Here is a 113,074-nt window from a genome sequence, read left to right as displayed (position 1 = left end):
GGCTTTCGCTCCGGCGGCTTTGCCATCCTTGCCCAACCATGGCGTTAGTATCGGAACCTCGGTTCCGTCGATGCGCTTGACGGTATCGCCCAATTCCGTGGCCAGTTGTACACTGGCATTGTGCTTTGCCTTGCTACCTTGATAATCCTTCAGGCTGGTCACCCCGCCCAGAGGCTCGGCCGCAAAGCGACCATTCTGGGGACCGGGCACCGGAACCTTGCCAGCGGCCAGTTCATCAATGATCCGACCAAAACTCTCGGCGGTCAGGTCCTCGTAATAGTCTTTACCGATCTGTGCCATCGGCGCGTTGGTGCAGGAACCCAGGCATTCAACCTCTTCCCAGCTCAGCTTGCCGTCCGCCGACAGTTGGTGCGGCTTGGGCGCGATCTTTTCGCGGCAAACAGCAATCAGATCCTCGGCCCCGCAGATCATGCAGGACGTGGTGCCACAGACCTGAATATGCGCGACGGACCCAACCGGTTGCAACTGGAACATGAAGTAGAAGGATGCAACTTCGAGCACCCGGATGTAGGACATGCCCAGCATCTCGGCCACATATTCAATCGCCGGACGGCTCAGCCAGCCCTCCTGCTCTTGCGCGCGCCACAGCAGCGGGATGACCGCGCTGGCCTGACGGCCCTCGGGGTATTTGGTGATCTGCGCTTCGGCCCATTGCTGGTTGGCAGCGGTGAAGGCAAAGCTTTCGGGTTGTTCGGGATGAAGACGGCGGAGCATTAGCGGTCAATCTCTCCAAATACGACGTCCATGGTGCCAATGATGGCGGCGACGTCGGCCAGTTGGTGGCCCTTGGCGACGTGGTCCATAGCCTGCAGGTGCAGGAAACCGGGCGCACGCAGCTTGGCGCGGTACGGCTTGTTGGTGCCGTCGGCGACCAGATAGACGCCGAACTCGCCCTTGGGGGCCTCGACGGCGGCATAGACTTCGCCTGCGGGGACGTGGAAGCCTTCGGTATACAGCTTGAAGTGATGGATCAGGCTCTCCATCGAGGTCTTCATGTCCGAGCGTTTCGGCGGGGTGATCTTGCCGCGGGCCAGAATGTCGCCCGGGCAGTCGCGCAGCTTGGCGATGGCCTGACGGATGATCGACACCGACTGGCGCATTTCTTCCATCCGCACCAGGTAACGGTCATAGCAGTCACCGTTCTTGCCGACGGGGATCTGGAATTCGAACTCGTCATAGCATTCATAGGGTTGCGCGCGCCGCAGGTCCCAGGCCAAGCCCGATCCGCGCACCATCACGCCCGAGAAGCCGTATTGCTGGATATCCTCCTCGGTCACCACGCCGATGTCGCAATTGCGCTGTTTGAATATGCGGTTTTCGGTCAGCAGTCCGTCAATGTCGTCCAGAACGGCAGGGAACTCGTGGCTCCAGGTCTCGATGTCGTCCAGCAGCTCGGGAGGCAGGTCCTGATGCACACCACCGGGGCGGAAATAGGCCGCGTGCAGGCGCGCACCGCAGGCACGCTCGTAGAACACCATCAGCTTTTCACGCTCTTCAAAGCCCCACAGCGGCGGGGTCAGCGCGCCCACGTCCATCGCCTGCGTGGTCACGTTGAGCAGATGGTTCAAAACGCGCCCAATCTCGGAATACAGGACCCGGATCAACGAGGCCCTGCGCGGAACTTCGACGCCGGTCAGCTTTTCGATGGCCAGGCACCAGGCATGTTCCTGGTTCATCGGCGCCACATAGTCCAAACGGTCGAAATACGGCAGGTTCTGCAGATACGTCCGGCTTTCCATCAGCTTTTCGGTACCGCGGTGCAGCAGGCCGATATGCGGGTCGCAACGCTCGACGATCTCGCCGTCCAGCTCAAGCACAAGACGCAAAACTCCATGCGCCGCAGGGTGCTGCGGGCCGAAGTTGATGTTGAAGTTGCGGATCTTCTGTTCTCCGCTCAGCGCGTCCGTGCTGCCGTCATCGTATCTTGAGCCGTCCATCAACGCCCTCGTTTCTTTTTCGCTTCGGCCCGAACCCGGACCTTTTCCGCCTCAAGCGCTTTGGCTGCGGCCCCCGCCAGCAGGACCCCCAGCGCACCCAACGCAATCAGTTCCCCCAGCAGCATGACCATCTCAGCGGCGCTCCAGTTCCTGCAGTTTCAACCCGACCCACCACAGCAACGCGATCGTGCCGAATGGGACCAGGCAGAGAAGGCACCAGTATTTGTTGATCCCGAAAAACGGCAAAATCTTCACCATCGGAATGATGGTCAGTGCAGAAAGGATCAGCCACCAGATGCCACCCATTGTCAGGTCTCCTGTTTTTCATCCCCCGGCAGAACATAGTTCGCACCTTCCCACGGGCTCATGAAATCAAACTGGCGATACTCCTGAACCAGCGAGACCGGTTCGTACACGACCCGTTTCTGCGCTTCGTCGTAGCGGACTTCGATATACCCGGTAGTCGGAAAATCCTTGCGCAGCGGATAGCCGCGGAAGCCATAGTCGGTCAGGATGCGACGCAGGTCCGGGTGGCCCGAGAACAGGATGCCGAACATGTCGAACACTTCACGCTCGAACCAGTTGGCCGAGGGGTGCACATCGACGATCGACGGAACCATGTCTTCCTCGCGCACGGAGATCCGGATACGGATACGCTGGTTCTGGTACATCGAAAGAAAGTGGTAAACCACGTCGAACCGTTTGGCACGTTCGGGGTAATCAACCCCGGTGATGTCGACCAAGGTCGAAAACTTGCAGTTCTGATCCGTTTTCAGAAACTCGACAAACTCCACCAGGCTCGAGGGCGCAACATCAACCGTCAGCTCGTCATGGGCTACGCTCCATGACAGAACACAGTCCGTGCGCTTCAGCTCGATATGCGTGCCGAGTTCCTTGAGTGCTTCGCTCATCTCGGTCCCTCCTCAGCGGACGATGGTGCCGGTGCGGCGGATCTTGCGCTGCAGCTGCAGCAGACCGTACAGCAGCGCCTCGGCCGTCGGCGGGCAGCCGGGCACATAGATGTCCACCGGAACGATGCGGTCGCAACCACGCACGACGGAATAGGAATAGTGGTAATAGCCACCACCATTGGCGCAGGATCCCATCGAGATCACATAGCGCGGCTCGGGCATCTGGTCATAGACCTTGCGCAGCGCCGGGGCCATCTTGTTGGTCAGCGTACCGGCCACGATCATCACGTCCGACTGGCGCGGGGATGCGCGCGGCGCGATGCCGAAGCGTTCGGCGTCGTAGCGCGGCATCGAAGTGTGCATCATCTCGACCGCGCAGCAGGCCAGACCAAAGGTCATCCAATGCAGCGAGCCGGTGCGCGCCCAGTTGATGATGTCCTCGGACGAGGTCAGCAGGAACCCTTTGTCCTGCAGCTCGGCGTTCAGGGCCTGAGTGGCGACTTCCTGGTCGACGCCCGCGGTGTTTGCACCCGTCATCACTCCCATTCCAGGGCCCCCTTCTTCCATTCATAGGCAAAGCCGATGGTCAGTACACCCAGGAACACCATCATCGACCAGAAGCCGACATCGCTGATGTCCTTGAAGCCCACGGCCCAGGGAAACAGGAACGCAATCTCGAGGTCGAAGATGATGAACAGGATCGACACCAGATAGAATCGGACATCGAACTTCATCCGCGCATCGTCGAACGCGTTGAACCCGCATTCATAGGCGCTGACCTTTTCGGGGTCGGGATTGCGGACTGCCAGAACGACGGCGGCCAGAATCAGGACGATTCCAAGGCCCACGGCGACGGCCAGAAACACCAGGATCGGGAGATACTCCCGCAACAGCTCTTCCACGAGTGGCTCCTTTCCTGCGCATCCCGAACGAGACGCGCCGTCAATTGGCGTGTTGACTGGACATTCTCTATCCGCGCGGGGTCAGAGGGTCAACCGAGCAGAAGCGCGCATGGCACCGAATATTCGGCTTGCCAACGCCCAGCGCTGCACTAGGCGCAAGCCCTTGGCTTCAAATGGTCGCGGGCGGTCAAACCTTACTATTCCATGAAGGTTTTCGCTTGTCGAAGAAAGCGCTGATTCCCTCATTCGCCTCGTCCGTTTCCCATCGGTCGACCAGCGCCCGGATCGTGTGGTCGATCACCGCGTCGTCGATGCGCGGCCCGAGGTCCCGAACCAACGCCTTGGCCGAGGCCACGGCGCCCGGCGCACAGGACAGATAGGACTGCACTTCGGCTTCTATCGCGGCATCCAACTCATCCGCCGGAACGGCCCGCGCCAACAGGCCAAGATCCACCGCCTCGGCCGCGTCGAACAGACGGGCCGACATGAACACGCGCCGCGCGCGGGCCTCGCCCATGCGGGCGATGACATAGGGGCCGATGGTGGCCGGGATCAGCCCTAGCCGGGTTTCGGTCAGCCCCATCTTCAGGCTGTCCACGCCGACGGCCACGTCGCAGACCGAGGCCATGCCCACACCGCCGCCAAAGGCGTTGCCCTGCAGCGCCCCGATCAAAGGTTTGGGCAGGGTGTTTAGGGCGTTCAGCATCTCGGCCAGCTTGCGTGCCTCGACAAAGCGGGTCTCGGGATCGGCGGCCATTTGGGCCTGCATCCAGCCCAGGTCACCCCCGGCGCAGAAGCTCTTGCCCGCGCCGGTCAGAACTACGACACGCACGTCGTTGGTTTCCCCCAGTTGCGCGGCGGCCCGGGTCAGTTCGGCGATCATCTGCGCCGACATCGCGTTGTGTTTTTCCGGCCGGTTCAGCGTCAGCGTGGCAACGCCGCGCAAATCGGTGGAGATCGAGATGGTCTCAAACATGTCAGCCTCTTATCCCGCCCGCATCGCGCGGGCCATTTCCGCCGCTTGGTTCAGCACGGCAACGTCCAGCCCGGTATCATAGCCCAGCCGTTCGAGATGCGCGGCAACGGCTTCGGTGGCCACATTCCCGGCCGCGCCAGGCGCGTAGGGGCAGCCGCCCAATCCGCCCACGGCTGCGTCGAACACCCGGACGCCCAGCGCAAGAGACGCGTCGATATTGTCGATCGCCCGCCCGTTGGTGTCGTGGAAATGCCCGGCCAGACGGGTCGCGGGCACGTATTCACGCACCGCCAGCAGCATGCGTGCGATGCTGTCGGGTGTCCCCTGCCCGATCGTGTCGCCCAGCGAGATCTCGTAACAGCCGTGCGAGAACAGCAGGTCGGCCACCTCGGCCACTTTGGCGGGCGGCGTCGGCCCGTCATAGGGGCAATCGGTCACGCAAGAGACGTATCCCCGCACCGGCAGGTCGATATGACGCGCCGCCTCGAGGATCGGGACGAAACGCTCGATGGATTCGGCGATGGTCGCGTTGATGTTGGCCTTGGAAAACCCCTCCGACGCCGAGGCAAACACCGCGATCTCATCCGCCCCGGCGGCCAGCGCGTCCTCATAGCCACGGATGTTCGGGGTCAGCGCGGCATAGCGCACGCCGGGGGCGCGGGTGATCCCGGCCAGCACCTCGGCGCTGCCGGCCATCTGCGGCACCCATTTGGGCGATACGAAACTGGCCACCTCGATCCGGCTGAACCCCGCCCGGCTGAGGCAGTCGACCAGCGCGATCTTCTCGGAAACCGGGATTTCACGCTTTTCGTTCTGCAGCCCGTCGCGCGGCCCCACTTCGAAAATCTCGACACGTTCCGCCATGGCGGTGCCCTCCCGTACAGTCCCGGCCCGCCCCGTTCAGGGCGGGCGTTCAGGGTTTCAGTCGTCTTCCAGCCGGACCAGCGCCGCACCGGCCTCGACCTGCGATCCGGCCTCGGCCAGAACCTCGGCCACGACACCGTCGCGGGCGGCCAGCAGCGAATGCTCCATTTTCATGGCCTCGAGGATGGCCAGCCGGTCGCCTTCCTTCACCGCCTGCCCCGGCGCGGCAAATACCGCCTTGACCAGCCCGGGCATCGGCGCTTCGACCACGTTGGTGTCACCGGCGGCGCTGACGTCGCGGTCCAGCGGGTCCAGCACCTCGAGGCTCACGCCATAGGCGTCGAATACGGTGACATCATGGCCCGCAATCGCAACCGGAGGCATCGGCTGGCCGTCGATGATCCAGCGGCCGTTGACCCGTTCGGCGATCACGCTGGCCCCGCCAACCTGCCAGTCCTGCCGGTCCGGCCCTGCGACCTGGATGTCCAGATCCAGAACCTCGCCGTCGCGCTTCAGCTGAAGCGCCCGATGCAGCGGGGCCCAGAGGGTAAACCCGGTGTCCTCGGCGGGTTTGTCCAGTCCGGTCGCGGCCATCGCCGCCGCGACGGTCATGGCCGGGGTGACGGCGGGTTCGCGCACCAGATCGTCCAGATCGCGGCCGATCAACCCGGTGTCCACATCGCCCGCCGCAAACCCGGCGTGCCGGGTCAGTGCGCCGAGGAAAGACAGGTTGGTGACGGTTCCCGCCACCTGCGTCCGGCGCAGCGCGCGGTGCAGTTTTTCCAGCGCCACCGCGCGGGTCGGGCCGTGCGCGATCACCTTGGCGATCATCGGGTCATACCATGGGCTGATCGTGTCGCCCGCCCGCACGCCGCTGTCGGCGCGGCAGCCGTGCGGAAACTCCAGATGGGTCAGGGTGCCCGTCGCGGGCAGGAACCCTTTGGGCACGTCCTCGGCATAGAGCCGGGCCTCGAAGGCATGGCCGTTGATCGACAGCTCTGCCTGCCGCTTGGGCAGGCTTTCCCCGGCCGCAACCCGCAACTGCCATTCGACCAGGTCGATGCCGGTTATGGCCTCGGTCACCGGGTGTTCGACCTGCAGGCGGGTGTTCATCTCCATGAACCAGAACCGGTCGGGGCGCAGACCGTCCGAGGCATCGACGATGAACTCCACGGTGCCCGCGCCCTTGTAGCCGATGGCCTCGGCCGCGCGCACGCCCGCCTGGCCCATCGCTTCGCGCATTTCGGGTGTCATTCCGGGCGCCGGGGCTTCTTCGATCACCTTCTGATGGCGGCGCTGCAGCGAGCAGTCGCGTTCGAACAGATGCACGGCATGGGTGCCGTCACCAAAGACCTGAACCTCGATATGGCGGGGCTTGGCCACGAATTTCTCGACCAGAACGGCATCATTGCCAAAGGCGGTCTTGGCCTCGCCCCGGGCGCTGTCCAGGGCGGCCGCAAAATCCGCCGGCCTCTCGACCAGCCGCATCCCTTTGCCGCCACCGCCGGCCACCGCCTTGATCAGAACCGGGTAGCCGATGGTGTCGCCCGCGCCGGCCAGATGCTCGGGGTCCTGGTTGTCGCCGTGATAACCGGGCACGACCGGGACGCCGGCCTGCTCCATCAGCGCCTTGGCCGCATCCTTCAGGCCCATCTTGCGGATCGCATCCGCCGAGGGGCCGATGAAGGTCAGGCCCGCGGCCTGCACCGCATCGACGAAATCGGGGTTCTCGGACAGAAACCCATAGCCCGGATGGATCGCCTGCGCGCCGGTATCCAGCGCGGCCTGAATGATCACGTCGCCTTTCAGATAGCTGTCGGCCGGAGCCGCCCCGCCGATATGCACGGCCTCATCCGCCATCTGGACATGTTTGGCGGCCGCGTCCGCATCCGAGTACACGGCAACGCAGGCCACGCCCATCTTGTGCGCCGTTTCGATGACCCGGCAAGCAATCTCGCCCCGGTTGGCGATCAGGATCTTGTCAAACATGGCCGTTACCCTTTCCCTGCCAGATCTTCCACAAGGCGAAACCGTTCGCAGACCAACTCCATCTTCGGGTCAAAGCCGCCGTTTCTTTCGAAATATCTGCGATGATCCTCGCGCCAGCCTTCCAGGCTGTCGTTTTCGCCCTCGGCCAGGGCAAATGCCTCGTCCACATCGCAATAGCGCCGAACCGTCACATCGACCGTTTCGATGACCAGCGCGGGCCGTCCGTCCCAGTCCAACGCGATGTCGCGGCGGCCTGCCTGCGGCATCGCCTCGCCACCCGTCGCAAAGTCACGCAACGCGCCACATGTCGCTGTCTTGCGCCCCGAGCGGACCAGAGCCAGCAACTCGTCGCACAATGCGCGGTTGTCGCCGAACTGAAAGGTCTCGGCCCCCGGATATCTTTCTTTCAAGCTTTCCAGCATCGAACCGCCCCTTCTACATCCGGAACACGCCAAAGCGCGTGTCCTCAATCGGGGCGTTCAACGCGGCGCTCAGCGACAGGGCCAGCACATCGCGGCTTTTACGCGGGTCGATGATGCCGTCATCCCATAGCCGGGCAGAGGCATAAAGCGGGTGCGACTGTTCCTCGAACATTTCCAGCGTCGGGCGTTTGAATTCGGCCTCTTCTTCGGCGGACCATGTGCCGCCCTGCCGTTCGATCCCGTCGCGTTTGACCGTTGCCAAAACACCGGCCGCCTGCTCGCCACCCATGACCGAGATACGGCTGTTTGGCCACGTCCACAGGAAGCGGGGCTGATAGGCGCGGCCCGCCATGCCATAGTTCCCGGCCCCGAAAGAGCCGCCCACCAGCATGGTAATCTTGGGCACGCTGGTGGTGGCCACGGCAGTCACCATCTTGGCGCCATGGCGCGCGATGCCTTCGTTCTCGTACTTGCGGCCCACCATGAAGCCGGTGATGTTCTGCAGGAAGACCAGCGGGATCTTGCGCTGGCTGCACAGTTCGACGAAATGCGCGCCCTTCTGCGCGGCCTCGGAGAACAGCACGCCATTGTTGGCGATGATGCCGATGGGGCAGCCTTTGACATGGGCAAAGCCGGTCACCAACGTTTCACCGAACCGAGGCTTGAACTCGTCAAAGCGCGATCCATCGACCAAGCGCGCGATCACCTCGCGGATGTCGTATGGGGTTCGCAGATCGGCCGGAACGACGCCCAGAATTTCCTCGGGGTCACAGGCCGGGTCTTCGGAGCTGGCCCAATCCACCGTCTGCGGCTTGTGCCGGTTCAGCGAACCAACGGCCCGGCGGGCCAGCGCCAGCGCGTGGGCATCATCCTCGGCCAGATAATCGGCCACACCCGACAGGCGCGTGTGCACGTCGCCGCCGCCCAAGTCTTCGGCGCTGACGACCTCGCCCGTCGCCGCCTTGACCAGTGGCGGACCAGCCAGAAAGATCGTGCCCTGTTCCTTGACGATGATCGTCACGTCGGACATGGCCGGCACATAGGCGCCGCCCGCGGTGCACGAGCCCATGACCACGGCAATCTGCGGGATGCCCTTGGCGCTCATCCGTGCCTGGTTGTAGAAGATGCGGCCGAAATGGTCGCGGTCGGGAAAGACCTCGTCCTGGTTGGGCAGGTTCGCGCCGCCGCTATCCACCAGATAGATGCAAGGCAGATGATTTTCCTCGGCGATCTCCTGCGCGCGGAGGTGCTTTTTGACCGTCATCGGGTAGTAGGTGCCGCCCTTCACGGTGGCGTCGTTGCACACCACCATGACCTCTTGCCCCTGCACCCGACCGATGCCCGCGATGACACCGGCACAGGGGGCCGCGCCACCGTACATGCCTTGCGCCGCCGTCGCGCCGATTTCCAGAAACGGAGACCCCGGGTCCAGCAGGTTGGCCACCCGCCGCCGGGGCAGCATCTTGCCCCGCGACATATGGCGTTCGCGCGATTTCTCGCCCCCGCCCATGCGCGCGGCCTCGGCGGCCTCAGAGATCTGCGCCAGCGCCTCAAGGTGCGCGGCACGGTTTTGCTTGAAGCCATCGGACGAGGGCAAAGCGGAAGATCGCAGCTTCATCTGGTATACTCTCTCAGAAATTCGCGAACGGGGTTTTCGCTGACGCCAAAGCTCTGCATGATGCGCGCATAGCCCTGCGACACGTTGCTGGAACAGACGGTGTCCAGCTTCTTGATTTCCGGCTCTTCGAGGAAATCCTCAAGGTCCCACATCGGAACCATGAAATAGTATTCGAACGGCTGCATCTCGGCCGCCATTTCCATCGCCTCGACGGCCTGGTCCTGTTCACCCCGGCACAGATAGGCCAGCGACAGGTTACGATAGGCGCTCCCGAGGCTCTCATAGTCGTCGTCTGCCTCGTATTGGCTGACCGCAAGCTTGAGCCGCCCCACGACCTGACGGTCGAAATACCCGTCATCCGCCTGTGCCTCGGGCAGGAACATTGCGACATAGGCCAGCTTCTCGTCGTGCCAGCCGTCGGTCTGCATCTCGTTGCTGAAGACGCTGTGCAGCATCCGGATTTCCGGTTCGAATTTCAGGGTGCCGTCGGAATCGGCCACCGCATCCAGATAGTTGTCGTAGAACGCGATCCTGCGTTTGTCTTCAGCGTCCAGCCTCGCGACCCGATCGGCGATCTTGCGCAATTCCGAGATGGCCTCATCCGGGTAGCCGTATAAAACCAGAAGGTCGGCCAATTGCAGTTTTTCGATGACGGCGATCTTTTCTTCGACAGCCTTGTCGATCGTGTCGTGCATCCACGTTTCGAAATAGGTCTTTCCGGCCCACACAGCCCCGATGACCGCGATGACGGTCGCGCTGAACTCGATTCCGGTCCGGACGCTGGATTTATCTGCCATGGCATATCTCCTCGGACGCGCGACGTTTCAATTCCTTGCGAATGACTTTTCCCGTCACGGTCAAAGGCAAGTCTTGCACAAAAGCCACCTCACGCGGGTAGGAATAATGCGCCAGACGGTCCTTGACCCAATCCTGCAACTCGGCCTCCGAGGCCTCGGACCCCGGTTTCAACACCACATAGGCCTTCACGATCTCGGTCCGCAGCGGGTCGGGTTTGCCGACCACACCCACGGTGGCCACCGCCGGGTGGGTCAGCAGGCAATCCTCGATCTCGGCCGGGCCGATGCGATATCCGGCCGAGGTGATCACGTCATCCTCGCGGCCGACAAAGCGCAGATAGTCGCCCTCCCAAACGCCGCGGTCACCGGTGATCAGCCAATCGCCGCGAAACTTCTCGGCCGTGGCCTGCGGGTTGTTCCAGTATTCCAGCAGCATCGAGGCCGAGCCCCGCCGGATGGCCACGTCGCCCTCGGCGTCGGTCGGGTTGCCTGTGGCGTCGATCACCGCGACCTCGTGGCCCGGCACTGGCTTGCCGATACAGCCGGGGCGCGCGGGGAAATCCTCGGCACAGGAGGAGACCACCATGTTGCATTCGGTCTGGCCGTAGAATTCGTTGATCGTCAGGCCAAAGGCCCGCTCTCCCCACGCCAGCATTTCCGCGCCCAGCGGCTCGCCGCCCGAGGCCACGGACCGCAGACCGGGGATCGTCATGTCCGCGGCCTTCAGCATCCGCAGCGCCGTGGGGGGAAAGAACACGTTGCGCACGCCGCCGCGAGCGATCAAATCCGCGCAGGCCTCTGGGGTGAACTTGTCGAGCCGCGCGGCAACGACCGGGATGCCCAGCGTCAGCCCAGGCATCAGCACGTCGAACAACCCGCCGATCCAGGCCCAGTCGGCCGGCGTCCACAGGCAGTCGCCCGCGCGCAGATGGTTGTGGCTGATCGAAACGCCCGGCAGATGCCCGGTCAGCACCCGGTGCCCATGCAGCGCGCCTTTGGGTTTGCCCGTCGTGCCCGAGGTATAGATCAGCACCGCCGGATCCTCGGGGCCGGTGTCAGCACAATCCACGGCAGGCCCGTCCGCCCCAAGCTCGGACACGATCAGCGGCTGCGCCAGATCACCCAGCATACCGGCGCCCTCGCCGTCGGTCAGCACATACCTGGCGCCCGCATCGCCGATGCGCGAGGCAAAGGCATCGCGTTTGAACAGCTTGAACAACGGCACCGAGATTGCCCCGATCTTCCAGATGGCCAGATGCGCGGCCGCGCACCACGGCGACTGGCTGAGCAGCACGCCGACCCGATCGCCGGGTTGCACCCTGCCCAGCAACCCGCGCACCAGCCGGTCGGTCATACGTTCAAGTTCACCATAGGTGATCTCGGTCGTAGCCGCGGAAGACAGATCGAGGATCGCCACCTGCTCACTAGGCCGCGACAGGCACTGACGTGCCATGTTCAGCCTGGGCGGAATGTCCCAGCTGCCACCAGACCGCAAACCCGGTATGACCTCAGCGGGACGCATGGCGTTTTTCCCTTAAATTTAAGCGACTTGCCGCGCCAAATTGAATATCGAACATCAACGAAACTTGATGCAGATCAGAGTGGCCGCCCCGTCCTGCAGGCATGGTCGGCTTGCACACAAAACCAAAGGCAAGAACATGACCAGCAAACTCGCCATCCTCACCCTTTCCACCGCGTTGGCCGCTGTTTCGGCCCCCGCATTCGCCCAGTCTCAGGGGGACTGGACCGTTGGTGTCGGTGTCGGCTACCTCGACCCGAAATCCGACAACGGGTCCCTCGCCGGCTTCAGCGCCGACGTCGACTCGGACACTCGCCCGATCTTCACTGCCGAGTATTTCATCCGCGACAATCTGGGCATCGAGCTTTTGGCCGCAACGCCGTTCAGCCATGACATCACGCTGGGCGGAAGCGTCGACGCGGGCAGCGTCAAGCACCTGCCGCCCACACTGTCGCTGAACTACCACTTTGCAACCAACAGCTCCTGGAAACCCTATGTCGGCGCCGGTTTGAACTACACCGTGTTCTTTGACGAGGAATCGCCGCTGGGCGATCTCAAGGTCGACGACTCGTTCGGCGTGTCGCTGCAGGCCGGTCTGGACTACATGGTCACGGACAAGGGCGCCGTTCGCCTGAACGTCCGCTGGTTCGACATCGACTCGGACGTCACCCTCAACGGAGCAGACATCGGCAAGGCCGAGATCGATCCGTGGCTGGTTGGCGTGTCCTACGTCCATCGCTTCTGATCCCTTGATCGGAAACGCCTCGCCGTGACCTCGTCGGCGAGGCGTTTTTCTTCAAAGCATTTTGTTCATCAATTCGCGGCCGATCAGCATCCGGCGGATCTCGCTGGTGCCCGCTCCGATCTCCATCAGCTTGGCGTCGCGGAAGATCCGGCTGACCGGCGCATCCGCCAGGAACCCGGCCCCGCCCATGGCCTGAACGGCCTGATGCGCCTGCACCATCGCCTGCTCGGAGGCGTAAAGGCAGCACGCCGCCGCATCCTGCCGGGTTACATCGCCCCGATCACAGGCCTTGGCAACCTCGTAGACATAGGCCCGGGCCGAGTTCATCGCCGTGTACATGTCGGCGATCTTGCCTTGCATCAGCTGGAAGGTTCCGATCGGTTTGCCGAACTGCTTGCGCTCGGCCAGATAGGGCATGATCTCGTCCAGGCAGGCAGCCATGATGCCGGAGCCGATCCCGGCCAGCACAACGCGCTCATAGTCGAGGCCCGACATCAGGACCGCAACGCCCTTGCCTTCTTCGCCAAGCACGTTCTCGAACGGCACCTCGACATCTTCGAAGATCAGCTCGGCCGTGTTCGAACCCCGCATACCCAGCTTGTCGAAATGGGGCGAGGTCGAGAACCCTTTCATCTCTTTCTCGATCAGGAAGGCCGTGATGCCCTTGGACCCGGCCTCGGGGTCGGTCTTGGCATAGACGACCAGCGTATCGGCATCCGGCCCGTTGGTGATCCAGTATTTGTTGCCGTTCAGGCGGTAATGGTCGTTGCGCTTTTCCGCCCGCAGTTTCATCGACACAACATCCGACCCCGCTCCGGGTTCCGACATTGCCAGGGCACCTACGTGTTCGCCCGAAATCAGGCGCGGCAGGTATTTCTGCTTCTGTTCTTCAGTGCCGTTCAGCTTGATCTGGTTGACGCATAGGTTGGAATGCGCCCCGTAGGACAGCGCCACCGATGCCGAGGCGCGTGCGATTTCTTCAACCGCGATCGTATGCGCCAGATAGGTCATTTCGGCGCCGCCATACTGTTCGGGAACGGTTACGCCCAGCAGACCGAGTTCACCCATTTCCTTCCACAGCTCGTTGGGAAAGGCGTTGGTCTTGTCGATCTCGGCCGCCATCGGCTTGACCCGCTCCTGCGCCCAGCGGTGCACCATCTCGCGCAGCGCGTTCACATCCTCACCCAGATCGAATTGCATTGTCGCCGTGAACATCCGCGCTCTCCTCTTTCGCGTTAATGAACAGGTGTTCAATAAACTGATACAGACCTTTCCCCGCGCGGTCAATCATCGCGTGACCCAAATGAAAAAGCCGCCCTCGGGCGGCTTTTGCAGTGTTCGAGCGTGCGCCGCATGGCGCACTCGATTGAATTACTGTTGGAAAACGGCGCCGACCTCGGCGCGGATGATGCCGGCAATCAGGCGGCAATCGTCCAGTGAGAAGGTCAACGGAACGCGCATGTCGATGATCCCGCGCAGAATCCGGTCGGTCTCGGGCATCCGTTCCGACTCGGCATAGCGCCAGCTGTCATAGCGCGAGGTGAACCCGGTCGGCTCGGCCCCGCCGAACCACTTCAACTCGACTCCGCGATCGGCGCAGCGTCGCAGAACCTCGGTAATCCTGTCCTGCGCCCAATCCAGCAGAAGGAACTGGATCGACGAGCCGACATAGCTCTCCTCGGCAGGCCGCTCGACGATGGTCAGGCCGGGCGTGCCGCGCAGGCCCGCCTCGATCTCGGCATAGCGTTCGTTCCAGCGCCGCACCTGCCGATCCAACTCGCGCAACTGGGGGCGCAGGATCGCCGCGCGCAGATTGTCCATCCGCCCCGACACGTTTGGCGTGGTGTACTTGATCCGCTCGAACACCTCGGGACCCGGCACCGCAAGGTGGCGTTCGTACAGCATGTACGAGCCCGACAGCATCGTGGCTTTGGCCGCCAGCATTTCGTCATCGGTGATCAACAGACCACCCTCGCCCGAGTTCACATGTTTGTAGGTCTGGCAGGAATAGCAACCGATCGCCCCCTGACGGCCGGACAACTGCCCGCGCCAGGCGGCGCCCATCGTGTGGGCGCAATCCTCGATCACCGTCACCCCGGCGGCGTCGCACATCTGCATCAACCGGTCCATGTCACACAGATGCCCGCGCATGTGGCTGAGCATCAGAACCTTGGCGAGGTCCAGCTTGGCCTCCAGATCGTCCAGATCGATGGTCAGCCCCTCGGTCACGCCCACGAAAACCGGGCGCGCATTGACCGAGGCGATCGCCCCCGGCACCGGAGCCAGCGTGAAAGCGTTGGTCAGAACCGCGTCCCCCGGCTGGACACCCACGGCACGCAGGGCCGTGGCCAGCGCATAACCGCCCGACGACACGGCCAGACAGTATTTCGCCCCCATCTGCACGGCAAATTCCTGTTCCAGAAGGGCGGTTTCGCTCACCTCTCCGGGGGCCACGTTGTAGCGGTGCAGCCGCCCGTGGCGCAGAACGGCCAGCGCCGCCTCGATCGCCGCGTCGGGGATTGGCTCCTGCTGAGTGAAACTACCAGAAAATCGCTTGGTCATGGCGTCGTTTGTGGGGCCAGTCGCAGCGCGGGTCAAGAGATCAGGCCGCCGCGCCCACAAGCTCGGCTACGATTGCGGGCAGATCGTCGAAATGGTGCAGCAGCGCATCGGGCTGCAGTGCGGCCATGTCATCACCGGACGGGCCGAAGGTCACAAGGATCGACGGCACCCCGGCGGCGCGGGCCGTGTTACGGTCGGTATCCGAGTCGCCCACCAGAATGCAGTGGTCGGGATGCCCGCCGGCCCGGCGCGCCGCTTCACGCAGCGGCGCGGGGTCGGGCTTGCGCACCGGCAGCGTGTCCGCCCCCACCAACGAGCCGAACAACGCCCGCGCTCCCAGCCGCGTCATCAGCAGCTCGGCCAGCGCCTCGGGCTTGTTGGTGCAGATGCCGACACCGTATCCGGCGGCCTTCAGCGCCTCGACCGCCTGCAGCGCGCCGGGATAGAAGGTGGTGTGGGTGTCGATCGCCTGCCCATAGGCCTCGAGCAGGACCGGGTAATAGGCGTTCACGGTCTCTTCGTCATAGGCGCCCACGCGTTTCAGCCCGTGGGTCAGCATCATCCGCCCGCCGCGCAAAGCCACCGCCGCATCCTGCCCGTGCACCAGCACGTCGCCATGCCCCATCTGCCGGAAACAATGGTTGGCCGCCGCCAGCAGATCGCCCGACGTATCGGCCAAAGTCCCGTCCAGATCGAAGATGACCGTGCGCATTCTGTCTCCTTGCTCGGCAGTTTTCCGCCATGTCGTGTTGCAAACGGCAATCTTGTTTGATGGCCGAACGGCTTGCGCCTTTGCCCTCAGCGGATAAAACGGACCGCGACAAAACAAAAGAGAAAACGCATTCATGAGCACTGCCCTTGTCATCCTTGCCGCCGGAAAAGGCACCCGGATGAATTCGGATATTCCAAAGGTTCTGCACCCGATCGCCCAGGTTCCGATGCTGGTGCACGCCATGCGCGCCGGGTCGGTTCTGGCACCCGAACGCACGGTCATCGTCACCGGCCACGGCGCCGAGGCGGTGGCCAAAGTCGCGCAGGCCGAGGATGAAGACGCCCGCATCGTCGTGCAGGACCAACAGCTGGGCACCGCCCATGCCGTCGCCCAGGCGCGCGAGGCCCTGGACGGGTTCACCGGTGACGTGGTCGTTCTGTACGGCGATACCCCGTTTCTGCAGCCTGACACGCTGGAGCGCATGATCGCCGCGCGGGCTGACAACGATCTGGTGATCCTGGGCTTCGAGGCCGCCGACCCGGCCCGGTATGGCCGTTTGGTGATGAACGGAGATGCTCTGGAACGGATCGTCGAGTTCAAGGATGCGTCAGATGAAGAACGCGCCATAACCTTCTGCAACTCGGGCCTTCTGGCCTGTGACGCCGGCACCCTGTTCGACCTGATCGACGCGGTCGGAAACGACAACGCGTCGGGCGAATACTACCTGACCGACGTGGTCGAGATCGCGCGCGACCGCGGCCTGAAGGTCACTGCCGTTTCGTGCGACGAAGCGCAGACGCTGGGCGTGAACTCGCGCGCTGATCTGGCCGCGGCCGATGCCGTGTTCCAGGCCCGCGCCCGGGCCGAGCTGCTGGATCTGGGCGTCACCCTGATGGCTCCCGAGACGGTCTATCTGGCTGCCGACACGGTGATCGGCCGCGACACGGTGATCGAACCCAACGTGGTCTTTGGCCCCGGTGTCACCGTCGAAAGCGGCGCGACGATCCGGGCGTTTTCGCACCTGGAAGGTTGCCATGTCAGCCGCGGCGCCGTGGTCGGCCCCTATGCCCGGCTGCGCCCAGGGGCGGAACTGGCCGAGAACACCCGTATCGGCAATTTCGTCGAGATCAAGAATGCCGAAATCGCCGAGGGCGCAAAGGTCAATCACCTCAGCTATATCGGCGATGCGTCGGTGGGCGCGGGCACGAATATCGGCGCGGGCACCATCACCTGCAACTATGATGGCGTGATGAAGCACCGCACGGTGATCGGCGAGAATGTCTTTGTCGGCTCGAACACCATGCTGGTGGCCCCGGTCACCGTGGGCAGCGGCGCGATGACGGCCACGGGCACCATCGTGACCCGCGACATCGACCCCGACGCCCTGGCGGTGGGTCGCGCCAAACAGGAAAACAAACCGGGCTATGCCCGCAAGCTGTTCGAGATGCTGAAGGCGAAAAAGGCACGCCGGGACAAGGGAGCCTGAGTAAATGTGTGGAATTGTTGGCGTATTGGGCAAGCACGAAGCGGCGCCCATCCTGGTCGAAGCGCTGAAGCGGCTGGAATACCGCGGCTATGACAGTGCGGGCATCGCAACCGTAAACGGCGGCAAGCTGGGCCGTCGGCGCGCGGTGGGCAAGCTGGTCAATCTCAGCGACCTGCTGGTGCATGACCCCCTGCCCGGCAAGTCGGGCATCGGGCACACGCGGTGGGCGACCCATGGCGCACCCTCGGTCAGCAACGCGCACCCGCATCAGGCCGGACCGGTTGCCGTGGTCCACAACGGCATCGTCGAAAACTATCGCGAGCTGCGGGCCGAACTGGCCGAGAACGGAATCGATTTCCAGACCGAGACCGACACCGAAACCGTCGCGTTGATGACCGAATTCTACATGAAATCGGGGCTGAGCCCGGTCGAGGCCGCCTTCAAGACCATCGACCGGCTGCAAGGCGCCTTTGCGCTGGCCTTCCTGTTCGACGGCGAGGATGACCTGATCGTCGCCGCCCGCAAGGGCTCGCCGCTGGCCATCGGGCACGGGGATGGCGAGATGTTCGTGGGCTCGGACGCCATCGCACTGGCGCCGCTGACCGACCGGATCACCTATCTGGAAGAAGGCGACCGCGCCGTGGTCACCCGCACTTCGGTCGAGATCCGCAACGAGGCGGGCGAGATCGCAAATCGCGAGATCCGCAAGATCCAGCTGGATCAGACCCGGACCGACAAGGGCGGGCACAAGCATTTCATGGGTAAGGAAATCGCCGAACAGCCGGTGGTGGTGGCCGAGGCGATCCGCTCGTACCTGCCCACCGGCAGCGACCGGGTGGTTCTGCCGGACGCGGATCTTGATTTCTCCAAGCTGGACCGCCTGACCATGGTGGCCTGCGGCACGGCCTTCTATGCCTGTCTGACCGCCAAATACTGGTTCGAGCAACTGGCCCGGATGCCCGTCGAGGTCGATATCGCCAGCGAGTTCCGCTATCGCGAACCGCCGATCACCGACCGCACGCTGGCCCTGTTCGTCAGCCAGTCGGGCGAAACCGCCGACACCCTGGCCGCGCTGCGCTATTGCGAAGGCAAGGCCGACAAGATCGTGTCGGTGGTCAATGTCCCCGAAAGCTCGATCGCGCGGGAAAGCGACGTGGCACTGCCCATCCATGCCGGGGTCGAGATCGGTGTGGCCTCGACCAAAGCCTTCACCTGCCAGCTGAGCGTTCTGCTGATGCTGGCGCTCAAAGCCGCGGCCGACCGGGGCACGCTGGACGACGATGCGCTGGCCGATCACGCCGCCGCGCTGCGCGGCCTGCCGACGCTGCTGAACGCCGCGCTGGATCAGGAGGAGGCGATCCGGAAATCCGCTCAGCGCCTGTCCGAGGCGCGCGACGTTCTGTTCCTGGGCCGCGGCCTGATGTACCCGCTGGCCCTTGAAGGCGCGCTGAAACTCAAGGAAATCAGCTATATCCACGCCGAAGGTTATGCCTCGGGCGAGTTGAAGCACGGCCCCATCGCCCTGATCGACAAGCACATGCCCGTGGTGGTCATGGCCCCGCGCGATGCGGTGTTCGACAAGACCGTGTCGAACATGCAAGAGGTCATGGCACGCAAGGGCAAGGTCATTCTGGTCTCGGACGACGACGGGATCGCAGATGCCAAGGACGGCGTCTGGAGCACGATCCGAATGCCGCATGCCCACGCCTCGGTGGCGCCGATCCTGTATTCGGTGCCCGCGCAGCTGCTGGCCTATCACACGGCGGTCGCCAAGGGCACCGATGTGGACCAGCCGCGCAACCTGGCGAAATCCGTCACGGTCGAGTAAGCCGCCATGCCGGACAGCCCCTTGGACCAGATCAAGGCCCATGCCGACCCGGACCGGGCCGCCCAGATGGCGGCCTATCACAAGGTCGATCGCCCCTATCTTGGGGTACCGAATCCGGTGCTGAATGATCTGACCAAAAGCTGGCGGCAGCAGATGGACGTGGACGCCCGTGTCGCGCTGGCCGATCAGCTGTGGCAGACCAACATCCACGAGGCGCGGCTGGCCGCCGCCAAGCTGCTGACCCAAGCGCGCATCCGCCCCGATCAGGCGGTTTGGGACTTGCTGCAAAGCTGGCTGCCCGATTTCGACGCCTGGGCGGTGGCCGATCATGCGAGCATGGCCATGCAAAAGCGCCTGTGGGCCGATCCGTCGCGGCTTGACCAGGTTGAAAGCTGGACGACCTCAGATCACATGTGGACCCGACGCGCGGCACTGGTCGCCACCCTGCCCTGGAGCAAGCAGAACCACCCCAAGCCCGAAGACCTTGAGCGCCGCGCCCGCATTCTGGGGTGGGCCGCCGGTTATGTCCCCGATCGCGACTGGTTCATCCAGAAGGCGGTGGCCTGGTGGCTGCGCGACCTGTCCAAACATGACCCCGACCGGGTCCGGGCGTTTCTGGCCGCGCATGGTGACGCGATGAAGCCGTTTGCCCGCAAAGAGGCCGGCAAGTACCTGAAAGATCAGTTGGAGTAAACGTCCAGTTCGACCAGCTCGTCAAACGGGACCAGCAGCGCACGCATCGCCTCAACCGACAGGCGGCTGCCGCCTGAGGGCGCCGGTACAAGTGTGATATAGGCCTGCGCGCCCGTCTTGGGCACGACCACCCGGCCATTGATCTCAGTTTCGACCAACGGTGTTTCAAGCCAGCGTCCGGGCTTGTTCGGATCGCCCAGTCCGGCAATCGTTGTCTTGGCGCCGGCCCATCCGGTGTTCACGGCCGCAACAGGCGTTGCTTCCACCTCTTCGGTCGCAGCGGCGGTTTCTGTCGTCTGCGCAGGTTCCGCATCCGACGCGCGATCAAGTCCTTGCCGCACCGCATCACAGCCGGTCAGAAACGCAGGAATAATGACAAACAGGTATCGCATGCAACCAGCCTACCCCTGCCCGCGCCCGCGTTCCACCCCTCAAGCGCAGTTCTGACTTGTCGCAAGGCACGGTGCGCTTTACCTATTGGGCATGACTGCTCCGTTGATCGACCCGTTTGCCCGCGCAATCACCTATCTCCGCGTCTCCGTCACGGACCGCTGCGATTTCCGCTGTGTCTACTGCATGTCTGAAAACATGACCTTTCTGCCCAAGAAAGAGCTGCTGACGCTGGAAGAACTGGACCGGATGTGTTCGACCTTCATTCGACTGGGCGTGGAAAAGCTGCGGATCACCGGGGGCGAGCCGCTTGTGCGCCGTGGGATCATGGGGTTCTTCGACTCGATGACCCGGCATCTGGACAGCGGCGCACTGAAAGAGCTGACGCTGACCACCAATGGCTCGCAACTCGCCCGGTTCGCCGACGACCTGTATGCCTCCGGGGTGCGGCGGGTGAATGTCTCGCTCGACACGCTGGACGAGGACAAATTCGCCCAGATCACCCGTTGGGGTCGCTTGAAACAGGTCCTGGGCGGGATCGATGCCGCGCAGAAGGCCGGGTTGCGCGTCAAGATCAACACGGTGGCCCTGAAAGGGTTCAACGAGGACGAACTGCCCAAGATCACCCGCTGGTGCGCCGAGCGCGACATGGACCTGACCTGGATCGAGGTCATGCCCATGGGTGACATCGGCAACGAGGACCGGCTGGACCAGTACTGGTCGCTGAAAGACGTGCGGGCCGAGTACGAAAACCACTATACTGTCACCGATCTGGCCGAGCGCACGGGCGGACCGGCGCGCTATGTCCGGTTGGAGGAAACCGGGCAGAAGATCGGCTTCATCACGCCGCTCAGCCATAATTTCTGTGAAAGTTGCAACCGGGTACGCCTGACCTGCACGGGCGAGTTGTACATGTGCCTGGGGCAAGAGGACATGGCCGACTTGCGCGCCCCTCTGCGCGACCACCCCAACAGTGAAGAGCCACTGGAACAGGCGATCCGCGCGGCGATTACCCTCAAGCCCAAGGGCCATGATTTCGACTATTCCCGCCAGAAGATCGATGGCCAGATGAGCCGTCACATGAGCCACACGGGCGGCTGACATGGCAGACCAGTCGGGGCAACCCACGACGCTGTACCGTATGTACTGCGCGTTGACGTCCATCGCCATGCCATTGGCCTGGCGCACCGTTCGCGCCAAGCTGCAGACGGCGGGTGTTTCCGAGGTCCGTCAGCGCGAGCGGCTGGGCCATGCGAGCCAGCCCCGGCCCGACGGTCGGCTGATCTGGTTCCATGCGGCCAGCGTGGGCGAGAGCCTGTCGGTTCTGAGCCTGATCAAGCGTATGAGCGAACGGATTGAGGATGCGCAGTTTCTGATCACCTCTGGCACCCCGACCTCGGCGGCGCTGGTGGAAAAACGCCTGCCGCCGCGCACCCGCCACCAATACCCCCCTCTGGACAGCGCCGGACCGGTGGCGCGGTTTCTGGATCACTGGCGGCCCGATGCCGGTGTCTTCGTCGAAAGCGAGATCTGGCCACGGCTGATCGTCGAGACCGCCCGGCGCGGGACGCCCCTTGCCCTGCTGAACGCACGCCTGTCCGAGAAATCGGTGGCCGGGTGGAAGAAGCGCCCCGACACCGCCCGCTTTGTCCTAGGCCAGTTCCGCCTGTTCCTGACGCAAAACGACCGCACGGCCGCAAACCTGATCGCCATGGGCGCACCCGCCGATCTGGTGCAGCCCGGAACCAACCTCAAGGCCATGTCCGATCCGCTGCCGGTGGATCAGGACGCGCTGACGCAGATCCGCGCGCAGATCGGCGCGCGGCCGGTCTGGATCGCCAGCTCGACCCATGCGGGCGAGGAGGAGACCGTTCTAGCCGCCCATGCCGAATTGCTGAATCGCTGGCCCGACCTGCTGCTGCTGCTGATCCCCCGCCACCCCGAACGACGGGCCGAGGTCTGCGCCCTGATCGATGCCACGGGTCAAAGCCATGCTCTGCGCAGCGCCGGGCAGCCGATCACCGACGACACGCAGGTCTATGTGGCCGATACGCTGGGCGAAACCGGAACGTGGTACGCTTTGTGCCCTATCGTGTTTCTGGGCGGGTCGCTGAAAGAGATCGGCGGCCACAACCCGTTCGAGCCGGCTCAGGCTGGCGCAGCGGTGATCACCGGGCCGGGTTACTACAATTTCGCCGAGACATTTGCCCCGCTGGTGGACAGCGGCGGCGCGGTAGAAGTCGCTTCGGCGCCGGAATTGGCCAAGGCGGTCGAGCCCTGGCTGTCGGACAGATCGGCGCTGTCAGCGGCGCAAGCGGCGGCGCAATCCTGCGTGAACACCCAGAAATCGGAGCTGGATTCGGTTGTGGATACGCTATGCGACAAGCTGGGCCTCAACTGACCGCAAGCGGCAGCGGGGGCCTGCGCCCCCGCCACGGTGTCAGGCTGCGGGCATCCGCTGTTCGACGATCTCGGCCCACCAGCTGCAACCGGCAGGGATCGCCTCGTCGTTGAAGTTGTATTCCGGGTGGTGAACCATCGCGGTATCACCATTGCCGACCAGGATATAGGCACCGGGACGCTCTTCCAGCATGTAGGCGAAGTCTTCGCCGCCCATGACCAAAGGTGCCTCCTCGCAGGTCCCCGAGACCGAGCGGGCGACCTCGGCGGCGAACTCGGTCTGCTCATCGCTGTTGATCATGACCGGATAGCCCCGGATATAGTTGACATCGGCAGTACCGCCGAATGTCGCGGCGACGCCCGAGCAGATTTCGTTGATGCGCTGCTCAGCAAGGTCCCGCATCTCTTTGCTCATCGTGCGCACGGTGCCCTTGATCTGCACTTTCTGCGGAATCACGTTGAACGCCTTCGACGAAGTCTCGAACGAGGTGACCGAAACAACGACCTGATCGATCGGATCGGCATTGCGCGACGCGATGGTCTGCAACGCCAGAACGGCCTGCGCAGTCATGACAGTGGTGTCCACGGTTTCATGCGGTTTGGCGGCATGACCTCCGCGACCTTCGAACGTGATATCGAACTGGTCAGTCGCCGCGAAGAACGCGCCCGGCCGGATCGAGAAGCTGCCCACAGGCTTACCAGGCCAATTGTGCATCCCGTAGACTTCCTGAATGCCCCAACGCTCCATCAGGTTGTCTTCGCACATCTCGCGGCCGCCGCCGCCGCCCTCCTCGGCGGGTTGGAAGATCACAACGACGGTTCCGTCGAAATTGCGCGTTTCGGACAGGTATTTGGCCGCCCCCAGCAGCATGGCGGTGTGGCCGTCATGGCCGCAGGCATGCATCGCACCCGGCGTTTTCGAAGCATAGTCCAAACCCGTCGCCTCGTGGATCGGCAAAGCGTCCATATCCGCCCGCAATCCGATCACCTTCCCCTTGGTGTCGACCTTGCCTTTGATCACCCCGACAACTCCGGTGCGGCCAATCCCCGTGACCACCTCGTCGCAGCCGAATTCTTTCAGCTTTTCCGCAACCAGCGCGCTGGTGCGATGCGTATCGAACAGAATTTCAGGATTCTCGTGAATATCACGCCGCCAGGCGGTGATTTCATCCTGCAATTCGGCAAAGCGGTTCTTCACTGGCATCTTCGTCTTCTCTCCTTAAAAAATCTCAGGCCACCGGCATCCGGCGTTCGACCATTTCTGCAAACCACGAGCATCCGATCGGAATGATCTCGTCATTGAAATCGTATTCGGGGTGGTGAAGCCCGGCGCTGTCGCCATTTCCCAAGACTATGAAGGCGCCGGGACGTTCCTGCAACATGAACGAGAAGTCTTCGCCCCCCATCACCATCGGTGCTTCGGCACAGCTGCCACCGACGGCAATTGCCGCGGATTCTGCATATCCGGTCTGCTCTTCCGCGTTGATCGTGACCGGAACGCCGCGCGAGTAGGTCACCGTGGCGGTGCCACCCATGGTCGCCGCGACACCTTGCACAACTTCATTCAGTCGCTGTTCGATCAGGTCGCGCATCTCGTTCGAATGGGTGCGGACGGTGCCACGCAGCCGGGCCGATTGCGGGATCACGTTGAACGCATTCGACGAGGTCTCGACCGCCGTGACCGACAGAACGGCCTGCAAGATCGGGTCGGCGTTGCGCGAAACGATGGTCTGCAGGGCCACGATCAGTTGCGACAGCATGACCGTAGTATCCACGGTTTCCTGCGGCTTGGCGGCATGACCGCCGCGGCCTTCAAGATGGACGTCAAACTCGTCCGCCGCCGCCAGCAGAGGCCCGGAGCGAATGGCAAACTGCCCGGTCGGCAGGCCCGGCACGTTGTGCATCGCATAGACTTCCTGGATGCCGAAGCGGTCCATCAAACCGTCCTGGCACATGGCTTCAGCACCGTTGCCGCCTTCTTCGGCCGGTTGAAAGATCACGATCGCGGTCCCATCGAAGTTTCGGGTCTCGGCCAGATATTTGGCGGCGCCCAGAACCATCGCAGTGTGACCGTCATGGCCACAGGCATGCATGGCGCCCGTAGTCTTGGAGGCATATTCCGCTCCCGTCTGCTCCTGCATTGGCAGCGCATCCATATCGGCCCGCAGACCAATCACCCGGCCTTGGGTGTCGGTCCTGCCCTTGATCACGCCGACTACCCCGGTCCGGCCAATTCCGGTCACCACATCGTCGCAACCGAACTCTTTCAGTTTTTCCGCAACCAATGCGCTGGTCCGATGGGTATCGTAGAGAATTTCGGGGTGCTGATGTATGTCGCGCCGCCAACCGGTGATTTCGGGGTGCATTTCGGCAAAACGGTTCTTGATCGGCATGACTGTCTTTCCTGTTTCAGGCGATGGGCATTCGTCGTTCGACAAGCTCGGCGAACCAGCTGCATCCGGCCGGAATGGCCTGGTCGTCGAAATTGTATTCGGGATGGTGGCACATGGCCGTGTCGCCGTTCCCCAAGAAGATGTAGGCTCCGGGCCGTTCTTCAAGCATGTAGGCGAAGTCTTCCGACGGCATGATCGGATCCGTTGCGTCATTGACCTTGCCGGCCACCGCCTCGGCGGCTTCGGCGGCGAAGGCCGTTTCCGCCTCGGAATTCACCGTCACCGGGTAGCCGGGCGTCCAAGTCACGCGGGCTTGGGCGCCAAAAGCCGAGGCTGTGTCTTCGGCGATCCGGCGCACGCGCTCCTCGGCGATGCCACGGTATTCCGGGTCCAGTGTGCGAACCGTGCCCTGCAGCCGGACCGTGTGCGCAATCACGTTCGAGGCGACGCTGTCAGTTTCAAACGTCCCCACCGTCAGCACCACCCGTCGGATCGGATCAACGGTGCGGGATACAACCGATTGCAGCGCAACCACGATGTGCGATGCCACCAAGGTTGTGTCGATGGCTTCATGCGGCGCGGCGGCATGGCCACCTTTGCCGGTCACGACAATCTCGAACTCGTCCGACGACGCCAGCAGCGCGCCGGGCCGGATTGCGAACTCTCCGACAGGCAGGCCGGGCATGTTGTGCAAGCCGTAGACTTCCTGAATGCCCCATCGATCCATAAGCCCATCGCGGCACATGGCCAGACCGCCGGCCCCGCCTTCTTCGGCCGGCTGAAAGATCAGAACCACCGTTCCGTCGAAATTGCGCGTCTCGGCAAGGTATTGCGCAGCGCCGAGCAAGATCGACGTGTGCCCGTCATGCCCGCAGGCATGCATCTTGCCCGGCACGGTCGAGGCATAGTCCAGTCCGGTCGCCTCGTTGATCGGCAAGGCATCCATGTCGGCCCGCAACCCGATCACCCGCCCCTGCGTGTCCGTCCGCCCTCGGATCACGGCCACGACACCGGTTTTACCGATACCCGGCGTGATTTCATCGACACCGAACTCCTTGAGCCTATCGACAACGAAGCCGGCGGTTTCATGAACGTCGTACATCAACTCGGGATGCGCATGCAGGTGCCGCCGCCACTTGGTTATCTCGGCGTGCATTTCGGCAAGTCTGTTTTTGACCGGCATGTTCAACTCTCCGAGCTTCTGACTGAAATCCTGAGTTTCCAGTGCCTCTTTTGGGTCACGCCGCCAGTTTGTAGACCAGACGCTGCATGAAGTCATGGCCGGCGTTGAACTGAGCGATCGTGATGTATTCGTTCGGCTGGTGCGCCTGGGCGATATCTCCAGGCCCACAGATCACGGCCGAGTAACCGGCTTCCTGGAACTGACCGGCTTCGGTGCCATAGCTGACGACATGGGTTGCGTTGTCGCCCGTAAGGGCGCGCACCAGCGTCTCGGCTTCGCCATCGGTTTCCGGGACCAACGCCGGAACGGCAAAGCTGGCCTTCACCTCGATATGGGCGTCCGGATGCACTTGCTGCATCTTCCTTTCCGCCACTCTTACCTGTTCCAGATAGGCTTCTTTCCAAGCTGATGCCTGCTCGCCGGGGACGACCCGGAAATCCATCATGAAACGGCAATCCTTGGCCGTGATGTTGTGCGCAGTGCCGCCCTTGATCATGCCCACGTGGCAGGTTGTCCAAGGAGGATCAAAGACTGCCGCGATGTCGCTGGGGTCTGCCGCCATGTTGATGTCGTTCTGGGCATTTGCCCAGTCGATCAGCGGCGCGGCATACATGATCGCATTGACACCGGTATGCATGATCGAACTGTGCACCTCGTATCCCACCACATGGGTATCATAGCCGAAACTGCCCTTGTGGCCGGTGACGGCTTGCATCATCGATGGCTCGCCCACCACCACGGCCGAGCCCTTGGGCAGAACCTCCTGCATGGCGACGATCATGGGCGGCGCACCGGTGCAGCCGACCTCCTCGTCAAAGCTCAGCGCCAATTGCAGCGGGCGTTTGACGTCGGCGTACTGCGCCTCCACCAGCGCCCAGATAGCGAGGGCGTCAAAGCCCTTCATGTCACAGGTCCCACGTCCGAAATACTTGCCGTCCCGTTCGGTCACGACAAACGGGTCGCTGTCCCAGGGTTGTCCGTCCACCGGCACCACATCCGTGTGACCGGAAAGCACGACCGCGCCTTCCTCCCAGGGGCCGACATGGGCAAACAGGGCCGCCTTGTGCGGCTGGTCCGGATCCGGCCATCTGTGAGCGCGGATTCCGTGGCCGTTCAGGTAGTCTTCGACCCAGTCGATCAGCGGCAGGTTGCTGTCGCGGCTGACGGTGGGAAACGAGATCAGCTTGGTCATGATCTCAAGCGGAGTCAGGCGCTGTGGCATATGGGTCAGTAGCCGCTGTCGGTCGTCAGGATGAAGTGGCCCGGCTCGACCTCGCGGTATTCCGAAGGCGCAGGCTCATAGCCGATTGGGTGAATTGGAGACGGGATCGGTTTGAAATTCAGATCTTTTTCCGTTTTGCGCTGATTGGGATCGGCGATCGGAACCGCCTTCATCAATGCCTGCGTATAGGGGTGCTGTGGGTTCTCGAAAACACGCGCCCTTGGGCCCAGTTCGACGATCCGGCCCAGATACATCACACCCACGTGGTGGCTGACCCGCTCAACCACGGCCATGTCGTGGCTGATAAACAGATAGCTCAGCCCAAGTTCGGACTGCAATTCCATCATCAGGTTCAGAACCTGCGCCTGAACGGAAACGTCCAGCGCGGAAACGGCTTCGTCCGCAATGATCAGTTTCGGGTTCAGGGCCAGCGCCCGGGCAATCGCAATTCGCTGCCGTTGCCCACCCGACATTTCGTGCGGGAACCGGCGCATGAAGCTGCGTGGCAGGTGCACCTTGTCGAACAGCTGTGCGACCCGGTCCTGCAATTCCGACCCCGACGCGACGCCATAGTTGCGCATCGGCTCGGCCACCTGATCAACCAACTGCATCTGCGGGTTCAGCGATGCGAATGGGTCCTGAAAGATCATCTGCATGTCCAGGCGGGCCTTGCGCAGGCCCTTCTGGTCCAGCTTCATGATGTCCACACCATCAAGACTGATTTCACCGGCCATGGGCTCGATCAACCGCAGGATCGAGCGTCCGGCCGAGGATTTTCCACAACCCGACTCCCCGACGAGGCTCAGCGTCTGCCCTCTGTTCAGGGTGAACGAGACATCTTCGACCGCGTGCACATTCGAAATGGTGCGGCGCAGGATCCCGCCTTTTACCGGGAACCGCGTGGTCAGGTTCCGGACTGACAGCAATACATCCTCGGTTCCGGGAATCGGGGCGATCTTCTGTCCTTCAACACCCAGCAACTTCATCGGCTCGGGGGCGGATTTTCCGCGCATTTCACCCAGCTTGGGCACCGCAGCCAGCAGAGCCTTGGTGTAGTCATGCTGGGGATTCTCGAAAATCTCGGTGACGGTGCCCTCTTCGACCTTGTTGCCGCGGTACATGACGACGACCCTGTCGGCCATCTGGGCGACCACGGCCATGTCATGGGTGATGAACATGACCGCCGTGCCGGTTTCACGCTTCAGCCGGTCCATCAAGGCGAGGATCTCGGCCTGGATCGTCACGTCCAGAGCCGTGGTGGGTTCATCGGCGATCAGCAGGCGCGGCTCGCAGGCCATGGCCATTGCGATCACAACCCGCTGGCGCATCCCGCCCGACAATTCGTGCGGATACTGCTTGAGCCGCCGCTCGGGTTCTGGGATGCGGACCTGTTTCAGCAGCTCCAAGGCGCGTGCTTCGGCTTGGGACTTGGACATATCCTTGTGAATCCGCAACCCTTCGGTCAGTTGTCGCCCGACCGTGAAAACGGGGTTCAGCGCCGTCATCGGTTCCTGAAAGATCATCCCGATTTCGTTGCCGCGAATCTGCTTCATGAGGTCCTGATCGGCTTTGGCCAGATCCAGCTCGGTCCCGTCGTTACGGTCGAAAATCAACTGTCCGCCGGCGATTTCACCCCCGCCGAATTCAACAAGGCGCATCAATGACAACGAAGATACGGACTTGCCCGATCCCGATTCGCCCACGATGCAGACGGTTTCGCCCGGACGGACCTCGAACGAGACGTCCTCGACCCCGACGACGGGCCCATCCTTGGTTTGGAATTCGACCCGAAGTTCCCTGATCTGGGCGATAGGCTGATCCAGCACGCGAGCGCTCCCCTTGGCTGCATGAGTGTTTTGATTGCCGAACGCTAAGGCGGGCTGACAGGAAAAGTCAAACGCATTGCCAGTTTCGCTGCGGCAAGGCTTGCAATTTCTGCAAACTCTGTTTCGATACCCCGCGTAACCGTGCCGAGAAATTGGGCGTAGTGCGCAGACATTTGCGCAATTGTCTTTTGTTTCAGTGGCTTGAGCCCGGCACGGCAACGCCAAATCCGCAGGCCTTGCGGAGAAAATCGAGACACGAATGTGTCCAACAAGGAGTGTATGATGAAAATCAAAACCCTTTTGCTTGGTGCGATTGCAAGCACGGCGATGGCCCCGATGGCCATGGCCGAGCGCGGATCGGACGGCAACGTCAGCATCATCTATTGGCAAGCACCCTCGATCCTGAACCCGTTCCTGTCGGGCGGCACCAAAGACGTCGAAGCGGCCTCGCTGGTGATCGAACCTCTGGCCCGCTACGACCAGGACGGCAACATGGTGCCGTATCTGGCAGCCGAAATCCCGACCGTCGAAAACGGCGGCGTGAGCGAGGACCTCACCTCGATCACGTGGAAGATCGCTCCGGGGATCACCTGGTCGGATGGCACGCCGTTCACCTCGGCCGACGTGAAATTCACCGCCGATTACTGCATGGACCCCGAAGGGGGCTGTGCGCAGGTGACCAAGTTCGAAGGCGTCACCAGCGTCGAAGCTGTGGATGATCTGACCGTCAAGGTCACTTTCGACAAGCCGACCCCGTTCCCCTACGGTCCGTTCGTCGGCGGCGAAAGCCCGATCATTCAGGCCGCTCAGTTCGCGGACTGCATGGGCGCGAAAGCTCCGGAATGCACCGAGCAGAACTTCAACCCGATCGGCACCGGCCCGTTTGTCGTCACCGAGTTCAAGCCGAACGACGTGATCACCTTCAAGGCCAACGACAACTATCGTGACCCGGCGAAACCGGCCTTCGCAACCGTGACCTTCAAGGGCGGCGGCGATGCGACTGCGGCCGGTCGCGCCGTGATGGAAACCGGCGAGTTCGACTATGCCTGGAACCTGCAGCTGGCGCCCGAAGTGATCGCGCAGATGCAGGAAGGCGGCAAAGGCACTCCGGTGGCAGGCTTTGGCCCGCTGGTCGAGCGCATCATGCTGAACCAGACCAACCCGTCGCCCGAATTGCCGGAAGGCGAGCGTTCGACAGCCAAGCACCCGCACCCGTTCCTGCAGGACCCGGCGGTGTACAAGGCTATGTCGATGGCAATCGACCGCCCGCTGCTGGTTGAGATCGGCTATGGCCAAGCGGGTAAAGTGACCTGCAACTGGGTGCCGGCTCCGGCTGCGTTCAACTCGACCTCGATGACCTGCGACACGCAGGATATCGAAGGCGCCAAGAAACTGCTGGATGATGCCGGCATCGTCGACACCGACGGCGACGGCGTCCGCGAGAAGGATGGCGTTCCGCTGAAAATCGTCTATCAGACGTCGACCAACGCCGTCCGTCAGGACTTCCAGGCGCTGATCAAGGAGTGGTGGAGCCAGATCGGCATTGAAACCGAACTGCGCAACATCAACGCCTCGGTCTTCTTCGGTGGTGACCCGGGCTCGCCCGACACGTTCCAGAAGTTCTATGCGGACGTTGAAATGTACGCCAACACCTTCAACGGCACCGACCCGCAAAGCTATCTGGGCAACGGCCTGTGCGACAAGGCACCGCGTCCCGAGACCCAGTGGCAGGGTGAGAACATCAGCCGCTTCTGCAACGAAGAGTTCGACAAGCTGCACGCCCAACTGGCGCAGACCGCCGGTCTGGAGCAGCGCGCCGAAATCGCGAAGCAGCTGAACGACATCATGGTTCAGAACGGCGGCATGATCCCGCTGGTCCACCGTGGTCGTCTGTCGGCCCATGCAAACACTCTGGGCGGTGTCGTCCTGAACGTGTGGGACAGCGAACTGTGGAACATCGCTGACTGGTACCGCAAGACCGGTTCCTAAGCGCTAGCCTTGCACAGCCGCGTCCCGATCTGTATCGGGGCGCGGTCTTTCGCAAGTTCCACCAACAAGAAGACGCATATAAAGGCGCCTCTTAATGCTCAACTTCACCATTCGACGACTGATCCTGGCCGTTCCGACGCTCTTGTTCATCAGCCTCGTCATCTTCCTGCTGCTCGAGCTCGCCCCCGGCGACCCGATGGCACAGGTTCCGCTTACCGTTCCGCCCGAAGTCAAAGAGAAGATGCGCGAGGCGCTTGGCCTCGGCCAGCCGATGCATGTCCGGTTCTGGAAATGGATCGTGCAGTTCTTCTGGATCGAACCGCAGGTTTTGGTCGACCACATCTTTGGTACCACCTTTTCCGAAGGTGACCTGCGTGTGATTTCGTGGCAGACCCGCTCGCCCGTCATGGATATCGTCGTTCAGCGTATCCCGCAGACCCTGTGGGTTGTCGGCACCGCCTATGTGGTCGCCATCCTGATCGCCCTGCCCATCGGTATCTATTCGGCCTATCGCCAGTATTCCTGGTTCGACCAGATGGGCACCTTCGTGTCGATGGTCGGCTTCTCGGTTCCGCCGTTCTTCTCGGGGGTGCTGGTGATCGTGATCTTCTCGGTCCAGTTGGGCTGGTTCCCGTCGATCTATGACACGACGCATGTGGTCAATGACTGGGACAGCTTCGTCGTTCAGCTGAAACAGATGATCATGCCCGTGATGGTGCTGGCGCTGCAGATCACCGCGCAGCTCAGCCGGTTCATGCGCGCCTCGATGCTGGACAACCTCAACCAGGATTACGTCCGTACTGCGCGGGCCAAGGGCCTGAGCGAATACACCGTCGTCATGGTGCATGTCCTGCGCAACTCGATGATCCCGGTGGTCACCGTGATCGCTCTGGGTATTCCGGCGATCTTTGGTGGCGCGATCATCACCGAGCAGGTGTTCAAGGTGAATGGCATCGGCCAACTGCTGATCGGCGCCATTCAGGCAAATGACCTGCCCATGGTGCAGACGCTGACCTTCATCTTTGCCGTGTTGATCGTCCTGTTCAACCTGATCGCAGACGTTCTTTACGGAATTCTGGACCCGAGGATCCGCTATGACTGATCACAATCAATCAGACACGCTGGTCCCTGATGAGGGCCTTGCGCCGGCCTCGACGGCCTTGCCGACTGCCGACGTAATGGAAGAACTGACCACCCCACCTCGCAGCCAGTGGCGCGACGTGTGGGACCAGTTCAAGACCCACAAGGGCGCCATGATCGGCGCGATGCTGTTCATCTTCATCGTCGCGGCCGTCTATCTGGGCCCGTTCCTGTGGACCATCGACCCGACCCAGATCGACATCCGTGCCCGAAACCAGGGGCCCAGCTGGGCCCATCCGTTCGGCACCGATCAGCTGGGCCGGGACATCATGGCGCGAATGATGTCTGGGGGGCAGACCTCGGTATCGGTCGGCATCACCGCGATGCTGCTGGCGCTGTTCCTGGGGTCGTTCATCGGCGTGGTTGCCGGGTTCTTCAAACGGCTGGACGGGCCGCTGATGCGCCTGACCGATCTGTTCCTGGCCCTGCCGCTGCTGCCGCTGCTGCTGGTGATGATGCTGCTGTTCCGCGAGCCTCTGTCCGCTGCGTTCGGGCTTGAACGTGGGATCTTCATCCTGATCGTCTGCGCCATCGGCATCACCTCGTGGATGCCTACGGCGCGGATCGTGCGCGGCGACGTGCTGGCCATCAAGGAACGCGAGTTCGTTCTGGCCGCCCGCTCGATCGGCACCAGCAACACGCAGATCATCACACGGCACATCCTGCCCAACGTGCTGTCGCCGATCATGGTGTCGGCCACGCTGGGCATCGCCACGGCGATCATCACCGAAAGCGCGCTGTCCTTCCTAGGGCTGGGCTTCCCGCCTGACTTCCCCACCTGGGGCCGGCTGCTGTTCGATGGCGTCGACTATCTGCAGCAGTACCCCGAGCGTGTGTTCTGGCCCGGCCTGGCGATCTCGCTGACCGTTCTCAGCGTGAACTATCTGGGCGACGGCCTGCGCGATGCGCTCGATCCGCGGATCCGCGGACGCTGAACCAAAGTCAGTCGGCGCGCCTGAGCGCGCCGGCCAACACCACGATCACCACTGCCAGCGGCAGCAGGACGGCAAAGGCCAGCCGCAGTGACAGGAAGCCCGCCAGAAGCCCGATCAGCGGCGGACCGATAAGCAGACCTCCGTACCCCAAGGTGGCGACACTGGCGATGGCCTGCCCCGGCGGAACATGCGGGTCATTCGCCGCCCGGCTGAAAGCCAGCGGCATGATCACCGCATAGCCCACGCCCATCATCGCGAACCCAGCCAGCGCCCCGACCGCGCCACCGGCCGATACCACCAGGAACACGCCAACGGCCGCACAGGCTCCGCTGACCCGGGCCACCGGCACCGGGCCGAACCGGGCGATCACGAGGCCCCCCAGCAGACGCACCGCGACCATGGCCACCGAAAAGACGGCATAGCCCAGTGCTGCAACGCTTTCAGCCACACCCGTGACATCCCGCAGAAAGATGGCGCTCCAGTCAGCCACTGCCCCCTCGCCCAGCGCGCCGCACATCGCGGTAAGCCCGACCAGAACCAGAACGCCGCTGGGCAAAGCAAAGATCGCGTTGCCGTCGGACTGCACCCGCCGCGACGTCCATCGGACCCAGGACAACGCAAGCGCCAACGCCACGGTTGCCCCGCCGGCCAGCAGAAAATGCGGCAACACGTCAAGCTGCAGCTGAACCGCGCCATAGCCGCTGAGCGCTCCCAACCCGGCACCTAGGCTCCACATCGCGTGAAACGAGGACATCACCGGTTTGGCATAGGTCTGCTCGACCTCGGCGGCCCAGGCGTTCATGGCCACATCCATTGAGCCGTGGAAGGCCCCGAAGATGAACAGGAACGCAGCCAGCATGGCGAAGCTGTCGGCGGCCGCAAGAAGGATCAGTGAGGCTGTGTACAGGACCGCGATCACCCGCGTCACGGTCACCGCGCCAAACCTGTCGGTCAGGCGTCCGGTGACTGGAAAGGAACACACCGCCCCGGCCGCCATGAACAGCAGGCCATAGCCCAGTTCCTCGTGGCTCAGCCCCAGACGGTCACGGACGGCTGGAATGCGCGAGGCCCAGATCCCAAACAGGGCGCCGTTCAGGATGAACATGGCGGCCACGGCCCGCCAGGCTGAAACCAATCCGATCATGAAACCTGCCCCGCCTGCGAAATATCTGCCTCGCAGAAATACAGGCCGCGCGCCGGTTGGCAAGCCGCGCTATTCCAGCTTGCGGCGGATGCGGCGCACGGCCAGCCAGACAAGCGCCACTACAGGCAGCGTCACGCCCGCGGTCAGCATCCCCTTGCTGATCCCCGCATTGGTCAACGGGTACAGCAGGTAACTGACCAGCGACACGGCGTAATAGCTGATAGCGACCACCGACAGACCTTCGACCGTGTGCTGCAATCGCAGCGCCAGATCCGCCCGGCGGTCCATGCTCTCCAGCAAGGCCTGGTTCTGCGCGCTGCGCTCGACATCGACGCGCGTCCGCAGCAGGTCACCGGCGCGAATGGCCCGGTCCGAAAGTGCCTGCAGCCGCCGCTCGGTTGCCTTGACCGTGCGCATGGCCGGGTCATAGCGGCGCATCATGAAATCGGCGAATGTCTGACGCCCGTGGAAACGATCCTCGCGCAGCGCCTCGATCCGCTGGTGCACGATGGCCTCATAGGCCCCCGTCGCGGCAAAGCGAAAGGCCGAACGCGCCGACAACGTCTCGAGCTCGGTCGAGGTGGCCAGCAATTGCGGCAGCAGATCGTCGGGATGGGTCGTGTCCTTGGTCATCTCGCCCATCAACTGGGTCAGTTGTCGGTCCAACTCGCCGATCTGGGGCATCAGGGCCTTGACCCGAGCAAAGCCCAACATGGACATCGCCTTGTAGGTCTCGATCTCGCACAGGCGTTGGATGATCCGGCCGGTGCGCCTGCGCCCGGTGCCCTCGGACACGAACAGGGCAAACCGCATGTGACCCGCTGGGTCGATGCGAAAATCGCTGGCGCAGATCGCCGAGTCGTCCAGCACCCGCGACACCGCCAGGCTTTCCGGCTCGAACCAATCCGCCAGCGTGGCTTGCGTGGCCCCGTCATCCGGGCGCGGCACCACCCGCAGCATGATCGAGGTCACGCGCTGGCCCGGACTGGCCATCAGCCAGTCGGGGGGGAATACCTCGAAATCGGCGGGGTTGAACGCGCGCTCGCTGACATTCTGAGTAATGGCCGTATAGGTCACGAATTCCGTGTGGTGCTCCCACTTCAACCAATGCCGACCGATCTGGCCGGCATAGTGGGTGGCATCGGGCTGCGGATGCTGCGCCCCGTGACGGTCCAGCAGGTCGATCAGGTGGGCCATATCTTCGGCCCGGTCGCGCGCAACCGCGGCGACCGGTTTCTTGATCGCAAGGAAGACAACCGTGCAGGGCGCCTGCGCCACAGGGAACGGCCGCGCATGCAATTCATTGGCCAGCGCATAGCGCAGCGGATGATCCTCGATTGGCGTCATGAACGGCTCCTTGTGTTCCGGGCACTATACGACACCGGAGGATTTCATCAATTCTCTTTTATTTCATATACTTACGTGGATACCGCGGTATACAAGCCGGCTATCTCATTGATTTGGCTGCCAGAGCTCAATGGGATTGCCCTCGGGGTCGTGCAAGCGGGCGAATTTTCCGATCTCGCTGTTCCATTCGTCACGGGTCTCCACCTCGATTCCAGCCGCACGCAGTTGGTCGACCATGGCCGCCAAATCGTCGACTCGGAAATTGATCATCCATTGTTGCGCCGCATCGCCGAAATAGTCCGTGTCTGCGGCGAAAGGGGCAAACACGGTGTAGCCTTCGCGCTGCTTCCACGGGACCGGGTCATAGTGATTGACGCCCAGATGGGCATCGTACCATTGCGACAGAGCCTTCGGATCGCGGGCGCGAAAGAACACGCCGCCGATGCCGTTTACCTTATGCATGGAACACCTCCTGCCGATTGGGGTTGATACGGCATCATACCCTGAAACGAAAAAAGGCGCCCGCGAAGGGCGCCTTTTCCAAGGATATGAGCCACAGATCAGTCGATCATTGGCAGCAGCTTGTCCAGCGACTGCTTGGCGTCGCCATAGAACATGCGGGTGTTTTCCTTGTAGAACAGCGGGTTTTCGATGCCCGAATAACCGGTGCCCTGCCCGCGTTTCGAGACGATCACCTGCTTGGCCTTCCAGCATTCCAGAACCGGCATCCCGGCAATGGGGCTGTTCGGGTCTTCCTGTGCCGCAGGGTTCACGATGTCGTTCGAGCCAATGACGATCGCGACATCCGTTTCCGGAAAGTCGTCGTTGATCTCGTCCATTTCCAGCACGATGTCATAGGGCACTTTGGCCTCGGCCAGCAGCACGTTCATGTGGCCCGGAAGACGGCCCGCGACGGGGTGGATGGCAAAGCGCACATTCTTGCCCTTCGCGCGCAGCTTGCGGACCAGTTCGCTGACCGATTGCTGCGCCTGCGCCACCGCCATTCCGTAGCCGGGGATGATGATGACGCTGTCGGCATCGTTCAACGCTGCTGCAACACCGTCGGCGTCGATCGCCACCTGTTCGCCTTCGACCTCCATCTGGGGCCCCGAAGTGCCGCCAAAGCCGCCCAGGATCACGCTGACAAAGTGACGGTTCATCGCCTTGCACATGATGTAGGACAGGATCGCGCCCGACGAGCCGACCAGCGCGCCGACCACGATCAGCAGGTCGTTGCCCAATGAGAAACCGATCGCAGCCGCCGCCCAGCCCGAGTAGCTGTTCAGCATCGACACCACCACTGGCATGTCGGCGCCGCCGATGCCCATGATCAGGTGATAGCCGATGAACAGCGCCGCCAGCGTCATCAGGAACAGCGGGAAGAAGCCACCCGAAGCGGTGTACCAGATCAGACAGATCAGCGAGAGGCCCGCCGCCGCCGCGTTCAGCGCATGCCCGCCCGGCAGTTTGGTGGCCGCCGAGGTGACCTTGCCGGCCAGTTTTCCATATGCCACGACCGAACCGGTAAAGGTGATCGCACCGATGAAGATACCCAGGAACAGTTCGACATGCAGAATGGCCAGCTCGGCCGGGGTTTTCTTGGCGATCAGTTTCGCGAAGGCGCCTAGATCCGACAGGTCGGCATCCTTGGCCGCGTCAACGATCGCAAAGACTTCGGCGACATTCTTGATCTCGAAATGGGCGTTGTACCCGACGAAAACCGCCGCCAGACCCACAAGCGAGTGCATGGCGGCCACAAGCTGCGGCATCTCGGTCATCTGGACGCGCTGCGCCACGTATTGACCGATCAGACCACCGCCGATGATCAGCAGCAGCGACAGCAGCCACAGGCCCGATCCGGGACCGACCAGCGTGGCGAAAACCGCCAGCGCCATTCCAACGATGCCGTACCAGACCGCGCGCTTGGCGCTTTCCTGGTTCGACAGGCCGCCGAGCGAAAGGATGAACAGAACAGCCGCAACGACATAGGCGGCAGTGGTGAAGCCAAATTCCATGTGCCCGGCCTCCTTAAGATTTCTGGAACATGGCGAGCATGCGCCGGGTTACGAGGAAACCGCCGAAGATGTTGATCCCGGCCATGAAGATCGACAGCGCCGCCAGCAGAATGACGAGGAAAGACCCCGACCCGATTTGCATCAACGCGCCCACGATGATGATCGAGGAAATCGCGTTGGTGATCGCCATCAACGGTGTGTGCAGACTGTGGCTGACGTTCCAGATCACCTGGAAGCCCACGAAGACGGCCAGCACGAAGACGATGAAATGCTGCATGAAGCTGGCAGGAGCCACCAGCCCCACCAGCAGCATCAGCGCACCGCCCACGCCCAGCAGGGTGACCTGTTGCTTGGTCTGCGCCTTGAAGGCAGCGATCTCTTGCGCGCGCTTTTCTTCGGGCGTCAGTTCCTTGACCTCGGCTTTGGGTTTGGCGGCGATGGCCTGCACCTTGGGCGGTGGCGGTGGGAAGGTGATCTCACCTTCGTAGGTGACGGTCGCGCCACGGATCACGTCATCTTCCATGTTGTGATTGATCTGACCGTCCTTGTCCGGGGTCAGGTCAGTCATCATGTGACGGATGTTGGTCGCATACAGCGACGAGGACTGAGCCGCCATCCGGCTGGGGAAGTCAGTATAGCCGATGATTGTCACGCCATTGTCGGTCACGACCTTTTCATCCGGCACGGTGCCTTCGACATTGCCTCCACGCTCGGCCGCAAGGTCCACAATGACCGATCCGGGCTTCATGGCCTTGACCATATCCTCAAGCCACAGCTTGGGGGCCGGGCGGTTGGGGATCAGGGCCGTAGTGATGACGATGTCCATCTCGGGCGCAAGCTCGCGGAACTTGGCCAGCTGCGCATTGCGGAACTCCTCGGACTGAACCGAAGCATACCCACCGGTGGCCGAGCCATCCTGCTGTTCCTCTTCAAAGTCCAGATAGACGAATTCGGCGCCCATCGACTCGACCTGTTCAGCGACCTCTGGGCGCACATCGAACGCATAGGTGATCGCGCCAAGCGACGTCGACGTCCCGATGGCGGCCAGACCTGCCACGCCGGCACCGACGATCAGAACCTTGGCCGGCGGTACCTTGCCCGCGGCCGTCACCTGGCCGGTGAAGAAGCGGCCAAAATTGTTGCCCGCCTCGATCACTGCACGATACCCGGCGATGTTGGCCATCGAAGACAAAGCGTCCATCTTCTGCGCGCGGCTGATGCGGGGCACCATTTCCATCGCGATGACATTGGCGCCCTTGGCTTTCGCCAATTCCATCCCTTCTTCGTTCCCTGCCGGGTTGAAGAACGAGATCAGCGTCTTGCCCTTGGTCAGACGCTTCATTTCGGTCTCGGTGGGCACGCGCACCTTGGCGATGATGTCCGACGATTTCCACAAAGAGGCAGCTGTCTTGACGATTTCGACCCCGACGGCCTCGTAAGCCTCGTCTGAGAAACCGGCGGCAGCACCAGCCCCCTTCTCGATGGCGCATTCATAGCCCAATTTCTGCAGCTGCACGGCTGACTCCGGAGTCATCGCGACCCGGTTCTCGCCTTTCAGTATTTCCTTTGGCGTGCCTATTTTCACCGGCAAGTCCCCCTAATTTTCACTCTGACCGAGCGGGTGGTCGGTATTGTTTGTTAAGCAAAGATCTATCCTGCGCAACATTATTTCGCAAGCGCAGCATTCATTACGTTGTGTCACGGGTCGGCGCATTTCAGATCCACCGACGGGTTTTGCGTTCGTAACGCGCGAAATCCGCACGGAAGGTGCGGCGCAGGCGGTCCTCTTCGGGCAGGATGAACCGCCGTTCCAATACCCAGACGAACACAGGAACCAACACCAGCGACAACACGGCATCGAAGCGCAGGATCAACCCGGCAAGGATCAGGACATCGCCCAGATAGATCGGATTGCGGCTGCGTTTGTAGATGCCCGACTGCACCATTGCGGTGGGTGTTTCATGCGGAATGACCGTCGTACGGTGACGGCGGAATTCTACGATGGCCAGAACCGCCAGCAGGATACCCCCACCAATCAGCAACCCGCTTAGCAGGTCGGTCAACCCGCCTTCCAGCGACAGGCCGAGCGACAGATAACGGCCCTGCAACCAGGCCAACACCGCGAAGCCCAAAAGCCACAGTGGCGGTACGTCGATACGGCGCATGAGCATCCCTTTTGAACGACGACATGCACCGGCACATGTCGCTTCCGGGCCAAGTCCTACCGCTTTCAGACCCCGATGGCAAAGCATCTTGGCCTTGCGGTCGAATATTGTGCACCCGGGCCACAAACAGGCGGGCGTGGACAGCCCGGCACCGATCCGATACCCCGGGTCGGACACAAGAAAACACCGGGATTTATCATGACCGACTTCGCCGCCACCAAAGCCATGTTCCACCTGCCGGAAGGAGTTCTGTATCTGGACGGCAACTCGCTGGGCCCTTTGCCCAAGGCGGCGGCCGCAAAGGTACAGAAGATGCTGACCGAGGAATGGGGCCAGATGCTGATCACGGGGTGGAACAAGGCCGGATGGATGGGCATGCCGACCGACCTGGGCGATCGGATCGGCCGCTTGATCGGCGCCGCCCCCGGCACGATCGTGGTGGGCGACACGCTGTCGATCAAGGTCTTTCAGGCGGTTGCCTCGGCGTTGGAGCTGAACCCGGGGCGCAAGGTGGTCCTGTCGGACAATGGCAACTTCCCTTCCGATCTCTACATGGCTGACGGGCTGCTGCGCTCGCTGGGCGAGGAGTACGAGCTTCGGGTCGTGGACCCCGAGACCGTGGCCGAGCACATTACCGATGAAGTCGCCGTGCTGATGCTGACCGAAGTCGACTATCGCACCGGCCGCAGGCACGACATGAAGGCGCTGACCGAGCTGGCCCATGCGCGCGGCGTCATCACGGTGTGGGATCTGGCCCACTCTGCCGGGGCCATCCCGGTGGACCTGGCCGGCTGCAACGCCGATTTCGCGGTCGGGTGCACCTATAAATACCTCAACGGTGGTCCGGGCGCCCCGGCCTTCATCTATGTCGCGCCGAAATGGGCCGACACCGCGCGCCCGGCCCTGTCAGGCTGGCTGGGGCACGAGGCGCCGTTTGCCTTCGACCTGGACTATCGCCCCGGCGCAGGCATCGAGCGCATGCGCGTCGGCACGCCCCCGGTGATCCAGATGACCGCGCTGGCCGCGGCGATGGATATCTGGGACATGGCCGACATGGATGACGTGCGCGCCAAGTCCATCGCCCTGACCGAACAGTTCATCCAGCAGGTCGAGGCCACCTGCCCCGATCTGGAACTGGCCAGCCCCCGCGACCCCGCGATGCGTGGCAGCCAAGTCTCGTTCCGGTTTGCCGACGGGTACGCGGCGATGCAGGCCTTGATCGCCCGCGGCGTGATCGGGGATTTCCGCGCGCCCGACATCATGCGGTTCGGCTTCACGCCGCTGTATATCGACGAATGCGACGTGTCGCGCGCCGTCGAGATCCTGACTGACATCATGCAGAACCGTTTGTGGGACAGACCGGAATTCAAGGTCCGGCAGCGGGTTACCTGACCTCAAGCCCCGCGCCGATCAGCGCGGACAACTGGGCAATGCGCTGCTCGAACTCCTCGGCGTTCGAGGCGGTCATCTTGATCCCCTTCAGCGCGGCGGTGATGGTCCGCGCGGTCTCGGCCGGTCCGTCCGGCAGGCGCACGCGACCGGCCGCCAGTTCGCGCTTTAGCCATTCAGCGTAGAGATCCGCCAGCGCCGCCTCGCCCTCGGCCACGATGTCGGCAGCGGTGGACTTGCTGGTATCCAGCATCTCCAGCCCATGCGGCGAGGCCAGTATGGCCGCCATCCCGGCGATCTGCGCATCAATCGCCCGCGCCAGGATCTCGGACACCGCTCCGTCGCCCTGCAGCGCATGTGCCACCGTCGCGATCTTTTCGGCGTAATGCGCCTGTGTCAGGCTGCGAACGATGGCATCTTTGTTCTTGTAATGCAGATAGACCGCTGGACGGGACATGCCCGCGCCGCGCGCTATGTCATCCATCGAGGTCTTGCGGAACCCATAGGCGGAAAAGGCCTGAAACGCCGAAGTCAGGATCGCCTTTGCCCGTGTATCATCCAGTTTTTCCGCCATGAATTGACCTCTGACAGTTTCGCGCGAAATTGTCAATTGACGCAATGACATTTTTCATCAATTATGTCAGAAACCAGCCACAGCCAAAAGAGGTGCGCCATGGCGACCACGCTGACGATCAACGGAAAGCCACATCAGGTCGATCTGCCCGACGATGTCCCCCTTCTGTGGGTGCTGCGCGACGAGGTGGGCCTGACCGGAACCAAGTTCGGCTGTGGGGTGGCCGCCTGCGGAGCCTGCACGGTGCATATCGATGGCGAGGCCGTCCGTTCGTGCCAGGTTGCCCTGTCCGATGTCTGGGGCGAGGTCACCACGATCGAAGGGTTGGGGACGCCCGACAACTTGGCCACGATCCAGCAGGCCTGGGTCGACCATCAGGTCGCGCAATGCGGCTATTGCCAGTCGGGGCAGATCATGCAGGCCGCCGCGCTGCTGGCCGAAAACCCTGCCCCCTCTGACGAAGAAATCGACGAGGCGATGCAGGGCAACCTGTGCCGCTGCGGCACCTACCCCCGCATCCGCGCCGCGATCCACGACGCCGCCGCCAAGCTGAAGGAGGCCTGATCCATGGCCAGCATCGGAAAAATCCTGCGCCGCACCTTCTTGATCGGATCAGCCGCCATCGTCGGTGGCGTGGCTTTCGGCGTCTATTTCGTCAACCGCCCCGCCAAGAACCCGCTGAAACCAGGCGACGGCGAAGCGGCCCTGAACCCCTTCATCCTGATCGACCAGAACGGCGTGACCCTGTTTGCGCCCCGCGCCGAGATGGGCCAGGGCGTCAAAACCACATGGGCCGCCCTGATTGCCGAGGAACTGGACGTGGATCTGGATCAGGTCACCGTTCTGCACGGACCAGCGGCGGCGGCCTATTACAACTCGGCCCTAATCGGCGAGAGCCTGCCCAACAAGGGCTATGACGTCTCGAACTTCCAGCACAATCTGGGCGAGGCCCTGGGCGTGATCGGCAAGGCGCTCAGCCTGCAGGTCACCGGCGGCTCGACCTCGATGAAGGACGGGTTCGAGCGAATGCGCGCGGCTGGTGCCTCCGCCCGCGAGACGCTGAAACAGGCCGCCGCCGACCGACTGGGGGTGGATCGGGCTCAGTTGAAGACCGCTTCGGGCCATGTCATCGCGCCTGATGACAGCAAGATCGCCTATACCGAACTGGCTGCCGAAGTGGCGCAGATGAAGCCAATCGAAGCAGAACTGCGCGACCCGTCCGAGTGGCGTTATCTGGGCCGGACCCTGCCGCGTCTGGACATGGTGGAAAAGGCCACCGGCACCGCCCAGTTCGGCGTTGACGTGCGCCTGCCCGGCATGAAATTCGCAAGCGTTCGGATGAACCCTAGGCTGGGCGGTCAGATGAACGGTTTCGATGACAACGCCGCCAAGGCAATGCCGGGTGTCGAAAAGGTCGTCGATCTGGGCAACGGTGTTGCGGTTATCGCCACCAACACCTGGCTTGCCAACCAGGCGGTCGAGGCCATCGACGTCGATTGGGGCGAGGCCCCCTATCCGCCCGAAACTGACGCCATCTTTGCCGAGATCGCCAAGGCCTTCGACGCGGACCCGAACTCGACCATGCGCGATGATGGCGATGTCAGCACCGTTCCCGAAGGCGCGACAGTGATCGAGGCCGAATACACGGTCCCCTACCTGGCCCACGCCACGATGGAACCGATGAATGCCACCGCGCTGTTCACCGGCGACGCGTTGGAACTGTGGTGCGGCAACCAGGCCCCCACGCTGATTCAGTTCCGCGTTGCCAACACCGCGGGTCTGGACACCGAAGCCGTCCAAATCCACACCACCTATCTGGGCGGCGGGTTTGGTCGCCGCGGAGAGCTGGATTTCGGCGACATAGCCACCAAGGTGGCAATGGCCATGCCCGGCACTCCGGTCCAGACGACCTGGAGCCGCGAAGAGGATATGCGCCACGACTACTACCGCCCGGGTGCGATGGCGCGGATGCGCGGTGCGGTTCAGGATGGTAAGGCAGTGCTCATCGATGGTGCAGTTGCCGCGCAGTCCTGCACGCAGCAAGCCGTCGAGCGCTATACCGGCATGCCCGGCGCCGGCCCGGACAAGGTGCTGGTCGAAGGGTTCTTCAATCAGCCCTACGCGGTGCCGAACTATCGCATGAGCGGCCACATCGCCGAACTGAAGATCCCGGTCGGTTTCTGGCGCTCGGTCGGAAACAGCCACAACGGCTTCTTCCACGAGACCTTCATCGACGAGATGGCCCATGCCGCCGGACGCGACCCGCTGGAGTTCCGGCTGGAATTGATGCGCGACGAACATGCGCCCTCGGCCGGGTGCCTCGAGGCGGTGCGCGACATGTCCGGCTGGACGGGCAAGACCCCCGATGGCGTGGGCCGCGGCGTGGCCTTCACCTACAGCTTCGGCACCCCGGTCGCGCAGGTGATCGAGGTGGTCGACGAAGACGGCACCATCCGCATCAGCAAGGCCTGGATCGCCTGTGACATTGGGCTGGCCCTTGACCCCGAAAACGTCAAGGCGCAGATGTTCGGCGGCATGATGTATGGCCTGTCGGCGGCTTGTTACGGCGAGATCACCTTCGCCGATGGCGAGGTCGAACAGTACAACTTCCCCGACTATGACGCGCTGCGCATGCACACCGCACCGCAGGTCGAGGTTCAGGTGCTGGAAACCAACCGCTTCATGGGTGGCGCGGGTGAACCCGGCACGCCGCCCTCGATGCCGGCGCTGGGCAACGCGCTGTTTGACCTGACCGGCCAACGCGCGCGGACCCTGCCGCTCAACAAACAGTTCAACCTGCTGGTGTGAAACAAAAAAGACCGGCGCGGTGATTGTCGCGCCGGTCTTTTGAAGAAATCTGAAAGCTGACTTTTAGGCCGATTGCCGCACCGGCGTCGGCATGGCGCCTGCCGACCAAGCCCGCACCGCGTCGCCAAAAGCCTGAAACAGGGGCCGCGACACCGGGTCATTCGCCGCATCCCATTCCGGGTGCCACTGAACCGACAAGGTAAAACCGGGCGCATCCTGGATATAGATCGCCTCGGGTGTACCATCCGGCGCGTGGCCGTCGATCACCACGCTCTTGCCCACCGTCTTGATACCCTGCCCATGCAGCGTATTGGTCATCACCTCGCTGGCGCCGAACAGTCGGTGGAATACCCCGCCCTCGGTCAGATTGACCACGTGGCGCAGGGCGAATTTCTCTTCCAGCGTGCCATCGGGCGGCATGCGGTGGTTCATCCGGCCGGGCAGATCGCGGATTTCCGGGTACAGAGTGCCGCCCATGGCCACGTTGACCTCTTGGAAGCCCCGGCAGATGCCCAGAAAGGGCTGGCCGCGCTCGACGCAGCCCCGTACCAGCGGCAGGGTGATCGCATCGCGCGCCCGGTCGAATTCGCCATGTGCGTCAGTTGCCGACTCGCCGTATTCCTCGGGGTGAACGTTGGGGCGGCCGCCGGTCAGCAGAAACCCGTCGCAAACCTCAAGCAGTTCCGCCACGTCGACATAGCGCGGGTCGGCCGGGATCAGCAGCGGCAGACAGTTCGAGACATTCGCAACCGCGTCCGAATTCATCGTCCCCCCGGCATGGGTGGGGTACTGGTCGTTCATCAGATACGAATTGCCGATGATGCCAACGACGGGTCGGGACATTGTGCTACCTTGCTGTTTTACTTGAACTGGTCGGAAATTATCCGCCCCTTCAGTAACGTGCAAGAAAACACGCCCTGCACCATGGCGCAAGGACGTGTTCAGATACGCACATGTTGTTCCCGATTTCCGCAGATTACTGGACCGATTTCCCGCAAGTTACGGCCGCGGCGGGGCGGCGCTTGTGCAGATCAGGTCTCGCCAGTCAGCCCGGCGGCCTCAATCCCGGCCATGGCGGCTGCGGCGTCGTTGTCCGAGGTGTCGCCGGTGACCCCGACGGCCCCGATCACAGCGCCCTTGCGGTCGCGCAGCAGCACGCCGCCCGGAACCGGAACGACCTGCCCGCCATAGACCCCATTCACCGCAGCCATGAAATAGGCCTGCGCCTCGGCCCGCTGCATCTGGGCGGTGCCTGCCATGCCCAGCATGACCGATCCATAGGCCTTGCCATGGGCAATCGCGAACCGGCCGGGGGCCGCGCCGTCCTCACGCTCGAAGGCGATGACATGACCACCGGCGTCCAGAACCACCACCGACAGGGGTTTCAGGTCCATCTCGCGCCCTTTCTCAAGGGTTTTGCGTATGATGGTGCGGGCCTTTCTGAGTGAAACCGACATGATATTTTCCTCTGTCTGCGGTGGTCTGCCCCGGTTCTAGCCCTGACGGGCCTTCAGTTCCAGCCGCCGCGCATGCAGGACCGGCTCGGTATAGCCCGAGGGCTGCACACGCCCCTTGAACACCAGATCGCAGGCGGCCTGGAAGGCGATGCCGTCGAACCCCGGCGCCATGGGCCGGTAGGCCGGGTCGCCTGCGTTTTGCCGGTCAACCACGGCGGCCATCTTCTTCATTGCGGCCATAACCTGATCGGCGCCGATCACGTCATGATGCAGCCAGTTGGCCAGCGCCTGGCTTGAAATCCTGCAGGTGGCGCGATCCTCCATCAGACCCACGTCGTTTATGTCGGGCACCTTCGAGCAGCCGACGCCCTGATCGACCCAGCGCACGACATAGCCCAGGATGCCCTGCGCGTTGTTCTCGATCTCACGGGTGATTTCATCGTTGCTGAAGTTGCGGCCGCCCAGCAGCGGGATGGTCAGCAGATCATCCAGCGTGCCGCGCGGGCCTCCGGCGGCGATCTCGTCCTGACGGGCCAGAACGTCCACCTTGTGATAATGAGTCGCGTGCAGGGTCGCCGCGGTGGGCGACGGCACCCAGGCGCAGGTCGCGCCGGCCATGGGGTGGCCGATCTTGGCCTCGAGCATGTCGGCCATCCGGTCGGGCATGGCCCACATGCCCTTGCCGATCTGCGCCCGCCCCTTCAGACCGCAGGCCAGCCCGATATCGACATTGCGATCCTCGTAGGACTGGATCCACGGCGTATTCTTCATGTCGCCCTTGGGCAGCATCGGCCCGGCCTCCATCGAGGTATGGATTTCATCCCCCGTCCGGTCGAGGAAGCCGGTATTGATGAAGGCCACGCGCGATTTCGCGGCGCGGATGCATTCCTTGAGGTTTACCGAAGTCCGGCGCTCTTCATCCATGATGCCCAGTTTCACGGTGTTTCGCGGCAGGCCCAAAATATCCTCGACCGTGTCGAAGATTTTGACCGAGAACGCCACCTCTTCGGGTCCGTGCATCTTGGGCTTGACCACGAAGACCGAACCGTGGACCGAGTTGCCGCCATCGCGCTGCAGGTCGTGCATCGCGATCAGCGTGGTGCACAGCGCATCCATCAGCCCCTCACCGATCTCGTTGCCGTCGGCGTCCAGCACGGCGGGGTTGGTCATCAAGTGGCCCACATTGCGCACCAGCATCAGCGACCGACCCTTGAGGCTGCCGGTCGATCCATCGGGCCGGGTAAAGGCGATGTCCTCGGACAGTTTGCGGGTAAATGTCCGGCCGCCCTTCGTGACCTCTTCGGTCAGGTCACCCTTCATCAGGCCCAGCCAGTTGCCATAGGCCACGACCTTATCCTCGGCATCGACACAGGCCACCGAATCTTCGCAGTCCATGATGGTGGACAGGGCCGATTCCAGGCGCACGTCGGAAATACCCGCCGGGTCCGAGGCGCCGATGGTGCTGGACGGGTCGATCATGATCTGGATGTGCAGGCCGTTGTTCTTCAGCAGCACGAAGTCCGGGGCCTCGGCCGCACCGCCGAAGCCCACGAATTTACCGGGTTTGGCCAGCGCCGGCACCAATGCGCCGCCTTCGACCTTCAGACCGGACACATCGGCCCAGCTGCCTTGGGCCAGCGGCGCGGCCTCGTCCAGTAACGCCTTGGCCCAGGCGATCACCCGCGCACCGCGGGCAGCGTCATAGCCGCCCCCCTGCGGCAGGTCGCCCATCGCATCGGTGCCATAGAGCGCGTCATACAGGCTGCCCCAGCGGGCATTGGCCGCGTTCAGGGCAAAACGCGCATTGGTGATCGGCACCACCAGTTGCGGGCCGGGCGTCGCGGCGATCTCGGGGTCGACATTCGCCGTGTCGATCTGGAAATCGGGGCCTTCATCCAGCAGATAGCCGATCTCGCGCAGGAACGCCTGATACTCGGCCATGTCGATGGGTTGCCCTTTGCGCGCAAGGTGCCACGCGTCGACACTGCCCTGGATATCCGAACGCTTTTGCAGCAAGGCGCGGTTTTTCGGGCCAAACTCGGACACCATCCGCGAAAGACCGGCCCAGAATGCATCGGGCTCAACGCCCGTTCCGGGAAGCGCGCGTTCCTCGATGAAATCAATCAGAACCTGATCTACGTCCAATCCGCTCCGGATAGCTCTGCCGTTCATGACTCGAATCTCCTGCCCATCGTGTGCCGTTGTATGCAGTCATCAATTAGGGGCATTGTTTCCGATAGGCAACTTGCCGCTGCATCAATCCGCCTTTCAATTCCGCCTGAAACAGCTTCAAACCGTGCAAGGTAATGCCGCCCCGACCCGCCTGCTTGCAGCGCCACGGCGATCCTCCTAACGTCGCGCGAAAACACACCGACACGAGGCCCCAGATGCGCGACGCCGCCCCCACCACGATCTACCTGTCCGACTATTCGCCCTTCGGTTTTCTGGTCGACAGCGTTCACCTGACCTTCGATCTGGCCCCGCACGCAACGCGCGTGACATCGCGCATCGTGTTCCGGCCCAATCCGCAGGCCACCGACCGCACGTTCTTTTTGCACGGTGAAGAGCTGAAGCTGATCCGCGCCAGCATCGACGGCACCCCGATCACTCCTGACGTCACCGACAAAGGCCTGACCGCCAGCGTCCCCAATGCCCCCTTCGTCTGGGAGGCCGAGGTCGAGATCGACCCCGGCAACAACACCGCGCTCGAAGGGCTCTACATGTCCAACGGCATGTACTGCACCCAGTGCGAGGCCGAGGGGTTCCGCAAGATCACTTTCTATCCCGATCGGCCCGACGTTATGTCGACCTTCACCGTGCGCATCAACGGCGACCTGCCGGTGCTGCTGTCGAACGGCAACCCGACGGGCAAGGGCGAAGGCTGGGCCGAATGGACCGACCCCTGGCCCAAGCCCGCCTATCTATTCGCTCTGGTCGCCGGCGACCTGCTTGCCCATTCCGACAGTTTCACCACCAGATCGGGCCGCCAGGTGGATCTGAACCTGTGGGTCCGCCCCGGGGACGAGGGCAAATGCGCCTTCGGCATGGAGGCCCTGAAGCGGTCGATGAAATGGGACGAGAATGTCTATGGCCGCGAATACGATCTGGACGTGTTCAACATCGTCGCCGTGGATGACTTCAACATGGGCGCGATGGAGAACAAGGGACTGAACATCTTCAACTCGTCGGCGGTGCTGGCCAGCCCTGAAACCTCGACCGACGCCAATTTCGAACGGATCGAGGCGATCATTGCGCATGAGTATTTCCACAACTGGACCGGCAACCGCATCACCTGCCGCGACTGGTTCCAGCTGTGCCTGAAAGAGGGGCTGACCGTGTTCCGCGATGCGCAGTTCACCTCGGACATGCGCTCGGCCCCGGTCAAGCGCATCCATGACGTGATCGACCTGCGCGCGCGCCAGTTCCCCGAGGACAACGGGCCGCTGTCGCACCCCGTGCGCCCCGAAAGCTTTCAAGAGATCAACAACTTCTACACCGCGACCGTCTATGAAAAAGGCGCCGAGGTGATCGGCATGCTGAAAACGCTGGTAGGGGACGAGGCCTATTCCAAGGCGCTGGACCTGTATTTCGAACGCCATGACGGGCAGGCCTGCACGATCGAAGACTGGCTGAAAGTGTTCGGGGACACGACCGGCCGCGACCTGACCCAGTTCAAGCGCTGGTACAGCCAGTCCGGCACGCCCCGGGTGAAGGTCGAGGAGGATTGGGCCGACGGCACCTATACCCTGACCCTGTCCCAGAGCACCCCACCCACGCCCGGCCAACCCGAAAAGCTGCCGCAGGTGATCCCCGTGGCCGTGGGTCTGCTGGGCCCCAATGGCGACGAGGTGCGCGGCACCGAGGTGCTAGAACTGACCGAAGCGCGCCAGAGCTTCACCTTCGAAGGGCTGGCCGCGCGGCCCGTCGCCTCGATCCTGCGGGGGTTCTCGGCGCCGGTGATCCTTGAACACGACCGCCCGAACGCCGAACGCGCATTTTTGCTGGCCCATGACACGGATCCGTTCAACCGGTGGGAGGCCGGGCGGACGCTGGCGCAAGACAGTTTGCTGCGCATGATCACCCAGGACGCGCCCCCCGATGCGGAATATCTGGATGGCCTGCTGGCTGTTCTGCGCGACGCCGATCTGGACCCGGCCTATCGCGCGCTGATGCTGGGCCTGCCGACCCAGTCGGAACTGGCCGCCGCGCTGCACGAACAGGGCGAAACGCCCGACCCGATGGCGATCTGGCGTGCGGTCGAGACCCTGCGCCAGGCCACTGCCCAGCACATGCAGGACCTGCTGCCCCGCCTGCACTCCGAGGCGCTGGTCGACGGCCCTTATTCGCCCGATGCCGAACAGGCGGGCAAGCGCACCCTGGGCAGCGCCGCGCTGGCGCTGACCACCCGGCTGGACGGCGGCGCCATGGCGGCCGAGGTCTATGCCAAAGCCGACAACATGACCCTGCAGCTCAGCGCTCTGTCCTGCCTGCTGCGTGCCGGCAAAGGTCAGTCGGAACTGGCGGCATTCTACGACCAGTGGCACGACGACCGGCTGGTTCTGGACAAATGGTTTGGGCTTCAGGCCTCGCTTGCCGCACCGGATGATGCGCCGCGGATCGCCCGCACCTTGTCCGAGCATCCCGATTTCAACTGGAAGAACCCCAACCGGTTCCGTGCGCTGATGGGTGGGCTGGCGATGAACCACGCCGGGTTCCACCATGCCGGCGGCGCGTCCTACGCCTTGCTGGCCGACTGGCTGATCCGGCTGGACCCGGTCAACCCGCAGACCACCGCGCGCATGTGCACCGCCTTCCAGACCTGGAAACGCTATGACGCCGACCGTCAGGAGCTGATCCGCGCGCAGCTGACCCGCATCGCCGAAACCCCGAACCTGTCGCGCGACACGACCGAGATGGTCTCGCGCATCCTCGGGGCATGACGGCGCCCGAGGGCTCCGGGTTCCGCTTTACCCGCCACAACCGGTCGCCCCGCAGCATCGTCATTCTGGCGGCTGTATATGCGGGGCTGCTGGCGCTGGTGTTGGTTTTCGACGCGGCCTGGTGGCTGATCGGGTTGCTGGCGCTGGGCACCCTGCCCGCGCTGTGGGACGTGCTGCGCGACACCGACGCCGGGCTGAACCTGGACCCGGTAAAACTGCGCTGGCATTCGGGCGATCGGCAGGGCGAGATCGACGTGACCGAGATCGACTTCTTCCGCTTCGACACGCGCTGGGACTTCTCGGTGCGCGTGTCGATCATCCTGACCAACGGCAAACGCCTGCGCCTGCCCGACGAAGCCCTGCCGCCGCACAAACAGCTGGAACAGGCGCTGCAACAGGCTGGATTTCGGGTTGACCGACACCATTTCACGGTATTCTGAAACGATTCACGGAATCCGCGTCGATTGATCCTGTCTGATCCATTGAAGCAGAAAGTTTAATGTTAGAATCCTTGAACTGGTCACAATTCCGGTTCAGAATTCATCGTTAGTTAACAAGTTTGTACAGTTTCGAGTGTTTTCGATGTTCCGGTCGTTCTGGGCAGGTCTTGCCCGTATCAATCCCATATCAAGTCACGTGGCTCCGGTTTCGGACGCGGGTTCCCGCTGTCTGGAAGATGTCGGGCGTCTCAATATTCCCGTTGCGGAACTGGGTGCGGCTGACCTGATCGGGCGGGACATGATCGAACGCGGGCGCCATCTTGCTCGGCAGGATCGTTGGGCCGAACTGTCAGCCGAGATCCGGGCCGCGGACCAAGCGCGGACAACAGCCCCGGACGGGCTGCCCATCGCCGATCTTCTGGCATTTGGCGCGCGATCGGATGTTGTCCTGGCCGCCGAACACGCGCTGTCCGACGGCGGTGCGATCGCCGAGTACGACCTGCTTGGCGGTATTTCCGAGCTTGAGGGTGTGAAACAGGATCATCCCGATGATCCGATGATTGCTCTCATCGTCGCTCTGGCCCACATCGATCTGGCATGGGCGTGGCGTGGCACGGCTCTGGACGCGGCGCTACCGCCGCTGCATCGTTCACGCTGTGCTGCACATTTTGACCGGGCTGCAGCCATCCTGCCCGAGTGCCGCAAGGCGCTGCCGGACAGCCCTGTGGTCGCCGCCGCCGACTGTGCCCTGCTGGCTGGTCAGCGCACCCAGCGGGCCCGGGTGGCGGATCAGTACGAACGCCTTATTTCGCTGGATCCGCGAAACCATCGACACATGCGCGCGATGGGCAGCCACCTGCTGCCGCGATGGTTCGGCAGCTATGAAGAGCTTGAGGTGCAGGCCCTGCGCAATGCCGCGAACACGCGCGACACGTGGGGTGCCGGCGGATACACCTGGGTTCAGTTCGACGCAATTGCATTGGATGAACAAGCCTGCGCGCGGCTGGACGTCGAGTATTTTCTAGAAGGTCTGCGCGACATCGTGCAACGGATGCCGGACCAGCAAACGATCAATCTGCTGGCCTCGTATTGCGCGATCACGGTGCAGAATGGGTTCGGTCTGGACGACAAGGCCGATCTGGTCCGGTCCCAAATCCGGGAGGCCGCTCAATGGCTGATCCGCGATCATTTGACCGAACTGCATCCGCTCATCTGGGCCCACGCGGCCAACGGGTTCAACAATTCGGTCCGCGTCAACTCACCCGAGCGGTTCGCGGCACGTGGACAACGTGACGCCTTGCGCGCCATCGGTGATCTGTTCCGCGAGGAACTGCGCAACGGGACCGACGTGACCTTCACGCCTTCAGGTCTGCAACTGACCAGCCACTGAGAATTGCGTCTCGGCGCCCTTTGCCCCTTGCCCCTAGGCCTTGCCGGGCATAATACCCATGCCTGAACTTCTGCGGAAATGAGGCGCGCCATGCTCGACTTGACCTATGAACTGCCCAAACCCAAGACCATCGCCGGTGCCAAGCACGATTGGGAACTGGTGATCGGGATGGAGGTGCACGCGCAGGTCTCGTCCAATGCCAAGCTGTTCTCGGGGGCCTCGACCAAATTCGGGGCCGAGCCGAATTCGAACGTGTCTTTCGTGGATGCGGCCATGCCGGGCATGCTGCCGGTGATCAACGAATTCTGCGTGGAACAGGCGGTGCGCACGGGCCTTGGCCTGAAGGCGCAGATCAACCTGAAATCGGCCTTTGACCGCAAGAACTATTTCTATCCCGACCTGCCGCAGGGCTATCAGATTTCCCAGCTTTACCACCCGATCGTAGGCGAAGGCGAAGTTCTGGTGGAACTGGGCGACGGCACCGCGCGCATGGTGCGCATCGAGCGTATCCACATGGAACAGGACGCAGGCAAATCGATCCACGACATGGATCCGAACATGTCCTTCGTCGACCTGAACCGCACCGGCGTCTGCCTGATGGAGATCGTCAGCCGCCCCGACATCCGCGGCCCGGAAGAGGCCGCCGCCTATATCGCCAAGCTGCGCCAGATCATGCGTTATCTGGGCACCTGCGACGGCAACATGCAGAACGGCAACCTGCGGGCCGACGTAAACGTATCGATCTGCCGTCCGGGCGACTATGAGAAATACATGGAAACGCAGGACTTTTCGCATCTAGGCACGCGTTGCGAGATCAAGAACATGAACTCGATGCGCTTCATCCAGCAGGCCATCGAGGTCGAGGCGCGCCGCCAGATCGCCATCGTCGAGGCCGGCGGCAAGGTCGAGCAGGAAACCCGCCTGTATGACCCCGACAAGGGCGAGACGCGCTCGATGCGGTCCAAGGAAGAGGCGCATGACTATCGCTATTTCCCCGACCCCGACCTGCTGCCGCTTGAGATCGAGCAGGCCTGGGTCGATGACATCGCCGCCAAGCTGCACGAGCTGCCGGACGAGAAAAAGGCCCGTTTCATAAACGATTTCGGCCTGACCGACTATGACGCCTCGGTGCTGACCGCCGAGGTTGAATCGGCCGTGTACTTCGAAGAGGTCGCCAAGGGCCGCAACGGCAAGCTGGCCGCGAACTGGGTCATCAACGAGCTGTTCGGCCGCCTGAAGAAAGACGACCGCGACATCACCGACTCGCCGGTTTCGCCTGCACAGCTTGGCGGGATCATCGACCTGATCGCCTCGGACGCCATCTCGGGCAAGATCGCCAAGGAGCTGTTCGAGATCGTCTATACCGAAGGCGGCGACCCGGCGCAGATCGTCGAAGAGCGCGGCATGAAGCAGGTGACCGACACCGGCGCCATCGAGGCCGCGCTGGACGAGATCATCGCGGCCAACCCGGCCCAGGTCGAGAAGGCCAAGGTGAACCCGAAGCTGGCCGGCTGGTTCGTCGGACAGGTGATGAAGGCCACCGGCGGCAAGGCCAACCCCAAGGCGGTCAACCAGTTGGTTGCGCAGAAGCTGGCCCAATAAGACTTTCGGTTTGAACAGGCCGGGCAGCTGGGTTTGTCCGGTTTGTACAAAGCTTTACCCGGAGTTCTTGACGCTTTCCGGGACCGGGGCGGCGCTTGACTCGGGCCGCGGGTTGCGGCCTTTGTCTTGGCCAGAGAGGTGAGGTGCCATGCAGAACAGATTTGACCAGGAGCTGGAGGACCGGCTGGTCCGCTATGCGGCCATCGACAGCCAGAGCGACGAAAACTCGCCCACCACCCCCAGCACGGAAATCCAGTACGACATGCTGAACCTGCTGCGGCAGGAGCTGACCGAAATGGGCGCGCAGGATGTGACCATGACGGACTATGGCGTCGTTCTGGCCACCATTCCAGGCACCGCGCCGGGGCCGACCATCGGCTTTCTGGCCCATGTGGACACCGCACCGCAGTTCAACGCGACCGGGGTCAAGCCGCGGGTCATCAAGGGCTACAATGGCGGCGACATCACCTTTCCCGACGATCCGTCACTGGTACTGTCCCCGGCCGAGCATCCTTATCTGGCCAGCAAGGTCGGTGACGACCTGATCACCGCCTCGGGCGCCACGCTGCTGGGCGCTGACGACAAGGCGGGCGTGTCGATCATCATGACGATGGCCCGGCACCTGCTGGCCGATCGGACAGCCGCGCACGGACCGATCCGCATCGCCTTTACCCCCGACGAGGAAATCGGCCGCGGCGTGACCGAGGCGCTTCCCAAGGATCTGGGTGCCGACTTCGCCTATACGCTGGATGGTCAGCAACTGGGCGAGATCGAATACGAGAGCTTCTCGGCCGACCGGGCGGTGATCCGGATCGAGGGCGTTTCGATTCACCCGGGCCTGGCCAAGGACAAGATGGTGAACGCGACCCACCTGGCGGCCAAGATCGTACAGACGCTGCCGCAGGCCACCATGACCCCCGAAGTCACGGACGGGCGCGACGGGTTCATTCATGTGACCGATCTGAACGGCGGCTCGTCCGAGATGGAGATCAAGCTGATCCTGCGTGACTTCGAGATGGACGGGCTGGAAGCCAAGGGCGAACTGGTGCGCAAGGTCTGCGATGCAGTACAGGCCAGCGAACCGCGCGCCAGGATCAGCGTCGAGATCAGCCACCAGTACCGCAACATGCGCTATTGGCTGGAAAAGGACATGACACCGGTGGATCTGGCGTGCGAGGCCTGCCGTGACATGGGGATCGAGCCGGTCTCGGTTCCGATCCGCGGCGGCACCGACGGGTCGCGCCTGACCGAGTTCGGCACCCCCTGCCCCAACATCTTTACCGGAATGCAATGCATCCACGGGCCGCTGGAGTGGATCTCGGTCCAGGACATGGCGGTGGCGACCGAGCTGTGCCTGAAAATCGCCTCAAAGGCGACGCAGGGGGAAAGCAACAGTCGAGGCTGAAATTCGCCGGGGCGCGAAGTTTTCTGTTCCCCGTCCCGGACGGAACGATACATTGCCCGCCAACACCAGTTCAGGAACCATTGATGCAGCGTTACGAATACAAGGTCGTCCCGGCCCCCAAAAAAGGCACCAAAGCCAAAGGGGTCAAAACACCCGAGGGCCGGTTTGCCGTCACCATCGAGCATTTGCTGAACGAGTTGGGTGCGAAAGGCTGGGAGTACCAGCGCGCAGAGCTGCTGCCCAGCGAGGAGCGGGTCGGCCTGACCGGAACCGCGGAAAACTGGCGCAATGTTCTGGTGTTTCGCCGTGCGGTCGAAACCGAAGTCGCAAACGACGACGTCGCCGCACTCCTGACCCCGCCAGAAGAGGATGACACTCCTCTGGCACGGCCGGTTCCTGGCCCGGACGATGCGGCTGCGGCCGGTCAAGTCGAGGCTCCGGCCCGCATCGCGCAGGATCATGACGACCCGCCGTTGACGCTGAAGCCGGCCAAGTCAGAAGATGCCCCCAAAGCGGATGCCGAGGACGAAAAAGAAAAGCCCGACAGCTAGGCCAAGGCCTCGTCAGGCTGGCGCGGCACCATAGGCGTTTTCGGCCTGCTCGCTGGGTTGAATGTAGAAATACAAAAGGATCAGCGTGCCGATCAGCGGAATCAAACCGATCAGGATCCACCAACCGGAGCGCCCGGTGTCATGCAGACGGCGCACACCCACCGCGATGTTCGGCACGATCACGCCCAACGATACTAGCCACGACAGCGGTTGACCGGCTTCCGAAGCGAAGGCATCGAAGCCAAGCAAAGGTGCCACCACCGCACCGTCGATCAATTGTGTGACAACCAGCACCAAAAAGATCGCCAACACCCACCACCAGAACTCGGAGCGCGGCGCGCGCCCCTGAAAGGTTGCGTATTTTGACAGCACCGTACGAACGGCGTGGCTCATCTGTTCCATAGTTTCCTCCGCGCAAATCACGGGAAACATAGCAGATTATGGAAAAAAGCCGACAATAATCGACAACGTCGGGCGAAAGGCTTCAGTCACCGATGTCCAAAGCCAGGGCGTGGATGCGCGGAACGATGTCGCCCAGGGCCTTGTGAACGGCCCTGTGACGCGCAACGCGGGACTGCCCCTGAAACGCGGCAGCGCGGATTCGGACGTTGAAGTGGCTTTCGCCGCCTTCCTGAAACCCTGCGTGGCCGCGATGGCTTTCACTGTCGTCCACGACTTCCAGCTCACGCGGGTTGAACTCGGCTTGCAGTCGCTGGCGGATTTCGTCGGTCACGGTCATTTTTATGCTCAGCGGCAATTATTTTGCCGCGCCCCTCTTCTACTTTCGATCACTTAGATTAAACTGCTGCCTCCGAGTCGAAAAGACGCGTTCATGAGGATGAGCATATGGTGAAATCAGATCCCTTCGGATTCGACATGTCGGTGTCCAGCGCCAAGAAGAAAAATCCGCGCGGGCGTCGGGGCATGTCGGGCGCGTCCGAGACCTCGACCCGGGTCTGTGACCACGAAGGATGCCAGGAAGCCGGCAAGTTCCGCGCGCCCAAGGCACCGGATGTGCTGGACGACTTTTTCTGGTTCTGCCAGCAGCACGTGCGCGAATATAACCAGAAGTGGAACTTCTTCGACGGCACCACCGAGGCCGAGCTGAACGCCCAACGGTCGAAAGACAAAGTGTGGGAACGCGAAACCAAGCCGATGGGCGACCCCGAGGCGCGGGCCTGGGCCCGGCTTGGCATCGAAGATCCGCATCAGGTTCTGGGCGAAAACGCGACCAAGAACCCCGGTCGGGCCGCAACAGGCCGTCGCCTGCCGCCCACTGAGCGTCGTGCGATCGAAATCCTCGAAGCCAAGGACACTTGGACCAAGGCCGAGGTTCGCAAAGCCTACAAAAAGCTGATCAAGGTGCTGCACCCGGACATGAACGGCGGCGACCGCAGCCAGGAAGAACAACTGCAGGAAGTCGTCTGGGCCTGGGATCAAATCAAGGACAGCAGGAACTTCAAATAAGTTCGGCCGTCGCGGCGGACCGGTCCGTTGCCTGGACGTATTCGGACAGGAAGACCTGCGCCTCGAACCGTTTGAGCGCCCGGCGCGCGAGGTTCGGGAACCCATCGACCAGAGCGTTCAGTTGGTCCCCGAAAATGTCGGCCAACTCCTGCAACCCGTCCGAACTGAGCGTCGTCAGCGCCTCTTCTCCCAGAAACAGGCTTTCGGCGGGGGCACCTTCTGCGAACAGAATTTCGTGACGGTCCAACAGGACATGCACATAGGTCACGCCATCACTCGGACGGACCCAGCGAATTCCGGGCAGGCCGACCAGGTGGCAAGCCGCAACCAAGGCCTCGGACTCGCCGAACAACAATTCCACAAGCGGGCCGTCCAGCAACATACGATGCTGTGGAGATACCCGAAGTGGTCTGGATGGTCGGTTCGGCCCAAGCGCCCCCGGCGCGATTTCGATCGGGCAGAGATGCTGGCTCTGGTCCAGTTGATCCGCTGAAATACGCGCGGATTCCGCCCATCGAACCGGCTGCGCCCCCCGATCCATGGTCAGAACCAGATCTCCGGGTTCCAGCCGATCCACCGGCACTGGCCCGGATGGGGTTTCAATCAGTGTACCCAAGGCAAAGCAGACGACCTCGATCTCGATGGTGATGGTCTGAAACGCCTCGCCACCGCGCAGTTCCCCACCCGGGTTGAACGCGGTGCCAACGCCGCGAACGACAAAGGTGTCGGTATACGTGCCGGGATCGAGGCTGTTGTAGTAGGCGGGGTCCACCTCATAGGTCCATTGCCCGCTGACCAGCGTGATCGACGCCGTTCCGAACTGCGGCGGCGTCGAAATCTCCCAGAAAGTGGCAAATGGCGTCCATCCAGGGCCTGGGACACCAATTGTTCCGTCCAACTCGCCAGTCGCCGGCAAGGGGGGCTCGCCCGTCACCGTGCCGGATGTGTCCCCTGATATGGTCAGAAGGACCGCGTCAAACGGATCAATTGGGGTCGAAACCATGCAAACACCCGACGGATTGCGCCCTGGTGCACCGCCACACCGGCGGCGAATTTCATGACAGCGCGCGTCCCGCTCAAACCAAGAACTGAAGGCATTATATTGTTTGAATTTATTTTGCCTAGTGTCAGCCCGATTAGGCGGATTTGCGTGTTGCCCCACAACGAAATCCCGACCAATCCGAATTGCCGGCGGGTGTTTGTTTCTTGGGTCCGACCCCAACTACGCCGGTGCACACTTGGATGATCTGGGAACCGCATGGTGCGGACTTCCGGTTATCCCGCCCATCCGCAGCCGACCGCCCGTGTATAGAGCCAGTTTCAAAGAAACACCGGACTACGTGACGGCGCGAACGGCTTTCCCTTGCCCTTGCCTGCAATATGTTGCACCACACACTGGTTCAAACCCGGCAAAACGGGCCAAAGGATAAGGACAAGGCGAATGGCTGACGGATCGACCGATATCAACGCAAAACCCACCGAAGAGATCTCGGTCCGTGACGTGTTCGGGATCGACAGCAATATGTCCGTCAAAGGGTTCGCCGAAAGCAGCGACCGCGTGCCGGCAATCGACCCTACCTACAAGTTTGATCCCGAAACCACGCTGGCAATTCTGGCCGGGTTCACCCACAACCGCCGGGTGATGATCCAGGGCTATCACGGCACCGGCAAATCGACCCATATCGAGCAGGTTGCTGCGCGATTGAACTGGCCTGCCGTGCGCGTCAATCTGGACAGCCACATCAGCCGGATCGACCTGATCGGCAAGGATGCAATCAAGCTGCGCGACGGCAAACAGGTGACCGAGTTCCACGAGGGCATTCTGCCGTGGGCGCTGCGCAACCCTGTGGCCATCGTGTTCGATGAATACGACGCCGGCCGTGCCGATGTGATGTTCGTGATCCAGCGGGTTCTGGAGCATGACGGCAAGCTCACCTTGCTGGACCAGAACGAGATCATCACGCCCAACCCCTATTTCCGCCTGTTCGCCACCGCCAACACCGTGGGCCTGGGTGACACCACCGGCCTGTATCATGGCGTCCAGCAGATCAACCAGGCCCAAATGGACCGCTGGTCGCTGGTGGCGACGTTGAACTACCTCAGCCACGACGCCGAGGTCATGATCGTTCTGTCCAAAGCGCCGCATTACAACACCGAAAAAGGCCGCAAGACCGTCAGCCAGATGGTCACCGTTGCCGACCTGACACGGACGGCGTTCATGAACGGCGATCTGTCGACCGTGATGAGCCCGCGTACCGTTATCAACTGGGCGCAGAACGCCGAGATCTTCCGCGACGTGGGCTACGCCTTCCGCCTGTCTTTCCTGAACAAATGCGACGAGCTGGAACGGCAGACCGTTGCCGAGTTCTATCAGCGTTGTTTTGACGAAGAACTGCCGGAAAGCGCGGCCAGCGTGAGCCTGGGTTGATGGCATCGATTGCGCCCAGATCGGGCGCAACGCCCCCGGCGGGGACATCGGGGGCCAGATGAAGACGGGGTCCGGCCACTTTAACCGGGCGTCGGGCCTAAGGGCGTGAGTGAGGGCTGATAGATATGGCGCAGAAGAACGACAACCCTGCTGATCCGTTCAAGAAGGCTCTGGCCGAGGCGACCAAGGTCATGGCCGATGATCCCGAGTTGTCGGTAAGCTATTCCGTCGACCCGTCGGGCCTGTCCGGAGACTCGATGCGCCTGCCGCAGGTGTCACGCCGAATGACACGTGAAGAGGTTCTTTTGGCGCGGGGCACCGCAGATGCCCTGGCGCTGAACCGTCGCTACCATGACGATGCGACGCATGCACGATATGCGCCTCCGGGAGATATGGCGCGCGACCTCTATGAAGCGATGGAAACCGCCCGGTGCGAAGCGATGGGCGCCCGGGACATGCCCGGCACGGCTTCGAACATTGACGTCAAGATCGGCCACGAGGCGTTGCGGCGCGGCTATGACCAATGCAAGCAACCCTCCGAGGCACCGCTTGCGGTGGCGGCGGGTTATCTGATCCGTCATCTGGCGACCGGGCGTGATCTGCCCGCTGCAGCCGAGAACGTCATGAACCTGTGGCGCGGATTCATCGAGGAACAGGCCGGCGGGGTGTTGGAGAATCTCGACGAGGTGCTCTCGGATCAGGCCGAATTCGCCAAATTCGCCCGCCAGATGATCAAGGATCTGGGCTATGGCGACCAGTTGGGTGACGACCCGGACGAACTGGACGAAGATCAGGAAGATCAGGCCGAGGAAGACGCCGAAGAACAGCCCGATCCGGACAGCACCGGCCAGGACGACCAAGACGACCAGGACGCCGACGCGACGCCCGAGCAAACTCAGGAAGAGCAACAGGATCAGTCTCAAGCGCAGGTCTCGATGGACGAGATGGCCGAGGACGAGATGGGTGAAGAAGCCGAGATGCCCGAGGGCGAAGCGCCTTTGGAGCCGCCTGCCCCTCCGCCCGCATCCGAGGCCGATCCGGACTACATGGTCTACCTGAGCACGCATGACGAAGAGATTGCGGCCGAGGACCTTGCCGAACCCGCCGAACTGGAACGGCTGCGGGCCTATCTTGATCAGCAGCTCGAGCCGCTGAAGGGCGCCGTCAGCCGCTTGGCCAACAAGCTGCAGCGCCGCCTTCAGGCACAGCAGAACCGCAGCTGGGAGTTTGACCGCGAAGAGGGCATTCTGGATGCCGGTCGGCTGGCGCGGGTGGTAGCCAACCCCACGACACCGCTCAGCTTCAAGGTCGAGAAGGATACCGAGTTCCGCGACACCGTGGTGACACTCTTGCTGGACAATTCTGGCTCGATGCGTGGACGGCCGATTTCCATTGCAGCGATCTGCGCCGATGTTTTGGCCCGCACGCTGGAACGGTGCAACGTGAAGGTCGAGATCTTGGGCTTCACGACGCGGGCATGGAAGGGTGGACAAGCGCGTGAGGCGTGGCTCAACGACGGCAGACCGCAGCAACCCGGCCGCCTGAATGACCTGCGCCACATCGTCTACAAGGGCGCCGACGCGCCTTGGCGCCGCGCACGGCCCAACCTTGGCCTGATGATGAAAGAAGGCCTGCTGAAGGAAAACATTGACGGCGAGGCGCTGGAATGGGCCCACCGTCGGATGCTGGCGCGTCGTGAACAGCGCAAGATCCTGATGGTGATCTCGGATGGCGCTCCGGTCGATGATTCGACACTCAGCGTGAACCCCGCCAACTACCTTGAGAAGCATCTGCGCGATGTCATCGCCATGGTCGAAAAGCGCAAGATGGTCGAGTTGCTGGCCATCGGCATCGGCCACGACGTCACCCGCTATTATGATCGCGCGGTCACGATCACCGATGTCGAGCAGCTGGCAGGAGCTATGACCGAGCAATTGGCCGCGCTGTTCGACAGCGACCCGCGCGCGCGGGCCCGCGTGATGGGAATGAAAAAGGCCGGCTGAGGCCGGTCTTACCTCCAGCGGGAGCATTTAAGAAGGAAAGGTGAAGGCAGGCGAGCAAGACCTGTAGTGAGCCGAAGGAGAAGCAGATGTTCCAGTCTTTCGAAGTCACGGCGCGGCCCGAACAGGGGCCGCCACGTTTGGCGGCGTTGCGCAAAGAATTGGAGCGCGAAGGACTGGATGGCTTCATCGTCCCGCGTGCCGACGCGCATCAGGGCGAATATGTGGCCGCCCGCGACGGGCGGCTGGCATGGCTGACCGGGTTCACTGGTTCTGCCGGGTTCTGCGCAGCGCTGCGAAACGTGGCCGGCGTATTTGTGGATGGTCGGTATCGCACTCAGGTCAAGGCGCAGGTGGCGCCCGATTTCACGCCGGTACCGTGGCCCGACGTAAGCCTTTCGGCGTGGTTGAAACAGCAGTTGCCCGATGGAGGGCGGGTGGCGTTCGATCCGTGGCTGCATTCCGCCGGACAGATCACGGCAACCCGGGCCGAACTGCAGAATAGCGGGATCGAGTTGGTTCCGTCAGACAATCTTGTGGACCGCATCTGGTCCGACCAGCCACCACCGCCAATGAACCCGGTCAAGGTGCACCCGCTGGAATTTGCAGGCGAAAGCGCCGAAAGCAAGGTTTCGCGGCTGGCTTCGGTTCTGGCTCAGAACGGGAGGTCGGCTGCCGTCATCACGTTGCCGGATTCGGTCATGTGGCTGCTGAACATCCGCGGGTCAGACATCCCATATAACCCGGTTGCGCATGGGTTTGCGATTTTGCAGGCCGACGGGCACGTGGACCTGTTCATGGCCGCAAAAAAGCTGAAGGGGATGGACGAGCATCTGGGGCCGCGCGTTTCGATCCACGAACCCGACGCGTTCCTGAACGCTGTCGCGGCGCTTGAGGGCGCGGTGCAAGTGGACATGGGAACTCTGCCGCAAGCCGTTGCCGATGTGCTTGGCGACCGGGCTGTGGATGGCGGCGATCCCTGCGCCCGGCCGAAGGCCTGCAAGAACGAAGCCGAAATTGCCGGCAGCGCCGCCGCGCATCTTCGTGACGCCGCCGCCGTCATCGAAACTCTGTGCTGGCTGGATGCCCAACCCCCCGGCAGCGTGACTGAAACGCAGGTGGTCACACAGCTGGAGGAGAACCGGCGGCGCGACAATGCGTTGCAGGATATCTCGTTCGACACCATTGCGGGCACCGGGCCAAACGGCGCCATCATGCACTACAGAGTGACCGAAGAAACCGACAGCCGGCTTGAGGACGGTCATATTCTGGTTCTGGACAGCGGCGGGCAGTATCTGGATGGTACCACGGACATCACCCGGACGATCCCCATCGGCACGGTGGGAGACGAGGAAAAAACCTGCTTTACCCGGGTTCTGAAGGGAATGATCGCGATGTCGCAACTGCGCTGGCCCGTTGGCCTGGCCGGTCGAGACATCGAGTGCATCGCCCGGGCACCTTTGTGGGCCGCGGGCCAGGATTTCAATCACGGCGTCGGTCACGGTGTCGGCGCATACCTGAGCGTTCACGAAGGGCCACAGCGCCTGGCGCGGGTCAGCCACGTTCCGCTCGAGCCCGGGATGATCCTGTCGAACGAACCGGGTTACTACCGCGAAGGTGCCTTCGGCATTCGGATTGAGAACCTGCTGGTTGTTGAGGAGGCCCCCGCCCTGCCCGGCGCAGACCCCGAGCGCGCAATGCTGTGCTGGCGGACACTGACATATGTCCCCATCGATCGACGCCTGATCGTCGTCGACATGCTGACCAGTGCCGAGCGTGATTGGCTGAACGCGTATCACCGGGACGTGGCGGAAAAAGTCCGGCCAAGACTGTCACATGCCGCGCAACTGTGGTTGGATGCCGCAACCGGGCCCTTGTGACACCCGTTTGTCACATACTATGGGCATAGGCGAAGGCCTGACCACAACGAGGCCGCGACGACGAGGGAAGGAGCAGACATGACAGACTACATCAAGATCCGCAAAGCACCTGGCAAGTGGTGCGTCAGATCCGGTGGCGCGATTCTGGGCGAAACGACCAACGCCCTGGAACTGTTGGAAGGCGATCTGGCCCCCGTCATCTACTTTCCGCGTGCAGACATCGCGATGGCCTTTCTGGACAAGACCGAAAAGTTGACCCATTGCCCGCACAAAGGCGATGCCACGCATTACTCGATCGTCAACAAGTCGAGCGTGACGCAGAACGCGGTCTGGAGCTATGAAGATCCGATACCCGCCGTTGCCCAAATCAAGGGCTACCTTGCGTTCTACCCGCTGGAGTCGGTGAAGGTCGAACAGATTTGAGGGCTGGACAAACCTGGCCCTCAACTACGTCTGTCAGAAACTGTAGCTGTATCCGAGAATGAGCGAGTGCGAAGAGTAGCGGCCATTCGCGAGATCTGTCGGGATGAACACTTGGGTCGTGGCGAAATCAAGATCGCCGGTCGTCTTGTAGCGGTACCCGATGTCAATGTTCCCGCGTTCCCCTACCTGAAAACGTCCGCCAAACCCCAATTGCCCCGCAATGGCGGTGTCACTGTCATCGACCAGTGTCACGCCAGCACCGGACTGACCGTCGTGGGACACGCGTGCAAACCCGAGCCCGCCACCAACATAGGGCTTGAACCTGCCCTGTACCGGGACGTCATACCAAAGGTTTGCCATCCCGAAGGTCGCATCAAAGCTTCCGTCATACTGAGTAAACGGGCGACCGATTTCCTTGGTATCATTCGAAGCATATGAAAGTTCGATCTCGGCCCGCAGATTCGGTGCGACACGCAGTCCCATGGCCAGACCGTAGGTTACGCCATTGTCGGTTGTGATGGTGCCTTGGCCAACCACGACCGAAGGAACTGTCTGGAAAAAATCAAAATCATAGTCGCCCATATCGGTGATACCGAGAAAGCCGGTCACGTACGGAGCCTCCTGCGCCCGTGCGGGGACAGCACCAATCATCGAAACCGCAACCACCACAGTCAGCAAAGAAATCCGTTCGAAAGACATGTTCAGACCTCCATAAAAGTGACTATCAAGGATAATTCTTCAATCAGGCTAGAATGTTCTCACCTTTTGACAAGGTGTCAAAATCAAAGAGAAACTCTCAGTGGCTGGCCTGCCACTGCTTCGTCATGAGTGTTCCTCGGCCGCTGTTGCGGCCAGTGCACGGTTGTACGCCTTCAATGCGTCCACGTGGTACAAGGCTCCGACCGGTTTCTCGACCCCGTCGTCATCCCGAACAACCACCGGGAGCCAGGTGATTCCGTCTCGATCGAAATACGGCATTGCCGCCTCGAGGGTTGCGCTGGCCCGGACGCAGAGGCCCTGCTCGATCATCTCCTGCACCTCTTCCCTGCTTGCCGTATTCGGATCTCCCAGCGGTCGCATCACGGCCCCGGCGCGCAACATCGCCAGCAAGTAAGCCTGTGGCCCGGCTGCCAAATGCACCCCGCGACGCTCCAGCTGGGTCAGGAAGAAGGACCGGTCCACAAGGCGGGAGGCCAACGCCGTGGACATCGACACCGAGACCATCACGGCAAGCCCGATCTGCCAGTCTCCGGTCAATTCAAACACAATCAACGTGGTCGAGATCGGAGCGCCCAGAACCGCCGCCGCGACAGCACCCATGCCGGCAAAAGCATATAGCGTATGCGTACCCGAAACGCTTGGCAGAAGGCCTGTGGCGATCAGGCCAAAGGCAAGGCCGGTCAGCGCGCCGATCATCAACGACGGAGAAAATACCCCGCCCCCCATACGTCCACCCATGGTTATGGCCACTGCCACGGTTTTCATCACTGCAAACAGGATGGCCGTGGTCAGCACCAGATCTCCGGTCAGGGCACGGATGGTCGTCTCGTATCCGACGCCGATGATATGCGGGAACCACACCGCCAGCACGCCCAGCATCGCGCCGGACACGGCGGGTCGCAGCCAGCGCGGCAGCGACAGGCGCGCCTGCACGTGGTTGCCAAAGTCTTCGGCAAAAAATATCGACCGCATCAGCAGAAGCGAGACCAGCCCGCAGATCAGCCCAAGGATCAAAAAGGCCGGAAGTTCGACGTAGAATTGCAGGGATCCGGGCGTATCCAGGACAAACTCGGTCACATCGCCATATGCCAGCCTGTTGATGACGGTGCCCGCCACCGACGCGATCACGATCGGTGCGAAAGCGTGGACTGCAAAATGGCGCAGCACGACTTCCAGCGCGAACAGCGCCCCGGCGATCGGGGCGTTGAAGCTGGCCGATACAGCGGCGGCCACGGCGCAGCCCAGCAGGTCGCGGCCGGTTATTCCATCCGCGTTGATACGCTGGCATACCCAAGTCGAAAGCACGCCCGCCATGTGCACCACTGGCCCTTCGCGACCCGTCGACCCGCCCGTGCTGAGTGTGATCAGCGAGGCGAAAAACGACGCGACCCCTGCTTTGGTTTCGACCCGGCCATCACTGATCGCGGATCCTTCGATCACATCGGCGACAGACCGAACTCTCCCGTCATCGGTAAAGCGGTGCAGGATGATCCCGACGACCAGCCCTCCAACCGTGGGGATCGCCAAAATCCAGGCCCAGTGCAGTTTCTCGGCAAAGCTGTGCAGAAACAGGATGTCATCGGTCTGATAGACCAGCGCTTGCAGGGCCGCGATCCCCTTGCGAAATCCCAAAGCCATGAAGCCCGCCGTGATCCCGATCACCAGCGCGATGAACCAGAACTGGATCTGGCTTGGCCCGCGGTGCCGCAGTACCCGCCACGCGTCCTTGAGCGCGGCCAGGGCCTGGTTGAGCTGAGTGCGCAGGACGGTTCGGGTTGATTGTGTCATGGGGCTTTGTGGATAAACAGGTATCCCTTACTAAGCCACGCCGGGCGCTTAGAAAAGTCGGCTGACAAGATATTGAAGGCAAGTGTCGCCGCCCGGCTGCATCAGGCTTGCAACAACGAACGGGCGGCCGCGCGGGCTTCATCCGTGATGACGTCGCCCGAGACCATGCGCGCGATCTCGTCGATCCGGTCCGGTTCGGACAGCGGCAGGACAGTGGACAGGGTCTGCCCGTCGGTCACGTGCTTCTGAACCCGCCAGTGATGCGCCGCGCGGGCCGCGACCTGCGGAGAATGGGTTACCACCAGCACCTGCCCGCCCTGCGCCAGCGCAGCAAGCCTGCGGCCCACGGCGTCCGCGGTGGCGCCGCCCACCCCGCGGTCGATTTCGTCAAAGATCATTGTCCGGGTGCTGTCATTGCCCGACAGGCACACCTTGAGCGCCAGCAGAAAGCGGCTGAGTTCCCCGCCCGACGCGATCTTGTTCAGCGGGCCCGACGGGGCGCCCGGGTTGGTGGCCACGGTAAAGGCCACGGCGTCCTGCCCCTCGGGTCCGGGGTCGGCGGGCGTGATCTGGGTTTGGAACACCGCACGCTCCATCTTGAGCGGCGCAAGCTCGGCCATTACCGCCGCGTCCAACCGGCCGGCAGCTTCGCGCCGCAGGGCGCTGAGTGCCTCGGCGGCCGCGTTATAGGTGGCCTGCGCGGCCTGCACCGCAACACGGCGGTCGGCCAGGTCGGCGTCACCGGCCTCAAGCTGGCCCAGCCGGGCGCGCAGCGTGTCGGCGTAACCGCTCAGGTCATCGGGGGCCACGTCATGTTTGCGGGCCAGCGCTCGGATGGCGAATAGACGTTCCTCGGTCTGCTCCAGTTCGGCGGGGTTGAAGTCCAACGCCTCAAGGCAGGCGGTCACGCCGTCCTGCGCCTCGCCCAGTTCGATAAGGGCGCGCCCAAGGGCCGCGATCGGCTCGTCCAGTTGGCCCTCGGCCCGGTCGGCGACGCCTTCCAGCCAGCGCAAGGCATCCGCCATCGCCCCTTCGGCCCCGTCACCGCCCAGCATGGCAAAGGCGCGGGCCACGTCGTCACGGATGCGCTCGGCCCCCTGCATCATCCGGCGGCGCGCGTCGAGTTCGGCGTCCTCGCCCGGCTGCGGATCAAGTTTGTCGAGTTCGGCCACGGAATGCCGCAGAAATTCTTCTTCGCTGCGCACGGCGGCCACGGCGGCCTCGGTCTCGGCCAGGGCCTTGCGGGCCCGCGCCATCTCGGTCCAGGCGGCGCGCACGGCGGCCAATTGCGGCTCGGCCCCGGCATAGGCGTCCAGCATGCCGCGATGGCCGCGCGGGTTCAGCAGGCCCCGGTCATCATGCTGTCCGTGCAGTTCGACCAAGGTTTCCGACAGCGCCCGCAGCACCTCGCCCGAGCAGCGGCGGTCGTTGACCCAAGCGGTCTTGCGCCCATCGGCAGTGTTGACGCGGCGCAGGATCAGTTCCGACCCGCCGGGCAAACCAGCCTCGGCCAGGATCGCATGGGCGGGATGGCCTTCGGGCAGTTCGAACTCGGCCACGACCTCGCCCTGCGCGGCCCCCTGCCGGACCAGTTCGGCCCGACCGCGCCAGCCCAGCACAAAGCCCAGCGAGTCGAGCAGGATCGACTTGCCCGCCCCCGTCTCGCCGGTCAGCGCGTTCAAGCCCGGCTGAAAGGTCAGCTCCAGCCGATCAATGATCAGCATATCGCGGATATCAAGGGCGCGCAGCATCGGGTCGTCAGCGTCCCAAGCCTGTGACCATGGCGATTACAACCACTGGCCCTTGATGGTCTGGCGGTAGATCGTGCTGAGCCAGTTGTTGCCGCGGCTCTTGAGTTCAAGCCCGCGCGAGGTCAGCAGCTTGTAAGCCGCGTCATACCATTCAGACGACTGGTAGTTGTAGCCCAGGATCGCGCCGGCCGATTGAGCCTCGTCGACCAGACCCAAGGCCAGATAAGCCTCGACCAAGCGGTACAGCGCCTCGGCTGTGTGGCTGGTGGTCTGGAAATCCTCGACAACGACACGGAAACGGTTGATGGCCGCGGTATAGTGATCCTGACGCAGGTAGTAGCGCCCAATCTCCATTTCCTTGCCCGCCAGATGGTCGAAGGCCAGATCGAATTTCAGCACGGCCGAGGTGGCGTATTCGCTGTCGGGATAGACCTCGATCACGGTGCGCAGCGCCTGCAACGCCTGGAAGGTCAGGCCCTGGTCGCGGCCGACCTCGTCGATCTGGTCATAGTAGCTGAGCGCCAGAAGGTATTGCGCATAGGCTGCGTCTTCGTCGGTTGGGTAGAAGTCGATATACCGTTGCGCGGCGGCGCGGCTTTCTTCATACTCCTTGTCCGAGTGGAACGCGAAAGCCTGCATGATCAGTGACCGCTTGGCCCAGTCGGAATAGGGATAAAGCCGTTCGACTTCGGAAAAGTACCAGGCCGCATCTGCGGGACGATTCTGCGCAAGCTCGTATTCGCCACGGGTGTAGATCTGCTCGGGCGTAAAGCCTTCAAGGTTCTGGGACTTGTCAGCGCCCTTGTTGCCAAACAGGCCGCCCGCGTTGCCGCAGGCCGTCAAAGTAGCTGCCAGAAGAATCGCGCCCGCAAGCCTGACTGCCGCTTTGGTGCCAACCATACCGCCCATCCTAGTCGTCTTGTCTCTTTGGGTAACCCCGGATTGAGCTTTGGTCTAGCACATAAAATTCCGGTGCAAAACGCCTTATCGGCCCCGCGACCGATTTGTCGCCGGGCCGTGCCGGATCAGGCAACTTCGGGGATTTCGTCCCAGACCAACCCCTGCCCGGGAAGTTGTGCGGCTTGCTCAGGCGTGCACAGCACCGGACGCACGGCGCCAGGCGTCTCGAACAGCTTGCGCAGCAATGTGTTGGTCATGGCATGGCCGGATTTCTCGCCGACGAAATGACCAAAGATCGGGCCGCCGGCCAGATACAGGTCTCCCAACGCGTCCAGCATTTTGTGGCGCACGGCTTCATCCTGGTGACGGAAGCCACCCGGTGTCAGCACCTCGGCCCCTTGAACAACAACCGCATTCTCCAGAGTGCCGCCCAAGGCCAGACCGTTTTCGCGCATCGCCTCGACATCGGTTCGGCGGCAGAAGGTCCGGCAGTCGGACAGTTCCCGAGCAAACGACCCGTTGCGCATATCCAGGATCTTCGATTGGCTGCCGATCGCAGTGTCTTCGAAATCAATGTGGAACTCGATGATCAAACCGTCTGCCGGCCGGATCGACGCACGGGCACCTTCCCGCTCGGCCACGACCGGCTTGAGGACCTCATACGCCAGAACCGGGCTGGCCTGGCGGCGAACGCCCTTGGCGATGATACCGCGCACGAAGTCGATCGACGAACCGTCCATGATCGGAACTTCTGGTCCATCAATCTCGATCAATGCGTTGTGGATCCCGCACCCTGCCAGCGCGGCCATGATGTGCTCGACGGTCGACACCGAAACGCCAGCCTCATTGACCAGGCGCGTACACAGTTGGGTTCTTTCGACCACATCGTAGATGGCCGGGATCAACGCATTGCCCAGTTCGATATCGGTCCGCTTGAACCAGATCCCGTGACCGGCAGCCGCCGGTTTCAGAACCATCGTCGCGGGCTTGCCGCTGTGCAGGCCCACGCCTTTGAACGTGATCGAAGATTTGAGCGTCTGTTGCAAATTGAACCTCGGTGAGCGGTGTCCAGCCTTTTTCGGCTGTGTTGCACCCTCAGTTAAGGAAGCGCGGGTCAAGGCTCAACTCACTCTTTGTAACTGAATGAAACAGTTCTGCAACAGATCGGCAAAACCCTGCTTACTGGCACTTAAACGTTTGCATCAAAAGGAAAAAGGGCCGCCTTTCGGCGACCCCGTGAGTGGATATTGTTACCGCGATCAGTTGGCCTGACGGCGCAGGAAAGCCGGAATTTCGATACGCTCCTGCTCGGGATCGACCTCTTCATGCGAGGGTGCCGTAGCGTCAGTCTGGCGCATCGCAGGCTGTTGCCGGGCCGGTTGAGCGGGGGTATCCGGGGCGTGCCCAGTCATCCGGTCGATCAAACGGTTGAACCCGAACCGCGGCCGTTCCTCGGCGGCGGGCTGGCGCTGCGGCGCCGGTTCTTGCGGGCGCGACGCGGTCAGACGCTGGGCCGAAGTCGGTACGTTCTGAACAGCTGCCTGCAGCCGTTCCAGCGCGGCCGGCGAAGGCGTTCCAGGAGTATGCGGCACCTGTTGCGGCTGATAGCTTTCGGCCGGGCGTTCGACCGGCTCGGGCTGCGGATCGAACTCGGCGCTGCGCGGCTGATAGGCCGGGGGAGGCAGCCCGTCGTCATCGTCCTCGACAGCCTCATCGGCGCCCTGACCGAATTGCAAAGTCGTGTGCGAAGGCTCTTCGGCCGCTTCAAAAAGAGACGGTTCGCGCGGAGCTTCGGGCTGCGGAGCCGGTTCAGCAACTTCCGCCGCGACCGGAGCCGGCTGTGCTGCCTCTTCTTCCGCCGATACGGTGCGGGTCAGAGGTGCGGACATGGACCGACGCGGAGCCGGTGCCTCGGAGCCGCTTTCGCTGGCGTCGATGCCGGTTGCCACGACCGAGACGCGCATCTTGCCTTCCATCTCGGGGTCCAGTGTCGAGCCGACGATGATGTTGGCCTCGGGGTCCACTTCCTCGCGGATGCGGTTGGCGGCCTCGTCCAGTTCGAACAGGGTCAGGTCATGGCTGCCGGTGATGTTGATCAGAACACCTTTGGCGCCCTTGAGGCTGATTTCGTCCAGCAGCGGATTGGCGATGGCCTTTTCCGCAGCCTGGATGGCGCGATCTTCGCCCTCGGCCTCGCCGGTGCCCATCATGGCCTTGCCCATCTCGTCCATCACCGCGCGGACGTCGGCGAAGTCGAGGTTGATCAGGCCCGGACGCACCATCAGGTCGGTCACGCCCTTGACGCCCTGGTACAGCACGTCATCGGCCATCGAGAAGGCCTCGGTGAACGTGGTCTTTTCGTTGGCCAGACGGAACAGGTTCTGGTTCGGGATGATGATCAGCGTATCGACCACCTTCTGCAGCGCCTCGACACCGTCCTCGGCCTGACGCATGCGCTTGGCGCCCTCGAACTGGAACGGTTTGGTCACCACGCCCACGGTCAGCACGCCCAATTCACGCGCGGCCTGCGCGATGATCGGAGCGGCGCCGGTGCCGGTGCCCCCGCCCATGCCGGCGGTGATGAAGCACATATGCGCGCCGGCCAGATGGTCGACGATCTGTTCGATGCTTTCTTCGGCGGCGGCGGCGCCGACCGATGCGCGGGCGCCCGCGCCCAGACCCTCGGTCACCTTGATGCCCAGCTGCACCCGCGCCGACGAGCGGCTTTGCTGCAGCGCCTGCGCGTCCGTGTTGGCCACCACGAAGTCAACGCCGTCGAGTTGTTTTTCAATCATGTTGTTGACGGCGTTGCCACCTGCACCGCCTACGCCAAATACCGTAATCCGAGGCTTGAGTTCGTCGTGCCCGGGCATCGAAAGATTCAATGTCATGCTCTGTCCGCCTGTAATTTTGATCCCGCAAAGCGGTGTTTTTCTTGCCTATCCGCTTGTGATTCTACCTTTCCAAACGTCAAACGTCACGCCAAAAATCGCGTGAATCCACAAAATATGGAAGAAATAAGGCGGTTTTTCGCGGTATTTCGCCCGACTGCGCAAATCTAGCGGTTCAGGGCGGACAGACCACCACACACGCGAAAACCCCCAGCCTGCTTTGGCGGGTGCGATGCTGGACATCCTGTTCAAACTGCGGCTGACTGCTCGGGTCCTGCCGACGAGCCTCTGACGGGCCTTGTCGATATTCTGAGGGATAAATCCCTGCACCGCAACCGGAATTATCAGCTGATGGGAACGGAAGGACAATCCAGGCCGTCGTCCGAAAATCCGCTGACTTCCTGGATTTCGCCATCCCCCAGCCGCGCGATCCTGACCAGCAACCGCCCATCATGCTCGAATGGCCACCAGCATACCGGGCCGGGCTCGGTGTCATAGAGGAAGCACAGCTTGCCGTCAGGCGTCGTGATCTGGCCATAGACACAGCCCTCGCCCTCTCGCCGCCAGACCGAGCGGGTTGGACTGAGGAACTCCTCGGTGCCCACAAGCATACCGCTGGTCAATTCGTGGAACGTGACGGTTTTTCCGACCACCGCGCCCAGGAATGCTTCGGGCGAGATACGGGTCTGCGCGACAGCCGCAGCCGGAACCCAGGCTGCGCAAAACACCGCAGCCCGGAGCAGGTACCTACCAGTTGTCACGGAACCAGCGCACGGCACGCTTGAACGGCCGTGCTGCGTAGGTATCGACCGGGATTTCAAAGTCCCACCATTCGTCCTGCGGATGCGCCGCGAACAGCGCAAGACCGACCGCCGAGGAAAACCCCGGGCCTGTCGCAGATTGCGGCAAACCATGCACACGCAGCGGTCGACCCAGACGCACTCGCTGACCCAATATGCGGCTGGCCAGCCCATCCAGACCTGGGATCTGACTGGCTCCACCGGTCAGAACGATCTGTTGGCTTGGCATATGTTCGAACCCTGCTGCGTCCAGCCGAACACGGACTTCCTCGAGGATTTCCTCGACGCGCGGTCGCATGATGCCGATCAACTCGGCACGGCTGACGGTACGCCGGTCGTGTTCCCAATCCCCGGTGTCGCCGCCAATGTCGATCATGTCGCGGTCATCGGCTCCGGTGGCGTGAACCCCGCCATTGAAGGTCTTGATCCGCTCGGCGACCGAGGCGGACACACCAAGCCCCATAGAGATGTCACTGGTGACGTGATCCCCGCCCATGCGGACACTGTCGGCATAGATCATGTGCTTTTTGATGAAGATCGAAACGCCGGTGGACCCACCGCCCATGTCGATACAGGCCGCTCCAAGTTCCTGTTCGTCTTCTACCAGCGCAGAAATCCCCGACACATAGGCCGAGTTCGCGATGCCAGCCAATTCCAGGTCGCACCGCTTGACGCAACGAACGATGTTCTGAATCGCAACCGCATCGACCGTCAACATGTGCATGTCGACCGCAAGCGTCTGCCCCATCTGCCCCCGCGGGTCGATCAAGCCAGATCGGTTGTCCAGAGCGAAGTTCACAGGTTGTGCATGCAGCACCTCGCGCCCTGCCCCATAGTCTGGGACATCGCAGGCGTTCAGGACACGACCGATCTCGGCCTCGGTCACCAGCTGACCGTCCAGATCCACCTGCGCATCCAGCCCATAAGATCGAGGGTTTGCCCCCGAGAAACAGGCGATCACATGGTCTACCCGGATATCGGCCATCTTCTGAGCAGCCTGCAGCGCGGTGCGGATGGCGCGCTCGGTTTCCTGCATGGCCGTGATCTCACCAAAGCGCACCCCGCGCGATCGGGTCGTCGCCGCACCGATCACCCGGAACCCGGTCTGCCCGGCCATGGACCCGATCGAGTTGTCCTCGCTGAGCCGCGCCGACCCATCAAAACGCAGCACAAGACAGGCGATCTTGGAACTTCCGACATCCAGGATCGCAACGACACCGCGTTGCATGGCCTGTCTGCGCATCTGGCGCATTGCGCGTTGAGACTGATAGAGATCCGTCATCATCGTATTACTGCCCGTTACCCATAGTCACTTTTGTATTCCACCAGTCTGAGCTGGCGGCTTCTGTCATCCGAATGGTCGGCCGCGCCCCTATGCGCATATCGACCACGGCAACATCCCGTTCCAAAAGGTCCTGCACCTCGTTCACCGCCAGAACACGCTCGAGCGCGCGCACCGGACGTTCCGTCGGCAGCATGACCCGTTGGCCTCGGTCCAGAACCAGGTCCCAGCGCCGTTCGCCGACGCGGACCAGACCGCGCACCCGGCTGCCCAGGCTGCGCGCAGTGGCCAGAAGCTCCAGTGCCTCGGCCACATGCTGATCTGCACCCTGACCGGCAATCAGCGGAAGATCGGAGCGCTCGGTCCGAGCCGCGATCTCGGCCACGTGGGTGCCCGTTTCGTCCAACAGCTGGATGCCTTCACGGGTGCGCCAGACGATCACGGGCTGACGTTCGACAACATCGACCTGCAGAATGCCGCCCGGACGGATCCGCACGGTTGCCGATTTGACCGGGTCCAAGCCGGTGATCGTGTCCCGGATCTGCTCGACATCCAGATCCCAGGAGCTGAGCGGGAAGTCCAAAGGCACGACTTCGCGGATGTCGTCAGCAAGGCCGGCCCCCGCCCCGTCGATCGCCATGAGCTTGACCATGAATTCAGGACGCTCCTGGAACGACGTGATCAAGTTGTCCACCTGCGCCCGAACCGCTTCTCGCCGCTCTTCGGCCGCGAAGTAGAGCCCAACCGTGGCCACGACCGCGCAGAGCGGCACTCCGATCTTGACCCCCAGCCGGATTCCCGGCGTCAGCATCCATCGCTGGAACCGATAACTAAACCGCGACGGTGCCGGGTCCGCACGGCCCTTGCCACGGCGGAAGAACCGACCACCGCGCAACCGCAATTTGGGCTCAGCACGGACGGCGTCGGCGTCCGCAGACTGAAACTCGGCATCAGGGCCGGACAGAGGCTTGGTGCGGTGGATCACCGGCGCACGAGTGGCGGTCAGCGGTCGCATGAGGCGTCCTCGACCATCCAGGCGCAGAGCTGACCGAAGGTCATGCCCAGATGCGCGGCTTGTTCAGGCACCAGCGAGGTGGGGGTCATACCCGGCTGGGTGTTGGCCTCCAGCAGGAACAGGCCCTCTTCGCCCCGGGCCTCGTCCCAGCGGTAATCGGTACGGCTGACGCCCCGGCACCCCAGAACCTGGTGGGCGCGCAGGGCATAATCCATGCATAGCTCGAAGATCCGCGGCGGAATGTCGGCAGGCAGCACGTGGCGCGATCCGCCGGGCTTGTATTTGGCGTCGTAGTCATACCAGCCGTCGGTCAGGATCTCGGTCACGGTCAAGGCGCGGTCGCCCATCACGGTTACCGTCAGCTCGCGCCCGGCGACGTATTGTTCGACCATGACCTGTTCGGGCATGTCATCCGACAGCTGCGGCGGGCCGTTCGACCCTTCGAACACCAGATAGATCCCGACGCTCGAGCCTTCGTTGTTGGGCTTGACCACATATGGCGCGGGCATGACGTGCCCCGCCATCACGTCCGATTTCGGAACGATCGCGCTGTCGGCTACAGGCAGTCCGGCCGCGCGAAAAACCTCTTTGCTGCGTTGCTTGTCCATGGCCAGCGCCGAGGCCAACACGCCGGAATGCGTGTAGGGCATCCTCAGCCACTCCAGCAGACCCTGCACGCAACCGTCCTCGCCCCAGCGGCCATGCAACGCGTTGAAGACCACGTCGGGCTTGATGTCCTGCAAACGCACACAAAGGTCTGGACCGGCGTCCAGTTCGACGACCTCGATCCCTTCTCCCACAAGGGCGGCTGCGCATTCGCGCCCGCTGCTGAGAGACACCTCGCGCTCCGCCGAGGGGCCACCCATCAATACCGCCACTTTGGGGTTTGTCCTGCTCGACCTACCCACGTTCGTGCGCCTCAATGTCCCCGGACCTTATCTGGTGGTCCGTATTTCGTTATGCCTTTGATCCGTCGCCTGAATTTGCCTGTTTTGGTCTGACGGTCGGGGCTTTAATCTGTCAGCGGATCACCGACCCGCATGATTTCCCACTCTAGCGTGATCCCGCTTGTTTCGTAAACCTTTTTTCGCACCTCTTCGCCCAGCCCTTCGAGGTCGGCGGCGGTGGCGTTTCCGGTGTTGATCAGGAAATTCGAATGCTTGGGGCTCATCTGTGCGCCCCCGCGCAGGGCGCCGCGCATTCCGGCGTCGTCGATCACCTTCCAGGCCTTCAGGTCGTGCACATCGTCTGCCCGCCCGGTCGAGGAAAACCCGGCCGGATTGCGGAAGGTCGACCCGGCGCTGCGGTCCTTGGTGGGCTGGGTCTCGTCTCGCTTTTTCAGCTGCGCCTCCATCCGGGCGTGCAGGTCGGCCGGGTCACCCGCCGGGCCCTGGAACGTGGCCGACACCAGCACCGCACCCTCGGGCAGGTCGGATTGACGATAGCGAAAGTTCAGATCGGCGGGCGTCAGCTCGACCACCTCGCCCTGCCGGGTGACGATGGTGGCCGATTTCAGAACATCCGCCGTGTAGCTGCCATAGCAGCCGGCGTTCATCCGCACGGCCCCACCGATGGAACCCGGAATCGTCCGCAGAAAGGTGAGGTCCACCCCCGCATCCGCCGCCTTGCGCGCCACATGCGCATCCAGCGCGGCTGCCCCCGCGGTGACGGTGGTGCCGTCGACCGCGATGCCGTTGAAGCCGCGCCCCAGCCGGATCACAACGGCCCGCAAGCCCCCGTCGCGCACGATCAGGTTCGAGCCGACGCCCATGGGAAACACCGGCACCTCGGCCGGAAGATGATGCAGGAAAGCCTGCAAATCCTCAAGGTCAGCCGGCTGAAACAGATAATCCGCCGGGCCGCCGACTCGCAGCCATGTGAGGTCGTTCAGTGGTCGGTTCGCCGTCAGGCGGCCTTGAGGCGTTGGCAAAGTGGTCATTGAGGCTAGATCGCGGATTCGGCGGGGCGTGGCAAGCCCGTTCCAAGCCGCAGGGTCAAATCCGCCGCCGCAGCCACCGCCCAAGGTAGATCACCGGCCATCGCAGCACTGACATGCCGGCGGCCAGAACGAACAGGCCAACCCACGGGCCGTTTTCGTAGGTGACATAACCCAAGATCGGAATGCCCACCGCGATCAGCGCATAGGCGCGGGTCCAGTGGTTGTCCTTGCTGGGGATCATGGCCAGCACATTGGCGGCGACGCCCCAAAGGGCGGCAAGGGCGATAGACCAGCTCATTGCCCCACCTCGCGGCCCGACCATTTGCGCCAGTAAAACCGGATGGGGTTGCGGAACATCGATACGAACCCGGCAAAGGCCAGCGCTCCGATCAGCCAGCCATGTACCACACCCAGCCAGACGATCAGAACCGGCGCGCAGATCAGCAGCACGATGCCCGGCGGGAATTGCAGGCGCATCGGCAACAGCGCCACGACAGTGGCGCAGATCACCCAAAGGGCGGCAAAGATGACGGAATAATCCATGGTTCTCTCCGCAAATGAGTCACGCACCAGGGCAGCTACACATCCGCAAGTTGTGCACCCAAATGCCTGCTAACGTCAAACGGCTTGTTTTACCTTCAGCCGGTCAGGCAGCGCATTGGCCCAGGCACTGATGGTGCCAGCGCCCAGGCAGACGACCATGTCGCCGGGCCGGGCCTGTTCGCGGACCAGACGCTCCAGGTCGCCTTCGTCCAGCAGCGCGCGCGCGTGGCGGTGGCCGTGGCGGATCAGGCCCTGCACCAGATCATCGCGGCTGGCGCCTTCGATCGGGTCCTCTCCGGCAGAGAAGACCTCGGCAATGGCCACGACATCGGCATCGTTGAAACAGGCGCAGAAATCGTCGAACAGGTTGGACAGGCGCGAATAGCGGTGCGGCTGGTGCACGGCGATCACGCGGCCTTCGGTCGCCTGACGCGCAGCCTTGAGCACCGCCGCGATTTCCACCGGGTGGTGGCCGTAGTCGTCGATGATGGTGACGCCGTTCACCTCGCCAACCTTGGTAAAGCGGCGATTGACGCCACCGAAATTGGCCAGCGCGTCGCGGATTTCAGCGGTCTTCATGCCCAGATGACGTGCCACGGCGACCGCCGACAGCGCGTTCGAGACGTTGTGATCGCCCGGCATGGGCAGGGTGCAACCCTCGATCACGGTATCCTCGTATTGCAGGTGGATGTCGAAATGCGCAATGCCGCCCTTGTAGGTCAGGTTGACCGCACGCACGTCAGCCTGGGCGTTGAACCCATAGGTGCGCACGCGACGGTCGGCGATGCGGCCCACCAGCGCCTGAACCTCGGCATGGTCGGTGCAGCACACCGCCAGACCGTAGAACGGGATGTTCGAGACGAAATCATGAAAGCCCGCGCGCAGGCGGTCGAAATCACCCCAATGCTCCATGTGCTCGGGGTCGATATTGGTGACGATGGCGATGGTCGCGGGCAGCCGGTTGAACGAGCCGTCGGACTCGTCGGCCTCGACCACCATCCACTCGCCCTGCCCCATCCGCGCGTTCGAGCCGTAGGCATGGATCACGCCGCCGTTGATGACGGTCGGGTCGAAATCGCCCGCCACCATCAACTCGGCCATCATCGTGGTGGTCGTGGTCTTGCCGTGGGTACCGGCAATGGCGATGTTGGATTTCAGCCGCATCAGCTCGGCCAGCATGTCGGCACGGCGCACCACCGGCAGGCCCAATGCGCGGGCGCCGTCCAGTTCAGGGTTGCCCGGCTTGATCGCGGTCGACACGACCACGACTGCCGCGTTGTCGAGATTCTCGGCCCGCTGACCCACGAAAATTTCGGCCCCTAGCGACGCCAGACGGTCGGTGATCTTCGAGGCTTTCAGATCGGATCCCTGCACCTGGTACCCAAGGTTCAGCAGCACCTCGGCGATGCCCGACATCCCGATGCCGCCGATGCCCACGAAATGGATCGGTCCGACATCCTGCGGCAGTTTGGTTGCTGGATTCATGGGGTCTCCTTCTGCGCCAGCTGTTCGACAAGGGCCACCAGACGCTCGGTCGCGTCGGGCGCCCCGACCGACAGGGCAGCATGGGCCATTTTCTGTGCGGCTTCGGGGTTGGTCAGAACCAGTGCGATTTGCTCGGTCAGGGCGGGAACGTCAAGCGCATTTTCGGGAATCATGATCGCCCCGCCCGCCTGCACCAACCCGCGCGCATTGGCGGTTTGGTGATCGCCCGCTGCGGCGGCAAAGGGGATCAGGATCGAGGGCCGCCCGATCACCGAGATGTCGGCCACGCTGGACGCGCCCGAGCGGCTGATCACCAATTGCGCCTCGGACATGCGGCGGGGGACGTCGTGGAAAAAGGGCTGGACCTCGGCCAGAATCCCGTGGTCGGCGTAGAAGGCGGTGACCCGCTCGGCATCCTCTTCGCGCGCCTGATGCGAAACACGGATATACTGGCGCAGGCTCTCGGGCAGTGCGGCGATGGCGCCGGGCACCACATCGCTGAGGATGCGGGCGCCTTGGCTGCCGCCCATCACCAGCACCGACATCGGATAATCTCCGGGCGGGATATAGGGCGCGGCCGCGCGTTCCAGCACGGCAGCACGGACCGGGTTACCGGTGTGGATGCCGTGGGCGCCCTCGGGCAGGTCGGTGGGCCAGACGCCGCAGGCCACATGCGCGACCCGGGTGGCGAACAGCTGGTTCACGCGCCCCAGAACGCCGTTCTGTTCGTGGATCATGCGGGGCAGACGCAGCATCACCGCCGCGCTCAGCGCCGGGATCGACGGATAGCCACCGAACCCCACCACCACGTCCGGCTTGTCGCGCAGCAACTGGGCCGTCATCCCGGCAACCCCGGCTGCGATCCGGGGACCAGCCAGCGCCTTGGCCGCCAGCCCGCCGCGCGCGAACGTGGCCGAGGAGACCTCGACGATCTCGGTGGAATGCGGAAAACCGCCCGTGTAACGCGCGCCGCGCGCATCGGTGGACAGGCGTACGCGCCAGCCCTTGTTCAGCATGGCCTCAGCCAGCGCCTGGGCGGGGAACATGTGGCCCCCGGTTCCGCCAGCTGCGATCAGCAAATAAGGGTTCGTCATCAGCCTCGTCCGCGCAGAATGTCACCCAGCTCGCCTTGGGGCCGCGACCGCGTGAACGCCAGCAGCATCCCCAACGCAATACCACCCGCAATCAACGACGAGCCGCCGTAGCTGACGAAAGGCAGCGTCATGCCCTTGGCCGGCAGCAGGCGCACCGCGACGCCCATGTTGATCATCGCCTGAACACCGAACATGCAGGCCAGACCGGTGCCTGCCAACCGGGTGAACATGTCACGCTCGCGCATCAGGCGCAGCAGGGACCGTACCACGATGATTGAATAAAGCGCGATGATGATCAGCACCAGGATCAGGCCGTATTCTTCGGCCGCGACGGCGATGATGAAATCGGTATGTGCATCGGGCAGCGACCATTTCACCTGCCCCTCGCCAACCCCAACGCCAAACAGCCCGCCTTCGCGGATTGCGTTGGTGGCATAGCCCAACTGGGTCGTCGGATCGACCTCTTGATTCAGGAAACCATCGATGCGCCGGGCGAAGTGTTCAGAATTGGCGTAGGCGAACATGCCACCCAAGACGACCGCTCCGGCCATTCCCAGCAGCAGGAACATCGGTGCACCCGCCACGAAATACATCACGCCCCAGCCGAACAGGATCAGACAGGCCTGACCGAAATCAGGCTGCATCACCAACATGCCAACGATCGACATACACAGCGCAAACGACCACAACCGCCCTGGCGGGCCATTGATCTCCTGCGCTGCGGCCAGCAGCCAGGCGGCCACGACAATGAAGCCGGGCTTCAGAAACTCGGACGGTTGCAGCGAGGCGAAGCCCAGCGAATACCAGCGCACCGCACCCTTGCCGAAATCGGTCCCGAAGACCGGCAGAAAGGCCAGCGCAACAAATGAGGCCAGAAAGCCCAGCACCGCCAACCGACGCACCAAGGTGGGTGACATCATCGAGGTCAGCATCATCGCGATCAGCGCCAACACACCGAAAAGGGCCTGACGCTCGACATAGTGGAACGGATCGAACCCATTGCGCTGCGCCAACGGCGGCGACGAGGCCAGCCCCAACAGAAGCCCGATCGCAAAAAGGATCAGCACGCAGGACATCGTCCAGCGGTCAATCGTCCGCCACCATTTCGGAAGGATCGGTTCACCGCGCTGGTCCTGGACCGCGCCATACACCATCTCAGTCATGAGATACCGCCACTATCTGCCTCGTTACCGTCCCGTTTTCGGGATCTGTTTGAGAGTCTACAGGGAAAATGCCCCTCAGGCCAGCCTCTTCCTCTTGTCATTGGCGTCAATCCGCGCCAAGGGCGAGGGATGCGATTTGACACGATCATACTGGGCGCCGGAGCCGCCGGCATGATGTGCGCCGCCCATTGCGGCGGCCGTGTACTGGTGATCGATCACGCCAAGGCGCCGGGGGAAAAGATCCGCATCTCGGGCGGGGGGCGGTGCAACTTCACAAACCTCTACGCCGGACCACAGAACTTCCTGTCGCAGAACCCGCATTTCTGCAAATCGGCGCTGGCGCGATACACCCAGTGGGACTTCATCGACCTTGTGGGCCGTCACGGCATCGCATGGCATGAAAAGACGCTGGGGCAGCTGTTCTGCGACGGCTCATCGAAGCAGATCATCGCCATGCTGCTGGCCGAGATGGACCGCGCGGGCGCAGAGCTGTGGTTGCACACGTCGCTGCGCCATCTGCGCAAGACCGAAGCCGGCTTTGAACTGGTGGTCGAGCGCGAGGGTGCGCGATATGACCTGAGCTGTGCCAACGTGGTTTTGGCCACCGGCGGAAAATCCATCCCCAAGATGGGTGCGACCGGGCTGGCCTATGACATCGCCGCGCAGTTCGGATTGCACGTCACCGAGACCCGTGCCGCACTGGTGCCGTTCACCTTCCCCGATGGGCGGTTCAAAGACTTGTCCGGTGTTTCCGTCCCCGCGCGACTGTCGAACGATCGCGCGAGTTTCGACGAGGCGCTGCTGTTCACCCATCGCGGCCTGAGCGGTCCGGCTGTGCTGCAACTGTCCTCATACTGGCGCGAGGGCGAGGCGATCCGGGTCAACCTGATCCCCGAGCTGCCCCTTTTCGACCTTCTGCGCGAACGGCGGCAAAGCGCGGGCCGCAAGGCCCTGACAACCGAACTCGCGCACCACCTGCCCGCCCGCCTGGTCGAGTTTCTGAGCGTCCAGACCCCGATGCACGGCAACCTGGCCGATCAGTCGGATGCGGCGCTGCAAGCGCTGACCGATGCGCTGAGCGACTGGGCACTGACCCCCTCGGGCACCGAAGGGTACCGCACCGCCGAGGTCACCTTGGGCGGCATCGATACGGACTGCCTGTCGTCCAAAACGATGGAGGCCAGGGATGTCCCCGGCCTCTATGCGATTGGTGAAGCGGTGGATGTCACCGGATGGCTGGGCGGATACAATTTCCAGTGGGCGTGGTCCTCGGGCCACGCCGCCGGAATTGCGATCGCCGGTCGCCTTTAGCCTACGACGTTGTAGCCGCGGCCGCGCATGCAGTTGCGGACGATGACTTCCTGCTTCTGGGTGTTTTGCAGAGCGCTGGCGCCTGCCCCCACCAGTGCGCCAGCGACAGCCGCACGGCCCAGATCGCTTGCGCTGTCGTCGATGATGGCTTTGGTGCCCGCAGCACCCGCCGCGCCAATGGCCGCCGCCCCAGCGGTATTGCTGTCGATCGTGCCCTGCTGCCGCGCTACGGCCTGACACTGCGCCAGGTCTGCGTTGTAGTTCGGGCTGACGGGTCCATCCACAATGGGTTGGTAGTTCGCGCCTGTGTTCGTGCAGGCCCCTGCCACCAGGATGGCCGGCAGGATCATTGAAAGCTTGCGGTTCAGCATGGTCTTAACCTCGTGTTGAATTCCTAGGGTAACAAAATCATTAATTCTGGTGCGTCAAGCTGATAGCACTTCAATTTGGCCCAACCGGCGGTTCATTGCAAATGTACAGTTCAAAGCCGCTTTTGAACCTGCGCCACGAAATCGTCGCCGCGCTGTTCGAAATTGTCGTACTGGTCGAAACTGGCCGCCGCGGGCGCCAGCAGCACGGTTTCACCCGGCGCGGCGTCGCGCATGGCCTGTTCGACTGCCTCGGCCATTGTGGTGCAAACGCGGGCCTCAACCGACAACTGCATGGCGAAGCCAGCCGCCTCGCGCCCGATCACATAGGCGCACAGAACCTCGCCGGTCGCATCGTTCAGCGCGGCGAGACCCCCCTCTTTCTCAAGCCCGCCGCAGATCCAGCGGATCTTTTTGAACGCGCCCAGCGCCTTGGCCGCGCTGTCGACATTGGTGGCCTTGGAGTCGTTCACGAATGTCACACCGTTTGCCTCGGCGATGATCTGGCTGCGGTGCGGCAGGCCCGGATAGCTGTGCAGCGCGTCCTCGATCATCTTGGGCGCCAGGCCCAGCGCGCGACAGGCGGCATAGGCCGAACACGCGTTCTGGTGGTTGTGGGTTCCGGGCAGGCCCTTGATGCCGCGCAGGTCGATCGAAGCGGCCTGCCGCCCCTTGCGGTATTCCGACAGAAACCCCTTGCGGGCAAAGACCTGCCAGCCCGGGCCGGCCAATTTGCGCGCCACCGACACGCGGATTACCCGGTCGTCGCCCGGCCCTTCGGCCAGTTGACCGGCTAGAAACGCGCCTTCGATCTCGTCCACGCCGATCACGGCACGGTCGGGACCGCCTTCAGAGAACAGGCGGCGTTTGGCGGCGAAATAGCCGCCCATGCCCCCATGCCGGTCCAGATGGTCGGGCGAGAGATTGGTGAACACCGCCACGTCGGGCGTCAGCGCACGCGCCAGCTCGGTCTGATAGCTGGAAAGCTCCAGCACCACCACTGATCCGTCGCCGCCGGGCTCGATATCCAGCACGCCGCGCCCGATATTGCCCGCCAGCTGCGCCTCGCGCCCCGATTGGGTCAGGATATGGTGGATCAGCGCCGCCGTGGTCGACTTCCCGTTCGAGCCGGTGACGGCGACCACACGCGGCGGCACATCGAACTTGTCCCATTCGGCACCGCCCAGCGAGCGGAAGAACAGACCAATGTCATTGTCGACCGGAACGCCGGCCTGCAGCGCGGCGGCAACTACCGGGTTGGGTTCGGGATAAAGATGGGGAATGCCGGGCGATACGATCAACGTGGCAATCGCGTCAAAGGCGCCTTCCCGCCGCAGGTCCTGACACATGAACCCCTCGGCCTCGGCCTTTTCGCGCGCGGCGGGGTTGTCATCCCAGCACACCGGCTCGGCTCCGCCCGTCCGCAATGCGCGCGCCGTGGCCAGGCCCGACCGCCCCAGCCCCAGAACCGCAACCTTATGTCCTGAAAACCCTTTGACCGGGATCATGCCGCGCACCTTCTTCCATCTGCCAATGCGCCGCTACCCTGTACCGAAGAATTGACCCTTGGCAAGGGCGGCGTCAGGCTCGCGCCCTCGGCGCGAGCCGGGCCCAACGGGTACAGGCGGGCCGCAGGCCCACCGCGCCCGGCGGGAGCCTTACCGTACTTTCAGTGTCGCAAGGCCAATCATCGCCAGGATCAGCGAGATGATCCAGAACCGGATCACGATGGTTGGCTCGGCCCAGCCCTTCTTCTCATAGTGGTGATGGATCGGCGCCATCAGGAAGACCCGCCGGCCTGTGCGTTTGAAATACAGCACCTGGATGATCACGCTCAACGCCTCGACCACGAACAGGCCGCCGACGATGGCCAGAACCAGCTCGTGCTTGGTGGCAACGGCGATGGCGCCCAGTGCGCCGCCGAGGGCCAGCGAGCCGGTATCCCCCATGAACACCGCCGCTGGCGGAGCGTTGTACCACAGAAACCCAAGCCCACCGCCAAACAATGCGGCGGTGAAGATAAGAATCTCACCCGTGCCGGGCACATAATGCACGTCCAGATATTCGGTAAAGTCGACGCGACCCACCGCATAGGCGATCACGCCCAAAGTCGACGCCGCGATCATCGCGGGCATGATGGCCAGCCCGTCCAGCCCGTCGGTCAGGTTCACTGCATTCGCCGCCCCCACGATCACCACGATCGAGAACGGAATGTAGAAGATACTCAGATTGATCAGCGTGTCCTTGAAGATCGGCACGGCCAGCTGGTTCTGCAGCATCTCCGGGTGGTGCAGCGTCGCCCACAGCGCGGCCAGCGCGGCGATTATGATGCCCAAAGCCAGGCGCATTTTGCCCGAAACGCCCTTGGTATTCTGCTTCGACACCTTGGCATAGTCGTCCGCGAATCCGATGGCCGCATAGGCCAGAGTGACAAACAGAACCATCCACACATAAGGATTGTCCCACCGTGCCCAAATCAGCGTGGACGTCACCAGGGCACCTACAATCAGCAACCCCCCCATCGTGGGTGTGCCGGCCTTGGAAAAGTGCCCCTCGGGGCCGTCATCCCGGATTGGCTGACCTTTGCCCTGCTTCCGGCGCAGCACGTTGATCAACGGCTTGCCGAACAGGAAGCCAAAGATCAGGGCCGTCAGAAAGGCGCCGCCTGCGCGGAACGTGATGTAGCGGAAGAGGTTGAAGAAATCCCCTCCGTCCGACAGGCTGGTCAACCAATAGAGCATTACAAAACCTTTCTCACACCGCGGTCATGGGTGGTCATGCATCAAGCGCGCCCACTTGCCCCATTTTCCGCAAACCGTCAACAATCCGTGCCAGCGCCATGCTGAGCGAGCCTTTGGCCAACACGGCATCGCCCGCCCGAACCAGCTGCGGAAGCTCTTGAACCATTTCGGCGCTGGTCTCGAACCACAGCCCGCGCTTGTCCTCGGGCAACGCCTCGTGCAGCGCCCGCATCAACGGTCCAATGCAATGCACCTTGTCGATCTGCGTCATGGCCGGCACGTCTGCCATCGCTGCGTGCATCGCGCGTTCGTTTGGCCCCAGCTCTTTCATGTCGCCCAGGAAGGCGATGCGCCTTTCGCTCTGCGCTGCCGCCAACACATCCAGCGCCGCCGCCATCGAGGTCGGATTGGCGTTGTAGCTGTCATCCAGCAGTTCGATCTGCCCGCCATCCGGCAATGTCAGCGTTTCGCGCACGCCCCGCCCTGTGACCGGCGCCCATTTGGCCAGGCCGGTGATGGCCGCGTCCAGATCGATGCCCAGCGCAACACAGGCGGCAAGCGCGCCCAGGCCGTTCATGGCAAAATGCGTGCCCGCCGATTGCACATCAAAGGCGATGGCCTGGCCCATGGCCTCGGCGGTCACGTGGATGTCTGTAGGCGACTGGGTCACGCCGGTCAGCCGATAATCCGATGCGGTGCGGCCGAAATCCACGATCACCGCGCCATGCCGGGCGGCGCAGGAGCGCAGGATGTCGGTATGATCAAGGTCAGCGTTCACGATGGCGGTGCCGCCGGCCTCCAGCCCATCAAAGATGGCGGCCTTTTCGTGGGCGATACCGGCAACCGACTCGAACGCCTCCAGGTGAACGGCGGCGACGGTAGTGACCAGCGCCACATGCGGGCGAGCCTGCCGCGCCAGGGGTGCAATTTCGCCGGGATGGTTCATGCCGATCTCGATCACCGCATATTCGGTGTCGCGCGGCATCCGAGCCAGAGTCAGCGGCACGCCCCAATGGTTGTTGTAGCTGGCAACGCTGGCATGTGTGCGGCCCTGATCCGACAGGATGGTCCCCAGCATCTCCTTGGTCGAGGTCTTGCCGACACTGCCCGTCACCCCGACCACGCGGGCCTTGCACCGGTCACGGGCGGCGCGGCCCAACGCCTCGAGCGCGGTTTGTACGTCATCGACGATCAACAATGGCGCATCGGCGGCCACGCCATCCGGGATGTGCGTCACCAGCGCGGCAGCAGCCCCTTTGTCCAGCGCTTGCGCCACGAAATCATGCCCGTCGCGCGCCGCCTTCAACGCCACGAACAGGTCGCCCGGTTGCAGCGTGCGCGTATCGATGGACACGCCGCCCGCCTGCCAATCGGTCGTGGCCCGCCCACACGTCGCGGCGGCGGCCTCGGATGCGGTCCAGAGTGTCATGCGACCCTCCCGTCCAGTGCGGCCACGGCGATGCTGGCCTGTTCCACATCATCGAAGGGCAGAACCTGGTCACCCACGATCTGCCCGGTCTCGTGCCCCTTGCCCGCGATCAGCAGCGCATCGCCGGGCTGCAATGCATCGATGCCGCGCAGGATGGCCTCGGCCCGATCGGCAACCTCGGTCGCGTCGGGGGCCCCGGCCATCACCGCAGCGCGGATGGCGGCAGGGTCTTCCGAGCGCGGGTTGTCGTCGGTGACAAAGACGATGTCGGCGTTCTCGGCCGCGGCCCGCCCCATCAGCGGGCGCTTGGTCGCGTCGCGGTCGCCGCCCGCGCCGACGATGGCGATCAACCGGCCCATCACATGCGGACGCAGCGCCTGCAAGGCGGTGGCCACGGCGTCGGGCGTGTGCGCGTAGTCGACGAATACCGCCGCCCCGTTGCTGCGGGTCGCCGCCAACTGCATCCGCCCCCGCACCGTAGTCAGATGCGGCAGAGTGTCGAAGACATGTTCAGCCTCGTCACCGCTCGCAATGACCAATCCGCAAGCCAGCAGAACGTTTTCCGCCTGAAACCCGCCGATCAGGTTCAGCCGGGTCTGGAAGGTCTTGCCGCGCCAGGCAAAGCGCAGATCCTGCCCAGTAGCGTCAAACCGTTGGTTCAACAGGCAAAGATCAGCATCCCCGCTGCCCACCGTCAGGATCGACTGACCGCGCGCCTGCGCGATATCACGGATCGCGGCGCCTTTCGGATCATCCATGTTGATCACGGCGGTTCCGTCCTGCGGCAGAACCCGGTCGAACAGCCCCGCCTTGGCGGCGAAATACGCCTCGAACGTCGCGTGATAGTCCAGGTGATCCTGGGTGAAATTCGAAAACCCCGCCGCCGTCAGGTGCACGCCGTCCAGCCGGCGCTGTTCCAACCCATGCGACGAGGCCTCCATCGCGGCGTGGGTCACGCCGGCCTCGGCGGCCTCGGCCAGACAGCGATGCAGGGTGATGGGTTCGGGTGTCGTGTGGGCCAGCGGTGCCGTCCACGCGCCCTCGACCCCTGTCGTGCCGAGATTGACGGCCATGTGGCCCAGTTCGGTCCAGATCTGGCGCACGAAGGTCGAAATCGAGGTCTTGCCGTTGGTGCCGGTGACCGCCACCATGGTGCGCGGCTGCGCCCCGAACCACAATGCGGCGGTATAGGCCAGCGTCTGGCGCGGGTCCTGCACCACCACCAGGGCGGCGTCCGAGGCGGCCAGTTCATCGGCGGCGATCCGCTCGCCTTCGGCATCGGTCAGGATGGCGGCGGCCCCCATGCGCAAGGCGTATTGGATGAATTCGCCGCCATGCACGCGCGTCCCCGGCAGCGCCGCGAACAAAAAGCCGTCCTTGACCTGACGGCTGTCCACCGCCAGCCCGGTAGTCTCCGGGTCGGCACCGCCGCGCGCGGTCAGGGCCAGCTGGCTGAGTTTCTTTGACCTTGCGCCCATGACCCACCTCTGTCGGACTGCCTAATTCGAGGTCAGCGTTATAGCAGCGCGATCCTCAGGCTCAAGCCGCGGACGCAAGCCCAGCAGCGGCGCGATGCGGCCGATCAACTCGGCCGCCACGGGTACCGCCGTCCAGCCTGCCGTGCGGCGCTTTTCGCCGTAGGCCAGAATCGACGGTTCGTCCAGCGCAACGATCAGAACATATTTCGGATCATAGGCCGGAAAGACCGAAGCGAAGGTGGCGATCACCTTGTCATCATAGTAGCCGCCGCGCGGCTTGGGCTTGTCGGCGGTGCCGGTTTTACCGGCCACGGCATAGCCCGGAACGTCACCAAAGCTGGCGGTTCCATCCGTCACCACTTTGCGAAGCATCATCAGCGATTGTTTGGCCGCGTTTTCTGACATCACTCGCGGCCCGTATTGCGGCCCGTTGCGGCGCAAGATCGTGGGGCTGACATAATGCCCGCCATTGGCGATGGCCGCATAGCCCGCCGCCAGATGCATCGGGCTGGTCGACAGGCCGTGGCCGTAGGAAATGGTGACGGTGCTCAATTCGCCCCACTTCTTGGGCTTGAGCGGCACCCCGCCCTTGGCCTCGACGATCTCGAACGGGGTGGGGTCGAACATGCCCAGCGCGTCCAGGAACTGTTGCTGGCGCTCGGCGCCGATCTGCAGCGCCAACCGCCCCGTGCCGCGGTTCGAGCTGTGCACAATCACATCGGCCACGCTGATCTTGCCGTAATTCTTGCCGTTGAATTCGCCGATCGGGAAACGCCCGATCTTCATCGGGCCCGAGGTGTCGATGATCGTGTCTGCATTCACCAGCCCCAGATCGACCGCCTGCGCGGCGGTGAATATCTTGAAGACCGAGCCAAGTTCATACACGCCCTGCACATAGCGGTTGAACAGAGGGCTGTCCGAAGGGTCGAACCCCGAGGTCGGCGGGCGCGGACGGTCGTTCGGGTCGAACGAGGGCAACGAGGCAGCAGCAATCACTTCGCCGGTATGGGCGTTCATCAGCACCGCCGAGGCGCCCTTGGCGTTCATGATCTTCATGCCGCCGTCCAACACCTGTTCCACCGCCGCCTGAACGGTCAGGTCAAGCGACAGCTGCAGCGGCTTGGTTCCGTTGGCCGGGTCGCGCAGATAGTCATCGAACTGTTTTTCCACCCCGGCCACACCGATCACCTCGGCAGCCGAGACGCCTTCGCGCCCAAAGCCTGACCCGCCAAGGATATGCGCGGCCAGCCGGCCATTGGGATAAAGCCGCATTTCGCGCGGGCCGAACAGGATGCCCGGATCGCCGATGTCGTGCACCGCCTGTTTCTGCTCGGGCGAGATGCGTTTCTTGATCCACAGGAATTTGCGCTTGCCGGTGAAGTCCTTGACCAACCGCTCTTTGTCCAGATCCGGGAAGATCGCCACCAGCTTTTCCGCGGCCGCGATCGGGTCGATCATCAGCGGGGGCTGGGCATAAACGGAATATGTATCAAGGTTGGTCGCAAGGATTCGGCCTTCGCGGTCCACGATATTCGCCCGCTGCATGGCAATCGATGCGCCCGGGGCGCTCGCCAGCGGTTCTTGCGCCTCCGAAGTAGCCAAAGCGCCCATCCGGAACCCGACAACGGCAAATGCCGCAAAGAAAAACGCGCTGAGCACCAGCAACCGCCCTTCGGCGCGGGCGCGGGCGCGGTCCTTCATCTCTTCGTGGCGGCGGCGGATGTTCTCGCGCTCGATCACCTTGGGGTTTTCCCCGCGGGCGCGGGCCTCAAGGATGCGGGCAAGCGGGCGGAGCGGTGTTCGCGTCATGGGATCTGAACCTCGCCCAGGGCCTGGGTGTCGGTGATCGCCTGCAGTTCGATCGGGTCGGCGATGGGCAGGTCGGGATCCTCGGCATAGGCGATCTGGTCCGCGCGCCCGAACTGCTCGGCGCGGAGCGGCAGAAGGCCCAGACGCTCGAAATTCAGGTCGGCCAATTCACGCAGTCGGTCCGGACGGTTCAGATAGGCCCATTCGGCCTGCAATACAGCCAGCCGGGCCTGCGCCGCGCCGATCTGGTGCTGCAGAGACTGGGTTTCCTTCAGCACCTGTTGGGTGCGGTAGTTTTCCTGATAGGCCCACAAGGCCAGCCCGAAAACACCCAAGGCGGTCAATACAAACAGAATACTCTTCATCTTGCCTTTCCCCCGATCATGGGCATGCCGATGGCGCGGGCATCAATTTCCCCCGCCGGAGCATCGGTACGAACAGCAACCCGCAACTTGGCAGAGCGCGCGCGCGGGTTGTCCTGCAACTCCTGCGGGTCGGGGCCGATGGCTTTGCGGGTCTTCAATGTGAATTGCGGCTGATCCTGCTGGATTTCGGGCGCATAGCGGTTGGCACGGCCGGTCTTGCCAGCGCGCGACTGGAAAAAGCGTTTGACCATCCGGTCCTCGACCGAGTGGAAAGTGACCACCGCCAGCTGTCCACCCGGCTTCAACGCGCGCTCGGCGGCCATCAGGCCCATGAACAATTCCTCGTATTCGGCGTTCACCGCAATGCGCAGCGCCTGGAACGACCGCGTGGCCGGATGGGACTGGCCGGGCTTGGCGCGGGGCAGGCAGGATTCGACGATCTCGGCCAGACGCAGGGTGGTGGTGATGGGCGACTCGGTGCGGGCCTTGACGATGGCGCGCGCGATGCGGCGGCTTGCCCGTTCCTCACCGTAGTGGAACAGGATGTCGGCCAATTGCTCCTCGGTCGCGGTGTTGACCAGATCAGCTGCGCTTTCGCCCTCTTGGCTCATGCGCATGTCCAGCGGGCCGTCCTTCATGAAGGAAAAGCCGCGCTCGGCCTGGTCCAACTGCATGGACGAGACACCAAGGTCCAGCACCACGCCATCAAGGTCGTTGGCATATTCATCCATGCGCGAGAAAACACCCGGCTGCATCACCAGTCGGTCGCCATATTCGGCTGCCCAATCCGCCGCCATTTCAAAGGCCAATGGATCGCGATCGACGCCGATTACCTTGTCGGCGCCAGCCTCAAGCAAACCCCGGGTATAGCCGCCCGCACCAAAGGTACCATCCAGCCAGGTGCCGGAAACCGGCTGGACCGCGTCCAGCAAAGGGCGCAGCAGAACGGGAATATGGGGTTTGTCAGATGAAGTGTGATCCGCGCCGGCCATGCCGTCACGCACCTTCGATGCCGTCAAGGAACTGCATCGGATCGAAATCCTCGGGCAGTTCGTCCAACCAGTCTTCGGTGGCGGCCAGTTCCTCGGCCTCGTATGTCTCGGGCTTCCAGATCTGGAACGTGTCGCCCGCGGCGATAAAGAACGCCTCGCCCTCCAGCCCGATCTTGTTGCGCAGCTTGGCCGGCAACACCAAGCGACCCGTTTCATCGACATTGGTCGGGAAAGACTGCCCGTGGAACAGGCGCTGCAACATCTTGCGCTGCATCGAGCCGCGCGGCAGCGCGTCGATCTTGGCGTCGACCTCGTCGATCGCCTCCATAGTGTAGCATTCAAGGTATTTGCGGCGGTGGTCACCGTAAACGATCACCAGTTCAGGATTGTCGCCGGGCTGCCAGTTGGGGTCCGAGGCCTCGAGCACACGGCGAAACGAGGCCGGGATCGACACCCTGCCCTTCGCGTCCACCTTGTGGTGGCTTTCACCTCTGAACCTGCGCGCCAAGACGACTGTCCCTTTCGCTTGCGCCCCACCTACGTCTTCCCCCGGATGAAAAACGGCGGGTTGATCTGCTGCCACTGATCAACCCGCCGCATTGACCCGCTGTGCGGGATGTCCAGCTGCGCGCGCCACCTGGGGGGATGTCTGCTCGCCCGCGCGCCGGATCTCTTGAGTGATGAAAGCGAGATGCCTGTATGAAACCTGTTTGTTTTTGGTTCGGGGTCGTTTGGCGCCCCATGTGCCTCGTCCTCATCGGATGAATAAGGGATGCCATGGGAATTCATGGAAATCAATGAGATTTTTTCCCAAGAAGTTTAGATTCGGAAAATCTACAGCAGTGGAAATTCTTGCGCAAACACGAAAAATGACCACTGATAGACACCAATCAATATCCAAGCACAACATATAGACAGATTCCGCGCCGCAAAAATTTTCCCACGATTTCCCACATTTCTTGCATGATAACCCTGATTCCACCCAACACCCCTCACTTTTTCGACCAAATGGCGCCGAATCACCCTGCGATCCTGGCCGAGCCCCGGAGAGACCGCCCCGGATTTCCCACCAATTCCCGCCAGTCCCACAAAGTCCCATGACCCCACCCAAATCGGGAGTTGACCCAGACGCACAAAAATCGCGCAATCCTGAACCGCACAAATTCCACGTTTACGCGCGCAAATTTTCATCAAAATGATGGGCGGCAGCCAGACCCGAGCAATGCCCCGCAGTTCGCGCTAACGAAAATATCCATATTTTAAAGGCATATTTTCGGGTGTCTGGATTCCGGCAGTCAATCTATGCACTTGCTGCATAGCAGCATTGATCCTGTCCGGTATTGTGCAATCGCAGCATTTGCCTATCTTCAGTCTCAAGCAAGCGCCGGAACATCGCGGCGGAAACGACAGATGATTGGGTAACGAACATGGCAGTCGCAAGCACCAACAGCGCACACAAAAGCGCATCGACATTTGGTTTCGCCTCTCTGATCGAAACCATGAAGACCCGTATCGCACGCTATCGCGTGTACCGCCAGACGGTGAACGAACTGTCAGAACTGTCGGACCGCGAGCTGGCCGATCTGGGCCTGCACCGTTCGATGATCCGTCGCCTGGCCATGCAGGCCGCCGAAGAACAATTTGCGCGCTAAGCGCCACGAAACACCGAGATCAGGTCCACTCCTCCTCCCATAGGACCTGTATTTCAGCGGCAGCATCTCTCCTCCTCCCTGATGCTGCCGCACCCTATACCGGCCTCAACCCGCCGGATGCTGATACATCGGGGCTCTCCTCCTCCCTGCTCTGATGTTGAAAGCGCGCGGTGGCATCTTCCTCCTCCCTGATGCCACCGCGCCCTTCTAATACCGGGCCAGACCCGGAAACGCATACATCGGGTTCTCCTCCTCCCTTCCCGATGTGAAAAGAGCGCGGTGGCACCCTTCCTCCTCCCTGGTGTCACCGCGCGCTTCAGATACCGGGGAAAACCCGGGTTCGGATACATCGGGGCTCTCCTCCTCCCTGCTCTGATGTTGACAAGAACGGCGGTTCCCTCCTCCTCCCTGGGAACCGCCGTTTTTTTCATTCGGCATGAAAAAGGCGCCACGGGCAGGACCGGGCGCCAAACAAAAAAGTCGAGCATGTGCCGGGAGGCACATTCCGCTGGATCAGAACGGCACGTCGTCTTTTGCGGATAGATACTGCGCGACGACCTTCTTGGTTCCGGCCTTGTCGAACTCGACCTCGACCTTGTCCCCCTCGATCCCGACCACGCCGCCATAGCCGAACTTCTGGTGGAACACACGCTCGCCCAAGGTGAAGCTGGCCACGGCGGTCGCGTCGATCACGGTGTTGCGGGATTCACGCGGCTGCGAGGTTCCATACTGCCCCTGCCTTGCCTGCAACCGACGCCAACCGGGCGAATTGTAGACATTCGCCTTAGCCGCGCGGGTTTCAAGATTATTTGACCCATATCCGCTATGAAGGCTAGGCGCCGTCAAGTCTTCAAAATGCTCACCAGATTCAACGCCGAATCCTCCTTTGAGTTCGTCAATGAATCTCGACTTGTACTGATGCTCTCGCCGCCCGAAAATAACTCGACTGTCTGCCCATGAAATCGTGCAGACTTCCTCAGCACGCGTGATACCAACATAAGCCAGCCGCCGTTCTTCTTCTTCACCTTTCCGGGGATGCTCGTCCATTGACCGTTGTGAGGGGAACAAACCGTCCTCCCACCCCGGCAGGAATACAGCCGGAAACTCTAGCCCCTTGGCCGCATGCAGGGTCATGATTGAAACCTTTGCTCCTTCCGCGTCCCGCTCGTTCTCCATGACCAGACTGACATGCTCCAGAAACCCCTGCAGGTTCTCGAAATTGTCCAACTGGTTGACCAGTTCCTTGAGGTTTTCCAGCCGCCCCGGAGCTTCGGGCGTCTTTTCGTTCTGCCAATGGGCCGTATAGCCGGACTCGTCCAGAATGATCTGTGCCAACTCGATGTGCGACACCTCCGGCTCACCGAACCGAATAGGCGCACCGTCATCAATCACCGAGTCATCCTCGATCTCGATCCGTGGCCCGCGCATCATCGCATTCCACCGTGCCAGCCCGTCGATCAGCTCGCGCAAAGCCGCGCCGCCCTTGCCCTTGATCAGCCCTTGCTCCACAGCGATCCGCGCGCCCTTAACCAGCGACACGCCATGTTCGCGCGCGGTGCGCTGGATCGTCTGCTGCGCCTTGTCGCCCAGGCCGCGCTTGGGGGTGTTCACGATCCGCTCGAAGGCCAGATCATCCTCGGGGGAAACCACCAGCCGGAAATAGGCCATGGCATCGCGGATCTCCATCCGTTCATAGAATCGAGGGCCGCCGATCACCTTGTAGGGCAGGCCGATGGTCAGGAACCGGTCCTCGAAGGCGCGCATCTGATGGCTGGCGCGCACAAGGATGGCGATTTCGTCCAGGTTCATCGGTCGCACGCCACGGGTGCCGCCCTGCATGGCGTCGATCTCTTCGCCGATCCAACGGGCCTCCTCCTCACCATCCCAGTGGCCGATCAGGCGGACCTTTTCGCCCCCGGGCTTGTCGGTCCACAACTCCTTTCCCAGACGGCTTTCATTGCCACGGATCACGTTCGAGGCGGCGGCCAGAATATGCGGGGTCGAGCGGTAGTTCTGCTCCAGCCGCACCACGTGGGCGCCGGGAAAGTCTTTCTCAAAACGCAGGATGTTGCCCACCTCGGCCCCGCGCCAGCCATAGATCGACTGGTCGTCGTCCCCCACGCAGCAGATATTCTTGTGCCCGCCCGCCAGCAGCCGCAGCCACAGGTATTGGGCGATGTTGGTGTCCTGGTATTCGTCCACGAGGATGTAGCGGAACCAGCGCTGGTATTGCTCCAGCACGTCCGCGTGGGTCTGGAAGATGGTGACCATGTGCAACAGCAGGTCGCCGAAATCCACCGCGTTCAACTCGCGCAGGCGGGTCTGGTATTGAGCGTAAAGTTCGACGCCCTTGTTGTTGTAGGCCCCGGCATCGGCGGTGGGCACCTTGTCGGGCGTCAGGGCGCGGTTCTTCCAGTCGTCGATGATGCCGGCCAGCATCCGCGCGGGCCAGCGCTTGTCGTCGATATTGGCGACCTGCACCAGTTGCTTGATCAATCGCAACTGGTCGTCGGTATCAAGAATGGTGAAGTTCGGCTTCAGCCCCGCCAGTTCCGCATGGCGGCGCAGCAGCTTGACGCAGATCGAGTGGAAGGTGCCCAGCCACGGCATCCCCTCGGCGGGCTGACCCAGCAGGCGGCCGACCCGCTCCTTCATCTCGCGCGCGGCCTTGTTTGTAAAGGTCACGGCCAGAATCTCGTTCGGCCGCGCCCGGCCGGTGTTCAGCAGATGCGCGATGCGGGTGGTCAGGGCCTTGGTCTTGCCGGTTCCCGCCCCGGCCAGCATCAGGATCGGGCCATCCAACAGCTCGACCGCCTCGCGCTGCGCCGGGTTCAGGTCATCCAGATAGGGCATCGGGCGCGCGGCCATGGCGCGGGCCGACAGCGAGGCGCCTTCGAAGGCGTCATTTTCATCGAAACTGCTCATGCGCCCAAACTAAGCCGGAAGCGCGCCAAGGGAAAGGGTTTGTTCACGGCTTGTTCGCACGGTTTTGCGAATTTCTTTCGTAGCGATGGTTGAGCCGTCAGGTGCGGGCTGCATCCGACTGAAACCCTTGCCGAATCGCGCGGCAGGTCGGATCAATCTGCATGGACCTGCACAGCACCTATCCGGGCATCGAGGATCTGAAGCGCCGCGCACGCCGTCGGTTGCCGCGCTTTGTCTGGGACTATGTCGACAGCGGCACCGGGGCCGAGACCGCGCTGAAACGCAACCGGGCGGCGCTGGACCGCATCGGGTTTCTGCCCGCCATCCTGAAAGGCCCGCTGGAATTCGACACCAGCACCCGCTTTCTGGGGCGCGACCATCCGCTGCCCTTCGGCATGGCTCCGATCGGGATGTGCGGGCTAGTCTGGCCTGGGGCCGAGGTGCTGATGGCGCGCGCCGCCGCGCAGGCGGGCATTCCGTATGTTCTGTCCACCGTCGCCAGCCAAAGCCCCGAGGACATGGCCCCGCATATCGGACCCGATGCCTGGTTCCAGTTGTACCCGCCCAAGGACCCCGAGATTCGAGCCGACCTGCTGAACCGCGCCCGGTCCGCCGGGTTCGGCACGCTGGTGCTGACCGTGGACGTGCCCGTGGCCTCGCGCCGGGAACGGCAGACCCGCTCGGGCCTGACCCATCCGCCGCGCCTGACGCCGCGCCTGCTGGCGCAGATCGCCGCCCGCCCGGCCTGGGCCTGGGGCATGGCGCGTCACGGCAAGCCCCGGATGCGCACGCTGGACAAATATATCGACGGCACCGCCAACCTGCCGCCCACTGCGCATATCGGATACCTGCTCAGGACCTCTCCGGGCATGGATTACGTCAAGTGGCTGCGCGATCACTGGCAGGGGCCGTTCATTATCAAGGGCGTGCTGCGCCCCGAGGATGCCGAGCGGCTGAAACAGGCCGGGATCGACGCGCTTTGGGTGTCGAATCACGGTGGCCGTCAGTTCGATGGCGCTCCGGCCAGCATCGACATGCTGCCCGCCGTCCGCGCCGCGACAGACCTGCCGCTGATCTTCGACAGCGGCGTTTCAGGCGGGCTGGACATTCTGCGGGCGCGCGCCCTGGGCGCCGATCTGGTCATGCTGGGGCGGGCTTTCCTCTATGGCGTTGCAGCATTGGGCGGGCACGGCCCTACCCATGTCATCGACATTCTGCGGCAGGATATGCTTGCAAATATGGGACAATTGGGCGCCGCAACGCTAAAAGATCTGCCGAATGTTAACGCAAACATTGATGCCGCGATGCAGCATGTGCCATAAAACGCCGCAATAGGCGGCGTTTGCGCGCGATAACATGCCGGTTCTACCCAGAACTACAGATATATCTGCGCGTAATCTCGGTCTATTAACACGGCCAAATGAAAAAGACCGGGACTTGCCATGACTGACTTCAAGAAAATCCTGATCGCCAACAGGGGTGAGATTGCCATTCGCGTGATGCGCGCCGCGAACGAGATGGGCAAACGCACCGTTGCCGTCTATGCCGAGGAGGACAAGCTGGGCCTGCACCGGTTCAAGGCGGACGAGGCGTATCGCATCGGCGAGGGTCTGGGCCCGGTCGCGGCCTATCTGTCGATCGACGAGATCATCCGCGTCGCCAAGGAAAGCGGCGCTGACGCCATCCACCCGGGCTATGGTCTGCTGTCGGAAAACCCCGATTTCGTGGATGCCTGCGTGCAGAACGGCATCACTTTCATCGGCCCCAAGGCCGAAACCATGCGCGCCCTGGGCGACAAGGCCAGCGCACGCAAGGTGGCGATTGCCGCCGGTGTGCCAGTGATCCCGGCGACCGAAGTGCTGGGCGATGACATGGACGCGATCCGCAAGGAAGCGGCCGAGATCGGCTATCCGCTGATGCTCAAGGCGTCCTGGGGCGGCGGCGGCCGGGGGATGCGCCCGATCTATTCCGAAGACGAGTTGGAAGAAAAGGTTCTGGAAGGCCGCCGCGAGGCCGAGGCCGCATTCGGCAATGGTGAGGGCTATCTGGAAAAGATGATCACCCGCGCCCGCCATGTCGAGGTGCAGATCCTGGGCGACAAACACGGGCAGATCTATCACCTGTATGAACGCGACTGCTCGGTTCAGCGCCGCAATCAGAAGGTCGTAGAACGCGCCCCTGCCCCCTATCTGACCGAAGAGCAACGCGCCGAGATCTGCGACCTGGGCCGCCGCATCTGCGCGCATGTGAACTATGAATGCGCCGGCACGGTCGAATTCCTGATGGATATGGAGACCGGCAAGTTCTACTTCATCGAGGTGAACCCCCGCGTCCAGGTCGAACACACCGTGACCGAAGAGGTCACCGGCATCGACATCGTACAGGCGCAGATCCTGATCGCCGAGGGCAAGACCCTGGCCGAGGCCACCGGCAAGGCCAGCCAGGACGAAATCCGCCTGAACGGCCACGCGCTGCAGACGCGGGTCACCACCGAGGATCCGCTCAACAACTTCATCCCCGACTATGGGCGCATCACGGCCTATCGCTCGGCCACGGGCATGGGCATCCGGCTGGATGGCGGCACGGCCTATGCCGGCGGGGTGATCACGCGGTATTACGATTCGCTGCTGACCAAGGTCACCGCCTGGGCGCCCACGCCGGAAAAGGCGATCGCCCGAATGGACCGCGCCCTGCGCGAGTTCCGCGTGCGCGGCGTTTCCACCAACATCGCCTTCGTCGAGAACCTGCTGAAGCACCCGACCTTCCTGTCAAATGAATACACCACCAAGTTCATCGACGAGACGCCCGAGCTGTTCCAGTTCAAGAAGCGCCGCGACCGGGGCACCAAGGTTCTGACCTATATCGCCGACATCACGGTCAACGGGCACCCCGAGACCAAGGATCGCCCGCGCCCGCGTGCCGACCTGAAAGAACCCAAGCCCCCCGCGCCCAAGGCCGAACCGCTGATGGGCACGCGCAACCTGCTGGAGCAGAAGGGCCCGCAGGCCGTGGCCGATTGGATGAAAGCCCAGCGCCAGTTGCTGATCACCGACACCACCATGCGCGACGGGCACCAGTCGCTTCTGGCCACCCGGATGCGCTCGATCGACATGATCCGCGTCGCACCCAGCTATGCGGCGAACCTGCCGCAGCTGTTCAGCGTCGAATGCTGGGGCGGGGCGACCTTCGACGTGGCCTATCGGTTCCTGCAGGAATGCCCCTGGCAGCGCCTGCGCGACCTGCGCGAGGCCATGCCCAACCTGATGACCCAGATGCTGCTGCGCGGTGCCAATGGGGTGGGCTATACCAACTATCCCGACAATGTGGTGCAGGAATTCGTGCGCCAGGCCGCGCAGAACATCGACGTGTTCCGCGTCTTCGACTCGCTGAACTGGGTCGAGAACATGCGCGTGGCGATGGATGCGGTGATCGAGAACGGCAAGATCTGCGAGGGCACCGTCTGCTATACCGGCGATATCCTCGACCCGAACCGCGCCAAGTACGACCTGAAATACTATGTCGGCATGGCCAAGGAACTGCGCGACGCCGGCGCCCATGTTCTGGGCCTCAAGGACATGGCCGGCCTGCTGAAACCCGCCGCCGCGCGGGTGCTGATCCGCGCATTGAAGGAAGAGGTCGGCCTGCCGATCCATTTCCACACCCACGACACCGCCGGCATCGCCAGCGCCACCATCCTGGCCGCCAGCGAGGCGGGCGTGGACGTGGTGGACTGCGCGATGGACAGCTTCTCGGGCAACACCAGCCAGGCGACCCTGGGAACCGTGGTCGAGGCCCTGCGCCACACCGACCGCGACACCGGTTTGGACGTGAAGGCGATCCGCGAGATCAGCGACTACTTCGAGGCGGTGCGCGGCCAGTACGCCGCCTTCGAATCCGGGCTGCAGGCCCCCGCCTCCGAGGTCTATCTGCACGAGATGCCGGGCGGCCAGTTCACCAACCTCAAGGCGCAGGCGCGTTCGATGGGGCTTGAGGAACGCTGGCACGAGGTGGCGCAGATGTATGCGGACGTGAACCAGATGTTCGGTGACATCGTCAAGGTGACGCCGTCCTCGAAAGTGGTGGGCGATATGGCGCTGATGATGGTCAGCCAGGGCCTGACCCGCGACCAGGTCGAGCGTCCCTCGACCGACGTGGCCTTCCCCGATTCAGTCATCGACATGATGCGCGGCAATCTGGGCCAGCCTCCGGGCGGCTTCCCCGAGACGATCGTGACCAAGGTGCTGAAAGGCGAAAAGCCGAACACCGAACGGCCGGGCAAAGACGTGCCTCCGGTTGATTTGGAGGCCACCCGCGCGGAGCTCTCGAAACAGCTGGAAGGCATGGAGGTCGACGACGAGGACCTAAACGGATACCTGATGTATCCCAAGGTGTTCCTGGACTACATGGGCCGTCACCGGATCTATGGCCCGGTACGCACCCTGCCCACCCGCACCTTCTTCTACGGAATGGAGCCGGGAGAGGAGATCTCGGCCGAGATCGACCCGGGCAAAACGCTGGAAATCCGCTGCCAGGCCATTGGGGAGACCGACGAGAATGGCGAAGTCAAAGTGTTCTTTGAACTCAATGGCCAACCGCGCGTCATCCGCGTTGCCAACCGCCTTGTGCAAGCTTCGACCGCCCAGCGCCCCAAGGCCGAGGTCGGAAACGCCAATCATGTCGGCGCGCCGATGCCGGGCGTGGTTTCGACTGTGGCGGTCACCGCCGGGCAGGAGGTCAAAGAAGGTGACCTTCTGCTGACGATCGAAGCCATGAAAATGGAAACCGGCATCCATGCCGAACGCGACGCAACCGTGAAGGCGGTGCATGTCCAGCCCGGCGGCCAGATCGACGCCAAGGACCTTTTGGTCGAGTTGGAATAAAACCGTTAAAACACAGAAAGGCGCGCCATCAAGCGCGCCTTTTTTTATCCGAGCGGGCGAGTTCAGCCGTCGCTTGACTCCGCGACGGGCTGCTGCGGCAACTGTTCCGGCGTGCTGTCGATCGAAACCTCTTCCCCGATCGGCGCTGGCAAGCCCAACAAATCGTGCAGTTCATGAAGAGCCGAATCGGACAAGTCACGGCCACCGGTCAGGGTATCCAGTGCTTCCTGCGGATCGTCCGCCCCTGCCAAGGCTTCTTCGGCTTCGGTTACAGCCTGCTCCGCTTCGGCCACGGCATCCTCGTATTTGTCCTGTGCGGTGATGCCCTCGGCTGCTTCTTCTTCAGTTGGCGCAAATTGGTCCTCGATCTCCGCTTCGGTCAGACCTTCCAGTTCGGACAATTCCTGTTCGCGCATTTCAAGATCCTGTGTCGCGCCAGAGAAACCAAGTATACTCTGCTGATAGCTGTAGAGCTTGCCCGGCATGCTGTTCGGGGCCGCATTCTTCAGGGCAGTCTGGCTGGCGTGCGCGGCATTCAAGCCCTTGAGCTCGGACGCGATTTTGCCGTGCTTGATTGGTTTGACATACGGCTCCTCGACAACTGCCGCCGCTACCCGCGCTTTACGGATCGGTTTCTCGACTTTCTTTTTTCCAGTGAAGAATTCGTCGAGTTTGGCTGCAAAACCGTTCTGCCCTTTGGTCCGAGATGTAGTTTTGGTGTTCTTTCGTTGTGCCTTTGGTTTAGCGAGACCGAGACCGGCGAGAAAACCCTTGCCCTGGCCGGACCCACCCTTCGTGCTGCGCGCAGATCCTCCGAGGCTGGCACTGGATTTTTCTGCGCTTTTGCCATTTCCGTTGCCGCCACCGTTCCCGTTGCCGCCACCGTTGCTATTTCCGTTTCCACCACCGTTACCATTTCCGCCACCATTGCCATTCCCGTTCTTGGCTATGGCGATATCTGGCGTAGCCAACACCGCAACGAAGCTAACTGCCCCGGTCAGCAACAAAGATGTCGCCACAACCCGTGACATGGAAATAAACCAATGCATGCCAATCCCCTTTTTCGTATCCAAATACTTGCGCCAACCGGCACAAGTTTGAGCAGAAATTTCGCATTATGCATATACTAGTTATCGAATACGGCAAAATTTGGCATTCTAACGAAGCCACTGTCACCCACTCAATTCGAGAGAATTGACCTCGGGCGGCCGATTGAAAATATCATTAACTTCATAGGCTTGCTCGTCTCTCAACTGACCTGCAAAGAGGCTCAGAAGCATAGCTCCGACCAGCGCAGTCAGTTTTATGTTCTCAACCTTGTTCATCCCTCCGTCTCCACCGTTGTCAATATCCGGGGCTGTAGGTTTCAACGGCTCAGCACACCTGTTCTGTCGCAAAATTTTTTCCGACCAAGTGCGTTTTTCCTCTTGCAGCTTTCCGCCAGAATTTATAGTTCACGCCTCACTCGACGGCGCGGGCGTAGCTCAGGGGTAGAGCATAACCTTGCCAAGGTTAGGGTCGTGAGTTCGAATCTCATCGCCCGCTCCAACGAGGACCGAAAGGTCGCACAAGATATCTGATTGCGGGCGTAGCTCAGGGGTAGAGCATAACCTTGCCAAGGTTAGGGTCGTGAGTTCGAATCTCATCGCCCGCTCCAGATATCCACCTTCCCACAACAAGCACTGGCGGATCGGTCGGTCCTGCGCCATTCTGTTCTGACAAGCAGCAGTCAGATGGATGCTCCGATGTCAGACTACCAAATTCGCACGCTGACCGCCGAAGAACTGCGCCACGCAGTGGATTGGGCCGGGCGCGAGGGCTGGAACCCGGGCCATGAGGATGCAATTTGTTTCCGCTCGACCGACCCCGACGGATTTCTGGGCGGGTTTCTGGATGGCGAGATGATCGCCTCGGTTTCAGCCGTGAACTACGACGACGCGTTTTCGTTTCTGGGCTTTTATATCGTGCGGCCCGAGTTTCGCGGATCCGGTCATGGTCTGGAAATCGCCCAGCACGCCCTAGCGCATTGTACGGGGCGAAATATGGGCTTGGACGGGGTGGTCGAACAACAGGACAACTACCGCAAGTCGGGCTTTGTCTTCGCCTACAACAATTATCGGTTCTCCGGCACGGTTTCAGGCATCCTGTCCAGCCTACCCAAGACCAGTATCGAGGTCGCGCCCATCGGTGGCCTGACCGAAGACCTTCGCACCTATGACCGTGCCCTGTTCCCCTCGCATCGGGATGCCTTTCTGACGGAGTGGCTGAGCGCACCGGGCCACATCTCGCGTTTTTGTATCCAGAAAGGTCGCCTCGCCGGCTATGCAACTCTGCGCCCCTGCCTGAATGGCTACAAGGTAGGGCCGCTGTTCGCCGACGATCCGGACATCGCGCAGGCGCTTCTGGCTGCGGTTCTGGCCGAAGTTCCCGCTGATCACCACAGTTCTGAGGTCTATGTCGACATGCCACAGCCCAACGCGGCGGCCTTTGCACTGGCTGACGCTTTGGGCCTAGAAAAAGTCTTTGAAACCGCGCGCATGTATTCCGACCACGAGCCGGATATCGACCTGAACCGCGTGTTCGGCGTGACGACGTTCGAACTTGGCTGAGCCTTAGAACGCCTTGAAGGTCATTGTCGTCAACGACCGCTCGATGTTCGGAATGACCAGAAGGTGTTCGTTAATGAAATGGCCCACATCCTCGGTTTCGGGAATGTAAAGCTTGAGCAGCAGGTCATATTCACCGCTGGTGGAGTAGAGTTCCGAGTGGATTTCGTGCAGAGCGATCTCTTCGGCCACCTTGTAGGTGGTGCCGGGCTTGCAGCGGATCTGGATGAAAACGCAGGTGGACATTTCGTGGCCTTGTTGCTTCCGTTTGGCGCAGGCTGGCACGCCCCGCGCCCGGGCGCAATCCCCTGCAACAGTTTGCTGCGATTGCAATGATCGGGCTGGATAAGGCCGCCCGTCCCCGTCTATAAGCGCCCCTGTAGCAAGAGGATTTCGCCAATGCGCACAGCTTCGATCAGCCGCAAGACCGCCGAGACCGCGATTACGGTCGAGGTCAACCTCGACGGCACCGGCACCTATGACAACCAGACCGGTGTGGGGTTCTTCGATCACATGCTGGACCAGTTGGCGCGCCATTCGCTGATCGACATTACGATCCGGGCCAAAGGCGACTATCACATCGACGATCACCACACCGTCGAGGACACCGGCATTGCACTGGGTCAGGCGCTGACGCAAGCGCTGGGAGACAAGAAAGGCATCCGGCGGTATGGCGAGTGCCATCTGCCGATGGACGACGCGCAGGTGCGCTGCGCGCTGGACCTGTCGGGCCGACCGTTTCTGGTGTGGAAAGTGGATCTGCCGACACCCAAGATCGGCAGTTTCGACACCGAGTTGGTACGCGAGTTCTTTCAGGCGCTGGCCACCCATGGCGGCATCACCCTGCATATCGACCAGTTGCACGGCTTCAACAGCCACCACATCGCCGAGGCGGCGTTCAAGGCCGTCGCCCGCGCCCTGCGTCAGGCGGTCGAGACCGACCCGCGCAAGGGGGATGCAATTCCGTCCACCAAGGGCGCGCTCTAGATGCTGACCGCGATCATCGACTACGAAAGCGGCAACCTGCACTCGGCGGAAAAGGCGTTTCAACGCATGGCGCGCGAGCTGGACGCGGGTGAGGTCGTCGTGACCTCGGATGCCGATGTCGTCGCGCGCGCCGACCGGCTGGTGCTGCCCGGCGACGGCGCCTTTCCCGCCTGCGCGGCCGAGCTGCGCGGGCACAGGGGCATCCACGATGCGATGGTCGAAGCGGTCGAGCAGAAGGGCCGCCCGTTTCTGGGCATCTGCGTCGGCATGCAGCTGATGGCGACCACGGGCCGCGAATATACCGACACGCCGGGCCTGAATTGGGTGACCGGAGACGTGGTGCGGATCGAGCCGGAAGACCGGGCGCTGAAGGTTCCGCATATGGGGTGGAACGATCTGGTGATCGAGAGCGAGCACCCGGTGTTCAACGGCGTCGCCTCAGGCGGTCACGTCTATTTCGTCCACTCCTACCATTTCCGTGTCGCCAATCCGGCGCAACGTCTGGCCCATGTGGACTATGGCGGGCCGGTCACGGCCGTGATCGGCCGCGACACGATGATCGGGATGCAGTTTCACCCTGAAAAAAGCCAGGATGTGGGCCTGCGGATGATCGGAAACTTCCTGACCTGGGCCCCCTGAGCGGTTACTGCACGCGGGTCCAGGCTTGGCCGCGACAGATCAGGCCGCCCGCGACGCAACCCTTGACCGTCAGCTTGTTCTGACCGTCAAGCGACATCTTGGAATTGTAGGTCTTGTCCCGGTCCGGCGCCCAGATCTTGCCGCCGCTATAGCTGCCGCCGCCATCCGCGACCATGTCCCAGATGATTTTCTTGCCCAGGTTCTCGTAATCCAGCTGCTGGTTTCCGTCCTTGTCGAAGGCGCTGTCGATGGTGCCGCAAACGGCGCTGCCGCAAGGCCCGATCGAGACGTGCAGATATCCGCCGGTATCCCCCGGCTGGGTTTTCCAAAGCCCGTCGACCGGGTCATCCGCGCGCGCGCCGGTGGCCAAGGTGACAAGTGCAGCCGCAGCGGCCAGAGCAAGTTTGTTCATGGTATCCTCCCTGTTTTGCAGGCAGTCTGACCGCCGGCACCCGTTCGGGCAAGATTGACTTTGCGTCGCGTTGCATCCCCTGCCCCGCCTGTGCCATATCCCGCGCCAGTACCAGTCACGAAAAGGCCGCCCGACATGATCCTCTATCCCGCAATCGACCTGAAAGACGGCCAGGCCGTGCGCCTTCTGCGCGGCGAGATGGACAAGGCCACGGTCTTCAACGAAGACCCTGCCGCCCAAGCCCGGGCCTTTGTCGAGGCCGGTTGCGAATGGCTGCATCTAGTGGACCTGAACGGCGCTTTCGCCGGGGAACCCGTGAACGCCGCCCCGGTCGAGGCGATCTTGAAATCCTGCAACGTGCCGGCCCAGCTGGGCGGCGGCATCCGCGACATGGCCACGATCGAGACCTGGCTGGACAAAGGGCTGGCCCGGGTGATTCTGGGCACGGTTGCGGTGGAGAACCCCGATCTGGTCCGTCAGGCGGCCAAGGCCTTTTCCGGCCAGGTCGCCGTCGGGATCGACGCGCGCAATGGACGCGTCGCCACCAAGGGCTGGGCCGAGGAAACCGACGTGATGGTGACCGACCTGGCTCGCAGCTTCGAAGACGCGGGCGTGGCGGCGATCATCTACACAGACATCAACCGCGACGGCGCGATGCAAGGCCCCAATGTCGAGGCCACGGCCGACCTGGCCCGGGCAGTCTCGATCCCTGTGATCGCCAGCGGCGGGGTCAGTTCGCTGGACGACCTGATCGCCCTGCGCGACTGCGGCGCAAACCTGAACGGCGCGATTTCAGGCCGCGCACTCTACGACGGCGCGCTGGATCTGCGCGACGCCCTGGCGGCTTTGAAGGGTTAGTCTATTGCAAGGGGTCCGCAAAGAGGTTCTGCCCGAGCAGTCTGAATTGTGGTCGCTGTACACTCCGGGCGATTTTGTTGATGGGTACTCGGTCCAAAGCGACCTTGCACCGTTTGACGCAATGAAAATCGGTCTGAGCATGCCGGGGTGGGTGAAGATCCTGATGGGAATCCGGAACGCAATCGTTGCCCCATTCGGCTTGAAGGGCGGCAAGCACTTGAACACCGACAATGGCTCGCCCGACGCAGGCACCGGCGCGATTTTTCCCGTGACCTACAGGGATGAGACAGAGGTCATCGTGGGAATCGATGACCGCCATCTGGATTTCCGCATCGCCGTGCATCGCGACGAAGACCGCATAGTCATGGCAACCTGGGTGCGGACTCACAATCGTTTGGGACGGATCTATCTGACGGTGATCATGCCCTTTCACATTCTGATCGTGCGCAATTGCATGAAACGGATCGCGCGCGCTTCTCAGGTATGACGCCGATCAGTTGGCCGCTGCACTCGTCAGCTTGCTCAACGCACCGCGCATCTTGTCGATCACCGGGGATTTTTCCACCGCATCAAGCTCGTCCATGGTTTCCTTGGGATCCTCGTAGGCCAACCAGACTTGGCCGTCGGCATCCTCATAGGCCTGCACCTTGAGCGGAAGGAACAATCCCGCGCGCGGATCGATCCGCATGGCGGGCGTTCCCAGGGCCGGGTTTCCGAAGATCAAAACCTGATTGGGCGGTATCGTCATGTCGACCTTGTGCGCACCGGCCGCGTGGTCAACGCGGGCAAATACAGTCGCGCCTGCATTTTCGACGGCAGCCTGCAGCGCGTCGATGGCCTCGGTCACGGACTTGTCGGTCGGGACCTTGATGATGTCGTCAGCCATCGCCCAAGTCGCACCGGACAGAATGAAAGCGGTTGTAAGAAACAAGTTGCGCATGGTTTTCACCTCCTGCTGAAATCCGCTTCAGTTTCACGAGGTTCCGGGCGCAGGACAATCACAACTCTGGCATCGGCGGGGCTTTGCCGGTAGAGGTGCGGCAACAAAGGACAAACCATGCTGAAAACCCGCATCATTCCCTGTCTGGATGTCGCCGATGGCCGCGTGGTCAAGGGCGTGAATTTCGTGGGCCTGCGCGACGCGGGCGATCCGGTGGAATCGGCTAAGGCCTATGACGCCGCCGGCGCTGACGAGATCTGCTTTCTGGACATCCACGCCACGCATGAAAACCGCGGCACAATGTTCGACGTGGTTCAGCGCACGGCCGAGCAGTGCTTCGTACCGCTGACAGTGGGTGGCGGCGTGCGGACCAAGGAAGACGTGCGCGCGTTATTGCTGGCGGGGGCCGACAAGGTCAGCTTCAACTCGGCCGCCGTGGCCAACCCCGATGTGATCTCCGAGGCCGCCGACCAGTTCGGCAGCCAGTGCATCGTCTGTGCCATCGACGCCAAAACCGTCAGCCCCGGCAAATGGGAGATCTTCACCCATGGCGGACGCAAGCCAACCGGCATCGACGCGGTAGAGTTCGCCAAGACCGTCGTCGCCAAGGGAGCGGGTGAGATTCTGCTGACCTCGATGGACCGCGACGGCACCAAGGCGGGGTTCAACATTCCCCTCACTCGCGCCATCTCGGACGCGGTCGACGTGCCAGTGATCGCCTCGGGCGGCGTGGGCAATCTGGATCATTTGGTCGAAGGCGTGACCGAAGGCGGAGCCAGCGCGGTGCTTGCGGCCTCGATCTTTCACTTCGGCGAATACACGATCCGCGAGGCCAAAGAGCACATGGCATCCGCGGGTATCCCCATGAGGCTGACATGAGCATACTGAACGAGCTGGCCGCCACGATCGCATCCCGCAAGGGCGCGGACCCCGAATCAAGCTGGACCGCCAAGCTGCTGTCCAAAGGCCCCGTGAAATGCGCCGAGAAGTTTGGCGAAGAGGCCGTGGAGGCGATCATCGAAGCCGTGAAGGGTGACCGCGACCGGCTGACATCCGAGGCCGCCGATGTGCTGTATCACCTGCTGGTCATGCTGGCCGCGCGCGACGTGGCGCTGGAAGACGTTCTGGCCGAGCTTGCCAGGCGGCAGGGCACCAGCGGCATCGCCGAAAAGGCCGCACGCGACCGGGGCTGAGACCCGGCTTTCACCAATAGCGTCCGCGCCCTATACTGATTGACCGAAGCGCCTGCCGGGCGCAGGGGCGACGAGGGACACAGGCATGTTCAAACCCATGATCTGGGCACTGACGACGCTGGCCATTCTGGGGCTTGGCGCATGCTCATCCGCGCCGCCCGCTCGCAGCGACGACGTCGCGCGGCTTGCAGCCCAGATTCAGGCGCTGGGGCCCGAGGTCGACCCGGACGAGGCCCAGCGCGCGGCCCGCATCACCTATGCCTATACCGCGCAGCTGGCGCAGGAATACCAGATCACAGACCCCCCTCTGATCCATAACGCCAAGGTCAACAAAGGGCTGCGCCCGCGCGGGCTGTGCTGGCACTGGGCCGAGGACATCGAACGGCGCTTGAAGCAGGAGAACTTTCGCACGCTGACCCTGCACCGCGCGATCGCCAACGCCGACAACCCGTTCCGAATCGATCACAGCACGGCAATAATCAGCCGACGCGGTGATTCGATGTACGACGGTGTCGTTCTGGACCCATGGCGCTATGGAGGGATCCTGTTTTGGAGTCCATTGCGCGAGGACACGCGCTATGACTGGGTCCCGCGCGACATCGTGCTGGAGAAACGGCGGCAAGAGCAGCTTGCGGAAATCAACGCCGTGGCGGTCAACTGAGCGGTCAGAGTTTTGATGAGATGATGCCGGTGGCGAACCCGCCCATGCGCAGCTCGCCGAACAGGCGCTGATATTCGATCTTGGGGCAGCGATTCATGACGACATCGACACCGCGCGCCTGCGCCACCGCGGCGGCCTCGGCGTTTTCAACACCGATCTGCATCCAGATCGTGCGCAGGTCGGAAAATGCAGCCAGCGCTTCATCCACGATCGGAGGAACGGCTTCGGACCTGCGAAAAATATCTACCATGTCAACGGGTTCACTGATTTCGGACAACGAAGCCCGAACGGTTTCACCAAAAAGTTCGGCTCCGGCATGGCCGGGATTGACCGGAATCACCCTATACCCCTTGAGCGACAGGTAGCGCGCAACATAGTAGCTGGGCCGCACCGGGTTCATCGACACGCCAACGACCGCAACCACCTTGGTGCGTTTCAGGACGGATCTGAGGAAGTCATCGGAATACTCAGTCATGGCTGCAGCCTAGCCGTGACTTGGAAAAGAAAAAAGCGCCCAAGGATACCTTGGGCGCCAGTTGTTGGAACGAGGGACAGTGAAATGACCCGCGGCAGTTCCGTTCCGCGGTCACTGTGACATTTAGGCATGAGTTTCGGAAAAAAAAGAGGTCGCGCGCATTTTTGTGGTGACAAGAGCGGATAAGCGGGAATCTGCCTGTCAACCGTACAGGATCGCCGGCCAGTTTTTCTCGGCTTTCTGGATGAAGCCGGTCGTGTCCGTCAGCCACATCCTTTCGATCTCGAGGGAATGCGTCAGATACAGCCTGCCGCCTACGATTTTCCACGCCATCGGGTCCGTGCTGGTGAGCTCGCCATAGGCCATGGCATAGGCGCAATATCCGCCGAACCTCGGCGCGTAGGCACGCGGATTAAGTTCGAACGCCTCTCGGTTCTCCTGCGAGGCAAACCGCCAGGTAGCGCCCTTCCACATCACCGCAATGTCGGGTCGCCCTTGAACCGGGCCGCCATCTCGAAAATAGCTGACCGCGTCATAACCGGTAATGGCCGCACCTTTTGCGGAATAGAATACCGGGGCGGTCTGCGCCCGCAATGTCAGCGGACAAGCGATTGAAAAGGTAAGACCGGCAAGTACGGATCGTCGGGATAGCATCAGATTTCACGGGTTGTGTTTTACAGACGCTATAAGATGCAACTTTTGACGCGCCGCGAAACCCATTTGACGCAGTTGTGAAGGGTCGTGTCGGAAAGGGCTCAGTCGAACACGTCCTCGATCACATCCCAAGCTTCGTCCAGAACGCGCGAGAAAAGGCCTTTTTTCCTTTTCTTGTAGCTCTTCTTTTTGGGCTTTTGCATTGGAATGCTGTGTCGCGGCTGTGGATCCGAAGCCTTTTTTACAGGGATCATCTTCAGGTTATGCAGTGGGGCACCGCAACTGGAACAGCTGAGTTCGTGCCGCTGGCGCCCCTTGAGGACCAGCGCCGCGCGGGTTCCGCAGTAGCAGCACGTAGCAATCTTGGATGGGGCGGGAATGGGTCTCTCCTCTCAATGCGGCTGAGAAGCATATAGGGCAATCGCCGCAGCATTTGAGACGTTCAGGGATCCGAAACCGCCCGCTGCGTCAATTTTGACAAGCATGTCCACCGTTTCCTTGGTCTTTTGCCGCAACCCCGGCCCCTCGGCCCCCAGAACCAGAGCAACCGGACGATCGCGTTTGCCGTCCAGAGCGGCCTCGATGGTCTGATCGGCCTCACCATCCAAGCCCAGAACGAGGAAACCCATGTTCTGCAACTCGACGATCGCGTCGGCTAGGTTGCGGACCCGCAGGTAAGGTTGGCGTTCCAACGCACCGCTGGCGGTCTTGGCCAGCGCACCGGTTTCCGGGGCCGAGTGGTGGCGTGTGCCGATGACCGCGCTGGCGCCAAGAACCTCGGCCGAGCGCAGAATCGCGCCCACATTGTGCGGATCGGTCACGCGGTCCAACAGCAGTACCCGAGGGTTTTCGCGCCCGATGCAATTCTCGGCCAGACCGCCCCATTCCAGCGGCTTGACTTCAAGCGCCGCGCCTTGGTGCACCGAGCCCGAGTCGATTGGCGCGTTGAATTTTCGCGGATCGACGAGCTCAGCCTGCATGCCCGATTCCGCGATCGCATCCGCCAGCTTGTCCAGCGCGTTGCGGGTCACGATCAGGCGCAGTTTCTGCCGTTTGGGGTTCATCAACGCATCACGCACGGCGTGCAATCCGAACAACCAAACGGTTTCGGAAGCCGCCGCTTTGCGCGCCTGCTCTTTCTCGATCACCCACTTCGGTTTCTTCATTTTACTGGCCTCCGGGCCGGGAACAATGTTTCCTGCGCCAAAGCGGAATTTTCCTGTTGACGCTCCTTTTGAGCGCTAGTAATCACGCCTCCACGTCAGGTGCAACGCCTGACAGTGGGCGACAGGCCGCAAGGTGTGGCAGGGGACTGTAACTCCCTCGCGGAGACGCACGCCTGGTTCGATTCCAGGGTCGCCCACCATTTTCTTCCGCAAATCAGAACACAGATGGATATTGCACACCGGATTTGTCCAGGTGGTCCCTTGCGTTTGCCCTCGA

Annotated in this window: 105 protein-coding genes and 3 tRNA genes (1 of these 108 only partly in view); 38 read left to right on the top strand and 70 right to left on the bottom strand. The window is 62.7% G+C overall.

Annotation, left to right across the window (positions count from 1 at the left end; translation table 11 throughout):
- From ACR0MM_RS10215 to ACR0MM_RS10150, 14 genes are all read right to left on the bottom strand, one after another.
- Nucleotides 1-735, bottom strand: the 5' portion of a protein-coding gene (locus ACR0MM_RS10215) for an NADH-quinone oxidoreductase subunit E (protein WP_170538211.1). It extends 414 nt beyond the left edge of the window; the window shows 735 of its 1,149 coding nt (coding positions 1-735); its start codon is at nt 733-735; its stop codon lies beyond the left edge, outside the window.
- Complete coding sequence (locus ACR0MM_RS10210; protein ID WP_170340391.1) at nt 735-1,958, bottom strand: NADH-quinone oxidoreductase subunit D; 1,224 nt, start codon at nt 1,956-1,958, stop codon at nt 735-737. Before ACR0MM_RS10210 ends, ACR0MM_RS10215 begins: the two co-directional genes overlap by 1 nt.
- Nucleotides 1,958-2,083 (bottom strand): hypothetical protein, encoded by a 126-nt coding sequence (locus tag ACR0MM_RS10205; RefSeq protein ID WP_261391884.1) that lies wholly within the window; start codon nt 2,081-2,083, stop codon nt 1,958-1,960. The genes ACR0MM_RS10210 and ACR0MM_RS10205 overlap by 1 nt, the downstream gene beginning before the upstream one ends.
- Before the next feature lie 7 nt (nt 2,084-2,090).
- Nucleotides 2,091-2,264, bottom strand: a complete 174-nt coding sequence (locus tag ACR0MM_RS10200) for a hypothetical protein (RefSeq protein WP_010442775.1) — start codon at nt 2,262-2,264, stop codon at nt 2,091-2,093.
- Between the two features lie 2 nt (nt 2,265-2,266).
- On the bottom strand, nt 2,267-2,869 hold the full coding sequence (locus ACR0MM_RS10195) for an NADH-quinone oxidoreductase subunit C (protein ID WP_170340389.1): 603 nt from the start codon (nt 2,867-2,869) through the stop codon (nt 2,267-2,269).
- 12 nt (nt 2,870-2,881) lie between these two features.
- A complete protein-coding gene (locus tag ACR0MM_RS10190) occupies nt 2,882-3,415 on the bottom strand; it encodes a NuoB/complex I 20 kDa subunit family protein (protein WP_170391058.1) in 534 nt (177 codons plus the stop codon).
- Nucleotides 3,406-3,771 (bottom strand): NADH-quinone oxidoreductase subunit A, encoded by a 366-nt coding sequence (locus tag ACR0MM_RS10185; RefSeq protein ID WP_093964903.1) that lies wholly within the window; start codon nt 3,769-3,771, stop codon nt 3,406-3,408. Before ACR0MM_RS10185 ends, ACR0MM_RS10190 begins: the two co-directional genes overlap by 10 nt.
- Before the next feature lie 187 nt (nt 3,772-3,958).
- Nucleotides 3,959-4,747: a crotonase/enoyl-CoA hydratase family protein gene (locus ACR0MM_RS10180; RefSeq protein WP_480695952.1), complete on the bottom strand. Its 789-nt coding sequence runs from the start codon at nt 4,745-4,747 to the stop codon at nt 3,959-3,961.
- 9 nt (nt 4,748-4,756) lie between these two features.
- Nucleotides 4,757-5,611, bottom strand: a complete 855-nt coding sequence (locus ACR0MM_RS10175) for a hydroxymethylglutaryl-CoA lyase (RefSeq protein WP_093964901.1) — start codon at nt 5,609-5,611, stop codon at nt 4,757-4,759.
- 57 nt (nt 5,612-5,668) lie between these two features.
- Nucleotides 5,669-7,600, bottom strand: a complete 1,932-nt coding sequence (locus ACR0MM_RS10170) for an acetyl/propionyl/methylcrotonyl-CoA carboxylase subunit alpha (protein WP_480695949.1) — start codon at nt 7,598-7,600, stop codon at nt 5,669-5,671.
- Between the two features lie 5 nt (nt 7,601-7,605).
- Nucleotides 7,606-8,022 carry an ASCH domain-containing protein gene (locus tag ACR0MM_RS10165; RefSeq protein WP_170357337.1) on the bottom strand — a complete coding sequence of 139 codons (417 nt, stop codon included), beginning with the start codon at nt 8,020-8,022 and terminating at the stop codon, nt 7,606-7,608.
- 13 nt (nt 8,023-8,035) lie between these two features.
- A complete protein-coding gene (locus ACR0MM_RS10160) occupies nt 8,036-9,640 on the bottom strand; it encodes a carboxyl transferase domain-containing protein (protein WP_480695947.1) in 1,605 nt (534 codons plus the stop codon).
- The gene (locus ACR0MM_RS10155) at nt 9,637-10,437 is read right to left on the bottom strand and encodes a hypothetical protein (protein WP_170340378.1); all 801 of its coding nucleotides are present in this window, start codon (nt 10,435-10,437) and stop codon (nt 9,637-9,639) included. The genes ACR0MM_RS10160 and ACR0MM_RS10155 overlap by 4 nt, the downstream gene beginning before the upstream one ends.
- Complete coding sequence (locus ACR0MM_RS10150; RefSeq protein WP_480695945.1) at nt 10,427-11,959, bottom strand: AMP-binding protein; 1,533 nt, start codon at nt 11,957-11,959, stop codon at nt 10,427-10,429. Before ACR0MM_RS10150 ends, ACR0MM_RS10155 begins: the two co-directional genes overlap by 11 nt.
- A 136-nt stretch (nt 11,960-12,095) precedes the next feature.
- On the opposite strand from ACR0MM_RS10150, the gene ACR0MM_RS10145 reads away from it, so the two are divergent.
- Nucleotides 12,096-12,701, top strand: coding sequence for an OmpW/AlkL family protein (locus ACR0MM_RS10145; protein ID WP_480695943.1), 606 nt, complete (start codon nt 12,096-12,098; stop codon nt 12,699-12,701).
- Between the two features lie 51 nt (nt 12,702-12,752).
- Here the strand turns inward: ACR0MM_RS10145 and ACR0MM_RS10140 are convergent, their stop codons facing one another.
- The 3 genes from ACR0MM_RS10140 to ACR0MM_RS10130 all read right to left on the bottom strand — a co-directional run bounded on the left by ACR0MM_RS10140 (nt 12,753) and on the right by ACR0MM_RS10130 (nt 15,975).
- Nucleotides 12,753-13,916 carry an isovaleryl-CoA dehydrogenase gene (locus tag ACR0MM_RS10140; RefSeq protein ID WP_480695942.1) on the bottom strand — a complete coding sequence of 388 codons (1,164 nt, stop codon included), beginning with the start codon at nt 13,914-13,916 and terminating at the stop codon, nt 12,753-12,755.
- A 156-nt stretch (nt 13,917-14,072) separates the two neighbouring features.
- Complete coding sequence (locus ACR0MM_RS10135; protein ID WP_480695940.1) at nt 14,073-15,263, bottom strand: DegT/DnrJ/EryC1/StrS family aminotransferase; 1,191 nt, start codon at nt 15,261-15,263, stop codon at nt 14,073-14,075.
- A 40-nt stretch (nt 15,264-15,303) separates the two neighbouring features.
- Nucleotides 15,304-15,975 (bottom strand): HAD-IA family hydrolase, encoded by a 672-nt coding sequence (locus tag ACR0MM_RS10130; protein ID WP_480695938.1) that lies wholly within the window; start codon nt 15,973-15,975, stop codon nt 15,304-15,306.
- Nucleotides 15,976-16,108: 133 nt separating this feature from the next.
- Between ACR0MM_RS10130 and glmU the strand changes: the two genes are divergently transcribed.
- The 3 genes from glmU to ACR0MM_RS10115 are packed head-to-tail and all read left to right on the top strand — an operon-like array spanning nt 16,109 to nt 19,982.
- Nucleotides 16,109-17,461: a bifunctional UDP-N-acetylglucosamine diphosphorylase/glucosamine-1-phosphate N-acetyltransferase GlmU gene (glmU, locus tag ACR0MM_RS10125; RefSeq protein WP_480695936.1), complete on the top strand. Its 1,353-nt coding sequence runs from the start codon at nt 16,109-16,111 to the stop codon at nt 17,459-17,461.
- A gap of 4 nt (nt 17,462-17,465) precedes the next feature.
- Nucleotides 17,466-19,289, top strand: coding sequence for a glutamine--fructose-6-phosphate transaminase (isomerizing) (gene glmS / locus ACR0MM_RS10120; RefSeq protein WP_480695934.1), 1,824 nt, complete (start codon nt 17,466-17,468; stop codon nt 19,287-19,289).
- A gap of 6 nt (nt 19,290-19,295) precedes the next feature.
- Nucleotides 19,296-19,982, top strand: a complete 687-nt coding sequence (locus ACR0MM_RS10115) for a DNA alkylation repair protein (protein ID WP_170454638.1) — start codon at nt 19,296-19,298, stop codon at nt 19,980-19,982.
- Here ACR0MM_RS10115 and ACR0MM_RS10110 read toward each other — a convergent pair.
- The gene (locus ACR0MM_RS10110; RefSeq protein ID WP_480695932.1) at nt 19,970-20,374 is read right to left on the bottom strand and encodes a hypothetical protein; all 405 of its coding nucleotides are present in this window, start codon (nt 20,372-20,374) and stop codon (nt 19,970-19,972) included. The two genes, ACR0MM_RS10115 and ACR0MM_RS10110, sit on opposite strands and share 13 nt — an antisense overlap.
- Before the next feature lie 91 nt (nt 20,375-20,465).
- On the opposite strand from ACR0MM_RS10110, the gene moaA reads away from it, so the two are divergent.
- Nucleotides 20,466-21,473: a GTP 3',8-cyclase MoaA gene (moaA, locus tag ACR0MM_RS10105; RefSeq protein ID WP_480695930.1), complete on the top strand. Its 1,008-nt coding sequence runs from the start codon at nt 20,466-20,468 to the stop codon at nt 21,471-21,473.
- Between the two features lies 1 nt (nt 21,474).
- The gene (locus ACR0MM_RS10100; protein WP_480636367.1) at nt 21,475-22,773 is read left to right on the top strand and encodes a 3-deoxy-D-manno-octulosonic acid transferase; all 1,299 of its coding nucleotides are present in this window, start codon (nt 21,475-21,477) and stop codon (nt 22,771-22,773) included.
- Between the two features lie 39 nt (nt 22,774-22,812).
- Here the strand turns inward: ACR0MM_RS10100 and ACR0MM_RS10095 are convergent, their stop codons facing one another.
- Genes ACR0MM_RS10095 through ACR0MM_RS10075 form a run of 5 tightly spaced genes read right to left on the bottom strand, consistent with a single transcriptional unit; the run spans nt 22,813 to nt 29,396 of the window.
- Complete coding sequence (locus ACR0MM_RS10095; protein ID WP_480695927.1) at nt 22,813-23,976, bottom strand: M20 aminoacylase family protein; 1,164 nt, start codon at nt 23,974-23,976, stop codon at nt 22,813-22,815.
- 25 nt (nt 23,977-24,001) lie between these two features.
- On the bottom strand, nt 24,002-25,165 hold the full coding sequence (locus tag ACR0MM_RS10090) for a M20 aminoacylase family protein (RefSeq protein WP_480695925.1): 1,164 nt from the start codon (nt 25,163-25,165) through the stop codon (nt 24,002-24,004).
- A 16-nt stretch (nt 25,166-25,181) separates the two neighbouring features.
- Nucleotides 25,182-26,348, bottom strand: a complete 1,167-nt coding sequence (locus tag ACR0MM_RS10085) for a M20 aminoacylase family protein (RefSeq protein ID WP_480695923.1) — start codon at nt 26,346-26,348, stop codon at nt 25,182-25,184.
- A 55-nt stretch (nt 26,349-26,403) separates the two neighbouring features.
- Nucleotides 26,404-27,570 (bottom strand): acetylornithine deacetylase, encoded by a 1,167-nt coding sequence (argE, locus tag ACR0MM_RS10080; RefSeq protein ID WP_170450689.1) that lies wholly within the window; start codon nt 27,568-27,570, stop codon nt 26,404-26,406.
- Between the two features lie 5 nt (nt 27,571-27,575).
- Nucleotides 27,576-29,396 carry an ABC transporter ATP-binding protein gene (locus ACR0MM_RS10075; RefSeq protein WP_170450691.1) on the bottom strand — a complete coding sequence of 607 codons (1,821 nt, stop codon included), beginning with the start codon at nt 29,394-29,396 and terminating at the stop codon, nt 27,576-27,578.
- Between the two features lie 282 nt (nt 29,397-29,678).
- Here ACR0MM_RS10075 and ACR0MM_RS10070 point away from each other — a divergent pair, with 282 nt between their 5' ends.
- From ACR0MM_RS10070 to ACR0MM_RS10060, 3 genes are all read left to right on the top strand, one after another.
- A complete protein-coding gene (locus ACR0MM_RS10070; RefSeq protein ID WP_093965071.1) occupies nt 29,679-31,385 on the top strand; it encodes a peptide ABC transporter substrate-binding protein in 1,707 nt (568 codons plus the stop codon).
- A gap of 94 nt (nt 31,386-31,479) precedes the next feature.
- On the top strand, nt 31,480-32,487 hold the full coding sequence (locus ACR0MM_RS10065) for an ABC transporter permease (RefSeq protein ID WP_170340351.1): 1,008 nt from the start codon (nt 31,480-31,482) through the stop codon (nt 32,485-32,487).
- Nucleotides 32,480-33,460 (top strand): ABC transporter permease, encoded by a 981-nt coding sequence (locus tag ACR0MM_RS10060; protein WP_093964881.1) that lies wholly within the window; start codon nt 32,480-32,482, stop codon nt 33,458-33,460. Before ACR0MM_RS10065 ends, ACR0MM_RS10060 begins: the two co-directional genes overlap by 8 nt.
- Before the next feature lie 7 nt (nt 33,461-33,467).
- Here ACR0MM_RS10060 and ACR0MM_RS10055 read toward each other — a convergent pair whose 3' ends face one another.
- From ACR0MM_RS10055 to ACR0MM_RS10030, 6 genes are all read right to left on the bottom strand, one after another.
- Nucleotides 33,468-34,604 carry an MFS transporter gene (locus ACR0MM_RS10055; RefSeq protein ID WP_480695920.1) on the bottom strand — a complete coding sequence of 379 codons (1,137 nt, stop codon included), beginning with the start codon at nt 34,602-34,604 and terminating at the stop codon, nt 33,468-33,470.
- A 69-nt stretch (nt 34,605-34,673) separates the two neighbouring features.
- A complete protein-coding gene (locus ACR0MM_RS10050; protein ID WP_480695919.1) occupies nt 34,674-35,951 on the bottom strand; it encodes a DUF3422 family protein in 1,278 nt (425 codons plus the stop codon).
- 105 nt (nt 35,952-36,056) lie between these two features.
- Entirely contained in the window at nt 36,057-36,413 is a 357-nt protein-coding gene (locus ACR0MM_RS10045; RefSeq protein WP_480695917.1) for a VOC family protein, read from the bottom strand.
- Between the two features lie 98 nt (nt 36,414-36,511).
- Complete coding sequence (locus tag ACR0MM_RS10040; RefSeq protein WP_093964877.1) at nt 36,512-37,966, bottom strand: NAD(P)(+) transhydrogenase (Re/Si-specific) subunit beta; 1,455 nt, start codon at nt 37,964-37,966, stop codon at nt 36,512-36,514.
- Between the two features lie 13 nt (nt 37,967-37,979).
- A complete protein-coding gene (locus tag ACR0MM_RS10035; protein WP_170340345.1) occupies nt 37,980-39,551 on the bottom strand; it encodes a Re/Si-specific NAD(P)(+) transhydrogenase subunit alpha in 1,572 nt (523 codons plus the stop codon).
- Nucleotides 39,552-39,681: 130 nt separating this feature from the next.
- Entirely contained in the window at nt 39,682-40,131 is a 450-nt protein-coding gene (locus tag ACR0MM_RS10030; protein ID WP_093964875.1) for a methyltransferase family protein, read from the bottom strand.
- Between the two features lie 198 nt (nt 40,132-40,329).
- On the opposite strand from ACR0MM_RS10030, the gene kynU reads away from it, so the two are divergent.
- A complete protein-coding gene (kynU, locus tag ACR0MM_RS10025) occupies nt 40,330-41,523 on the top strand; it encodes a kynureninase (protein ID WP_480695915.1) in 1,194 nt (397 codons plus the stop codon).
- Here the strand turns inward: kynU and ACR0MM_RS10020 are convergent.
- On the bottom strand, nt 41,516-42,094 hold the full coding sequence (locus ACR0MM_RS10020) for a TetR/AcrR family transcriptional regulator (protein ID WP_222457476.1): 579 nt from the start codon (nt 42,092-42,094) through the stop codon (nt 41,516-41,518). The genes kynU and ACR0MM_RS10020 overlap by 8 nt on opposite strands.
- Nucleotides 42,095-42,193: 99 nt before the next feature.
- Between ACR0MM_RS10020 and ACR0MM_RS10015 the strand changes: the two genes are divergently transcribed.
- Together ACR0MM_RS10015 and ACR0MM_RS10010 are read left to right on the top strand one after the other, a co-directional pair.
- A complete protein-coding gene (locus ACR0MM_RS10015; RefSeq protein ID WP_170368158.1) occupies nt 42,194-42,658 on the top strand; it encodes a (2Fe-2S)-binding protein in 465 nt (154 codons plus the stop codon).
- 3 nt (nt 42,659-42,661) lie between these two features.
- Nucleotides 42,662-44,902: a xanthine dehydrogenase family protein molybdopterin-binding subunit gene (locus ACR0MM_RS10010; RefSeq protein ID WP_480695913.1), complete on the top strand. Its 2,241-nt coding sequence runs from the start codon at nt 42,662-42,664 to the stop codon at nt 44,900-44,902.
- Between the two features lie 63 nt (nt 44,903-44,965).
- Here ACR0MM_RS10010 and ACR0MM_RS10005 read toward each other — a convergent pair whose 3' ends face one another.
- From ACR0MM_RS10005 to ACR0MM_RS09995, 3 genes are all read right to left on the bottom strand, one after another.
- On the bottom strand, nt 44,966-45,745 hold the full coding sequence (locus tag ACR0MM_RS10005) for a gamma-glutamyl-gamma-aminobutyrate hydrolase family protein (protein ID WP_480695911.1): 780 nt from the start codon (nt 45,743-45,745) through the stop codon (nt 44,966-44,968).
- 188 nt (nt 45,746-45,933) lie between these two features.
- Nucleotides 45,934-46,359 (bottom strand): GlcG/HbpS family heme-binding protein, encoded by a 426-nt coding sequence (locus ACR0MM_RS10000; protein ID WP_093964871.1) that lies wholly within the window; start codon nt 46,357-46,359, stop codon nt 45,934-45,936.
- A gap of 36 nt (nt 46,360-46,395) precedes the next feature.
- Nucleotides 46,396-48,531 (bottom strand): malate synthase G, encoded by a 2,136-nt coding sequence (locus ACR0MM_RS09995; protein WP_480695909.1) that lies wholly within the window; start codon nt 48,529-48,531, stop codon nt 46,396-46,398.
- A 215-nt stretch (nt 48,532-48,746) separates the two neighbouring features.
- Between ACR0MM_RS09995 and pepN the strand changes: the two genes are divergently transcribed.
- From pepN to ACR0MM_RS09965, 6 genes are all read left to right on the top strand, one after another.
- On the top strand, nt 48,747-51,299 hold the full coding sequence (pepN, locus tag ACR0MM_RS09990) for an aminopeptidase N (protein WP_480695907.1): 2,553 nt from the start codon (nt 48,747-48,749) through the stop codon (nt 51,297-51,299).
- Nucleotides 51,296-51,739 carry a hypothetical protein gene (locus ACR0MM_RS09985; protein WP_480695905.1) on the top strand — a complete coding sequence of 148 codons (444 nt, stop codon included), beginning with the start codon at nt 51,296-51,298 and terminating at the stop codon, nt 51,737-51,739. Before pepN ends, ACR0MM_RS09985 begins: the two co-directional genes overlap by 4 nt.
- A 142-nt stretch (nt 51,740-51,881) precedes the next feature.
- Nucleotides 51,882-53,129 carry a hypothetical protein gene (locus tag ACR0MM_RS09980; RefSeq protein ID WP_170585778.1) on the top strand — a complete coding sequence of 416 codons (1,248 nt, stop codon included), beginning with the start codon at nt 51,882-51,884 and terminating at the stop codon, nt 53,127-53,129.
- A gap of 90 nt (nt 53,130-53,219) precedes the next feature.
- Nucleotides 53,220-54,731 (top strand): Asp-tRNA(Asn)/Glu-tRNA(Gln) amidotransferase subunit GatB, encoded by a 1,512-nt coding sequence (gatB, locus tag ACR0MM_RS09975; protein ID WP_480695903.1) that lies wholly within the window; start codon nt 53,220-53,222, stop codon nt 54,729-54,731.
- A gap of 148 nt (nt 54,732-54,879) precedes the next feature.
- Nucleotides 54,880-56,136: a peptidase T gene (pepT, locus tag ACR0MM_RS09970; RefSeq protein ID WP_480695901.1), complete on the top strand. Its 1,257-nt coding sequence runs from the start codon at nt 54,880-54,882 to the stop codon at nt 56,134-56,136.
- Nucleotides 56,137-56,219: 83 nt separating this feature from the next.
- Nucleotides 56,220-56,687: a DUF4177 domain-containing protein gene (locus ACR0MM_RS09965; RefSeq protein WP_480695899.1), complete on the top strand. Its 468-nt coding sequence runs from the start codon at nt 56,220-56,222 to the stop codon at nt 56,685-56,687.
- 12 nt (nt 56,688-56,699) lie between these two features.
- On the opposite strand, the gene ACR0MM_RS09960 is transcribed toward ACR0MM_RS09965, so the two are convergent.
- Both ACR0MM_RS09960 and ACR0MM_RS09955 read right to left on the bottom strand, forming a co-directional pair.
- On the bottom strand, nt 56,700-57,089 hold the full coding sequence (locus tag ACR0MM_RS09960; RefSeq protein WP_480695897.1) for a DUF805 domain-containing protein: 390 nt from the start codon (nt 57,087-57,089) through the stop codon (nt 56,700-56,702).
- Between the two features lie 82 nt (nt 57,090-57,171).
- Nucleotides 57,172-57,426: a BolA family protein gene (locus ACR0MM_RS09955; protein WP_170527942.1), complete on the bottom strand. Its 255-nt coding sequence runs from the start codon at nt 57,424-57,426 to the stop codon at nt 57,172-57,174.
- Nucleotides 57,427-57,533: 107 nt separating this feature from the next.
- On the opposite strand from ACR0MM_RS09955, the gene ACR0MM_RS09950 reads away from it, so the two are divergent.
- On the top strand, nt 57,534-58,154 hold the full coding sequence (locus tag ACR0MM_RS09950) for a J domain-containing protein (RefSeq protein WP_093964862.1): 621 nt from the start codon (nt 57,534-57,536) through the stop codon (nt 58,152-58,154).
- On the opposite strand, the gene ACR0MM_RS09945 is transcribed toward ACR0MM_RS09950, so the two are convergent.
- On the bottom strand, nt 58,147-59,157 hold the full coding sequence (locus ACR0MM_RS09945) for a Hint domain-containing protein (RefSeq protein ID WP_480695895.1): 1,011 nt from the start codon (nt 59,155-59,157) through the stop codon (nt 58,147-58,149). The genes ACR0MM_RS09950 and ACR0MM_RS09945 overlap by 8 nt on opposite strands.
- A gap of 438 nt (nt 59,158-59,595) precedes the next feature.
- On the opposite strand from ACR0MM_RS09945, the gene cobS reads away from it, so the two are divergent.
- The 4 genes from cobS (at nt 59,596) to ACR0MM_RS09925 (ending at nt 64,885) form a co-directional block, all read left to right on the top strand.
- Nucleotides 59,596-60,582, top strand: coding sequence for a cobaltochelatase subunit CobS (cobS, locus tag ACR0MM_RS09940; protein ID WP_093964859.1), 987 nt, complete (start codon nt 59,596-59,598; stop codon nt 60,580-60,582).
- Nucleotides 60,583-60,707: 125 nt separating this feature from the next.
- Nucleotides 60,708-62,585 (top strand): cobaltochelatase subunit CobT, encoded by a 1,878-nt coding sequence (gene cobT, locus ACR0MM_RS09935; RefSeq protein ID WP_170340929.1) that lies wholly within the window; start codon nt 60,708-60,710, stop codon nt 62,583-62,585.
- A gap of 86 nt (nt 62,586-62,671) precedes the next feature.
- Nucleotides 62,672-64,462, top strand: a complete 1,791-nt coding sequence (locus ACR0MM_RS09930; protein ID WP_480695893.1) for an aminopeptidase P family protein — start codon at nt 62,672-62,674, stop codon at nt 64,460-64,462.
- A gap of 78 nt (nt 64,463-64,540) precedes the next feature.
- Nucleotides 64,541-64,885 carry a DUF427 domain-containing protein gene (locus tag ACR0MM_RS09925; RefSeq protein ID WP_170357298.1) on the top strand — a complete coding sequence of 115 codons (345 nt, stop codon included), beginning with the start codon at nt 64,541-64,543 and terminating at the stop codon, nt 64,883-64,885.
- A gap of 33 nt (nt 64,886-64,918) precedes the next feature.
- On the opposite strand, the gene ACR0MM_RS09920 is transcribed toward ACR0MM_RS09925, so the two are convergent.
- The 16 genes from ACR0MM_RS09920 to ftsW all read right to left on the bottom strand — a co-directional run bounded on the left by ACR0MM_RS09920 (nt 64,919) and on the right by ftsW (nt 82,256).
- Nucleotides 64,919-65,584, bottom strand: a complete 666-nt coding sequence (locus ACR0MM_RS09920; RefSeq protein WP_170434656.1) for an outer membrane protein — start codon at nt 65,582-65,584, stop codon at nt 64,919-64,921.
- Between the two features lie 123 nt (nt 65,585-65,707).
- Complete coding sequence (locus ACR0MM_RS09915; protein WP_170441941.1) at nt 65,708-67,393, bottom strand: chloride channel protein; 1,686 nt, start codon at nt 67,391-67,393, stop codon at nt 65,708-65,710.
- Between the two features lie 101 nt (nt 67,394-67,494).
- Complete coding sequence (gene recN / locus ACR0MM_RS09910; protein ID WP_480695890.1) at nt 67,495-69,144, bottom strand: DNA repair protein RecN; 1,650 nt, start codon at nt 69,142-69,144, stop codon at nt 67,495-67,497.
- Nucleotides 69,145-69,180: 36 nt separating this feature from the next.
- Nucleotides 69,181-70,044: an outer membrane protein assembly factor BamD gene (locus ACR0MM_RS09905; RefSeq protein ID WP_170340921.1), complete on the bottom strand. Its 864-nt coding sequence runs from the start codon at nt 70,042-70,044 to the stop codon at nt 69,181-69,183.
- Between the two features lie 125 nt (nt 70,045-70,169).
- Nucleotides 70,170-71,090: a UDP-3-O-acyl-N-acetylglucosamine deacetylase gene (gene lpxC, locus ACR0MM_RS09900; protein WP_480695888.1), complete on the bottom strand. Its 921-nt coding sequence runs from the start codon at nt 71,088-71,090 to the stop codon at nt 70,170-70,172.
- 213 nt (nt 71,091-71,303) lie between these two features.
- A complete protein-coding gene (gene ftsZ, locus ACR0MM_RS09895) occupies nt 71,304-72,935 on the bottom strand; it encodes a cell division protein FtsZ (protein ID WP_170368145.1) in 1,632 nt (543 codons plus the stop codon).
- Between the two features lie 344 nt (nt 72,936-73,279).
- Nucleotides 73,280-73,663, bottom strand: coding sequence for a hypothetical protein (locus ACR0MM_RS09890; RefSeq protein ID WP_480695886.1), 384 nt, complete (start codon nt 73,661-73,663; stop codon nt 73,280-73,282).
- Nucleotides 73,664-73,682: 19 nt separating this feature from the next.
- Entirely contained in the window at nt 73,683-75,017 is a 1,335-nt protein-coding gene (gene ftsA, locus ACR0MM_RS09885) for a cell division protein FtsA (RefSeq protein ID WP_093964849.1), read from the bottom strand.
- A gap of 7 nt (nt 75,018-75,024) precedes the next feature.
- Nucleotides 75,025-76,032, bottom strand: a complete 1,008-nt coding sequence (locus tag ACR0MM_RS09880) for a cell division protein FtsQ/DivIB (protein WP_480695884.1) — start codon at nt 76,030-76,032, stop codon at nt 75,025-75,027.
- Complete coding sequence (locus ACR0MM_RS09875; RefSeq protein WP_480695882.1) at nt 76,020-76,940, bottom strand: D-alanine--D-alanine ligase; 921 nt, start codon at nt 76,938-76,940, stop codon at nt 76,020-76,022. The genes ACR0MM_RS09880 and ACR0MM_RS09875 overlap by 13 nt, the downstream gene beginning before the upstream one ends.
- Before the next feature lie 104 nt (nt 76,941-77,044).
- The gene (gene murB, locus ACR0MM_RS09870) at nt 77,045-77,971 is read right to left on the bottom strand and encodes a UDP-N-acetylmuramate dehydrogenase (RefSeq protein ID WP_170508842.1); all 927 of its coding nucleotides are present in this window, start codon (nt 77,969-77,971) and stop codon (nt 77,045-77,047) included.
- Between the two features lie 55 nt (nt 77,972-78,026).
- A complete protein-coding gene (locus tag ACR0MM_RS09865; protein WP_170357288.1) occupies nt 78,027-78,269 on the bottom strand; it encodes a DUF2484 family protein in 243 nt (80 codons plus the stop codon).
- On the bottom strand, nt 78,266-78,514 hold the full coding sequence (locus ACR0MM_RS09860; RefSeq protein ID WP_170357287.1) for a DUF2484 family protein: 249 nt from the start codon (nt 78,512-78,514) through the stop codon (nt 78,266-78,268). Before ACR0MM_RS09860 ends, ACR0MM_RS09865 begins: the two co-directional genes overlap by 4 nt.
- 75 nt (nt 78,515-78,589) lie before the next feature.
- Nucleotides 78,590-79,999 carry a UDP-N-acetylmuramate--L-alanine ligase gene (gene murC, locus ACR0MM_RS09855; RefSeq protein WP_480695880.1) on the bottom strand — a complete coding sequence of 470 codons (1,410 nt, stop codon included), beginning with the start codon at nt 79,997-79,999 and terminating at the stop codon, nt 78,590-78,592.
- A complete protein-coding gene (locus ACR0MM_RS09850) occupies nt 79,996-81,093 on the bottom strand; it encodes a UDP-N-acetylglucosamine--N-acetylmuramyl-(pentapeptide) pyrophosphoryl-undecaprenol N-acetylglucosamine transferase (RefSeq protein WP_170434644.1) in 1,098 nt (365 codons plus the stop codon). Before ACR0MM_RS09850 ends, murC begins: the two co-directional genes overlap by 4 nt.
- Entirely contained in the window at nt 81,093-82,256 is a 1,164-nt protein-coding gene (gene ftsW, locus ACR0MM_RS09845) for a putative lipid II flippase FtsW (protein WP_170357284.1), read from the bottom strand. Before ftsW ends, ACR0MM_RS09850 begins: the two co-directional genes overlap by 1 nt.
- 129 nt (nt 82,257-82,385) lie before the next feature.
- On the opposite strand from ftsW, the gene ACR0MM_RS09840 reads away from it, so the two are divergent.
- Entirely contained in the window at nt 82,386-83,567 is a 1,182-nt protein-coding gene (locus ACR0MM_RS09840; RefSeq protein ID WP_480695878.1) for a BaiN/RdsA family NAD(P)/FAD-dependent oxidoreductase, read from the top strand.
- Here the strand turns inward: ACR0MM_RS09840 and ACR0MM_RS09835 are convergent.
- From ACR0MM_RS09835 to mraZ, 9 genes are all read right to left on the bottom strand, one after another.
- Nucleotides 83,564-83,938 (bottom strand): glycine zipper family protein, encoded by a 375-nt coding sequence (locus ACR0MM_RS09835; RefSeq protein WP_093964839.1) that lies wholly within the window; start codon nt 83,936-83,938, stop codon nt 83,564-83,566. The two genes, ACR0MM_RS09840 and ACR0MM_RS09835, sit on opposite strands and share 4 nt — an antisense overlap.
- 110 nt (nt 83,939-84,048) lie before the next feature.
- Nucleotides 84,049-85,443 carry a UDP-N-acetylmuramoyl-L-alanine--D-glutamate ligase gene (gene murD / locus ACR0MM_RS09830; protein WP_480695877.1) on the bottom strand — a complete coding sequence of 465 codons (1,395 nt, stop codon included), beginning with the start codon at nt 85,441-85,443 and terminating at the stop codon, nt 84,049-84,051.
- Between the two features lie 150 nt (nt 85,444-85,593).
- Complete coding sequence (mraY, locus tag ACR0MM_RS09825; protein WP_480695875.1) at nt 85,594-86,676, bottom strand: phospho-N-acetylmuramoyl-pentapeptide-transferase; 1,083 nt, start codon at nt 86,674-86,676, stop codon at nt 85,594-85,596.
- A gap of 34 nt (nt 86,677-86,710) precedes the next feature.
- Nucleotides 86,711-88,105 (bottom strand): UDP-N-acetylmuramoyl-tripeptide--D-alanyl-D-alanine ligase, encoded by a 1,395-nt coding sequence (locus tag ACR0MM_RS09820; protein ID WP_480695873.1) that lies wholly within the window; start codon nt 88,103-88,105, stop codon nt 86,711-86,713.
- Nucleotides 88,102-89,583, bottom strand: a complete 1,482-nt coding sequence (locus ACR0MM_RS09815; protein ID WP_480695871.1) for a UDP-N-acetylmuramoyl-L-alanyl-D-glutamate--2,6-diaminopimelate ligase — start codon at nt 89,581-89,583, stop codon at nt 88,102-88,104. Before ACR0MM_RS09815 ends, ACR0MM_RS09820 begins: the two co-directional genes overlap by 4 nt.
- A 21-nt stretch (nt 89,584-89,604) precedes the next feature.
- Nucleotides 89,605-91,392 carry a peptidoglycan D,D-transpeptidase FtsI family protein gene (locus ACR0MM_RS09810; RefSeq protein WP_480695869.1) on the bottom strand — a complete coding sequence of 596 codons (1,788 nt, stop codon included), beginning with the start codon at nt 91,390-91,392 and terminating at the stop codon, nt 89,605-89,607.
- Nucleotides 91,389-91,757: a cell division protein FtsL gene (ftsL, locus tag ACR0MM_RS09805; RefSeq protein ID WP_093964833.1), complete on the bottom strand. Its 369-nt coding sequence runs from the start codon at nt 91,755-91,757 to the stop codon at nt 91,389-91,391. Before ftsL ends, ACR0MM_RS09810 begins: the two co-directional genes overlap by 4 nt.
- Complete coding sequence (gene rsmH / locus ACR0MM_RS09800) at nt 91,754-92,749, bottom strand: 16S rRNA (cytosine(1402)-N(4))-methyltransferase RsmH (RefSeq protein ID WP_170438695.1); 996 nt, start codon at nt 92,747-92,749, stop codon at nt 91,754-91,756. The genes ftsL and rsmH overlap by 4 nt, the downstream gene beginning before the upstream one ends.
- 4 nt (nt 92,750-92,753) lie before the next feature.
- Nucleotides 92,754-93,257 carry a division/cell wall cluster transcriptional repressor MraZ gene (gene mraZ / locus ACR0MM_RS09795; RefSeq protein WP_093965061.1) on the bottom strand — a complete coding sequence of 168 codons (504 nt, stop codon included), beginning with the start codon at nt 93,255-93,257 and terminating at the stop codon, nt 92,754-92,756.
- 919 nt (nt 93,258-94,176) lie between these two features.
- Here mraZ and ACR0MM_RS09790 point away from each other — a divergent pair.
- Nucleotides 94,177-94,401 (top strand): DUF1127 domain-containing protein, encoded by a 225-nt coding sequence (locus ACR0MM_RS09790; protein ID WP_093964832.1) that lies wholly within the window; start codon nt 94,177-94,179, stop codon nt 94,399-94,401.
- A 513-nt stretch (nt 94,402-94,914) separates the two neighbouring features.
- Here ACR0MM_RS09790 and ACR0MM_RS09785 read toward each other — a convergent pair.
- A complete protein-coding gene (locus ACR0MM_RS09785) occupies nt 94,915-97,326 on the bottom strand; it encodes an ATP-dependent helicase (RefSeq protein ID WP_480695867.1) in 2,412 nt (803 codons plus the stop codon).
- A 161-nt stretch (nt 97,327-97,487) separates the two neighbouring features.
- Here ACR0MM_RS09785 and ACR0MM_RS09780 point away from each other — a divergent pair, with 161 nt between their 5' ends.
- Together ACR0MM_RS09780 and ACR0MM_RS09775 are read left to right on the top strand one after the other, a co-directional pair.
- Nucleotides 97,488-98,648, top strand: a complete 1,161-nt coding sequence (locus ACR0MM_RS09780) for an alpha-hydroxy acid oxidase (RefSeq protein WP_480695865.1) — start codon at nt 97,488-97,490, stop codon at nt 98,646-98,648.
- A 120-nt stretch (nt 98,649-98,768) separates the two neighbouring features.
- Nucleotides 98,769-102,206 (top strand): pyruvate carboxylase, encoded by a 3,438-nt coding sequence (locus ACR0MM_RS09775; protein ID WP_480695863.1) that lies wholly within the window; start codon nt 98,769-98,771, stop codon nt 102,204-102,206.
- 62 nt (nt 102,207-102,268) lie between these two features.
- Here the strand turns inward: ACR0MM_RS09775 and ACR0MM_RS09770 are convergent, their stop codons facing one another.
- Together ACR0MM_RS09770 and ACR0MM_RS09765 are read right to left on the bottom strand one after the other, a co-directional pair.
- A complete protein-coding gene (locus ACR0MM_RS09770; RefSeq protein WP_480695861.1) occupies nt 102,269-103,255 on the bottom strand; it encodes a hypothetical protein in 987 nt (328 codons plus the stop codon).
- Between the two features lie 123 nt (nt 103,256-103,378).
- Nucleotides 103,379-103,531, bottom strand: coding sequence for a hypothetical protein (locus ACR0MM_RS09765; protein ID WP_170527893.1), 153 nt, complete (start codon nt 103,529-103,531; stop codon nt 103,379-103,381).
- A 148-nt stretch (nt 103,532-103,679) separates the two neighbouring features.
- On the opposite strand from ACR0MM_RS09765, the gene ACR0MM_RS09760 reads away from it, so the two are divergent.
- From ACR0MM_RS09760 to ACR0MM_RS09750, 3 genes are all read left to right on the top strand, one after another.
- Nucleotides 103,680-103,754, top strand: a tRNA-Gly gene (locus ACR0MM_RS09760).
- A 34-nt stretch (nt 103,755-103,788) separates the two neighbouring features.
- Nucleotides 103,789-103,863 (top strand) — tRNA-Gly (locus ACR0MM_RS09755).
- Between the two features lie 88 nt (nt 103,864-103,951).
- The gene (locus ACR0MM_RS09750; protein WP_170371554.1) at nt 103,952-104,815 is read left to right on the top strand and encodes a GNAT family N-acetyltransferase; all 864 of its coding nucleotides are present in this window, start codon (nt 103,952-103,954) and stop codon (nt 104,813-104,815) included.
- Between the two features lie 3 nt (nt 104,816-104,818).
- On the opposite strand, the gene ACR0MM_RS09745 is transcribed toward ACR0MM_RS09750, so the two are convergent.
- The gene (locus ACR0MM_RS09745; protein WP_171092379.1) at nt 104,819-105,058 is read right to left on the bottom strand and encodes an Lrp/AsnC family transcriptional regulator; all 240 of its coding nucleotides are present in this window, start codon (nt 105,056-105,058) and stop codon (nt 104,819-104,821) included.
- A gap of 153 nt (nt 105,059-105,211) precedes the next feature.
- Between ACR0MM_RS09745 and hisB the strand changes: the two genes are divergently transcribed.
- Both hisB and hisH read left to right on the top strand, forming a co-directional pair.
- Nucleotides 105,212-105,799, top strand: a complete 588-nt coding sequence (hisB, locus tag ACR0MM_RS09740; protein ID WP_480695859.1) for an imidazoleglycerol-phosphate dehydratase HisB — start codon at nt 105,212-105,214, stop codon at nt 105,797-105,799.
- Nucleotides 105,800-106,438: an imidazole glycerol phosphate synthase subunit HisH gene (gene hisH, locus ACR0MM_RS09735; RefSeq protein WP_480695857.1), complete on the top strand. Its 639-nt coding sequence runs from the start codon at nt 105,800-105,802 to the stop codon at nt 106,436-106,438. It begins immediately after the preceding gene.
- A gap of 4 nt (nt 106,439-106,442) precedes the next feature.
- Here hisH and ACR0MM_RS09730 read toward each other — a convergent pair whose 3' ends face one another.
- On the bottom strand, nt 106,443-106,850 hold the full coding sequence (locus ACR0MM_RS09730; protein WP_005977442.1) for a DUF2147 domain-containing protein: 408 nt from the start codon (nt 106,848-106,850) through the stop codon (nt 106,443-106,445).
- A gap of 135 nt (nt 106,851-106,985) precedes the next feature.
- On the opposite strand from ACR0MM_RS09730, the gene hisA reads away from it, so the two are divergent.
- Together hisA and ACR0MM_RS09720 are read left to right on the top strand one after the other, a co-directional pair.
- Nucleotides 106,986-107,708, top strand: coding sequence for a 1-(5-phosphoribosyl)-5-[(5-phosphoribosylamino)methylideneamino]imidazole-4-carboxamide isomerase (gene hisA, locus ACR0MM_RS09725; RefSeq protein WP_170340866.1), 723 nt, complete (start codon nt 106,986-106,988; stop codon nt 107,706-107,708).
- Between the two features lie 4 nt (nt 107,709-107,712).
- A complete protein-coding gene (locus tag ACR0MM_RS09720; protein WP_170454568.1) occupies nt 107,713-108,195 on the top strand; it encodes a DUF2867 domain-containing protein in 483 nt (160 codons plus the stop codon).
- 6 nt (nt 108,196-108,201) lie between these two features.
- On the opposite strand, the gene ACR0MM_RS09715 is transcribed toward ACR0MM_RS09720, so the two are convergent.
- Complete coding sequence (locus ACR0MM_RS09715) at nt 108,202-108,594, bottom strand: DUF302 domain-containing protein (RefSeq protein WP_170341095.1); 393 nt, start codon at nt 108,592-108,594, stop codon at nt 108,202-108,204.
- Between the two features lie 171 nt (nt 108,595-108,765).
- Between ACR0MM_RS09715 and hisF the strand changes: the two genes are divergently transcribed.
- The 3 genes from hisF to ACR0MM_RS09700 all read left to right on the top strand — a co-directional run bounded on the left by hisF (nt 108,766) and on the right by ACR0MM_RS09700 (nt 110,502).
- A complete protein-coding gene (gene hisF, locus ACR0MM_RS09710) occupies nt 108,766-109,527 on the top strand; it encodes an imidazole glycerol phosphate synthase subunit HisF (RefSeq protein ID WP_170371563.1) in 762 nt (253 codons plus the stop codon).
- Complete coding sequence (locus tag ACR0MM_RS09705; protein ID WP_480695854.1) at nt 109,524-109,841, top strand: phosphoribosyl-ATP diphosphatase; 318 nt, start codon at nt 109,524-109,526, stop codon at nt 109,839-109,841. The genes hisF and ACR0MM_RS09705 overlap by 4 nt, the downstream gene beginning before the upstream one ends.
- Nucleotides 109,842-109,926: 85 nt before the next feature.
- The gene (locus ACR0MM_RS09700) at nt 109,927-110,502 is read left to right on the top strand and encodes a hypothetical protein (protein WP_480695852.1); all 576 of its coding nucleotides are present in this window, start codon (nt 109,927-109,929) and stop codon (nt 110,500-110,502) included.
- Nucleotides 110,503-110,506: 4 nt separating this feature from the next.
- Here ACR0MM_RS09700 and ACR0MM_RS09695 read toward each other — a convergent pair whose 3' ends face one another.
- The 3 genes from ACR0MM_RS09695 to rlmB all read right to left on the bottom strand — a co-directional run bounded on the left by ACR0MM_RS09695 (nt 110,507) and on the right by rlmB (nt 112,797).
- A complete protein-coding gene (locus ACR0MM_RS09695) occupies nt 110,507-110,977 on the bottom strand; it encodes a CoA-binding protein (protein WP_170436722.1) in 471 nt (156 codons plus the stop codon).
- A gap of 201 nt (nt 110,978-111,178) precedes the next feature.
- On the bottom strand, nt 111,179-111,631 hold the full coding sequence (locus ACR0MM_RS09690) for a YHS domain-containing (seleno)protein (RefSeq protein ID WP_170357262.1): 453 nt from the start codon (nt 111,629-111,631) through the stop codon (nt 111,179-111,181).
- A gap of 392 nt (nt 111,632-112,023) precedes the next feature.
- On the bottom strand, nt 112,024-112,797 hold the full coding sequence (gene rlmB / locus ACR0MM_RS09685; RefSeq protein ID WP_480695850.1) for a 23S rRNA (guanosine(2251)-2'-O)-methyltransferase RlmB: 774 nt from the start codon (nt 112,795-112,797) through the stop codon (nt 112,024-112,026).
- Between the two features lie 116 nt (nt 112,798-112,913).
- On the opposite strand from rlmB, the gene ACR0MM_RS09680 reads away from it, so the two are divergent.
- Nucleotides 112,914-112,997 (top strand) — tRNA-Tyr (locus ACR0MM_RS09680).
- The last annotated feature ends 77 nt before the right edge of the window (nt 112,998-113,074 follow it).

Source organism: Ruegeria sp. BC6 (assembly GCF_056539185.1).
This window is presented reverse-complemented; position numbering and strand designations above follow the sequence as displayed.

What these genes read in the sequence shown, in the direction of transcription:
- ACR0MM_RS10210 (WP_170340391.1), bottom strand. Translation starts at nt 1,958, where the DNA reads ATGGACGGCTCAAGATACGATGACGGCAGCACGGACGCGCTGAGCGGA.
- ACR0MM_RS10205 (WP_261391884.1), bottom strand. Translation starts at nt 2,083, where the DNA reads ATGCTGCTGGGGGAACTGATTGCGTTGGGTGCGCTGGGGGTCCTGCTG.
- ACR0MM_RS10200 (WP_010442775.1), bottom strand. Translation starts at nt 2,264, where the DNA reads ATGGGTGGCATCTGGTGGCTGATCCTTTCTGCACTGACCATCATTCCG.
- ACR0MM_RS10195 (WP_170340389.1), bottom strand. Translation starts at nt 2,869, where the DNA reads ATGAGCGAAGCACTCAAGGAACTCGGCACGCATATCGAGCTGAAGCGC.
- ACR0MM_RS10190 (WP_170391058.1), bottom strand. Translation starts at nt 3,415, where the DNA reads ATGGGAGTGATGACGGGTGCAAACACCGCGGGCGTCGACCAGGAAGTC.
- ACR0MM_RS10180 (WP_480695952.1), bottom strand. Translation starts at nt 4,747, where the DNA reads ATGTTTGAGACCATCTCGATCTCCACCGATTTGCGCGGCGTTGCCACG.
- ACR0MM_RS10175 (WP_093964901.1), bottom strand. Translation starts at nt 5,611, where the DNA reads ATGGCGGAACGTGTCGAGATTTTCGAAGTGGGGCCGCGCGACGGGCTG.
- ACR0MM_RS10170 (WP_480695949.1), bottom strand. Translation starts at nt 7,600, where the DNA reads ATGTTTGACAAGATCCTGATCGCCAACCGGGGCGAGATTGCTTGCCGG.
- ACR0MM_RS10165 (WP_170357337.1), bottom strand. Translation starts at nt 8,022, where the DNA reads ATGCTGGAAAGCTTGAAAGAAAGATATCCGGGGGCCGAGACCTTTCAG.
- ACR0MM_RS10160 (WP_480695947.1), bottom strand. Translation starts at nt 9,640, where the DNA reads ATGAAGCTGCGATCTTCCGCTTTGCCCTCGTCCGATGGCTTCAAGCAA.
- ACR0MM_RS10155 (WP_170340378.1), bottom strand. Translation starts at nt 10,437, where the DNA reads ATGGCAGATAAATCCAGCGTCCGGACCGGAATCGAGTTCAGCGCGACC.
- ACR0MM_RS10150 (WP_480695945.1), bottom strand. Translation starts at nt 11,959, where the DNA reads ATGCGTCCCGCTGAGGTCATACCGGGTTTGCGGTCTGGTGGCAGCTGG.
- ACR0MM_RS10145 (WP_480695943.1), top strand. Translation starts at nt 12,096, where the DNA reads ATGACCAGCAAACTCGCCATCCTCACCCTTTCCACCGCGTTGGCCGCT.
- ACR0MM_RS10140 (WP_480695942.1), bottom strand. Translation starts at nt 13,916, where the DNA reads ATGTTCACGGCGACAATGCAATTCGATCTGGGTGAGGATGTGAACGCG.
- ACR0MM_RS10135 (WP_480695940.1), bottom strand. Translation starts at nt 15,263, where the DNA reads ATGACCAAGCGATTTTCTGGTAGTTTCACTCAGCAGGAGCCAATCCCC.
- ACR0MM_RS10130 (WP_480695938.1), bottom strand. Translation starts at nt 15,975, where the DNA reads ATGCGCACGGTCATCTTCGATCTGGACGGGACTTTGGCCGATACGTCG.
- glmU (WP_480695936.1), top strand. Translation starts at nt 16,109, where the DNA reads ATGAGCACTGCCCTTGTCATCCTTGCCGCCGGAAAAGGCACCCGGATG.
- glmS (WP_480695934.1), top strand. Translation starts at nt 17,466, where the DNA reads ATGTGTGGAATTGTTGGCGTATTGGGCAAGCACGAAGCGGCGCCCATC.
- ACR0MM_RS10115 (WP_170454638.1), top strand. Translation starts at nt 19,296, where the DNA reads ATGCCGGACAGCCCCTTGGACCAGATCAAGGCCCATGCCGACCCGGAC.
- ACR0MM_RS10110 (WP_480695932.1), bottom strand. Translation starts at nt 20,374, where the DNA reads ATGCGATACCTGTTTGTCATTATTCCTGCGTTTCTGACCGGCTGTGAT.
- moaA (WP_480695930.1), top strand. Translation starts at nt 20,466, where the DNA reads ATGACTGCTCCGTTGATCGACCCGTTTGCCCGCGCAATCACCTATCTC.
- ACR0MM_RS10100 (WP_480636367.1), top strand. Translation starts at nt 21,475, where the DNA reads ATGGCAGACCAGTCGGGGCAACCCACGACGCTGTACCGTATGTACTGC.
- ACR0MM_RS10095 (WP_480695927.1), bottom strand. Translation starts at nt 23,976, where the DNA reads ATGCCAGTGAAGAACCGCTTTGCCGAATTGCAGGATGAAATCACCGCC.
- ACR0MM_RS10090 (WP_480695925.1), bottom strand. Translation starts at nt 25,165, where the DNA reads ATGCCGATCAAGAACCGTTTTGCCGAAATGCACCCCGAAATCACCGGT.
- ACR0MM_RS10085 (WP_480695923.1), bottom strand. Translation starts at nt 26,348, where the DNA reads ATGCCGGTCAAAAACAGACTTGCCGAAATGCACGCCGAGATAACCAAG.
- argE (WP_170450689.1), bottom strand. Translation starts at nt 27,570, where the DNA reads ATGCCACAGCGCCTGACTCCGCTTGAGATCATGACCAAGCTGATCTCG.
- ACR0MM_RS10070 (WP_093965071.1), top strand. Translation starts at nt 29,679, where the DNA reads ATGAAAATCAAAACCCTTTTGCTTGGTGCGATTGCAAGCACGGCGATG.
- ACR0MM_RS10065 (WP_170340351.1), top strand. Translation starts at nt 31,480, where the DNA reads ATGCTCAACTTCACCATTCGACGACTGATCCTGGCCGTTCCGACGCTC.
- ACR0MM_RS10060 (WP_093964881.1), top strand. Translation starts at nt 32,480, where the DNA reads ATGACTGATCACAATCAATCAGACACGCTGGTCCCTGATGAGGGCCTT.
- ACR0MM_RS10055 (WP_480695920.1), bottom strand. Translation starts at nt 34,604, where the DNA reads ATGATCGGATTGGTTTCAGCCTGGCGGGCCGTGGCCGCCATGTTCATC.
- ACR0MM_RS10050 (WP_480695919.1), bottom strand. Translation starts at nt 35,951, where the DNA reads ATGACGCCAATCGAGGATCATCCGCTGCGCTATGCGCTGGCCAATGAA.
- ACR0MM_RS10045 (WP_480695917.1), bottom strand. Translation starts at nt 36,413, where the DNA reads ATGCATAAGGTAAACGGCATCGGCGGCGTGTTCTTTCGCGCCCGCGAT.
- ACR0MM_RS10040 (WP_093964877.1), bottom strand. Translation starts at nt 37,966, where the DNA reads ATGGAATTTGGCTTCACCACTGCCGCCTATGTCGTTGCGGCTGTTCTG.
- ACR0MM_RS10030 (WP_093964875.1), bottom strand. Translation starts at nt 40,131, where the DNA reads ATGCGCCGTATCGACGTACCGCCACTGTGGCTTTTGGGCTTCGCGGTG.
- kynU (WP_480695915.1), top strand. Translation starts at nt 40,330, where the DNA reads ATGACCGACTTCGCCGCCACCAAAGCCATGTTCCACCTGCCGGAAGGA.
- ACR0MM_RS10020 (WP_222457476.1), bottom strand. Translation starts at nt 42,094, where the DNA reads ATGGCGGAAAAACTGGATGATACACGGGCAAAGGCGATCCTGACTTCG.
- ACR0MM_RS10015 (WP_170368158.1), top strand. Translation starts at nt 42,194, where the DNA reads ATGGCGACCACGCTGACGATCAACGGAAAGCCACATCAGGTCGATCTG.
- ACR0MM_RS10010 (WP_480695913.1), top strand. Translation starts at nt 42,662, where the DNA reads ATGGCCAGCATCGGAAAAATCCTGCGCCGCACCTTCTTGATCGGATCA.
- ACR0MM_RS10005 (WP_480695911.1), bottom strand. Translation starts at nt 45,745, where the DNA reads ATGTCCCGACCCGTCGTTGGCATCATCGGCAATTCGTATCTGATGAAC.
- ACR0MM_RS10000 (WP_093964871.1), bottom strand. Translation starts at nt 46,359, where the DNA reads ATGTCGGTTTCACTCAGAAAGGCCCGCACCATCATACGCAAAACCCTT.
- ACR0MM_RS09995 (WP_480695909.1), bottom strand. Translation starts at nt 48,531, where the DNA reads ATGAACGGCAGAGCTATCCGGAGCGGATTGGACGTAGATCAGGTTCTG.
- pepN (WP_480695907.1), top strand. Translation starts at nt 48,747, where the DNA reads ATGCGCGACGCCGCCCCCACCACGATCTACCTGTCCGACTATTCGCCC.
- ACR0MM_RS09985 (WP_480695905.1), top strand. Translation starts at nt 51,296, where the DNA reads ATGACGGCGCCCGAGGGCTCCGGGTTCCGCTTTACCCGCCACAACCGG.
- ACR0MM_RS09980 (WP_170585778.1), top strand. Translation starts at nt 51,882, where the DNA reads ATGTTCCGGTCGTTCTGGGCAGGTCTTGCCCGTATCAATCCCATATCA.
- gatB (WP_480695903.1), top strand. Translation starts at nt 53,220, where the DNA reads ATGCTCGACTTGACCTATGAACTGCCCAAACCCAAGACCATCGCCGGT.
- pepT (WP_480695901.1), top strand. Translation starts at nt 54,880, where the DNA reads ATGCAGAACAGATTTGACCAGGAGCTGGAGGACCGGCTGGTCCGCTAT.
- ACR0MM_RS09965 (WP_480695899.1), top strand. Translation starts at nt 56,220, where the DNA reads ATGCAGCGTTACGAATACAAGGTCGTCCCGGCCCCCAAAAAAGGCACC.
- ACR0MM_RS09960 (WP_480695897.1), bottom strand. Translation starts at nt 57,089, where the DNA reads ATGGAACAGATGAGCCACGCCGTTCGTACGGTGCTGTCAAAATACGCA.
- ACR0MM_RS09955 (WP_170527942.1), bottom strand. Translation starts at nt 57,426, where the DNA reads ATGACCGTGACCGACGAAATCCGCCAGCGACTGCAAGCCGAGTTCAAC.
- ACR0MM_RS09950 (WP_093964862.1), top strand. Translation starts at nt 57,534, where the DNA reads ATGGTGAAATCAGATCCCTTCGGATTCGACATGTCGGTGTCCAGCGCC.
- ACR0MM_RS09945 (WP_480695895.1), bottom strand. Translation starts at nt 59,157, where the DNA reads ATGGTTTCGACCCCAATTGATCCGTTTGACGCGGTCCTTCTGACCATA.
- cobS (WP_093964859.1), top strand. Translation starts at nt 59,596, where the DNA reads ATGGCTGACGGATCGACCGATATCAACGCAAAACCCACCGAAGAGATC.
- cobT (WP_170340929.1), top strand. Translation starts at nt 60,708, where the DNA reads ATGGCGCAGAAGAACGACAACCCTGCTGATCCGTTCAAGAAGGCTCTG.
- ACR0MM_RS09930 (WP_480695893.1), top strand. Translation starts at nt 62,672, where the DNA reads ATGTTCCAGTCTTTCGAAGTCACGGCGCGGCCCGAACAGGGGCCGCCA.
- ACR0MM_RS09925 (WP_170357298.1), top strand. Translation starts at nt 64,541, where the DNA reads ATGACAGACTACATCAAGATCCGCAAAGCACCTGGCAAGTGGTGCGTC.
- ACR0MM_RS09920 (WP_170434656.1), bottom strand. Translation starts at nt 65,584, where the DNA reads ATGTCTTTCGAACGGATTTCTTTGCTGACTGTGGTGGTTGCGGTTTCG.
- ACR0MM_RS09915 (WP_170441941.1), bottom strand. Translation starts at nt 67,393, where the DNA reads ATGACACAATCAACCCGAACCGTCCTGCGCACTCAGCTCAACCAGGCC.
- recN (WP_480695890.1), bottom strand. Translation starts at nt 69,144, where the DNA reads ATGCTGCGCGCCCTTGATATCCGCGATATGCTGATCATTGATCGGCTG.
- ACR0MM_RS09905 (WP_170340921.1), bottom strand. Translation starts at nt 70,044, where the DNA reads ATGGTTGGCACCAAAGCGGCAGTCAGGCTTGCGGGCGCGATTCTTCTG.
- ftsZ (WP_170368145.1), bottom strand. Translation starts at nt 72,935, where the DNA reads ATGACATTGAATCTTTCGATGCCCGGGCACGACGAACTCAAGCCTCGG.
- ftsA (WP_093964849.1), bottom strand. Translation starts at nt 75,017, where the DNA reads ATGACGGATCTCTATCAGTCTCAACGCGCAATGCGCCAGATGCGCAGA.
- ACR0MM_RS09880 (WP_480695884.1), bottom strand. Translation starts at nt 76,032, where the DNA reads ATGCGACCGCTGACCGCCACTCGTGCGCCGGTGATCCACCGCACCAAG.
- murB (WP_170508842.1), bottom strand. Translation starts at nt 77,971, where the DNA reads ATGACCACTTTGCCAACGCCTCAAGGCCGCCTGACGGCGAACCGACCA.
- ACR0MM_RS09865 (WP_170357288.1), bottom strand. Translation starts at nt 78,269, where the DNA reads ATGAGCTGGTCTATCGCCCTTGCCGCCCTTTGGGGCGTCGCCGCCAAT.
- ACR0MM_RS09860 (WP_170357287.1), bottom strand. Translation starts at nt 78,514, where the DNA reads ATGGATTATTCCGTCATCTTTGCCGCCCTTTGGGTGATCTGCGCCACT.
- murC (WP_480695880.1), bottom strand. Translation starts at nt 79,999, where the DNA reads ATGAATCCAGCAACCAAACTGCCGCAGGATGTCGGACCGATCCATTTC.
- ACR0MM_RS09850 (WP_170434644.1), bottom strand. Translation starts at nt 81,093, where the DNA reads ATGACGAACCCTTATTTGCTGATCGCAGCTGGCGGAACCGGGGGCCAC.
- ftsW (WP_170357284.1), bottom strand. Translation starts at nt 82,256, where the DNA reads ATGACTGAGATGGTGTATGGCGCGGTCCAGGACCAGCGCGGTGAACCG.
- ACR0MM_RS09840 (WP_480695878.1), top strand. Translation starts at nt 82,386, where the DNA reads ATGCGATTTGACACGATCATACTGGGCGCCGGAGCCGCCGGCATGATG.
- ACR0MM_RS09835 (WP_093964839.1), bottom strand. Translation starts at nt 83,938, where the DNA reads ATGCTGAACCGCAAGCTTTCAATGATCCTGCCGGCCATCCTGGTGGCA.
- murD (WP_480695877.1), bottom strand. Translation starts at nt 85,443, where the DNA reads ATGATCCCGGTCAAAGGGTTTTCAGGACATAAGGTTGCGGTTCTGGGG.
- mraY (WP_480695875.1), bottom strand. Translation starts at nt 86,676, where the DNA reads ATGCTCTATTGGTTGACCAGCCTGTCGGACGGAGGGGATTTCTTCAAC.
- ACR0MM_RS09820 (WP_480695873.1), bottom strand. Translation starts at nt 88,105, where the DNA reads ATGACACTCTGGACCGCATCCGAGGCCGCCGCCGCGACGTGTGGGCGG.
- ACR0MM_RS09815 (WP_480695871.1), bottom strand. Translation starts at nt 89,583, where the DNA reads ATGGGCGCAAGGTCAAAGAAACTCAGCCAGCTGGCCCTGACCGCGCGC.
- ACR0MM_RS09810 (WP_480695869.1), bottom strand. Translation starts at nt 91,392, where the DNA reads ATGACGCGAACACCGCTCCGCCCGCTTGCCCGCATCCTTGAGGCCCGC.
- ftsL (WP_093964833.1), bottom strand. Translation starts at nt 91,757, where the DNA reads ATGAAGAGTATTCTGTTTGTATTGACCGCCTTGGGTGTTTTCGGGCTG.
- rsmH (WP_170438695.1), bottom strand. Translation starts at nt 92,749, where the DNA reads ATGGCCGGCGCGGATCACACTTCATCTGACAAACCCCATATTCCCGTT.
- ACR0MM_RS09790 (WP_093964832.1), top strand. Translation starts at nt 94,177, where the DNA reads ATGGCAGTCGCAAGCACCAACAGCGCACACAAAAGCGCATCGACATTT.
- ACR0MM_RS09785 (WP_480695867.1), bottom strand. Translation starts at nt 97,326, where the DNA reads ATGAGCAGTTTCGATGAAAATGACGCCTTCGAAGGCGCCTCGCTGTCG.
- ACR0MM_RS09780 (WP_480695865.1), top strand. Translation starts at nt 97,488, where the DNA reads ATGGACCTGCACAGCACCTATCCGGGCATCGAGGATCTGAAGCGCCGC.
- ACR0MM_RS09775 (WP_480695863.1), top strand. Translation starts at nt 98,769, where the DNA reads ATGACTGACTTCAAGAAAATCCTGATCGCCAACAGGGGTGAGATTGCC.
- ACR0MM_RS09770 (WP_480695861.1), bottom strand. Translation starts at nt 103,255, where the DNA reads ATGCATTGGTTTATTTCCATGTCACGGGTTGTGGCGACATCTTTGTTG.
- ACR0MM_RS09765 (WP_170527893.1), bottom strand. Translation starts at nt 103,531, where the DNA reads ATGAACAAGGTTGAGAACATAAAACTGACTGCGCTGGTCGGAGCTATG.
- ACR0MM_RS09750 (WP_170371554.1), top strand. Translation starts at nt 103,952, where the DNA reads ATGTCAGACTACCAAATTCGCACGCTGACCGCCGAAGAACTGCGCCAC.
- ACR0MM_RS09745 (WP_171092379.1), bottom strand. Translation starts at nt 105,058, where the DNA reads ATGTCCACCTGCGTTTTCATCCAGATCCGCTGCAAGCCCGGCACCACC.
- hisB (WP_480695859.1), top strand. Translation starts at nt 105,212, where the DNA reads ATGCGCACAGCTTCGATCAGCCGCAAGACCGCCGAGACCGCGATTACG.
- hisH (WP_480695857.1), top strand. Translation starts at nt 105,800, where the DNA reads ATGCTGACCGCGATCATCGACTACGAAAGCGGCAACCTGCACTCGGCG.
- ACR0MM_RS09730 (WP_005977442.1), bottom strand. Translation starts at nt 106,850, where the DNA reads ATGAACAAACTTGCTCTGGCCGCTGCGGCTGCACTTGTCACCTTGGCC.
- hisA (WP_170340866.1), top strand. Translation starts at nt 106,986, where the DNA reads ATGATCCTCTATCCCGCAATCGACCTGAAAGACGGCCAGGCCGTGCGC.
- ACR0MM_RS09715 (WP_170341095.1), bottom strand. Translation starts at nt 108,594, where the DNA reads ATGGCTGACGACATCATCAAGGTCCCGACCGACAAGTCCGTGACCGAG.
- hisF (WP_170371563.1), top strand. Translation starts at nt 108,766, where the DNA reads ATGCTGAAAACCCGCATCATTCCCTGTCTGGATGTCGCCGATGGCCGC.
- ACR0MM_RS09705 (WP_480695854.1), top strand. Translation starts at nt 109,524, where the DNA reads ATGAGCATACTGAACGAGCTGGCCGCCACGATCGCATCCCGCAAGGGC.
- ACR0MM_RS09700 (WP_480695852.1), top strand. Translation starts at nt 109,927, where the DNA reads ATGTTCAAACCCATGATCTGGGCACTGACGACGCTGGCCATTCTGGGG.
- ACR0MM_RS09695 (WP_170436722.1), bottom strand. Translation starts at nt 110,977, where the DNA reads ATGACTGAGTATTCCGATGACTTCCTCAGATCCGTCCTGAAACGCACC.
- ACR0MM_RS09690 (WP_170357262.1), bottom strand. Translation starts at nt 111,631, where the DNA reads ATGCTATCCCGACGATCCGTACTTGCCGGTCTTACCTTTTCAATCGCT.
- rlmB (WP_480695850.1), bottom strand. Translation starts at nt 112,797, where the DNA reads ATGAAGAAACCGAAGTGGGTGATCGAGAAAGAGCAGGCGCGCAAAGCG.